Annotated in this window: 107 protein-coding genes, 1 tRNA gene and 1 other RNA gene (1 of these 109 cut by a window edge); 64 read left to right on the top strand and 45 right to left on the bottom strand. The window is 71.7% G+C overall.

What is annotated here, in order from left to right:
• A protein-coding gene (locus EDF31_RS11380) for a DUF3145 domain-containing protein (protein ID WP_235035923.1) crosses the window boundary here: on the top strand, positions 1-442 show its 3' portion. The gene continues 59 nt to the left of window position 1, outside the view; 442 of the gene's 501 nt are visible here — the last part of the coding sequence; its start codon lies off the left edge, out of view; the stop codon is at positions 440-442.
• Positions 443-644: 202 nt separating this feature from the next.
• Here EDF31_RS11380 and EDF31_RS11375 read toward each other — a convergent pair whose 3' ends face one another.
• From EDF31_RS11375 to aceE, 6 genes are all read right to left on the bottom strand, one after another.
• Positions 645-1,889 carry a beta-ketoacyl-[acyl-carrier-protein] synthase family protein gene (locus tag EDF31_RS11375; protein ID WP_123292578.1) on the bottom strand — a complete coding sequence of 415 codons (1,245 nt, stop codon included), beginning with the start codon at positions 1,887-1,889 and terminating at the stop codon, positions 645-647.
• An 83-nt stretch (positions 1,890-1,972) separates the two neighbouring features.
• The gene (locus EDF31_RS11370; protein WP_017886710.1) at positions 1,973-2,221 is read right to left on the bottom strand and encodes an acyl carrier protein; all 249 of its coding nucleotides are present in this window, start codon (positions 2,219-2,221) and stop codon (positions 1,973-1,975) included.
• A 119-nt stretch (positions 2,222-2,340) separates the two neighbouring features.
• On the bottom strand, positions 2,341-3,345 hold the full coding sequence (locus tag EDF31_RS11365) for a beta-ketoacyl-ACP synthase III (RefSeq protein WP_131846206.1): 1,005 nt from the start codon (positions 3,343-3,345) through the stop codon (positions 2,341-2,343).
• The gene (locus EDF31_RS11360; RefSeq protein WP_131846205.1) at positions 3,342-4,283 is read right to left on the bottom strand and encodes an ACP S-malonyltransferase; all 942 of its coding nucleotides are present in this window, start codon (positions 4,281-4,283) and stop codon (positions 3,342-3,344) included. The genes EDF31_RS11365 and EDF31_RS11360 overlap by 4 nt, the downstream gene beginning before the upstream one ends.
• Before the next feature lie 78 nt (positions 4,284-4,361).
• Positions 4,362-5,576: a helix-turn-helix domain-containing protein gene (locus EDF31_RS11355; protein ID WP_111085717.1), complete on the bottom strand. Its 1,215-nt coding sequence runs from the start codon at positions 5,574-5,576 to the stop codon at positions 4,362-4,364.
• Between the two features lie 37 nt (positions 5,577-5,613).
• The gene (aceE, locus tag EDF31_RS11350) at positions 5,614-8,358 is read right to left on the bottom strand and encodes a pyruvate dehydrogenase (acetyl-transferring), homodimeric type (RefSeq protein ID WP_123292581.1); all 2,745 of its coding nucleotides are present in this window, start codon (positions 8,356-8,358) and stop codon (positions 5,614-5,616) included.
• Positions 8,359-8,598: 240 nt separating this feature from the next.
• On the opposite strand from aceE, the gene EDF31_RS11345 reads away from it, so the two are divergent.
• Both EDF31_RS11345 and EDF31_RS11340 read left to right on the top strand, forming a co-directional pair.
• On the top strand, positions 8,599-9,087 hold the full coding sequence (locus EDF31_RS11345) for a peroxiredoxin (protein ID WP_111085695.1): 489 nt from the start codon (positions 8,599-8,601) through the stop codon (positions 9,085-9,087).
• Between the two features lie 53 nt (positions 9,088-9,140).
• Entirely contained in the window at positions 9,141-10,067 is a 927-nt protein-coding gene (locus EDF31_RS11340; RefSeq protein ID WP_165901399.1) for an alpha/beta hydrolase, read from the top strand.
• A gap of 172 nt (positions 10,068-10,239) precedes the next feature.
• Here EDF31_RS11340 and EDF31_RS11335 read toward each other — a convergent pair whose 3' ends face one another.
• From EDF31_RS11335 to EDF31_RS11315, 5 genes are all read right to left on the bottom strand, one after another.
• On the bottom strand, positions 10,240-11,826 hold the full coding sequence (locus EDF31_RS11335) for an alpha/beta fold hydrolase (RefSeq protein WP_131846203.1): 1,587 nt from the start codon (positions 11,824-11,826) through the stop codon (positions 10,240-10,242).
• Positions 11,823-12,791 (bottom strand): amino acid--[acyl-carrier-protein] ligase, encoded by a 969-nt coding sequence (locus tag EDF31_RS11330; RefSeq protein WP_131846202.1) that lies wholly within the window; start codon positions 12,789-12,791, stop codon positions 11,823-11,825. The genes EDF31_RS11335 and EDF31_RS11330 overlap by 4 nt, the downstream gene beginning before the upstream one ends.
• Complete coding sequence (locus EDF31_RS11325; protein WP_207896194.1) at positions 12,788-13,963, bottom strand: acyl-CoA dehydrogenase family protein; 1,176 nt, start codon at positions 13,961-13,963, stop codon at positions 12,788-12,790. Before EDF31_RS11325 ends, EDF31_RS11330 begins: the two co-directional genes overlap by 4 nt.
• The gene (locus EDF31_RS11320; RefSeq protein WP_131846201.1) at positions 13,960-14,274 is read right to left on the bottom strand and encodes an acyl carrier protein; all 315 of its coding nucleotides are present in this window, start codon (positions 14,272-14,274) and stop codon (positions 13,960-13,962) included. Before EDF31_RS11320 ends, EDF31_RS11325 begins: the two co-directional genes overlap by 4 nt.
• 123 nt (positions 14,275-14,397) lie before the next feature.
• The gene (locus tag EDF31_RS11315; protein WP_131846200.1) at positions 14,398-14,775 is read right to left on the bottom strand and encodes a holo-ACP synthase; all 378 of its coding nucleotides are present in this window, start codon (positions 14,773-14,775) and stop codon (positions 14,398-14,400) included.
• Positions 14,776-14,878: 103 nt separating this feature from the next.
• On the opposite strand from EDF31_RS11315, the gene EDF31_RS11310 reads away from it, so the two are divergent.
• Both EDF31_RS11310 and EDF31_RS11305 read left to right on the top strand, forming a co-directional pair.
• Positions 14,879-15,916, top strand: coding sequence for a hypothetical protein (locus tag EDF31_RS11310; protein ID WP_131846199.1), 1,038 nt, complete (start codon positions 14,879-14,881; stop codon positions 15,914-15,916).
• Positions 15,913-17,496, top strand: coding sequence for a CoF synthetase (locus EDF31_RS11305; protein ID WP_243649987.1), 1,584 nt, complete (start codon positions 15,913-15,915; stop codon positions 17,494-17,496). Before EDF31_RS11310 ends, EDF31_RS11305 begins: the two co-directional genes overlap by 4 nt.
• An 86-nt stretch (positions 17,497-17,582) precedes the next feature.
• Here the strand turns inward: EDF31_RS11305 and EDF31_RS11300 are convergent, their stop codons facing one another.
• The 3 genes from EDF31_RS11300 to EDF31_RS11290 are packed head-to-tail and all read right to left on the bottom strand — an operon-like array spanning position 17,583 to position 19,699.
• Positions 17,583-18,134: a hypothetical protein gene (locus EDF31_RS11300; protein WP_123292588.1), complete on the bottom strand. Its 552-nt coding sequence runs from the start codon at positions 18,132-18,134 to the stop codon at positions 17,583-17,585.
• A complete protein-coding gene (locus EDF31_RS11295; protein WP_131846198.1) occupies positions 18,131-19,111 on the bottom strand; it encodes an aldo/keto reductase in 981 nt (326 codons plus the stop codon). The genes EDF31_RS11300 and EDF31_RS11295 overlap by 4 nt, the downstream gene beginning before the upstream one ends.
• A 60-nt stretch (positions 19,112-19,171) precedes the next feature.
• Complete coding sequence (locus EDF31_RS11290; protein ID WP_131846197.1) at positions 19,172-19,699, bottom strand: hypothetical protein; 528 nt, start codon at positions 19,697-19,699, stop codon at positions 19,172-19,174.
• Between the two features lie 339 nt (positions 19,700-20,038).
• Between EDF31_RS11290 and EDF31_RS11285 the strand changes: the two genes are divergently transcribed.
• Positions 20,039-20,620, top strand: coding sequence for a hypothetical protein (locus tag EDF31_RS11285; RefSeq protein ID WP_131846196.1), 582 nt, complete (start codon positions 20,039-20,041; stop codon positions 20,618-20,620).
• Here EDF31_RS11285 and EDF31_RS11280 read toward each other — a convergent pair.
• Both EDF31_RS11280 and EDF31_RS11275 read right to left on the bottom strand, forming a co-directional pair.
• A complete protein-coding gene (locus EDF31_RS11280) occupies positions 20,527-21,384 on the bottom strand; it encodes a hypothetical protein (RefSeq protein ID WP_131846195.1) in 858 nt (285 codons plus the stop codon). The two genes, EDF31_RS11285 and EDF31_RS11280, sit on opposite strands and share 94 nt — an antisense overlap.
• Positions 21,384-22,028 carry a SatD family protein gene (locus EDF31_RS11275; protein WP_123292593.1) on the bottom strand — a complete coding sequence of 215 codons (645 nt, stop codon included), beginning with the start codon at positions 22,026-22,028 and terminating at the stop codon, positions 21,384-21,386. The genes EDF31_RS11280 and EDF31_RS11275 overlap by 1 nt, the downstream gene beginning before the upstream one ends.
• A gap of 111 nt (positions 22,029-22,139) precedes the next feature.
• Here EDF31_RS11275 and EDF31_RS11270 point away from each other — a divergent pair.
• Positions 22,140-22,212, top strand: a tRNA-Val gene (locus EDF31_RS11270).
• Positions 22,213-22,237: 25 nt separating this feature from the next.
• Positions 22,238-22,435, top strand: coding sequence for a hypothetical protein (locus EDF31_RS11265; protein ID WP_123938243.1), 198 nt, complete (start codon positions 22,238-22,240; stop codon positions 22,433-22,435).
• A gap of 149 nt (positions 22,436-22,584) precedes the next feature.
• Here the strand turns inward: EDF31_RS11265 and EDF31_RS11260 are convergent, their stop codons facing one another.
• A complete protein-coding gene (locus tag EDF31_RS11260) occupies positions 22,585-23,466 on the bottom strand; it encodes an NAD-dependent epimerase/dehydratase family protein (protein ID WP_131846194.1) in 882 nt (293 codons plus the stop codon).
• A gap of 81 nt (positions 23,467-23,547) precedes the next feature.
• Here EDF31_RS11260 and EDF31_RS11255 point away from each other — a divergent pair, with 81 nt between their 5' ends.
• The gene (locus EDF31_RS11255; RefSeq protein WP_123292596.1) at positions 23,548-24,126 is read left to right on the top strand and encodes a TetR/AcrR family transcriptional regulator; all 579 of its coding nucleotides are present in this window, start codon (positions 23,548-23,550) and stop codon (positions 24,124-24,126) included.
• Positions 24,127-24,214: 88 nt separating this feature from the next.
• On the opposite strand, the gene EDF31_RS11250 is transcribed toward EDF31_RS11255, so the two are convergent.
• Together EDF31_RS11250 and EDF31_RS11245 are read right to left on the bottom strand one after the other, a co-directional pair.
• On the bottom strand, positions 24,215-25,381 hold the full coding sequence (locus EDF31_RS11250) for a N(5)-(carboxyethyl)ornithine synthase (protein WP_131846193.1): 1,167 nt from the start codon (positions 25,379-25,381) through the stop codon (positions 24,215-24,217).
• Positions 25,382-25,485: 104 nt separating this feature from the next.
• Positions 25,486-26,172, bottom strand: coding sequence for an HAD family hydrolase (locus EDF31_RS11245; RefSeq protein ID WP_131846192.1), 687 nt, complete (start codon positions 26,170-26,172; stop codon positions 25,486-25,488).
• 130 nt (positions 26,173-26,302) lie between these two features.
• On the opposite strand from EDF31_RS11245, the gene EDF31_RS20355 reads away from it, so the two are divergent.
• Positions 26,303-27,292, top strand: a complete 990-nt coding sequence (locus tag EDF31_RS20355; protein WP_243649985.1) for a hypothetical protein — start codon at positions 26,303-26,305, stop codon at positions 27,290-27,292.
• Between the two features lie 3 nt (positions 27,293-27,295).
• Complete coding sequence (locus tag EDF31_RS11240) at positions 27,296-27,628, top strand: ASCH domain-containing protein (protein ID WP_243649984.1); 333 nt, start codon at positions 27,296-27,298, stop codon at positions 27,626-27,628.
• A 119-nt stretch (positions 27,629-27,747) separates the two neighbouring features.
• Here EDF31_RS11240 and EDF31_RS11235 read toward each other — a convergent pair whose 3' ends face one another.
• Positions 27,748-28,755 (bottom strand): helix-turn-helix transcriptional regulator, encoded by a 1,008-nt coding sequence (locus EDF31_RS11235; RefSeq protein WP_131846191.1) that lies wholly within the window; start codon positions 28,753-28,755, stop codon positions 27,748-27,750.
• 282 nt (positions 28,756-29,037) lie between these two features.
• On the opposite strand from EDF31_RS11235, the gene EDF31_RS11230 reads away from it, so the two are divergent.
• Positions 29,038-29,352: a hypothetical protein gene (locus EDF31_RS11230; protein WP_123672695.1), complete on the top strand. Its 315-nt coding sequence runs from the start codon at positions 29,038-29,040 to the stop codon at positions 29,350-29,352.
• A 59-nt stretch (positions 29,353-29,411) separates the two neighbouring features.
• Here EDF31_RS11230 and EDF31_RS11225 read toward each other — a convergent pair whose 3' ends face one another.
• A complete protein-coding gene (locus EDF31_RS11225) occupies positions 29,412-29,744 on the bottom strand; it encodes a hypothetical protein (RefSeq protein WP_123938229.1) in 333 nt (110 codons plus the stop codon).
• Positions 29,745-29,848: 104 nt separating this feature from the next.
• On the opposite strand from EDF31_RS11225, the gene EDF31_RS11220 reads away from it, so the two are divergent.
• From EDF31_RS11220 to EDF31_RS11210, 3 genes are all read left to right on the top strand, one after another.
• Positions 29,849-30,784, top strand: coding sequence for an AraC family transcriptional regulator (locus EDF31_RS11220; protein ID WP_243650021.1), 936 nt, complete (start codon positions 29,849-29,851; stop codon positions 30,782-30,784).
• Positions 30,785-30,908: 124 nt separating this feature from the next.
• On the top strand, positions 30,909-31,502 hold the full coding sequence (locus EDF31_RS11215) for a DapH/DapD/GlmU-related protein (protein ID WP_131846190.1): 594 nt from the start codon (positions 30,909-30,911) through the stop codon (positions 31,500-31,502).
• Between the two features lie 149 nt (positions 31,503-31,651).
• Positions 31,652-32,068 carry a VOC family protein gene (locus EDF31_RS11210; RefSeq protein ID WP_131846189.1) on the top strand — a complete coding sequence of 139 codons (417 nt, stop codon included), beginning with the start codon at positions 31,652-31,654 and terminating at the stop codon, positions 32,066-32,068.
• Here the strand turns inward: EDF31_RS11210 and EDF31_RS11205 are convergent.
• Together EDF31_RS11205 and EDF31_RS11200 are read right to left on the bottom strand one after the other, a co-directional pair.
• A complete protein-coding gene (locus tag EDF31_RS11205) occupies positions 32,049-33,014 on the bottom strand; it encodes an isoprenylcysteine carboxylmethyltransferase family protein (RefSeq protein ID WP_131846188.1) in 966 nt (321 codons plus the stop codon). The two genes, EDF31_RS11210 and EDF31_RS11205, sit on opposite strands and share 20 nt — an antisense overlap.
• A gap of 155 nt (positions 33,015-33,169) precedes the next feature.
• The gene (locus EDF31_RS11200) at positions 33,170-34,069 is read right to left on the bottom strand and encodes an SDR family oxidoreductase (RefSeq protein ID WP_123938225.1); all 900 of its coding nucleotides are present in this window, start codon (positions 34,067-34,069) and stop codon (positions 33,170-33,172) included.
• Positions 34,070-34,177: 108 nt separating this feature from the next.
• Here EDF31_RS11200 and EDF31_RS11195 point away from each other — a divergent pair, with 108 nt between their 5' ends.
• Positions 34,178-34,519 carry a DUF3140 domain-containing protein gene (locus EDF31_RS11195; RefSeq protein ID WP_131846187.1) on the top strand — a complete coding sequence of 114 codons (342 nt, stop codon included), beginning with the start codon at positions 34,178-34,180 and terminating at the stop codon, positions 34,517-34,519.
• Positions 34,520-34,571: 52 nt separating this feature from the next.
• Positions 34,572-34,826, top strand: a complete 255-nt coding sequence (locus EDF31_RS11190; protein ID WP_131846186.1) for a Rho termination factor N-terminal domain-containing protein — start codon at positions 34,572-34,574, stop codon at positions 34,824-34,826.
• Here the strand turns inward: EDF31_RS11190 and EDF31_RS11185 are convergent.
• Positions 34,820-35,824, bottom strand: coding sequence for an alpha/beta hydrolase (locus EDF31_RS11185; RefSeq protein ID WP_131846185.1), 1,005 nt, complete (start codon positions 35,822-35,824; stop codon positions 34,820-34,822). The two genes, EDF31_RS11190 and EDF31_RS11185, sit on opposite strands and share 7 nt — an antisense overlap.
• Positions 35,825-35,968: 144 nt before the next feature.
• On the opposite strand from EDF31_RS11185, the gene EDF31_RS11180 reads away from it, so the two are divergent.
• Positions 35,969-36,172 (top strand): hypothetical protein, encoded by a 204-nt coding sequence (locus EDF31_RS11180; RefSeq protein WP_111085656.1) that lies wholly within the window; start codon positions 35,969-35,971, stop codon positions 36,170-36,172.
• Between the two features lie 40 nt (positions 36,173-36,212).
• Here the strand turns inward: EDF31_RS11180 and EDF31_RS11175 are convergent, their stop codons facing one another.
• Complete coding sequence (locus tag EDF31_RS11175) at positions 36,213-36,476, bottom strand: hypothetical protein (protein WP_123672725.1); 264 nt, start codon at positions 36,474-36,476, stop codon at positions 36,213-36,215.
• A gap of 76 nt (positions 36,477-36,552) precedes the next feature.
• Between EDF31_RS11175 and EDF31_RS11170 the strand changes: the two genes are divergently transcribed.
• A complete protein-coding gene (locus EDF31_RS11170) occupies positions 36,553-37,515 on the top strand; it encodes an SDR family NAD(P)-dependent oxidoreductase (protein ID WP_165901398.1) in 963 nt (320 codons plus the stop codon).
• 121 nt (positions 37,516-37,636) lie between these two features.
• Here EDF31_RS11170 and EDF31_RS11165 read toward each other — a convergent pair whose 3' ends face one another.
• The gene (locus EDF31_RS11165; RefSeq protein ID WP_131846182.1) at positions 37,637-38,863 is read right to left on the bottom strand and encodes a cobalamin-independent methionine synthase II family protein; all 1,227 of its coding nucleotides are present in this window, start codon (positions 38,861-38,863) and stop codon (positions 37,637-37,639) included.
• Positions 38,864-38,942: 79 nt separating this feature from the next.
• On the opposite strand from EDF31_RS11165, the gene EDF31_RS11160 reads away from it, so the two are divergent.
• Complete coding sequence (locus EDF31_RS11160; protein WP_131846181.1) at positions 38,943-39,950, top strand: transporter; 1,008 nt, start codon at positions 38,943-38,945, stop codon at positions 39,948-39,950.
• A 114-nt stretch (positions 39,951-40,064) separates the two neighbouring features.
• Here EDF31_RS11160 and EDF31_RS11155 read toward each other — a convergent pair whose 3' ends face one another.
• Genes EDF31_RS11155 through EDF31_RS11135 form a run of 5 tightly spaced genes read right to left on the bottom strand, consistent with a single transcriptional unit; the run spans position 40,065 to position 45,515 of the window.
• Entirely contained in the window at positions 40,065-41,087 is a 1,023-nt protein-coding gene (locus EDF31_RS11155; RefSeq protein WP_131846180.1) for a Gfo/Idh/MocA family oxidoreductase, read from the bottom strand.
• A gap of 44 nt (positions 41,088-41,131) precedes the next feature.
• Positions 41,132-42,136, bottom strand: coding sequence for a Gfo/Idh/MocA family oxidoreductase (locus EDF31_RS11150; RefSeq protein WP_131846179.1), 1,005 nt, complete (start codon positions 42,134-42,136; stop codon positions 41,132-41,134).
• Positions 42,137-42,180: 44 nt separating this feature from the next.
• Positions 42,181-43,572, bottom strand: a complete 1,392-nt coding sequence (locus tag EDF31_RS11145; RefSeq protein ID WP_165901397.1) for an ABC transporter substrate-binding protein — start codon at positions 43,570-43,572, stop codon at positions 42,181-42,183.
• Positions 43,569-44,513 (bottom strand): carbohydrate ABC transporter permease, encoded by a 945-nt coding sequence (locus EDF31_RS11140; RefSeq protein WP_131846177.1) that lies wholly within the window; start codon positions 44,511-44,513, stop codon positions 43,569-43,571. The genes EDF31_RS11145 and EDF31_RS11140 overlap by 4 nt, the downstream gene beginning before the upstream one ends.
• A 3-nt stretch (positions 44,514-44,516) precedes the next feature.
• Positions 44,517-45,515, bottom strand: a complete 999-nt coding sequence (locus tag EDF31_RS11135) for a sugar ABC transporter permease (protein WP_111085648.1) — start codon at positions 45,513-45,515, stop codon at positions 44,517-44,519.
• 134 nt (positions 45,516-45,649) lie between these two features.
• On the opposite strand from EDF31_RS11135, the gene EDF31_RS11130 reads away from it, so the two are divergent.
• On the top strand, positions 45,650-46,915 hold the full coding sequence (locus EDF31_RS11130) for an ROK family transcriptional regulator (protein WP_165901396.1): 1,266 nt from the start codon (positions 45,650-45,652) through the stop codon (positions 46,913-46,915).
• 93 nt (positions 46,916-47,008) lie between these two features.
• Positions 47,009-47,818 carry a DUF1684 domain-containing protein gene (locus EDF31_RS11125; RefSeq protein ID WP_131846175.1) on the top strand — a complete coding sequence of 270 codons (810 nt, stop codon included), beginning with the start codon at positions 47,009-47,011 and terminating at the stop codon, positions 47,816-47,818.
• 180 nt (positions 47,819-47,998) lie between these two features.
• On the opposite strand, the gene EDF31_RS11120 is transcribed toward EDF31_RS11125, so the two are convergent.
• Positions 47,999-48,559, bottom strand: a complete 561-nt coding sequence (locus EDF31_RS11120; RefSeq protein ID WP_131846174.1) for a histidine phosphatase family protein — start codon at positions 48,557-48,559, stop codon at positions 47,999-48,001.
• Between the two features lie 62 nt (positions 48,560-48,621).
• Here EDF31_RS11120 and EDF31_RS11115 point away from each other — a divergent pair, with 62 nt between their 5' ends.
• The 13 genes from EDF31_RS11115 (at position 48,622) to EDF31_RS11055 (ending at position 64,469) form a co-directional block, all read left to right on the top strand.
• Complete coding sequence (locus EDF31_RS11115) at positions 48,622-50,106, top strand: reverse transcriptase family protein (protein ID WP_131846173.1); 1,485 nt, start codon at positions 48,622-48,624, stop codon at positions 50,104-50,106.
• Positions 50,107-50,201: 95 nt separating this feature from the next.
• A complete protein-coding gene (locus EDF31_RS11110) occupies positions 50,202-51,422 on the top strand; it encodes an acyl-CoA dehydrogenase family protein (protein ID WP_131846172.1) in 1,221 nt (406 codons plus the stop codon).
• A 171-nt stretch (positions 51,423-51,593) separates the two neighbouring features.
• Positions 51,594-52,406 carry an LLM class flavin-dependent oxidoreductase gene (locus EDF31_RS11105; protein WP_165901395.1) on the top strand — a complete coding sequence of 271 codons (813 nt, stop codon included), beginning with the start codon at positions 51,594-51,596 and terminating at the stop codon, positions 52,404-52,406.
• Positions 52,403-53,680, top strand: coding sequence for an NtaA/DmoA family FMN-dependent monooxygenase (locus EDF31_RS11100; protein ID WP_207896197.1), 1,278 nt, complete (start codon positions 52,403-52,405; stop codon positions 53,678-53,680). The genes EDF31_RS11105 and EDF31_RS11100 overlap by 4 nt, the downstream gene beginning before the upstream one ends.
• Before the next feature lie 280 nt (positions 53,681-53,960).
• On the top strand, positions 53,961-54,401 hold the full coding sequence (locus EDF31_RS11095; protein ID WP_131846170.1) for a carboxymuconolactone decarboxylase family protein: 441 nt from the start codon (positions 53,961-53,963) through the stop codon (positions 54,399-54,401).
• A gap of 10 nt (positions 54,402-54,411) precedes the next feature.
• Positions 54,412-55,623: an LLM class flavin-dependent oxidoreductase gene (locus EDF31_RS11090; RefSeq protein ID WP_131846169.1), complete on the top strand. Its 1,212-nt coding sequence runs from the start codon at positions 54,412-54,414 to the stop codon at positions 55,621-55,623.
• Positions 55,620-57,056: an NtaA/DmoA family FMN-dependent monooxygenase gene (locus EDF31_RS11085; protein ID WP_131846168.1), complete on the top strand. Its 1,437-nt coding sequence runs from the start codon at positions 55,620-55,622 to the stop codon at positions 57,054-57,056. The genes EDF31_RS11090 and EDF31_RS11085 overlap by 4 nt, the downstream gene beginning before the upstream one ends.
• Positions 57,053-58,075 (top strand): LLM class flavin-dependent oxidoreductase, encoded by a 1,023-nt coding sequence (locus EDF31_RS11080; RefSeq protein ID WP_131846167.1) that lies wholly within the window; start codon positions 57,053-57,055, stop codon positions 58,073-58,075. The genes EDF31_RS11085 and EDF31_RS11080 overlap by 4 nt, the downstream gene beginning before the upstream one ends.
• A complete protein-coding gene (locus EDF31_RS11075; RefSeq protein WP_131846166.1) occupies positions 58,072-59,142 on the top strand; it encodes an ABC transporter permease in 1,071 nt (356 codons plus the stop codon). Before EDF31_RS11080 ends, EDF31_RS11075 begins: the two co-directional genes overlap by 4 nt.
• Entirely contained in the window at positions 59,139-60,032 is an 894-nt protein-coding gene (locus tag EDF31_RS11070) for an ABC transporter permease (RefSeq protein ID WP_131846165.1), read from the top strand. Before EDF31_RS11075 ends, EDF31_RS11070 begins: the two co-directional genes overlap by 4 nt.
• Positions 60,029-61,663 (top strand): ABC transporter ATP-binding protein, encoded by a 1,635-nt coding sequence (locus EDF31_RS11065; protein ID WP_131846164.1) that lies wholly within the window; start codon positions 60,029-60,031, stop codon positions 61,661-61,663. Before EDF31_RS11070 ends, EDF31_RS11065 begins: the two co-directional genes overlap by 4 nt.
• The gene (locus EDF31_RS11060) at positions 61,660-63,288 is read left to right on the top strand and encodes an ABC transporter substrate-binding protein (protein WP_131846163.1); all 1,629 of its coding nucleotides are present in this window, start codon (positions 61,660-61,662) and stop codon (positions 63,286-63,288) included. Before EDF31_RS11065 ends, EDF31_RS11060 begins: the two co-directional genes overlap by 4 nt.
• Positions 63,285-64,469: an LLM class flavin-dependent oxidoreductase gene (locus tag EDF31_RS11055; protein ID WP_131846162.1), complete on the top strand. Its 1,185-nt coding sequence runs from the start codon at positions 63,285-63,287 to the stop codon at positions 64,467-64,469. Before EDF31_RS11060 ends, EDF31_RS11055 begins: the two co-directional genes overlap by 4 nt.
• A gap of 444 nt (positions 64,470-64,913) precedes the next feature.
• On the opposite strand, the gene EDF31_RS11050 is transcribed toward EDF31_RS11055, so the two are convergent.
• The 3 genes from EDF31_RS11050 to EDF31_RS11040 are packed head-to-tail and all read right to left on the bottom strand — an operon-like array spanning position 64,914 to position 67,958.
• Positions 64,914-65,939, bottom strand: coding sequence for a transporter substrate-binding domain-containing protein (locus EDF31_RS11050; protein ID WP_131846161.1), 1,026 nt, complete (start codon positions 65,937-65,939; stop codon positions 64,914-64,916).
• Positions 65,940-65,991: 52 nt separating this feature from the next.
• On the bottom strand, positions 65,992-66,765 hold the full coding sequence (locus tag EDF31_RS11045) for an amino acid ABC transporter ATP-binding protein (RefSeq protein WP_131846160.1): 774 nt from the start codon (positions 66,763-66,765) through the stop codon (positions 65,992-65,994).
• On the bottom strand, positions 66,765-67,958 hold the full coding sequence (locus tag EDF31_RS11040; RefSeq protein WP_243649983.1) for an amino acid ABC transporter permease: 1,194 nt from the start codon (positions 67,956-67,958) through the stop codon (positions 66,765-66,767). The genes EDF31_RS11045 and EDF31_RS11040 overlap by 1 nt, the downstream gene beginning before the upstream one ends.
• 131 nt (positions 67,959-68,089) lie before the next feature.
• On the opposite strand from EDF31_RS11040, the gene EDF31_RS11035 reads away from it, so the two are divergent.
• From EDF31_RS11035 to EDF31_RS11020, 4 genes are all read left to right on the top strand, one after another.
• Positions 68,090-68,341, top strand: a complete 252-nt coding sequence (locus EDF31_RS11035; RefSeq protein ID WP_123938199.1) for a DUF4287 domain-containing protein — start codon at positions 68,090-68,092, stop codon at positions 68,339-68,341.
• Between the two features lie 49 nt (positions 68,342-68,390).
• Positions 68,391-69,365, top strand: coding sequence for a hypothetical protein (locus tag EDF31_RS11030; protein ID WP_131846159.1), 975 nt, complete (start codon positions 68,391-68,393; stop codon positions 69,363-69,365).
• A gap of 76 nt (positions 69,366-69,441) precedes the next feature.
• Complete coding sequence (locus EDF31_RS11025; RefSeq protein ID WP_131846158.1) at positions 69,442-70,896, top strand: alpha/beta hydrolase; 1,455 nt, start codon at positions 69,442-69,444, stop codon at positions 70,894-70,896.
• Positions 70,893-72,443: a GMC family oxidoreductase gene (locus EDF31_RS11020; RefSeq protein WP_131846157.1), complete on the top strand. Its 1,551-nt coding sequence runs from the start codon at positions 70,893-70,895 to the stop codon at positions 72,441-72,443. The genes EDF31_RS11025 and EDF31_RS11020 overlap by 4 nt, the downstream gene beginning before the upstream one ends.
• Before the next feature lie 81 nt (positions 72,444-72,524).
• Here the strand turns inward: EDF31_RS11020 and EDF31_RS11015 are convergent, their stop codons facing one another.
• Both EDF31_RS11015 and EDF31_RS11010 read right to left on the bottom strand, forming a co-directional pair.
• A complete protein-coding gene (locus EDF31_RS11015; protein ID WP_131846156.1) occupies positions 72,525-73,091 on the bottom strand; it encodes a GIY-YIG nuclease family protein in 567 nt (188 codons plus the stop codon).
• Between the two features lie 495 nt (positions 73,092-73,586).
• Positions 73,587-74,432, bottom strand: a complete 846-nt coding sequence (locus EDF31_RS11010; protein WP_131846155.1) for a siderophore-interacting protein — start codon at positions 74,430-74,432, stop codon at positions 73,587-73,589.
• Between the two features lie 58 nt (positions 74,433-74,490).
• Between EDF31_RS11010 and EDF31_RS11005 the strand changes: the two genes are divergently transcribed.
• The 11 genes from EDF31_RS11005 (at position 74,491) to EDF31_RS10955 (ending at position 85,308) form a co-directional block, all read left to right on the top strand.
• Complete coding sequence (locus EDF31_RS11005) at positions 74,491-75,174, top strand: biliverdin-producing heme oxygenase (protein ID WP_131846154.1); 684 nt, start codon at positions 74,491-74,493, stop codon at positions 75,172-75,174.
• Positions 75,171-75,464 carry a DUF2470 domain-containing protein gene (locus tag EDF31_RS11000; RefSeq protein WP_200849248.1) on the top strand — a complete coding sequence of 98 codons (294 nt, stop codon included), beginning with the start codon at positions 75,171-75,173 and terminating at the stop codon, positions 75,462-75,464. The genes EDF31_RS11005 and EDF31_RS11000 overlap by 4 nt, the downstream gene beginning before the upstream one ends.
• Before the next feature lie 292 nt (positions 75,465-75,756).
• Entirely contained in the window at positions 75,757-78,414 is a 2,658-nt protein-coding gene (locus tag EDF31_RS10995; protein WP_123340498.1) for a phosphoenolpyruvate carboxylase, read from the top strand.
• A gap of 304 nt (positions 78,415-78,718) precedes the next feature.
• On the top strand, positions 78,719-79,927 hold the full coding sequence (locus tag EDF31_RS10990) for a multidrug effflux MFS transporter (RefSeq protein WP_243649982.1): 1,209 nt from the start codon (positions 78,719-78,721) through the stop codon (positions 79,925-79,927).
• A gap of 60 nt (positions 79,928-79,987) precedes the next feature.
• Entirely contained in the window at positions 79,988-80,323 is a 336-nt protein-coding gene (locus tag EDF31_RS10985) for an STAS domain-containing protein (protein ID WP_131846152.1), read from the top strand.
• A complete protein-coding gene (locus tag EDF31_RS10980) occupies positions 80,323-80,736 on the top strand; it encodes an ATP-binding protein (RefSeq protein ID WP_131846151.1) in 414 nt (137 codons plus the stop codon). The genes EDF31_RS10985 and EDF31_RS10980 overlap by 1 nt, the downstream gene beginning before the upstream one ends.
• A 113-nt stretch (positions 80,737-80,849) precedes the next feature.
• The gene (locus EDF31_RS10975) at positions 80,850-81,809 is read left to right on the top strand and encodes an AraC family transcriptional regulator (RefSeq protein WP_131846150.1); all 960 of its coding nucleotides are present in this window, start codon (positions 80,850-80,852) and stop codon (positions 81,807-81,809) included.
• A gap of 29 nt (positions 81,810-81,838) precedes the next feature.
• Positions 81,839-82,441, top strand: a complete 603-nt coding sequence (locus EDF31_RS10970; RefSeq protein ID WP_131846149.1) for an alpha/beta hydrolase — start codon at positions 81,839-81,841, stop codon at positions 82,439-82,441.
• 118 nt (positions 82,442-82,559) lie between these two features.
• On the top strand, positions 82,560-83,654 hold the full coding sequence (locus EDF31_RS10965) for a hypothetical protein (protein WP_131846148.1): 1,095 nt from the start codon (positions 82,560-82,562) through the stop codon (positions 83,652-83,654).
• 71 nt (positions 83,655-83,725) lie between these two features.
• Positions 83,726-84,571: a Nif3-like dinuclear metal center hexameric protein gene (locus EDF31_RS10960; RefSeq protein WP_131846147.1), complete on the top strand. Its 846-nt coding sequence runs from the start codon at positions 83,726-83,728 to the stop codon at positions 84,569-84,571.
• Positions 84,572-84,573: 2 nt separating this feature from the next.
• Positions 84,574-85,308, top strand: a complete 735-nt coding sequence (locus EDF31_RS10955; protein ID WP_131846146.1) for a hypothetical protein — start codon at positions 84,574-84,576, stop codon at positions 85,306-85,308.
• A 258-nt stretch (positions 85,309-85,566) separates the two neighbouring features.
• Here EDF31_RS10955 and rnpB read toward each other — a convergent pair.
• The 3 genes from rnpB to map all read right to left on the bottom strand — a co-directional run bounded on the left by rnpB (position 85,567) and on the right by map (position 87,878).
• An RNA gene (gene rnpB, locus EDF31_RS10950) (RNase P RNA component class A) lies at positions 85,567-85,927 on the bottom strand.
• Between the two features lie 262 nt (positions 85,928-86,189).
• On the bottom strand, positions 86,190-86,939 hold the full coding sequence (gene ppgK / locus EDF31_RS10945; RefSeq protein WP_111087008.1) for a polyphosphate--glucose phosphotransferase: 750 nt from the start codon (positions 86,937-86,939) through the stop codon (positions 86,190-86,192).
• A 75-nt stretch (positions 86,940-87,014) separates the two neighbouring features.
• Positions 87,015-87,878: a type I methionyl aminopeptidase gene (gene map / locus EDF31_RS10940; RefSeq protein WP_123292854.1), complete on the bottom strand. Its 864-nt coding sequence runs from the start codon at positions 87,876-87,878 to the stop codon at positions 87,015-87,017.
• Positions 87,879-88,062: 184 nt separating this feature from the next.
• On the opposite strand from map, the gene EDF31_RS10935 reads away from it, so the two are divergent.
• From EDF31_RS10935 to EDF31_RS10910, 6 genes are all read left to right on the top strand, one after another.
• A complete protein-coding gene (locus EDF31_RS10935; protein WP_111087009.1) occupies positions 88,063-88,242 on the top strand; it encodes an SPOR domain-containing protein in 180 nt (59 codons plus the stop codon).
• 120 nt (positions 88,243-88,362) lie between these two features.
• The gene (glnA, locus tag EDF31_RS10930; RefSeq protein WP_111087010.1) at positions 88,363-89,700 is read left to right on the top strand and encodes a type I glutamate--ammonia ligase; all 1,338 of its coding nucleotides are present in this window, start codon (positions 88,363-88,365) and stop codon (positions 89,698-89,700) included.
• A gap of 13 nt (positions 89,701-89,713) precedes the next feature.
• A complete protein-coding gene (locus EDF31_RS10925) occupies positions 89,714-92,665 on the top strand; it encodes a bifunctional [glutamine synthetase] adenylyltransferase/[glutamine synthetase]-adenylyl-L-tyrosine phosphorylase (protein WP_131846145.1) in 2,952 nt (983 codons plus the stop codon).
• Between the two features lie 503 nt (positions 92,666-93,168).
• The gene (locus EDF31_RS10920) at positions 93,169-94,770 is read left to right on the top strand and encodes a glycosyltransferase family 2 protein (RefSeq protein WP_131846144.1); all 1,602 of its coding nucleotides are present in this window, start codon (positions 93,169-93,171) and stop codon (positions 94,768-94,770) included.
• On the top strand, positions 94,763-96,373 hold the full coding sequence (locus EDF31_RS10915) for a glycosyl hydrolase (protein ID WP_131846143.1): 1,611 nt from the start codon (positions 94,763-94,765) through the stop codon (positions 96,371-96,373). Before EDF31_RS10920 ends, EDF31_RS10915 begins: the two co-directional genes overlap by 8 nt.
• The gene (locus EDF31_RS10910; protein WP_131846142.1) at positions 96,370-97,797 is read left to right on the top strand and encodes a UDP-glucose/GDP-mannose dehydrogenase family protein; all 1,428 of its coding nucleotides are present in this window, start codon (positions 96,370-96,372) and stop codon (positions 97,795-97,797) included. Before EDF31_RS10915 ends, EDF31_RS10910 begins: the two co-directional genes overlap by 4 nt.
• Positions 97,798-98,155: 358 nt before the next feature.
• On the opposite strand, the gene glnA (EDF31_RS10905) is transcribed toward EDF31_RS10910, so the two are convergent.
• Entirely contained in the window at positions 98,156-99,580 is a 1,425-nt protein-coding gene (gene glnA / locus EDF31_RS10905) for a type I glutamate--ammonia ligase (protein WP_111087015.1), read from the bottom strand.
• Between the two features lie 142 nt (positions 99,581-99,722).
• Here glnA (EDF31_RS10905) and EDF31_RS10900 point away from each other — a divergent pair, with 142 nt between their 5' ends.
• The gene (locus tag EDF31_RS10900; protein ID WP_123292673.1) at positions 99,723-100,178 is read left to right on the top strand and encodes an RDD family protein; all 456 of its coding nucleotides are present in this window, start codon (positions 99,723-99,725) and stop codon (positions 100,176-100,178) included.
• 300 nt (positions 100,179-100,478) lie between these two features.
• On the opposite strand, the gene EDF31_RS10895 is transcribed toward EDF31_RS10900, so the two are convergent.
• Positions 100,479-101,192, bottom strand: a complete 714-nt coding sequence (locus EDF31_RS10895; RefSeq protein ID WP_111087017.1) for a DUF4191 domain-containing protein — start codon at positions 101,190-101,192, stop codon at positions 100,479-100,481.
• A gap of 128 nt (positions 101,193-101,320) precedes the next feature.
• Between EDF31_RS10895 and EDF31_RS10885 the strand changes: the two genes are divergently transcribed.
• Positions 101,321-102,151 (top strand): hypothetical protein, encoded by an 831-nt coding sequence (locus tag EDF31_RS10885; RefSeq protein WP_165901394.1) that lies wholly within the window; start codon positions 101,321-101,323, stop codon positions 102,149-102,151.
• A 145-nt stretch (positions 102,152-102,296) separates the two neighbouring features.
• Here the strand turns inward: EDF31_RS10885 and sucB are convergent, their stop codons facing one another.
• From sucB to EDF31_RS10870, 3 genes are all read right to left on the bottom strand, one after another.
• Positions 102,297-103,796 carry a 2-oxoglutarate dehydrogenase, E2 component, dihydrolipoamide succinyltransferase gene (gene sucB / locus EDF31_RS10880; RefSeq protein WP_131846139.1) on the bottom strand — a complete coding sequence of 500 codons (1,500 nt, stop codon included), beginning with the start codon at positions 103,794-103,796 and terminating at the stop codon, positions 102,297-102,299.
• A 73-nt stretch (positions 103,797-103,869) separates the two neighbouring features.
• A complete protein-coding gene (gene lpdA, locus EDF31_RS10875; RefSeq protein WP_123292677.1) occupies positions 103,870-105,243 on the bottom strand; it encodes a dihydrolipoyl dehydrogenase in 1,374 nt (457 codons plus the stop codon).
• Between the two features lie 154 nt (positions 105,244-105,397).
• Positions 105,398-106,876, bottom strand: coding sequence for a leucyl aminopeptidase (locus EDF31_RS10870; RefSeq protein ID WP_131846138.1), 1,479 nt, complete (start codon positions 106,874-106,876; stop codon positions 105,398-105,400).
• A 75-nt stretch (positions 106,877-106,951) separates the two neighbouring features.
• Here EDF31_RS10870 and EDF31_RS10865 point away from each other — a divergent pair, with 75 nt between their 5' ends.
• The 6 genes from EDF31_RS10865 (at position 106,952) to EDF31_RS10840 (ending at position 113,420) form a co-directional block, all read left to right on the top strand.
• Positions 106,952-107,881, top strand: a complete 930-nt coding sequence (locus EDF31_RS10865; protein WP_131846137.1) for a PAC2 family protein — start codon at positions 106,952-106,954, stop codon at positions 107,879-107,881.
• A 156-nt stretch (positions 107,882-108,037) separates the two neighbouring features.
• The gene (locus tag EDF31_RS10860; protein ID WP_123938178.1) at positions 108,038-109,357 is read left to right on the top strand and encodes an MFS transporter; all 1,320 of its coding nucleotides are present in this window, start codon (positions 108,038-108,040) and stop codon (positions 109,355-109,357) included.
• Between the two features lie 193 nt (positions 109,358-109,550).
• Positions 109,551-110,801 (top strand): RNA polymerase sigma factor, encoded by a 1,251-nt coding sequence (locus EDF31_RS10855; RefSeq protein WP_131846136.1) that lies wholly within the window; start codon positions 109,551-109,553, stop codon positions 110,799-110,801.
• A gap of 4 nt (positions 110,802-110,805) precedes the next feature.
• A complete protein-coding gene (locus tag EDF31_RS10850; RefSeq protein ID WP_131846135.1) occupies positions 110,806-112,065 on the top strand; it encodes a MurT ligase domain-containing protein in 1,260 nt (419 codons plus the stop codon).
• Entirely contained in the window at positions 112,062-112,835 is a 774-nt protein-coding gene (locus EDF31_RS10845) for a hypothetical protein (protein WP_131846134.1), read from the top strand. Before EDF31_RS10850 ends, EDF31_RS10845 begins: the two co-directional genes overlap by 4 nt.
• Before the next feature lie 126 nt (positions 112,836-112,961).
• On the top strand, positions 112,962-113,420 hold the full coding sequence (locus EDF31_RS10840; RefSeq protein ID WP_131846133.1) for a hypothetical protein: 459 nt from the start codon (positions 112,962-112,964) through the stop codon (positions 113,418-113,420).
• Positions 113,421-113,530 lie beyond the last annotated feature (110 nt).

Genomic DNA, 113,530 nt, shown 5'->3' with positions numbered 1-113,530 from the left:
GCACGTCGAATGGGCAGCAGGTCGCGCGATGAACCGTGCCGTGAACTTCTCGTGGCTCGACCAGCCGGCACAGGACGGTGCCCGGCGGACCGAGTTCACCTGGACCGGCGCGGTCGGCGCCGGTGCCGCGATCGCCTCCGCGCTGCGCGGCTGGGAGCACCTGCGCTACGAGGTGACCGAGGAACCGACGACCGAGTCCGACGGCGGTCGCTGGATGCACACGCCAGACCTCGGGGTCTTCTACGCGCAGACCGACGTCACCGGGAACATGGTCATCCCCGAGGACCGCGTCCGCTACGCGATGGAGGTCGCGGGCAGCAACGCGCTCGAACTCCACCGTGAGCTCCGGCTCGCGCTCGGACAGGCCTGGGACGACGAGCTCGAGCCCTTCCGGCACGCGGCCGAGGGCAACCCCGTCGTCTGGCTGCACCGCGTCGGCTGAGACTCGGGCCGCGCTGGCGTCTCCGCCGTTTCGCGAAAGCGACACTGTACCGCCAACATTCGGCCGCAGACTGTCGCTTTGGCGGCGCGGTCGTGAACGTGTGGCCGCGATCTGTCGCCTTCGCGGCACTGAAGCCGGCAACACACACGACGGAAGCCCGCCCCGACGACGCGGGACGGGCCTCCTGGCAGGGTGTGACGGATCAGACGCTGCGGAACGCGACCACGGCGTTGTGGCCGCCGAAGCCGAACGAGTTGCTCACCGCGAGGAGGTCGCCGTCGGGCAACGCACGCGGCTCGCGCGCGACGTCCATGACGATCTCCGGGTCCTGGTCGTTGAGGTTGATCGTCGGCGGTGCGACGCGGTTGTGCAGCGCGAGGACCGTGAACGCGGCCTCGATCGCGCCGGCACCACCGAGCAGGTGCCCCGTCGACGCCTTGGTCGCCGACACGACGATGTCGTCGAGGTGGTCGCCGAAGACGCGACGCATGGCGTGGTACTCAGCGACGTCGCCCACCGGGGTCGAGGTGGCGTGCGCGTTGACGTGCACGACGTCCTCGCGGCTGGCACCGGCGTGGTCGAGGGCCTGCAGGACCGCGCGGGCCGCCGCGCTGCCCTCGGGGTCCGGTGCCGTGATGTGGAACGCGTCCGAGGTGATGCCGGCGCCGGCGACCTCGGCGTAGATGGTCGCACCGCGGGCCTCTGCGTGCTCCTTCGACTCGAGGATGAGCGCCGCGGCGCCGTCACCGAGGACGAAACCGTCACGGGTGACGTCGTACGGACGCGACGCGGTCTCGGGGGAGTCGTTGCGGCGCGACAGGGCCTGCATCGCCGCGAACGCCGCCAGGGGCAGCGGGTGCAGTGCGGCCTCGGCGCCACCGGTGATGACGATGTCGGCGTCTCCGTCGGCGACGTGGCGGTACGCCTCGGCCAGGGACTCGGTCGACGAGGCACAGGCCGACAGGTAGGTGCGGGCGCCGCCACGGGCGCCGAACTCCATCTCGATGGCAGCGGCCGGACCGTTCGCCATGAGCATCGGGACCGTCATCGGCAGGACCCGACGCGGGCCCTTCTCGCGCAGGGTGTCCCAGGCGTCGAGCAGGGTGTTCACGCCACCGATGCCGGTCGCCCAGTCGACGATGAGGCGCTCGGGGACGACGGACTCGGCGTCGATGCCGGCGTCGGCCCACGCCTCACGCGCCGCGACGAGCGACAGCTGCGACGAGGGGTCCAGGCGCTTCGACTCGGGGCGGGTGAGCTGGTCGGTGAGGAACCGACGTGCCTGGCCGGCGAACTCCACGGGGAGTTCGAGCTCGGCGTAGCGCGGGTCCTCGATGCGGGTGATGCCGGACTTGCCGGCGAGCAGCGCGTCCCACGTTTCCGGGGCAGTCGCGGCGAGGGGTGAGATCGCACCGATCCCGGTGACGACGACGGTCTTCTTGGTCATGGAACGACGGTTCTTTCGTTGGGGAACAAGATGAGCGCCGCGGCCGACGGTGACCGCTGGCCGCGGCGCTCAGGAAGCTCGTGTCAGGCCTGGGCCTTGACGATGTAGTCGACCGCGTTGCCCACGGTCTTGAGGTTCTTGACCTCTTCGTCCGGGATCTTCACGTCGAACTTCTCCTCGGCGTTGACCACGATGGTCATCATCGAGATGGAGTCGATGTCGAGGTCGTCCGTGAAGGACTTGTCGGCGGCGACGGTGTCGGTGGCGATACCGGTCTCGTCGTTGATCAGCTCGGCCAGGCCGGCGAGGACTTCTTCGTTGGACAGGGCCATGAGTTTCTCCTTGAGGGGGTGTCGTTTGACCGTGGACCAGCCTAGGGCACGCAGCGTGCTCGCGCCCGGAGACTCGTCGGGGTGGTCGCTGGTCGCGCGGGATGCGCGGCCGGGTGGGATCAGGGCAGGACGACGACCTGGGCGCCGAACACGAGCCCGGCACCGAAGCCGATCTGCAGGGCGAGCCCGCCGGACAGCTCGGGGTGTTCCGCGAGCAGGCGGTGGGTGGCGAGCGGGATGCTCGCGGCGGAGGTGTTGCCGGTGGTGGTGATGTCACGGGCGATCGTGACCGACTCGGGCAGGCCGAGCTGCTTCGCGAACTCGTCGATGATGCGGATGTTCGCCTGGTGCGGCACGAACGCCGCGAGGTCCTCCGGTCGGACACCGGCGGTCTCGAGCGCTTCGCGGGCGACCTTCACCATCTCCCACACGGCCCAGCGGAAGACCGTCTGGCCCGCCTGGCGCATGGTCGGGCGGGGCGCGCCGGCTTCCCACTCGTTGTAGGTCGCCGTCATGCCGATGGCGTCCCACTTCGAGCCGTCCGAGCCCCAGATGGTCGGGGCGATGCCGGGGAAGTCGCTCGGACCGACGACGGCTGCGCCGGCACCGTCACCGAGCAGGAACGAGATCGAGCGGTCGGTCGGGTCGACGACGTCGCTGAGCTTCTCGGCACCGACGACCAGGACGTGGTCGGCGAGGCCGGACTTGATGAACGAGTCGGCCTGGGCGATGCCGTAGGCGTACCCGGCGCACGCGGCGCTGATGTCGTACGCGGCGGCGGGCGTCGCGCCGATCCGCTCGGCGAGCAGCGACGCCATCGACGGGGTCGCGACGGTGTGCGTCACGGTGCTGACCAGCACGACACCGATCTGGTCGGGGGACAGGCCGGCCTTCTCGATCGCCTCGCGCGCGGCGGTCTCGGCGAGGTCGACGGCCTCGACGTCCTTGCCGGCACGCTTGCGCGTGATGATCCCGGTGCGCTGGCGGATCCACTCGTCGGACGAGTCGATCGGGCCGACCAGGTTGTCGTTCGGCACGATGTTCTCGCCGCGGGCGGCGCCGAAGGCCAGGATGCGGGTGAACTCGTGGCCGCGGCGCTGGGAGAGTGCGGGACGTTCGGTCATGCGGTGGCGTCTGCTTCCTGGTCCGCGCGCTGCAGCAGGTCGATCGCTGCGGGCAGGTCCTCGGGGGTCTTGATGGCGACGGACGGCGTGCCGCGCAGGCCGCGCTTGGCGAGCCCGACCAGGGCGCCGGCCGGCGCGAGCTCGATGATGCCGGTGACACCGGCGGCCGCGAACGACTCCATCACGGCGTCCCAGTGCACGGGGCTCGCGATCTGCTGGACCATCAGGTCGACGAACCGGCGACCGTCGTCGACCCGTGAACCGTCGGCGTTGGTCCAGATCGGCAGGGTCGGGTCGTGCACCGTGGCGGCCGCGGCGACCGGGGCCACGCGCTCGACCGCTGGGGCCATGAAGTGGGTGTGGAACGCACCGGCGACAGCGAGCGGGATCACGCGGGCCTTGGCGGGCGGGTCCGCGACGAGCGCGGCGATGCCGGCGGCCGTGCCGGCGACGACGGTCTGGCCGCCGCCGTTGTGGTTCGCGGGGACGAGCCCGTGGGACTGCAGTGCTGCGGCGACCGCGTCGGCGTCGCCACCGAGCACGGCGGCCATCGAGGTCGCTTCGAGGGCAGCGGCGTCCGCCATGGCCCGGCCGCGCTCGGCGACGAGCGACACGGCGTCGGTCGGGTCGAGGACCCCGGCGACCGCGGCGGCGGTGAACTCGCCGACCGAGTGCCCGGCGACCCCGCCGACGAGCGCGCGGCGGCCGTCGGCCAGCAGCGCGTCGGCGGTCACGAGACCGGCGGCGACGATGAGGGGCTGCGCGAGTGCGGTGTCCTTGATGGTGTCGGCGTCCGACGTGGTGCCGTGTGCGGCGAGGTCCACCCCGATCGACTCGGACCACTGCCCGACACGTTCACGAACGGCGGCGTCCTCGAGCCAGGGGGCGAGGAAGCCGGGGGTCTGGGAGCCCTGTCCGGGCGCGACGACGACGATCACCGGACAATCCTGTCGCTCATGCACCGCGGGGCCCGTGTGGGCTTCCCACACGAAACCCCGCGTGACATTGTCGGTTCCCTACCGGCGAGGGGTGATGCGGCGACGACCCGTGGCCGATTCGGACATCGCGCCGAGGATCAGGGCCGACTGCACGATCAGGGCGTCCCGAGCGTGCGTGGCGTCCCACCCGATGATGTCCGCGACGCGGCGCAGGCGGTAGCGGACGGTGTTCGGGTGCACGAAGAGCTCGCGCGCCGTCGCCTCGAGCGACCGACCGGTGTCCAGGTAGCACCACAGGGTCTGCAGGAGCTCGGTGGACTGGTCCTTGAGCGGCACGTAGATGCGCTGCACCAGGGCGGACCGGGCGAGCGGGTCGCCGGCCAGGGCGCGTTCGGGCAGCAGGTCGTCGGCCAGCGCCGGACGGGGGACCCCGCGCCATGCCCGCGCGACGGCGAACCCGGCGAGGGCTGCCTTCGCGCTGGTCGAGGCGTCGACGACCCCGGGGACCTCGTTGCCGAGCACCAGGTGGCCCTCGCCGAACAGCGGTTCGAGGGCCTGCGCGATGGCGGTGAACGAGACCGGGTCCTCGCCCTCGGGCACGTCGTCCCGTGGGGTGGAGCGGCCGATCACCACGACGAGCCGCGACCCCTGGACCCCGACGAGCACGTCGGCGTCCATGTGGCGGGCGGTGCGGCGGACCTGGTCGACCTCGAGCTGCTTCGGTGCCGTGCCGACGAGCACCGCTACTTCGCCGTGCCCGTGCCACCCGAGGGCCGCGATGCGGGACGGCAGCTCGTCGTCGTACTCGCCCGACAGGATCGAGTCGACCACGAGCGCTTCGAGTCGGGCGTCCCACAGCCCGCGGGCCTCGGCCGCCCGGGCGTAGACGTCCGCGGCGGCGAAGGCGATGTCGCGGGAGTACTTCAGGATGGCTTCCTGCAGCATCTCGTCGTCGGCGGCGCGTTCCTCGACCACGGTCACGACCACGCGGATGAGCTGCAGGGTCTGCTGCAGGCTCACCGAGCGCAGCAGCTCACGCGGGGCTGAACCGAAGACGTCGGCCGCGGCGATCCACGGCGTCGACGCGGTGCCCTCGAGCCAGCTGATGAACGAGGTGATGCCCGCCTGGGCGACGAGGCCCACGGCGGAGCGGCGCCCCGGCGGCATCTCGCTGTACCAGGGGAGGGTGTCCTCGAGCCGCTTGATCGTGGCGGTGGAGAGTTCTCCGGACACCTGACGGAGCCAGGAGAGCGCCCGCTCGCGCGCGCTCTCCTGGCTCTGGGCCTTCGACAGGCCCTCGGTGTCCGGCTGGACGGGCGTCACCTGCTGATCAGCTCTCGCCGCCCGCGCTGCCCGTGGTGCCGGCGGTCACGTCGTGCAAGCGGTACTTGTCGATCGCCTGCTGGACGAGTGCGCCGTCGACCTTGCCCTGGCGGGCGAGCTGCTGCAGCGTCCGCACGACGACCGAGGGGCCGTCGATGTGGAAGAAGCGACGAGCGGCCGGACGGGTGTCCGAGAAGCCGAAGCCGTCGGCGCCGAGCGTGGCGTAGTCGGTCGGCACGAACGGGCGGATCTGCTCCTGCACCTGGTGCATGAAGTCGCTGACGGCGACGACCGGCCCCTCGGTGGCGAGCAGGCGCTCGGTGACGTACGGCGTGCGCGGCGACTCGTTCGGGTTGAGGAACGCGTGCTGCTCCGCGTCGAGACCGTCGCGGTACAGCTCACCCCAGCTCGTGACGCTCCAGACGTCGGCGGAGACGCCCCAGTCCTCGGCGAGGAGCTGCTGCGCCTCGAGGATCCACGGCACGGCCACACCGGAAGCGAGCAGCTGGGCCTTCGGGCCGTCGTGCTCGCTCGGCTTGAGCAGGTACATGCCCTTGACGATGCCGTCGACGTCGATGCCCTCGGGCTCGGCCGGCTGGACGATCGGCTCGTTGTAGACCGTCAGGTAGTACATGACGTTCGGGTCGCTGTGCTTCGGCGAGCCGTCCTCGTTGGTGCCGTACATCCGGTCGAGGCCGGCCTGCACGATGTGCCCGATCTCGTACCCGTACGCGGGGTCGTAGGACACCACGGCCGGGTTCGTCGTCGCGAGGAGCAGCGAGTGGCCGTCGGCGTGCTGCAGTCCCTCGCCCGTCAGCGTCGTGCGACCGGCGGTGGCGCCGATCATGAAGCCACGGGTCATCTGGTCGCCGGCGGCCCAGATGGCGTCACCCGTGCGCTGGAACCCGAACATCGAGTAGAAGACGTAGACCGGGATGAGCGGCTCGCCCTGCGTCGAGTACGAGGTGCCCACCGCGGTGAACGCCGCCATGGCCCCGGCCTCGTTGATGCCGACGTGGATGATCTGGCCCTGCGGGCTCTCCTTGTACGCCAGGAGCAGCTCGCGGTCGACCGAGGTGTAGTGCTGGCCGTTCGGGTTGTAGATCTTCGCCGTCGGGAAGTACGCGTCCATGCCGAACGTGCGCGCCTCGTCCGGGATGATCGGCACCACGCGGTTGCCGAAGTCGGGGGAGCGGAGCAGGTCCTTCAGCAGTCGGGCGAACGCCATGGTGGTGGCGATCTCCTGCTTGCCGGAGCCCTTCTTGACGACCTGGTACTTCGCGTCCTCGGGCAGGGTGATCGAGGTGTACTTGGTCCGACGCTCCGGCACGTAGCCGCCGAGCGCCTGACGACGCTCGTGCATGTACTGGATCGCTTCGTCGTCGTTGCCCGGGTGGTAGTACGGCGGCGTGTAGGGGTTCTCCTCCAGCTGCGCGTCGGAGATCGGGATGCGCATCTCGTCGCGGAACTGCTTGAGGTTGTCGAGCGTGAGCTTCTTCATCTGGTGGGTCGCGTTGCGGCCCTCGAAGCTCGGGCCGAGGCCGTAGCCCTTGACCGTCTTCGCCAGGATGACCGTCGGCTGGCCCTTGTGCTCGGTCGCGGCCTTGAACGCGGCGTAGACCTTGCGGTAGTCGTGGCCACCGCGCTTGAGGTTCCAGACCTGGTCGTCGCTGTAGCCCTCGATGAGCTCGAGCGCCTTCGGGTCGCGCCCGAAGAAGTTCTCGCGGACGTACGCGCCGTTCTCGGCCTTGTACGTCTGGTAGTCGCCGTCCGGCGTCTGGTTCATCAGGTTGAGCAGCGCGCCCTCGGTGTCGCGGGCGAGCAGGTCGTCCCACTCACGCCCCCAGACGACCTTGATGACGTTCCAGCCCGCACCGCGGAAGAACGCCTCGAGCTCCTGGATGATCTTGCCGTTGCCGCGCACCGGACCGTCGAGTCGCTGCAGGTTGCAGTTGATCACGAAGTTCAGGTTGTCGAGGCCGTCGTTCGCGGCGACCTGGAGCTGTCCGCGCGACTCGACCTCGTCCATCTCGCCGTCGCCGAGGAACGCCCAGACCTGCTGGTCGGAGGCGTCCTTGATGCCGCGGTTCGTGAGGTACTTGGCCTGCTGCGCCTGGTAGATCGCGTTGATCGGGCCGATGCCCATCGACACGGTCGGGAACTGCCAGAAGTGCGGCATGAGCCGGGGGTGCGGGTACGACGACAGCCCGCCACCGGCGTGGGACTTCTCCTGCCGGAACCCGTCGAGCTGGTCCTCGCCGAGACGTCCTTCCATGTAGGCGCGGGCGTACATGCCGGGAGAGGCGTGGCCCTGGAAGAACACCTGGTCGCCGCCGGACGCGTGGTCCTGCGCGCGGAAGAAGTGGTTGTAGCCGACCTCGTACAGCGCGGCGCTCGACGCGTACGTCGAGATGTGGCCGCCGACGCTGATGCCCGGACGCTGCGCGCGGTGCACCGTGATGGCCGCGTTCCAGCGGATCCACCGGCGGTACCGGCGCTCCAGTTCCTCGTCGCCGGGGAACTCGGGTTCGTTCTCCGGCGCGATGGTGTTCACGTAGTCCGTCGTCGGGACCATCGGCACACCGAGGTGCAGTTCCTTGGACCGCTTGAGCAGGCTCAGCATGATCTCGCGACCGCGCTGGTGTCCGTGGGTCTGGACCAATCCGTCGAGGGACTCACGCCATTCGGCGGTCTCCTGCGGGTCCTGGTCGTTCGCCCCGGTGCTGTACGGGTCCTGGTCGTTCACCGTCACCCTTGACCTCGTTCGTTCTCGTGGTGGTGGACATGGTGGCTCCGGTGGTCGGGTCACGACCGGATGGGGCCCCGTCCACTCTAGGCCCCAGCACCGACGGTGATGCTGATGGTGCGGTGCACGTGGCGGGTGCTTGCATTCGGGTGCGGTCGGCGTAGCATGGCCGATCGTGCACACGCGACCCGCGTGCGCACGGACCCGACGGGTACACCCCAACCCGAGGAAGAAGCACACGTCCCGATGGCTCTCGAGATCGGCTCTCTCGCGCCGGACTTCGAGCTCCCGAACCAGTTCGGTGAGCACGTCCGACTCAGCGACTTCCGCGGCAACCGCCCGGTCGCACTCGTCTTCTTCCCGCTCGCGTTCTCGTCGAACTGCACGAACGAGCTCTGCGCCCTGCAGGACAACGTCGCGATGTTCCAGGACCAGCGCGTCGAGCTGATCGGCATCTCGGTCGACTCCAAGGCGACGCTCCGCTCCTTCGCCGAGCTCAACGGCTACGACTTCGAGCTCCTCGCCGACTTCTGGCCGCACGGCGCGGTCTCGAAGGAGTACGGCGTCTTCCTCGAGCACAAGGGCTTCGCCACCCGCGCGACCTTCGTCATCGACGTGCAGGGCCGCATCAAGGCCTCGATCATCACCGAGCCCGGCCTGCAGCGCGACGTCGCCGAGTACAAGGCCGCGCTCGACCGCCTGGCCGCCTGCACCGCACCCGTCCCGGTCGGCTAGCGTTCCGAATCACTACTGCGACGCATCCGCGTCGACAGCGGACAGGAGGCCCGGTGCACGCCATCGACACGGACGCACGTGACCGTGTGGTCACCACCGAGGCCTACGCCCCCTATCCGGTGTCGCCCACGCCCGCCACGTGGCACCTCCGGCGCGCTGAGGTCCTGACGCCCGCCGGACCCGTCGTGGTGCACCACCGCCCGGGTCCCGATCCGCTCCTGCTGCTGCACGGCGTCGCGGGCTCCTGGTCGACCTGGACCCCGCTGCTGGCCGCGGCGCACGGCGTCGGTGACCGTGGCCTCGTGCTCGTCGACCTGCCGGGATGGGGATCGTCGCCGGCGCCGAGCAGTGCGTTCGACCTCGACGACGTGACCGTGTCGCTGGTCGCGGTGCTGGATGCACTCGGGATCACGACGGTGGACGTCGTCGGGCACTCGATGGGGGCCTTCGTCGGGATGCACCTGGCGGTCGTCGCACCCCGGCGCGTGCGCTCTGTCGCCCTGGTGTCCGGCACGACCGTCGCGACCGCGGACGCCGCACGGCACCCGCTCCGAGGGCTCCGGACGCAGCCGTCGTTCACCCTGCTGCGTGCTGGCCTGTCGATCACCGGCGAGGCCGCGCGGCCGATGCTCCGGGCGCTGTCCCGCGTCGGGCTGCTGCCCCTGCTCGCCGCACCCGTTTTCACGCACGTGCGACGCCTCGACCGCAGCGTGCTCGACGCCTTCGTCCGGGAACTCCGGCCGACCCGGTTCACCGACGCGGCGCGGACCGCTGCGGGCTACGACCTCGGCCGCTGGCGGGGGATCACCTGCCCGGTCACCGCGATCGCCGGGCGCGACGACGTGTTCGCGCGCGTCTCGGACCTCGAGGCCCTGCGGGAGCTCGTGCCGCAGGTCCGCACGGTGCTGCTCGACGACTGCGGGCACTTCGCGCACGTCGAGCACCCGGACGCCGTGGCGCGGGAGCTCGGTCTCGCCTGACCGCGTCCGGCGCCGATGCGCTCGATCCGGGCGTGCCCCGCGCGACAGAGCGGTTGTCGTACGACGTCGACCATGTCGTCCCCGCGTGGCCGCAACAATTGCGGTCGCGCGGCTACGACACCCTCGCTGTCGTACGACGTCGAGGGTGTCGTTCGGAGTCGGGACGCGAGGGTCAGGCGGGGACGGGGAACGTCGCCGCGACGCGCGCACGCACCTCGGCGCGCACGGTGCGACGCATCACGGGCGAGAACAGCGAGTGGTCGCCGTCCTCGACCCGCACGAGCGACACGGAACCGCGCCGACCGACACCGCCGTAGCGGCGCAGGGCCTTCTGTCCGCCGAGCCGGTCGAACAGCGCGGCGTCGTCCGGGGCGGCGATCACGACGACGTCGGTGCCGTGCTCCACGAGCGGTCGGACGTGCTCGACGACGCCGCCGACGCGGTCCCGCCGGGCGATCCACTCGCGCAGGGCCTTCGGCACGACGGCGTTGTACCGCTGGCGGACCCACAGACGACCGGCCGAGGGGGCGTCGATCGCCCGCACGGCGTCCTCGTAGCTGCCGGGGGCCGCAGGCTGCCGGCGGTAGTCGTTCGGGCTGATCTCGACGACCAGGCGCGGGGCCTCGTCGGCCGACCGACCGGCGAGCCACGCGCCGGCGCACATGCCGACGAGCACCAGGCGGTCCGAAGGGGTGCCGAGGTCGGCGACGACGGCGGACTGGTCCTCCACCCACTCCTGGGCGAAGAGGAAGCTGCGTTCGTCCTCGCGCACGCTGCTGCTCTCGCCGGTGGCACGACGGTCGACCCGGACGACGCGGGCGCCGTCACGGGCGAGCGCACGGGCGAGGTCGACCTGGTAGTCGGTGGCGCCGACCCGGTGTTCGGCGGCGCCGTTGTGCAGGACGACGAGCGGGGCGTCGTGGTGCTGGGCGGACGACACGGTCTCGACGGCGAACAACGCGTCGGGGCCGAGGTGGACGATGCGCTCCGACACGCGGCCGTCGACGTCCAGGACCTCGTCGAGCACGGGCGGCACCACCGGCGCCGCAGCGGTCGGCGCCCAGGCGTCGAGCCAGGCGACGGCTCGGTCGACCGCGGCTCCGGGGATCCGGGCGTGGATGCTGGTGCCGTCGAGCAACTCGGCGCTGCCCGGCACCTCGACGGTCTCGACGGGTCCGAGGGCCTTCGGCGCGCGGGTCTCGGGCCGCACCAGCGCCACGGTCGGACCGGTGCGCGGCGCGAAGGCGAGGGCGGAGAGCGCCGTCGCCTCGTCGGGTTCGACCTCGATGCCGATCAGGCTCTCGACGCCGTCCACGATCCGCTCGCTGCCGATCGTGATCGTCGCGAGGGCACGTTGCCGACGGAGCCAGCCCCGACCGGACGCCGGGGCGTCCCAGACGAGCAGGGCGTCGGTGTCCTCCGCGGCGGCCGCGGCGACGAGGGCTGCGGAGGCGAGCCCGACGAACGCCACGTGCTGCACTCCCGACGTGCGGAGCACGGCGGCCGCGTGGCGTGCGGACCGGACCTGCGCGTCGGGGTCGGTGTCGGGTGCGCCGTCACCACGTCCGGACGGGTCGTAGCGCACCGAGGCGATGCCACGGGCCTCCAGGCGGTCTGCGAGCAGGCGGAGCGTGCGGTACGCGATCACGCCTTCCTGTCCCAGTGGCGGGCAGATGACGACGCCGGCCCGCGCCGCGGGCGGCAGCTGCACGGCGGCGCGGACGGCCGGTGAACCGGACCATCCGTGCAGCGTCGTCACAGCTCGAGTGCCGCGCGGACCGACGCCGGCCAGGCGTCGACGTCCGTGCCGTGTGCGGCGAACAGGGCGATGGTGATGCGCTCCAGGCCGAAGGCGATGCAGGCGCTGTGGGCGACCTCGCCGTCGGCGGTGCGGAGGCCGAACGAGGTGCCGAAGTGGTCCTCGTGCAGGTTCGCCGAGCTGATCGCCGTGGTCGGGTGGTCGTCACCGTAGACCGGCGTGACGAACTCGAACTTGAGCGCCTGCTCGACCTGGTTGCGGGCGAGCATCTGCCCGACGCGGCCGAAGAACGGGTCGTTGGCGGGGACGACGTCGATCTCGAGCCCGAACGACTCGAGCAGCTCGCGCATCACCGGGATCCGGCCGTCGCGGTGCTGCTGGGCCGACGCCGGCGTGCCGATGTGCACGAACTCGTGCATGTGGAAGGCCTGCAGGCGCATCGGGTCGAGCGACGGCTCGCGGCGGAACGAGTCGCCGACGATGTCGAAGAAGCGGCCCTCCTGCGGGATCGTGTCGCCGACCAGGCCGTACACCGGGTGGCAGACCGCGGGGGTGAGCATGAGGTCGGCGGGCTCGAGGAAGCCCTCCCAGCGCTCACCGCGCTCGCGGGCGGCGAGCAGTGCCCGGTGCGTGCGGTCGTCGCCGGTGAAGCCGGAGATCGACGCGGCGAGGTCCGGGAACGACGCGATGTAGTCGGTGCGCTCGAACGCGGCGAGCGGCTCGACCGGCGGGAACCGCAGCACCTCGGCGTCGAGGTCCTGCTGGCTGCGCACGGCTGCGGCGTCGACGGCCGTGTACACGCGCTCGAACACGCCGGTGCGGCCGTACAGCCCGGGGGAGCCGAGGTCGATGAGCACGCGGTCGGCGAGCAGGCGGGCACGGAGTGCGGCGCGGGCAGCGTCGAGGTCCGGAGCGGTGGGGCTGGTCGTGCTGGTCGTGCTGGTGGTGGGGTCCGTGAGGGTCACAGGATCACTCCCGTCATGAGGGCCAGGTCGGCGTCGTTCTTGAGGAGACGGTCGTTGCTCACCATGACGGCGGCGCCGTGGGCGTCTCGGAGGTGTCGGGCGATGCTCATCGGGCCGGAGGCCGCGTAGCCCGCGATCCCGACGATCCGCATCGCCTTCGTGACGATGTCGGTGACGCGCTCGGACGCCCCGATCTTCAGGGCGTTCGCGGCGAGGGCGTAGGCGCTCGAGGCGAGCACCTCGGGGTCGTCGGCCGCGGCGTCGAACCGCTCGGCGGCGTGCCGGACGGAGTCGGCAAGGGCCTGCAGATCGACCAGGAGTTCGGCGAGCCGGAGTGCTCCGGGCGGGGTCGTCCCGATCGCGGCGCGGGCCTGCTTGCGGACGGCGGTCCGGGCGCGCTCGCTCGCCGAGGCGGCGATGCCGAGCCACACCGAGGCCCAGAGCACGTGCGAGACCGGCAGGACCGTCTGCGCCGAGATCGCGGCGTAGTCGTCGCGGAACACCCGGTCGACGGTGGTCTCGGTGTCGAGGATCCAGCCGTTGCTGCAGGTCCCGCGCAGCCCCATGGTGTCCCAGGTGGACGTCTGCGACAGCACCATCGAGTCGGTCCGGCAGATGAGCAGCCGCTGGTCGGAGGCCGGGGCGTCCGGGTCGCGGCGGGCGGTGACGAACACCGCGTCGGCCTCGGTGGCGTACGAGATCACCGGCGCGTCCTTGCGCAGGCGGATCCGGCCGTCGTCGGTGGCCTCGATCGAGCACGTGGAACGGCGGGCGTCGCCACCGACCCCGCGCTCCGTCGTGGCCGAGGCGACGAGTGCGCCGTCGCGGACCGCTGCGATGGTCTCGAGCACGCCGGCACCGTCGCCGCCGTGCCGCCAGAGCGCCATCACCTGGCCCTGGTGCATCGCGAAGACCATCCCGGTGGCGGCACAGGCACGCCCGAGCTCGGTGGCGATCGCGGAGAGCTCGGACACCGAGGCGCCCTGGCCCCCGTGCTCGGCGGGGACGGCAGCGGCGAGCAGACCGTACTCGCGCATCGCAGCGATGGCCTCGCGCGGCGGACGGGCGTCGCGGTCGACCTCGTCCGCGAACTGCGCGGCGACCGCGGCGACGTCGGCGGCACGCTCGGCGAACCGGTCGACGACCGCGGTCGCCGCCATGGTCAGGGTCACGAGGCGAGCTCCGCGGCGGCCACGATCGACTCGACGGTGGCGAAGGTGGACCGGTTCAGGACCGAGTCGGGGAACTCGACGTCGAGCTCGGACTCGACGGCGAGCATGACGTTCACCGTGGCGTGCGACGACAGCCCGAGCGCGTACAGGTCGGCGATCGAGGCGACGTCCTGTGCGTCCACGGTCAGGCGCCCGTGGTCGGCGAGGGCACGGCGGACGGCCTGCTCGATCGCCGGGTCGGCGAGCGTCGCGGTCGCGGTCGCGGTCGCCGTCGGTGCGGTCGTGCTGGAGTGCTGTGGTTCCTGGTCCATGACGGCAACGATAAGGAAGACCGGGCCTCGGGAAACCGCCGTGCGGGTGCGCGAAACCGCACGGCCTCCGACGCCCCTGTGCGGTGGTACAGGGTGGCGCGGGTGGCGGTGCCGGTGCGCCCGTCAGCGTTCGGACAGCGCGACCGCCGTCGCCACGGCCAGCCCCCGCTCGTGCGCGAGCGACACCGCGATCGGGCCGCACCCGACCGACTCGGCCAGCGCGGCGGCGGCCCCGGTCAGCTCGACCGTCGGCGCCCCGCGGTCGTCGAGGACGATCGCCACGTCGCGCAGCGGGATCGCCTGGTCCGGCGCGGGGCGGAGGAGCTTCACCACCGCTTCCTTGCCCGCGAACCGTGCCGCCAGACGCTCCGGGTCGTCGCCCGCGTCGGTGCGCTCCCGCACGGTGAAGAGCCGGTCCAGGTACCGCTCACCGTGGGCGGAGATGCCCGCGACGACGTCCTCGACCGCGGCGAGGTCGGTGCCGGTCCGGATCGTGCCCATGGCAGCAGGCTACGCAGGTCGCGGTGGCCCCGCATGCCCGCAGCGGCATGGGCGTCGGAGGGGGTTCGTATGATCGGTGCCAGAGACCACCGAGGGGGAACCGATGGCATCACCGTGGACCGGCATCATCGAGGACGCGCGACACTACCCGTCGCCGCACAACTCGCAACCGATCGTCGTGCGCGTCGAGGACGACCGCACCGCGACCGTGTTCTACGACCTGCGACGGGGGCTGCCGGCAGAGTCGTTCGGCATCCCGTTCGGGCACGTCTGCGCGGGGGTGTTCCTGGCCGGGCTCGAGGTCGTCGCCCGGGCGCACGGCTTCACCGTGCAGGAGCGGCTCGACCACGCCGAGATGGACTTCGGCCGGCTGGACGGCGCGGCCGATGACCGTCTGCACCGCTTGGGCAGCGTGACCTTGCGTCCGCGGGCGGTCACGGCGGACGACCGGGAGGCCCTGGCCCGCTTCCTCGCGCGGCGCACCTCACGCAGGCCCTACGACGCCACCCTGGTGGACGACTCAGCGATCGAGGCCGCGTCCGCCATCGCGTCGGCAGCCGGGCAGCGCTTCCGCACCACGTCTGACCGGCCGACCGTCGACGAGATCGTGCGCGTCAACCAGGAGACGCTGTTCGACGACCTGCAGCACCACGCCGTGCACGACGAGATCCTGCACTGGCTGCGGTTCTCCAAGCGGCAGGCGGCGACGACCGGTGACGGCTTGTCGGCAGAGACGATGCTCATGCCCGGCCCGGTGCTCCGGTTCGCGATGGAGCACCGCGGGATGTGGGAAGCCCCCGGCGTCGGCGGGGTCTTCAAGCGCGTGTACCTGTCGACGATGCGCGGGGTCCGGCAGCTCGGCTGGCTCGAAGGGCCGTTCCGGACGCCGGCCGAGTACGTCGAGGCCGGCCGCGTGTTCATGCGGATCTGGCTCGAGTTCACCGCGCGGGGGATCGCCCTGCACCCGTTCGGCACCGTGATCACGAACCCGCGCTCGCACGCCGCCTTCGTCGAACAGGCCGGCGTCGACGAGTCCGACGGCCGGATGGCGTGGATGCTGTTCCGCTTCGGGCACAGCGCGCCACCACCCCTGGCACACCGCAGACCGGCGGCCGCCATGACGCTCGGGGGTGCACGGTGAAGCGCGCCGCGGTCTTCACGGTCGTCTGGGTCGTCGAGACCTTCGTGGCGCTGTTCATGCCTCGCGTCGGCACCCACAAGCTCCTGCTCACGCCGGGCATCGAGCCGCTCCGCTGGACCCTCGGACGCTGGCGTGCCTGGCGGACCGTGGAGCGGGCTGCGAAGCGGGTGCCTGCGTACGGGACCTTCCTGGCGGAGGCGGGGCGGGCCTCCCGTCCGTTCCGTCTCGACACGCGTGGCGGGATCGCCGCAGCGATCTCGGGGCTGCCCGAGATGGACAAGGAGTCCTACGTCAAGCGGTGGAGCATCCCCGAGCGCTGCGTCGACGGACGGCTGCCACGGCGCGGGGTCGTCGTCGACGAGTCGAGCGGGTCGAGCGGCACGCCGACCAGCTGGGTGCGCGGTCCCGACGAACGCCAGGCCACACGGCAACTGCTGCAGCTCGGGTTCTCGCGCACCGCGAAGGACCTGCCGAAGCAGCCGTTCGTGCTCAACGCGTTCTCGCTCGGGGCGTGGGCCACCGGCATGAACGTGACGGCGTCCCTCACCGAGTCGTCGATGATCAAGTCGATCGGGCCCGACCGCGACAAGATCGTCCAGACGATGCGCGAGTTCGGCACCGACTTCACGTACATCATCTGCAGCTACCCGCCGTTCCTGAAGGCGCTGTTCGAGGACGACCGGCTCGACTGGAGCGAGTACACGATCGTCGCGGCGTTCGGTGGCGAGGGCATCAGCGAGAACATGCGCGCCCACATCGAGCAGTACGCGCAGGCCGTCCTCGGCTCGTACGGGGCGAGCGACCTCGAGATCAACCTCGGCATCGAGACGCCGTTCAGCGTGCAGCTGCGTCGGGCGATCGCGGCGTCGCCCGAGCTGTCCGCCGCGCTGACGAAGCAGGCCGAGTACGGCGTGCTGCCGATGGTGTTCCAGTTCAACCCGTTCGGGTACCTGATCGAGACGAACGAACTCGGCGAACTCGTCGTCACGATCACCCGGTCCGAGAACATCAGCCCGCGGATCCGGTACAACATCCACGACCGCGGGCACGTCGTGCGGATGCGTCCACTGCGGCAGACGCTCCGCGCGCACGGCTTCGACGAACTCGCCGACGCCGCCGAGCTCGACCTGCCGCTGCTGTTCCACTACGGCCGGTCCGACCTGTCCGTCGACTACAACGGGGCGGTCGTCGCACCCGACGTCGTGCGTGACGTGGTCTACGGCGACCCGGAGCTGCTCGAGGCCGTCGAGAACCACCGGCTCATCAGCTACGAGGACGACCGGGGTGACCGCCAGCTGCACATCGCGTTCCAGCTCGCTGCGGGCGCCGGGTCCTTCGACTCGGACGCGGCGCGCCCCGCGGTCATCGCCGAACTGCGGCGGTTGAACAAGGACTTCTCGAACGCGATCCGGACGGCGCCGCCCGGCACGCTGCCGACGGTGGCGTTCTACCCGTACCGGACGGGGCCGTTCCGCGAAGACGGCAAGAAGCTCAAGAACGAGTACGTGTGGCAGTTGCCTGCCGGCTCCGTGGAGCAGTGGGAGCTCGACCTGACGTGGGTCGCGCCGAAGGAGGCGTGAGCGGGCGGTGCGGTTCCATGCGAGGTTCCGTCTTCGGTGCGAGTCCCGGCGGGGCGCACCGGGTACGGAACCTCGCACCGTTCGAGCTAGCCGTACTGCGGCGGCCAGTCGAACGGGGCTGGCAGGCGCGGGACCTCGCCGATCGTCGTGACGATCAGGACGACCTCGCGCCGGTTCGTCAGCTCGATCGAGCGTGGGTTGCCGATCGTCCGGCGCCCGTCCACCCACACCGTGAGCTCGCCGCGCAGGCCGCCGACGTGTTCCGGACCGAGCGAGACGCCCCACTCGTCGAAGAACTGGCCGAGCGTGAACGTCTGCTCGGTGGGGGACTCGACGTGCACGATGCCCGAGGTGTCGTGCGTGTGGATCTCGGCGGCGAACTTCCCCCGGTCCGAGTGCCCGATGTTCGCCGGGACCGTCACCGGGGTGTCGCCGTCGAGGATCGTCAGGTGGGTGTGGACGTGCTCGGCGAGCCGCTCGCCCCACACGTTCCGGAGGCCCGCAGCGTCGGCGCGGGCGGACAGGTCGGTCGGCCGCGGCCAGGGCGGAGCGTCGCGCGACGCCCCCGCCCCCGGCGCTGCGCAGCCCGACAGCAGCAGGAGTGCGGCCACCGCGACCGCGACGACGCGGGTCCTCACCAGCGGTCGTGGACCGTGGCGCGGAACCACGTGTCGTAGAGGTCGCGCACCGTGGCGTCCAGGCCGTCGATCTCCGGCAGGTCGCCGGCCGCCGCGTTCGACCGGGCCTGCTCCGGGTTGCGGGCTCCGGGGATCGCCGCGGTCACGCCGTCCTGCGCGATGACCCAGGCGAGCGCCGCCTGGGGCACCGAGACGGCGTCCGGCAGCGACGCTGCGAAGGTCTGTGCCGCGCGCACGCCGTCGTCGTAGTCCACACCGCTGAACGTCTCGCCCTGGTCGAAGGCCTCGCCGTGGCGGTTGTAGTTGCGGTGGTCGCCCTCGGCGAACGACGTCTCCGTCGTGTACTTGCCGGACAGCAACCCCGAGGCCAACGGGACGCGCGCGAGGATGCCGACCCCTGCCTCCAGGGCTGCCGGCAGCACGCGGTCGAGCGGCTTGAGCCGGAACGCGTTGAGGATGATCTGGACGCTCGCGACGCCGGGCCGGGCGATCGCGGCGAGTGCCTGGTCGGCCGTCTCGACGCTGACGCCGTAGGCGGCGACCGAGCCGTCGGCGACCAGCGCGTCGAGGGCGTCGTACACCGCGTCGTCGCCGATGACCTCGGACGGCGGGCAGTGCAGCTGCACCAGGTCGAGCGTGTCCTGCCGCAGGTTCGTCCGGGAGCGGTCGACCCACTCGCGGAAGTTCGCCGCGACGTAGTTCGCCGGGACCTGCTCGGCACGGCGACCCATCTTCGTCGTGACCGTCAGCGGCACGCCGGGGTTCGATGCGCGCCACGAACCGATGAGCTGCTCGCTGCGACCGTCGCCGTACACGTCGGCGGTGTCGAAGAGCGTGACACCGGACTCGACCGAGGCGTCCATCACGGCGTTCGCGTCCGCTTCGCTCACCGGACCCCAGTCACCGCCGAACTGCCACGTACCGAGACCGATGGGGGAGACTTCGCGGCCGGTGCGACCGAGGGTGCGACTCTGCATGCCGCCGAGCGTAGTCAGCGGGCTCCGGCGGTCGCTCAGCCGATGGTCCCGCGCGGTCGCTCAGCCGATCGTGGAGACGCCGCGGCGGAGCAGCGCACGGGCCGCTCGAGCACGGGGGATGACCCACACCGCCGCCCACAGGATCATGCCGGCCCAGAGCAGGATCAACATCGTCGTGATGAGGGCGTCGTGCTGGTCACGCATCGACCACGTCATCGCGATCCACAGCGTGCCGAGGACGACCTTGCCCCAGCCGGCTCCCTCGCGGTCGGCCTGCGCCTGGACGAGCGGGATCCACAGCTCGGCGGGTACTCCGACCGGGATCTGGCCCTCGGCGACCCAGTCGCGGACCAGGACTGAGTTCTCGTACCCGCCCTCGGCGCGCCAGGACCGGAGCTGCAGGTACACGGCGATCGCGGCACCTGCCGCCGCGGACGGGATGCCGACGGAGACCAGGACGGTGGTGGTCGCCTCCGTCCACGACGACAACACGAGCATGACGAGGACGACCGCGAACGCGGCACCCGTCACCCCGGAGCCGAGGAGCCGCAGCCGCCCGGATTCGTCGAGGACACCGGCACCGTTCACGAGGGAGAGGGTACCCGCCACCCCCGGGGTTCTCGGGTGCGGGTGCGCCCGAGGTTCCGCGGTGTGCCGCCGAGGTTCCGAAATCTCGGCATCTCGGGCCGCTGTTCGCCCGGGATCGGCACCTCGGTGATCATCGCGCGGCATGTCGTGGAACCTCACCGCGTCCTCCGGGTTCGGACTGGAGGCCCGTCCCACGTCGTTCTCCACAGATGCGTCCGACCGCGGTCGGGCCCGGCGCCTCGTGCGCGATGCTCTCGTCATGGGGAGCCGAGCACGACACGACCACTCGCCGAGGCCGTTCCTGGTGCGGCAGGCCATCGCGGCCGGAGCGAGCCCTGCGTGGATGACCCGCCGCGACCTCAGGGCTCCGGTCCACGCGTCGAGGGCTTCCGACCGGATCTCGTCCGTGGCATCCCGGTCAGCCCTCCTGCACGCGCATGGTTCGAGTCGGCGTCGCTGCTCACCCCGATCGAGCTCGTCGTCCGCGGCGACCACCTCGTCGGCCCGAGCGGACTCGCCACCATCGACGGACTGGCGGCCGCGGTCGTCGCGGGCAGTCGCCCGGCACGACGCCGCCGCATTTTCCAGCACGATCAGCGCCTGTCGAACGGGTTCGCGGTGAACGGCTGGATCGTCATCCACGCGACAGCTGCCGACACCGGGCGTCCGGCCGTGCTGTTCGAGCGACTCCGACAGGCGTTCGTCCAACGTCAGGTCGAGGTCGGGCCCGCCGCGCAGCCTGACGAGGCTCCGACAGCGCCCGATGCCGGGCGGACTCGCTGGGCCGCGGTTCCACGACTCGGCGGGAGCGACTGGCTCCGCGCGGATCAGCTGTGCGCCAGGAGCCAGCACATGCCGGCGGCGGCGAAGGCCATCGCCCAGCTCACCAGGCTGCCGATCAGGAAGTACTCCGCCTGGTAGCCGGTCGTCTCGCGCCGGATCTCGGGGAACCGGACGATGCCCTTGGCCGCGATCAGTGCGGCGACCACCGGGAAGGCCCCCGCCACCGCGAACCCGGCCAGGAGCAGCCGTTCGATCGGGCCGATCAGGCGTCCGCCCTTGAGGCTCACCGTGCTGTCCCCGGACTGTTCGGCGTCGGCGTCGGAGCGTCGGCGTCGCCCGAACCGGCGGCGGAGGTCATCGGCCTCGGCGCCCGTGGTGGCTCCGCGCTGCAGTCCCGGCGGGAGTGCCTGGGCGACGACCACGTTCGCGGAGTCGACGAGGAACAGCGCAGAGCCGACACCGCCCACGACGGCGGCGAGCGGAACGGCGTCGACGAACGCCAGGCCCGAGCCGTCGTGCCAGTCGACCACGAAGCCCGTGCCGTCGGGCAGTGGCCCCCAGAGCAGCAGCACGGCGACGGCGAGGGCGAGCAGGACCGCTGGCCAGGACCCGGACCGCCGCAGCAGCCCCCGGGTCGTCGGCGCGTCATGGTCGTCGTCGGCGGTCCCGGTACCGGCTCGGACCGGCGCGGTCGTGGCGATCCACGCCGCCGCGAGCACCACCGTGACGAGGACACCCCACACGGGGACACCGAGACCGAGCCACGCCACGGCGGACACCCCGGCCCACAGCACGACGACCGCGATGGTGGTCAGCGTGCGCTGCCGGTGTGCATCGGCACCGGTGCGGGCCCGGACGACGTCGCCCAGACCGATGAGTGCGAGGAGGATCCCGGCGAGCATCAGCGTTCCTGTCCCACGAGGACCCGGAGGCCCTCGACGATCGCGGCCACACCCGACTTCTGCACCGACTGGGACACCGCTGACGGGGTGATCCCCTCGGTCGCGGCGATCTGCGCCTGGGTCCGGCCCTGGACGAGGCCGAGCGCGATGCGTCTTGCCCGGGGCGTCAGGCGGGCCATGACGTGGTCGCGGCTGAGGAAGTAGGCGTTCACGAGTCGCTCCTCGGTGCCGTGGCGATCGTCGGACGCGTGGAACCACGACCGGAGGAAGGACGTCCTGCCGTCTTCACGGCGGTGCGTCTCGTTGATGGCGTCGCGGGCGGACCACCACGCCGGGCCGTCCTGGAGCGGACCGCTCGTACCGGACCCCACCGTCCGCACCGTCCCGCGACCCATCCCGAGCCGGACCTGCACCGTCGGTGGCAGGGCGAGCATGGCGGCGGTGCTGGCGACGAGCGCGTCGGTGAGCGTGGCGTAGATCACCTGGAATTCGTCGCCGACGGTCGCGTGCACCGGGTCCACCGGGGTGACGTCGGTCGTCTCGCGGAACGCCTGCTCGACCTCGCGCTGTGCGGCGGGGCGGTCGTCGAGCGTTCGTGAGTCGACGAGGTCGAGGATCACGGCGTAGACGGGGTCGTCGGACATGGGTTAAGTGTACGGCTTACTATCGGCGAGATGAAGCCGAGCGCTGAACTGGCCAACGGACGGGATGTCCAGCGCAACGATACGGGGAATCGACCTCTAGGATCGTGTCGCGGGCTCTTAGCTCAGTTGGTAGAGCACTTCGTTTACACCGAAGTGGTCGGCGGTTCGAGCCCGCCAGAGCCCACCGCAGACGCGATCACGGGGGTCCGATGAACAGCCGACGACACGAGCCGGTCCGACAGCACTCCGTCGACTTCTTGCCGGGAACGAGTGGGAACCCGGTCGCCCCGTTCCAGCGCGACCACCAGCCCGGACAGGGTCCGATCCGTCACGACTGGGTGTACCTCGTCCCGATCGGCGCGGTCTTGGTCGGCGGGGTCATCGCGTTCTTCGTGTGGGGGAACTGACCGCACCGCCTGACGACCGCACCGGTCCGCGCGACCGACGCGGGGCAGGTCACGCGCGCCGACGGCGGACGGGAGGCACGGTGCGGGCGTGCACCGCGCCTCCCGTCCGTCCCTCGGTCGTGCCCAGGGCGCGACGTCAGCGCTCGACGTCAGCGCTCGACGTGTTCCAGGTCTGCCAGCAGTGATTCGTGGACCGGCTCCCAACCGAGCGTGCGACGCGTGTGCTCACTCGACGCCGGCTGGTCCATCACGAAGATCGGGGCGAACGCCCCGAACGTCTCATCCGCGACGCGCTCGACCGGCAGTCCGAGCCGTCGGCCGATCACCTCGGCGAGGTCGCGCACCCGGTCGCCCTCGTCGGCCACGGCGTGCCAGACCGTGCCGGCCGGTGCGACCTCCAGCGCCAGTCGGAAGAGCACGGCAGCGTCCCGAGCGTGCACGGCGGGCCAGCGCTGTTCGCCGTCTCCGGGGTACCCGGCCACACCGCTGCCTCGGGCCGTCTCGGTGAGGATGCCCGCGAAGCCGCCCGTGCCGTCGGCGTGCACGGTCCGCGGCAGGCGGATCGCCGACACCCGGACGCCGCGCTCCGCGAGCTCGAGCGCGGCGAGCGTCGACCGAGCGCGGCCGGCGACCGGTCCCTCGAGGGGCAGAGGGTCGGCCTCGGTCGACGCCCTGCCCGGGACCCACGGGGTGCCGGACACGACGACGAACGGGCGGTCGGAGCCGACGAGTTCCTCGCCGAGTGCGGCCATCGCGTCCGCCTCCTCGGCGATGCCCCGGGTCAGGGCGTCCGGCGAGCTGAAGTCGCTCGAGAACGCGAGGCTGACGACGCCGTCGGCGGCGCGCGCACCGGCACGGAGGACGTCGAGGTCGCCGAGACCGCCCCGGATCGGTTCTGCGCCCGCCGCGGTGAGGGCTGCGGCCGAGCGTTCCGAGCGGGCGAGCGCAGTGACGCTGTGGCCTGCGGCGATGAGTTCGGCGACGACGGCCGTTCCGATGGTGCCGGTGCCGCCGGTGATGAAGACGCGCATGAGATCCTCCAGTGATGGGACAAGTGTCTCGTCACCGTACACCTGTGATGAGACAATTGTCCCGTCCCGTAGGATGCTTCCATGGCGCGATGGGAACCGGGAGCTCGGGAACGGCTGGTCCTGGCCGCCGTCGACCTGTTCTCCGAGCAGGGGTACGACGAGACGACCGTGACGCAGATCGCCGAGCGAGCGGGGGTCACGAAGAGCACCTTCTTCCGACACTTCCCGGACAAGCGCGAACTGCTCGTCGCCGGGCAGGAGACGCTGAGCCGCTTGTTGTCCGAGGGGATCACCGACGCAGCGCCCGAACGTTCACCGCTCGACGCCGTCGCCGCTGGGCTCGAACGTGCATCGGGCGAGATGGGTCCGATGAACCGCGAGCTGGGACCGCGACTCAAGGCCGCGGTCGCCGCGAGCGCCGAACTGCAGGAGCGCGACGCCCTGAAGAGCGTCGGGATGGCCGCCGCGATGACCGATGCGCTCATCGAGCGCGGGGTCGCGGAACCGACGGCCCGGCTCGCGAGCGAGATGGGCGTGCTCGCCTTCAAGCAGGGGTTCGACCGGTGGGCCGGTGCGGCACGCGCTGATGACGACGGACTCGCGGGTCATGCGCTCGCAGCGTTCGCCGAGCTGCGGGAGGCTGCTGCGGCGCTCCGGTGAGCACCGCCGACGCGGTACGACGAGGCCGTTGTCGCACGACGTCGACCTCGTCGTTCCGCATCGGGTCAGCGCCCGACCAGCGCCCGGGTCAGCCGGCCACCGCGTGCGGGTACTCGTCCGAGCGGCCCTGGAACGCGAGGATCGCCGGGTTGCGCACGTGGCCGTCCTCGATCTCGACGGCGCGTCGGATCGTCTCCGAGTCGGCCCACGCAGCGGTGCCCGCCATCACCGGCCGGAGGAACGGCATCAACGCGTCGCTGATCTCCCACGTCGTCGAGTTCCAGAGCAGCGACGGGCTGTGGTCGACGGCGTAGTAGTTCGTGCTCTCGCCGACGGTGATCATCGGTTCCGCGAAGGTCGTCGCCTGCGCCCACTCGAACCCCATTCCCACGTCGATCGAGACGTCGACGATGAGGCTGCCCGGACGGAACACGCCCAGGTCCTCGGTGCGCAGGTACGTGAGCGGAGCGTTCGGGTCCTGGAGCGTGCAGTTGACGACGATGTCGTTCTCGGCCAGGTACGGCGCCAGCGGCACCGGACCGTCCTCGGTCTTCACCGTGTTGCCGCTGGGGTCGTGGTCGTCCTGGCTGATCTGCAGCATGTCGACGGAGGGGATCGGCGACCCCACGGCCGCGATGTCGCGGTTGGTCAGGACGCGGACGTCGTGGATCCCGTGGGCGTTCAGCGCGGTGACGGCACCGCGGGCGGTGGCCCCGAAACCGATCACGACCGCGGTGAGGCGGCGGCCGTAGTCCCCGGTGGAGCCGCAGAGCTGCAGGGCGTGGATGACGGAGCAGTAGCCCGCGAGTTCGTTGTTCTTGTGGAACACGTGCAGGCTGAACCCGCCGTCCGACCGCCAGTGGTTCATCGACTCCCACGCGATGAGGGTCAGGCGCTTGTCGATCGCGACCTGGGTGAGGGCGGGGTCCTGCACGCAGTGCGGCCAGCCCCAGAGGACCTGTCCGTCCCGCAGGTCGTCGAGGTCGGACACCTGGGGTTTGGGCAGCAGCACGACGTCCGACGCGGCGATGACTTCGTCTCGGTCCGCCATGGCGCCGACGAGGGGTTCGAGTTGGTCGTCCGTGACGCCGAAGCGGCGACCGTACCCGCGTTCCAGGATGATGTTCGCGCGCAGGTCGGGGTCGATGCGCTCGAAGTGGGCGGGATGGATCGGGAGGCGGCGTTCGTCGGGTTTCCGCGACTCGGCGAGCACCCCGAGGTGCAGCAGCGGCGATGCTGCCGGTGTTTGGGTCATGGTGCACTCTACGGCCGCTTGCCGCGGCCGAGCGGCCGAGCGGCCGAGCGGCCGAGCCGCCGAGCCGCCGAGCCGCCGAGCCGCCGAGCGGCCGAGCGGCCACGTCACCCGCGGCGGTCGGCGAGCGCTGTGAGCACCAGGGCCTCCATGTCGGGGCCGTCCTGGGCCCCGTGGTCGATCAACAGTCCGTGCATCCCGGCGGCCCGGGCCGCCTCCACGTCGTGCGCGACGCTGTCCCCGACGAACAAGCAGCCGCTCGACTCGACGCCGAGTTCGGCGGACAGGGTCTCGAACGCGCGACGGTCCGGCTTCTGCACCCCGATCCGCTCCGAGGTGCACACGACGTCGACCGCATCGAGCAAGCCGGTGCGGCGCAGCTTGTCGACCTGCTGCGTCTCGGTGCCGTTCGTCAGCACGCCGATGCGGTACCCCTGCACACGGAGCGTCCGCAGCAGCGGCAAGCTCCCCGGGTACGCGCGCCAGGATGCCTCGTAGTGGTGCCGGTACGCGTCGAAGAGCTCGTCGAGCCTCCGGTCGTCGGCGGGGATCAGCACGCCGAGCGCGGGCAGGACGGCCCGCAGCCGTTCGCGCCGCTGCTCCTCGAAGCTGATCTGCCCGGTTCGCCACCGCTCGAACTGCTCGGTCTCGGCGGCGAACCAGCGGGCGATGGTGAACGCCGAGGCGGGCACGCCGAGTGACTCGAGGAACCGGGCGGCACCGGCGGTCGCTGCGCCACGGTGGTCGAACAGCGTCCCGTCGAGGTCGAACCCGACCGCTCGCAGATGCGCCATGTCCTCAGCGTAGGGACGGCGACCTCGCCGACCCGACGTGATGCGGTTCTCCGCACGAAGTGGGCCGGCCCGTCGGAGCTCGGCCAGGATGCACTGGGAGGCGTCGTCCTGCCGGAAGAGGAGTCACCCCATGCGGGTCCTGAGCTACGTCCTGCTCATCGTGCTGATCACGGCGCTCACCCTCGGGGGCACCCTGCTGGCAGTGTTCGAACTCAGCGACGTTTCGGACGTCCTGATCATCGCGGTGAGCGTCAGCATCCCGATGTTCGTCGTCGGACCTGCGGTGGTCGGGTCGTTGGCAGGCTACTGGGACCACCGGTCGTCCACGGACAGCTCCCGGTACCTGCGGTGGTGGCTGCTGGGCGTGGTCGCCGTGGACGTGGCGGGTGCGGTGGTCATCGTGCTCGCGTCGGTCTCGGCCGGTGCGCCGGTCTGGGTACCGGTCGTGCTGATCGGGGGAGCGGCGGTGCTGCTGGTGATCGCGCGACCACTCGGTGCGCTGTTCCGGCGCACGGAGCCCTCGCCGTCGGCGTACCCGGTCGGCTACCGGTTCGGACCGGCCGAACTCCGCCACACGATCGTGGTGATCGCGGTGACCTTCGGCGTGTCCATCGTCGTCGTGACGATCGGCGTGGTGGTCCTGGCCGCCCTCACCGGGGACGACCCCGCTGGACTCACCCAGGCGGCCTTCCTCGCCGGCCAGCTGGTCTTCACTGCGACCGCGTTCGCGGCCCTGCTCCAGTCGCTGCCGTTGAACGGGCTCTTGCGGGCGTCCGCCGGCCACGACCTCGGTCGACTCCGTCGCTTCGCGAAGATCGTGGCCCGCGGCGCGGACCTGCCGCTCGACCCGGCTGAGCAGGTCGGCGCCGTCCGGTACGCCACGGTGGTCCCACTCGCGCTGCGGTTCCAGCTCGCGTACATCGGGCTGCTCTACACAGCGCTCGCGTTCCAGATGGTCTCGACGTGGATCCGCGGCGACCTCGGGATCCTGCCGCCGGTGTTCCTCGTGCTCATGGTGGCGGTGCTCGTCTGGATCGTCCCGCTGACGCTCCGCCGGATCCGCCGTGCGACGGCCTACGCCGCGCGGCACTCGGACCTGGTCGACATCCACCAGACTTGATCCGTGTCCCAGACGATCCACTTCCACCAGAAGCACCACGACGCCGTCCAGCGCGGCGAGAAGGTCACGACGGTGCGCTGGCACGAGGACGTCCGCACCGGCCCCGCGGTGTTCGTCTTCGACGAGCACCCCTCGGCGACGCCGTTGGCCGGCCAGGTCACCGAGGTGACCGACCACCGCCTGGCGGAGCTCACCCCTCGGGCGGCGCACCAGCCGGCCGACACGGACATGGCCGACTTCGCCCGGCAGCTGCGCGCCAACTACTACCCGGACATGCCGGACGACGCGGTGGTCCAGGTCGCGGTCATCGCGCTCGACGCGACGCCGTCTGCGTGACGTCCGTCAGGGCGGTGGACGGGACGACCTGACGGACGGGAGGCGCGGTCCGGGCCCGCCCCGCGCCTCCCGTCCGCCCGTCGGCCCTGCCCAGGGCACGGGGTCCGGCAGCGCACCGGTCACCGGTGCAACGTTGCCTTCGGGTACTCGCCGTAGCGGCTCGTGTACTCCGCCGAGAACCTGCCGAGGTGGGCGAACCCCCAGCGACGTGCGACCTCGCTCACCGAGGTGGTCGAGGTGTCGAGTCGCAGCAGGTCGCCCCGGACGCGCTGGAGCCGGACGGACCGGACGTAGGCCGACGGCGGCATCCCGAACAGCCGCTGGAACGACTCCTGCACGGCACGGACGCTCAAGCCGGACACCGCGGCGAGGTCCGACACGGCGATGGGTTCCGCCGCGTGCTCGTGCACGTGGTCGACCGCTCGCCGGATCCGGGCGTTCCGCGGTGCCCACAGGGCGCTCGACGGTTCGGCGGCCTTCGGTGGGTACAGGGCGAGGAAGGCGACGGCGACGGCCCGGGTGGCGTCCGACCAGGCGGTGGAGGCCACACCCTGCGCCGCGAGGACCCGACGAGCGGACTCGAGGACCTGCCGCCAGCGCACGACGGCGTCCGCTGCGGGGACGGCACGCTCGTCGAGGTGCAGGCCGCCGGAGGGCAGTCCGTGGCGCTCCTCGGCGACGGACCGCACGAACGCGCGGGTGAGGTGCACCATGACGGCGTCGTGGTTGCTGGCCTCGACGACGGCGCGTCGTTCGGTGGGCATCAGCGCCGGCACGCCGTTGTCGACCGGCCCGCCGCCGCGCAGGAGGTCGAGCGTGACGACGCCGCCGAGCACCAGGACGACGATGTACGCGTCGTCGGGGGCCACGGTGCCGCAGACGTAGCCGCGCATCTGCGACCGGCGGAGCGTCACGTTGCCGTCACCGACGGCCAGGTACCGGAACGAGTACGCCCCGGTGGTCGGACGGGTCTGCCAGGAGGTGCCCGTGACGAGGCCCGGCAACTGCTCGAGGGCCTGTTCGGGCGAGGACGCCGAGGCCTCCAGGCGGACCGGCGCGACGGCGGTCACGGTGGTGCGCTCGGGGGTGTTCGCGGATGACGTCTCGTCGACGGATTGCTGCGGCACGGTGACATTCCCTGATCGTCTCGAGGAACACAGGAGTTCCGGCGACCGGGGTCCGGGGCAGCTGCCGCAAAGCTACGTCGGTCCTGCTCCGGGCACAAGGGTTCCCCGCCGGAGCAAGGCCCGGTACCTGCGCACGTGGCGGACCACGCGGTTCCACTCCTCCGGGTGACTGACGGTGCGGCCGGAGCCGCTGTGTGACGCGCGCGGCGACCACGGCCTACTGTCCAGCAGGAGCAGGGAACCGTCACCGCGGCGGATGCCCCTCGTCACGAGGGAGCACCGATGAAGTACGTCAACTACGCGGGGACCGTCCGGGTCCTGACCGGCGACACGGTCGCCGACGCGGTGATCCGGTACGCGGCCGCCCTGCACCAGAGCCGGTTGAGCGACGTCGTGTCGGTCCCGACGACCGACGACTTCGGCGCGGCCAGCACGGTGGAGCTGCTCCTCGCACCAGCGGTGGCGGTCGCCCTGGAGCCGGCGCCGGACGACGACCTGGAACCCGAGAGTGGGGCGTTCCTGGCCGAGCTGAGCCGACGGACCGAGGCGGTCCTGGCGGTCGACGCCAGCAGGTTCCCGACCGACCTCGGGCGGTGAGCGCGGTGCGCGCGGTGGGCGCTGTGCGCGCGGTGCGTGTCGCTCCGACCGCGCTGCGGTCAGGCGACCGGTCCGTCGCCCGTCAGGTCCGAGCGGGTGTCGGCGTGGATCGTCTCAGGGTGGTCGAACGTCTGCGCTGCAGCACGCAGGCGTTCCACGAACTCACCGTTCTCGACCTCGAGCTCGTCCTCGTCCGCGTCGGCGACGACGATCTCGCTCGACGGGCCGATGAGGATCTTCGTGGTCGTCATCGTGCCGTCCTCCGCCACCGTCGGGACCGCGATCGCGTCGGCGCGACTGCCGCCGGCGAGCGCCGCGGCGTACTCGATCACGGCGTCGGCGACGTCGTCGCTCGTCAGGAACGTGGAGCGGTCGTACTGGATGTACTTCATGTCGCATCAGTCAAACGCGCGGATGCTGGTCGTCGTCCAGGAAACCCGGCGCGTCGTGCGTTGCGCGGATGCCGACATGTCGCGAGGATCATCACGTGCCCGAGATGATGCACCGCACGCAGCGGGAGATCAGGACAGACGAGCCGTCGGTCGCGGCCGAGGCACTGTCGGTGACCCACGTGACCCACGGACTCACCGTCGAGGCGACCGGAGAGGGCTTCGTCTTCGAGGAGCGCGTGCGAGGCACCGCCCTGCTCTCCCTCGAGTCGACGCGGTGCACGGGTGCCCTGAGCGGCGCGGTCGAGCCCGGGCGGGCGATGATGATCGTCTGGGTGAAGGCCGGTTCGGCGCAGGTCGACGACAACCCGGTGCAGATCGGCCGCCCCGTGCTCTACCGACAGGACCCGCAGCGGTTCCGGTGGGTGGACTTCCAGCACGACGTGCTGCGCATCGACCGGTCGATCGTCGAGCAGGTCGCCGCCGAGCGCGGTGACTGGGCGCCGGGTCCGCTGGAGTTCCGTCCCCGACACGTGCCAGAGGGGGCGCCGCTCGCCGCCTGGTGGCTCATGGTCCGGTCGGTCGCGCAGGAGGTCCTGCAGGGTCCGACGGACGTGCCGCTCGAGCGGGAGCGGGAGCTCGCCCGGTTCGCGGCCGGCGGCTTGCTGACCGCGATCCCGCACTGGCCGGTGGGGCAGCACGAGCCGGTGATGGCGTCGACTGCGCGCTTCGCCCGTGCCGAGACGTTCCTGCTCGACCACGCGACCGAGCAGATCACCGTCAACGACGTCGCCGAGGCCGCGGGTCTGAGCGTCCGCGGCGTGCAGGCGGCGTTCCAGCGGCACCACGGCATCACGCCGACGATGTACCTGCGTCGGATCCGGCTCCTGCTCGCCCGGGAGCAGCTCGAGGCCGGCGACGACCGCAGCGTCGCCGAGATCGCCCGGGCGACGGGGTTCGCGCACCTGGGCCGGTTCGCGGGGAGCTACCGGCAGGAGTTCGGGGAGCTGCCGCGGCAGACGGCGCTGGCGGCGCGGGAGTAGCGGTCCGGGGCGTTACCGCAAGGATCACGCAACGGCCCGGGAGTCCGTTGTCGGTCTCCTGGGGAGCGCTTACGTTTCCGGTGTGTGGTGTCGCCGCACGACTCCCTCGAGCCCAGGAGGCCGCATGGCCACGCCAGCCGTCCCCGTCCCCGTCCCCGTCCCCTCGACGTTCGCCCGACGCCTCCGCGAGGACGTCGCGCACGCCCGGGAGCACGTCCTGCTCACGGCCCTGCTCGGCTCGCCGTTCCTGCCGCGGGTCGTGCGACGGCTCCTGCTGAACGCCGCGGGAGCGCACGCCGAGTCGGCCCCCGGCGTCGGCTTCTCGCTCACGGGCGACCCGCGCAACCTGTCGGTCGCGCGGGGCGTCTACTTCAACCGCGCGACGACCATCGAGGCCATCGCCCCCGTCAGCATCGGTGCGAACGCCGCGATCGGCATGCAGGTCCTCATCATGACGAGCCACCACCCGATCGACGCCGACGGCCGGTGGAGCGAGACGCCGACCGGCCGTCCGGTGGTCATCGAGGACCGCGTGTGGATCGGCGGCCGGGCGACGATCCTGCCCGGCGCGCACATCGAGCACGACGTGGTCGTCGCGGCCGGCGCGGTCGTCACCGGGCGCCTGCTGGCGCACGGCGTCTACGCCGGCGTGCCGGCGAAGCGCATCCGTGACCTGGCCGGGGCAGACCCGGCCACGGACCGCAGAGCGACCGCCTGACGGCCTGGAGGCGCGGGGCGGCGCCGCCACGTGCCTCCAGGCCGCTTCGCACGCCCGTCCAAGGCGCCGTGCCCTTCCGCGGGCACGTCGCGTCTGCGACGATGGGCGCGCAGCGGGCGACGACGCCCGCCCGTCGTGAGGAGTCCACCATGTCCGTGCGTCTCAACCCGTACCTCGGCTTCCGCTCGGGGGCCCGCGAAGCCCTCGACTTCTACCACTCGGTGTTCCACGGCGAGCTCACGATCGGCACCTTCGGCGAAGCCGGCATGAGCCAGGACCCCGCCGATGCCGACAAGGTCATGCACGGGCAGCTGGAGGGCGAGAACGGCCTGCTGCTGATGGCCTCGGACGCGCCGACGGGCATGGAGACGCCGTCGGAGAGCACGATCTCGTTGTCGCTCAGCGGCGACGACCACGAGGCCCTGACCCGCTACTGGAACGGGCTCGCCGAGGGCGCGTCGATCATCGAACCGCTCACGACGGCCCCGTGGGGCGACATGTTCGGGATGCTCACCGACCGGTTCCGGGTCACGTGGCTCGTGAACATCACCGGCGCGGCGAGCTGAGGGGGACCGGGACCCCGCCGACGCTCGCCGCGATCGGCCACCGCGGCACCCAGCACCGGACACGGGCGGCGTAGCGGCGGAAGTCGTCGCCGAAGCGGGCCTCGAGGTCGGCTTCCTCGAGCGGCCGGACGACGCAGTTCCACACGATCGACCCGGCGAGTGCGTAGACGACGACCAACCACGAGCCGAGCAGCAGCCCGACGGCGACGCCCTGCGTGATGCCGGCGAGCGCCATCGGGTTGCGCACCGAGCGGTACGGTCCGGCGACGACCAACCGGTTCGCACTGGCGGACGGCAGCGGGGTGCCAGCGCCCTTGGTCGACATCGCCGCGGCCGACGCGATGCCGAGCGCGCTGGCGAGCGCGAGGACGACGAGCCCGACCACCAGCAGCGCGGCCACGACCGGTCCGGGCAGTGCGGGGTGCAGCCGCCAGCGGTGCTCGGCGACGGCGATGGCCACGGGGAACACCCCGAGGAACAGCCCCCAGAAGACGACGATCTGCACGGTCGTCGCGACCACGTGCCGTGACGTCGTGGCACCCGGGTCGGCCGTGCGGAACCGCAGTGGACCGGACGTCAACCACTCGGTCGGTACCCGGCCGAGCAGGACGAGGGCGAGGGCCAGCACGGAGCCGACGGCCGCCGCGGTCATGACGACGACGCCCCAGCCGGCCTCGCCGGTGCCGGTCGCCCAGACGGCGAGCCCGGCGAGGACGAGTGCGGTCCACACGGTGGCGACGGTCGCCGCGATCCGTCCGACCGCGCCTGCGGAGACCGCCGCGAGCGCCGAGGCCACGACGAAGAGCGGGACGTCGAGGGCCGCGACGACCACCGGGTCCAGCGAGCCGAGCGTGAGCGTCCGGACGGCGGGGACGGTCGCGACGGTGATCCACCACACCGCGCCGCCGAGGGCCTGCAGTTCGAAGTACCGTCGGCCCCAGGACACGTCTGCACGCTAGCAGTGCGCGTCGATCGCGGCGGCGGGCCCGGGGGCGCTTCGTGAGCAGAAATGGTCGGGTGCTGCAAGCGAACCCGACCATTCCTGCTCACGATGTACCGCGGATCAGTCGTCGCGGTTGATCTGCCGGCGCGCGGTGCAGGTCAGGGCGTGACCATGCCGCCGTTCACGTTGAGCGTCTCGCCGACGACGTAGCTCGACTCGTCCGACGCCAGGAAGACGTAGGCCGGTGCGAGTTCGGCTGGCTGTCCGGCGCGGCCCATCGGCGACTCGCTGCTGCCGAACTCGGGCAGCGTCGACGGGTCGACGCCGCCGCTCGGCTGCAGGACCGTCCACGTCGGCCCGGGAGCGACGACGTTGACGCGGATGCCGCGCTCGACGAGCAGCTGCGACAGGCCCTTCGACAGGTTGTTGATCGCGCCCTTCGACGCCGCGTAGTCGAGGCGGTCGGGTGCCGGCTTGTACGCCTCCATCGACGCCGTCGTGGTGATCGTCGCACCGGGTTCCAGGTGCGGCAGCGCCGCCTTGACGAGGCGGAACAGCCCGAAGACGTTCACGTCGAAGGTCGCCTCGAACTGGTCGTCGGTGATGTCGAGCACGTCCGGCTGCCAGCGCTGCTTGCCGGCGACGCTCACCAGGGCGTCGAGACCGCCGAGTCCGGCGACGGCCTGGTCGACGAGCTCCTGCGCGTACGCCTTGTCACGCAGGTCGCCGGGGATCGCCACGGCGGTGCGTCCGGCGGCACGGATCTGCTCGAGGACGTGGTCGGCGTCGGACTGCTCCTCCGGCAGGTAGGCGATCGCGACGTCGGCGCCCTCGCGGGCGAACGCGATCGCGACGGCGCCGCCGATGCCGGAGTCGCCGCCGGTGATCAGGGCCTTGCGGCCGGCGAGCCGGCCGGTGCCCCGGTAGCTCGTCTCGCCCAGGTCGGGGACCGGGTCCATGGCGGACTGGAGGCCCGGCTCGTCCTGCGTCTGCGGCTCCGGCTTGACGTCGGGGTAGCGGGTGCGCGGGTCGCCGTGTTCGTACTGGTCGGTGGGCATGCGAGTTCCTTCCTGCTCGTGCCTCCACGGAACCCGTCCCGGCTGGACGGCTGCGGAGCGCCATCCGCCCTGCGCACCCGTCCAGAACCGCGGGGTTGCCTCGGGACCATGAGTGACGACGACGACGACCAGCAGACCGAGCGCGACTTCGCCGACGCGGTGAACATGACCCCGTCGGAGCTCCGCGATTGGCTCGACACCGACGAGTCGAAGCACGTCGGGCAGAAGCCCCCGGGCGGCGGTGAGTCGACCGGGCACGAGAGCGGGCGGCACGTCATCCGGATCCTCGAGAAGCACAAGGCGGACCGGACCGACGACGACCACGCCCACATGCGGAAGGTGGTCGGCTACGTCGCCCGGCACTCGGAGCAGCGGCCGGACGGCGACGTGCACGACACCCCGTGGCGGTGGTCCTTGATGAACTGGGGCCACGACCCCGAGAAGCGCTGAGTCGCCGGCGGCGCGGAACGACGCCGGGCCGCCGCGCGTACCGTGACGCACCATGCCGAACCAACTCAAGAAGCCGGACATGTACGAGGAGCTCCGCAAGGAGGGCAACTCGAAGGAGAAGGCCGCGCGGATCAGCAACGCCGCAGCGGCCCGCGGCGAAGAGGCCGTCGGGAGGAAGGGCGGAGAGTCCGGCTCCTACGACGACTGGACCGTCGTGGACCTCCGGAAGCGGGCGAAGGAGCTCGGCCTGACCGGGTACTCGTCGAAGCGCAAGGCCGAGCTCGTCGAGGCGCTGCGGGATCACTGACCGAGGTCGGCGACCGCGTCGATGCCCTCGGCGATCTCCGCCGCGCGCGTGTGGTGCAGGTAGTGCCCGCCGTCGAGCAGGACGACCTGGCCGTCGGTGACCGACGCCGCCTGCTCACGGTGCAGGCGCTCCCACCCCGGCACCTCCGGGTCGTCGCCCACGACGAACAGGCGGACCGGTAGATCGGCGGGGAACGCGAGGCTGCGGGCGTGCCGGAAGTTCGCGCCGAGGTGCTCGTACTCGTCCAGGTACGTCGCGCGCATGCTGGTGCGGTGTGACAGCAGGGTCATCTGCTCCTTCTGCGCATCGGTGTAGGGCAACCCGGCGTACGCGTCGCCGGACACGGCAGTGAGCACACGGGCGAGCCCGGTGGCCTTCACGAAGCGGAACAGGCCGGACCCGACGGCTTCGTCGATGCCGGGCTGTGTCGGCACACTGCTGTCGATGCCGACGAACGCCTGCACCTCGTCCGGGTACGCGTTCGTGTACTCGAGCGCGTAGATCCCGGCGACCGAGTGCCCCGCGAGCACGTAGCGGTCGATGCCGAGGGTCGACAGTGCCTGGTGCACCTCGTCGACGATGTTCGCGCTGGTCCGGGGCCGGTCGGTGCCGTCGCTCAGGCCGTACCCGAGCGGCTCGACGACCACCACCCGGTGCGTGTCCTGCAGCCGGTCGACGAGCGGGGCGAAGTCGATCACGGGGGATGCCGTGCCGAAGCCTGGCAGCAGCACGACGGTCGACGCCCCGGACCCGGACCCGGTGACGGCGACGTTGACCCGGCCGCCGGTGACGGGGACGAGTTCGCCGTACGGGCGGATGTCGTCCCGTTCCGCCGCCGTCGCGATCGCGTCGTAGGTGGCCGTGCCGCCGAGCGTGAGGGCGCCGAGGCCGACGAGCCCGACGAGCGAGAAGCCGATGATCCGGAGCGGGCGACGGAGTCGGCGTGCAGGGCGGGCCGGAGTGCTGGTGGGGGTGGCCGTGGGGTGGTGCGTGTCCATGCCTGCACGCTAGGTCCGGCCTGCGGGGCAGCACATCGGAGCACGGTACCGACGTGCCTCGCCCGCGTCGTACCGCGGGCTGACGTCGGGCGACCGCACGGCGGGCGCGGCATGGGGGAGAATGGCCGGGTGAACGAGACGGGCATGCCGCGCTTCCGACGGATCTGGTCGACCGTGCAGGTCGGCGTGCTGGCGATCGCCGTGGCGTTCTGCATCGTGATGCTCGTCATCGGGCAGGGGAAGCTCGACCGCGTCTACGCCGTCGCCGCGATCTTCTTCGGCCTGGCGCTCGTCGGGCACAGCACGTACCTCTGGCTCCTCGCCCGGAACGCCCGCACCGGCCGCTGAACCGAGGGGGCCGACGCTTCGTCTCCGGTCTCGGCTCCGGCTACACGCCGAAGCGCAGCGCCAGCGGCACGAGCAGTCCGGCCACCCAGACGAGCACCATCACGAGCGCACCGATCGCGATGAACCGACGGCGACGACGCAGCTTCGGACTCCGTTCCTCGCCCCACATCTGTGCGCGGACGAGCACCCGGTTCGCCTGCTCGACGACCTTGCGGACCTCGGGGTCGTCCAGCTCGAGGGCACCGGACCGGGCGTGTTCGGCGATGACCGTGGCTTCGTCGACGGTCAGGTCGTCCTTGCGCATGCTCCATCCTCGCACCGGGGCGAGGGGTACGGCCCGTCTGTGCGGGAACGGACCAGCAGGCGCGTACCAAGGACGCATGGGACATCGGTACCGCGGGAAGATCGTCGTCGTCACCGGAGCATCGAGCGGCATCGGGAGGGCCGCGGCGCACGAGTTCGCCCGACAGGGTGCCACGCTCGTGCTCGCCGCACGCGGCCACGACTCCCTGGAGGCCGCTGCCGCCGAGTGCCGTGCACTCGGGGCCGACGCGGTCGCGATCCCGACGGACGTCGCCGACGAGCACCAGGTCAAGGACCTCATCGGCACGGTGACGAGTCGGCACGGGCGGATCGACGTCTTCGTCGGCAACGCGGCCCTGTTCGTCTACGGCCTGTTCGAGCAGACCCCCACCGAGGCGTTCAAGCGGGTCGTCGACACGAACCTCTACGGCCACCTCAACGCGATCACGCACCTGCTCCCGCACTGGAAGCAGCGCGGCACGGGCACGTACGTGCTCGTCGGCTCGATCCAGTCACTGCTGTCGGCGCCCTACCAGTCGGCGTACGTCACGAGCAAGCACGCGGCGCTCGGCCTGGTCGACGTCCTCGGTGACGAGTTCGCGCACACCGGCATCCGCTTCACCACGCTGCTGCCGTCGACGATCGACACGCCGATCTACCAGAACGGCGCCAACTACACCGGCAAGAACTCGCACCCGCTGCCGCCGACGGTCTCGGTCGAGCGCGCGGGTCGTGCCGTCGTGACCGCCGCCACACACCCGAAGCGGTACCGCTACGTCGGACGCATCCAGGCGTCGCTCGTCCCGCTGCAGTACGTGTTCCCGGGGCTGTTCCACAAGATCACGAAGCCGATGGTCGAGACCTTCGCGCTGCGCGGGAAGGGCGACCCGACCGACGGCAACCTCTACGCCCCGGCGGACGCCGGCAACGCCACGAACGGCGGCTGGGTCGCGAAGCGACGGCGTGTCACGCGTCCGCTCGTGTGGCTCGGGGGCGCTGCCGCGGTCGGCGCGATCGTCCTCGGCCGCGCACGGCGGTAGCCCCTGAGGCCTGCCGAAACCGGGCGTACCGCTACGAAACGGGCGTACCTGCCGTGATCTTCGTGGCAGGTACGCCCGTTCTTGCTTGCTACCGCAGCCGTTCTGGGAAGGAACGTGCGGCTCAGAAGAGCTTCGCGCTCGCGCGCCGTGCACCCTCGCCGAGCGACTCGAGCTTCGCCGCGGCGATCTGCGGGTGGATGCGGCCGCCCAGGCCGCAGTCGGTGCCGGCGATGACGCGCTCGCGCCCGACGACCGAGGCGAACCGCTCGATGCGCTGCGCGACCAGGTCGGGGTGCTCGACGACGTTCGTGGCGTGGCTGACGACGCCGGGGACGATCACCTTCCCGTCGGGCAGCGTGACGTCCTGCCACACGGTCCACTCGTGTTCGTGGCGGGCGTTCGCGGCCTCGAACGAGTACGCGCCGGCGTCGATGTCGAGCATGAGGTCGACGATGTGACGGAGCTCGATGTCGGTGGTGTGCGGGCCGTGCCACGAGCCCCAGCACAGGTGGAAGCGGACGCGGCTGGTGTCGAGCCCCTCGAGCGCGTGGTTGAGCGCCTCGACGCGGATGCGGGTGAAGGCGCGGTAGTCCTCGAGGCTCGGTTCCGGGTTGATCTGGTCCCAGTTCTCGGCGATCGAGGGGTCGTCGATCTGCAGCACGAGGCCCGCGTCGAGGATGATCCGGTACTCCTCGCGCAGGGCGTCGGCCCAGGCCCAGATGTGCTCTTCGTCTGTGGCGTAGTACTCGTTCGCGACCCGGGCCGCGGAGCCGGGGGAGAGCGCGGTGATGAAGCCGTTCTCGGCACCGGCCGCTTCGACGGCGTGCCCGAGGTTGGCGGCGTCGGTGCGTGCGGCCTCGTGCCCGGTGTAGGCGATCGGGCCGGTCGTGGTGGGGAAGGCGGTGGCGTTCTTGCCGGTGCCGATGCCCGACGCCGGGTCGGTGTAGGCCTCGCGGAAGATCGTCCAGTCGCGACGGTCCGGGAAGCTGGTCAGCTGCACGTTGCCCGGGCTCGAGTGGACCGGCTCCTGCGTGAAGATGTCGGCGTCCGTGAGCGAGAGTCCGCTGACGCGCTGGAACGAGTAGCCCCACCACGCGCCGTAGTCGACGCTGTTCGACATCGCCTTGCCGAACTCGCCGTCACCCGGCTGCGTGATGCCGAGGGCGGTCTGGCGGGCGACGACGTCGTCGACGGCCGCGCTCGTCATCGCGCGGACCTCGTCGGTGGTCTCGAGCGTGAAGCCGTCGGCGCCCACGGGGCGGGCGGCGTTCGCGGCGATGAGCTCCGGCGTGCGCGGGAGCGACCCGGCGGTGGTGGCCTGGACGTGGTCGCTGTTCTCGAAGGGCATCGGCCCAATCTGCCACTGTGGCGGCACGGTGGCCGGGGCGTTACGCGGCGCGACGCGAGCCGGGGAGAATGGAACCCCTATGCCCAGCGCACGCCCGACCTCCCGCATCCCGCTCAACACCCTCGCCGCACCGTTCGGCCTGGCCGGCTTCGCGGAGACCTGGTCGTACACGGCGCCCGTCCTCGGCGTGCCGGCCGTCGTCCCGCAGGTGTTCTGGGTGGTCGCGGCGGTGGCGTGGTCGTGGCTGCTCGGCGCGCACGTCCTGCGGGGCGTCCGGGTCGACGAACGCCTGGTCGACCAGCTCCGTCACCCCGCGCAGGGCCCGATCGCCGCCCTGGTCCCCGCGACGGCGATGCTCCTCGGCGTCGACCTCGCGCGGTTCTGGGAGATCGGGGGGCAGGTCCTCGTGGTGCTCGCGGTGGCGGTCGCTGCCGGGTTCGCGGCGTGGTTGCTGAGCACGTGGTTCGAGGGGCGCCTGACCCTGGAGGCCGTGCACGGCGGCTACCTGCTGCCGACGGTCGCCGCGGCCCTCGTCGCCGCCGTCGCCACGCACGAGGTCGGTGTGGGCTGGCTGTCCTGGGCGTGCTTCGGCGTCGGCGTGTTCTTCTGGGGCGTGATGACCGGGCTGCTCCTCATCCGGCTGTCGTTCCGCCCTGCACTGCCCGACCCGCTCGTCCCCACGATGGCGATCCTCGTGGCTCCGCCCGCGGTGGCGACGGTGTCCCTGTTCGCGCTCACGGACGACGCCCGGACCCTGCCCGTGCAGGCCATCGCGGGCCTCGGAGTCCTCATGCTCCTCGTGCAGCTCGCCCTGCTGCCCCGGTACGTCCGGCTCGGGTTCTCGCTCGGGTTCTGGTCGTTCGTGTTCCCGGCTGCGGCGGTCGCGACGGCGGCGATCGAGTGGTTCCGGGTGCTCGACCTTCCGGTGGCGTGGGTGCCCACGACCGTGCTGCTCGTGCTGCTCACCCTGCTCGTCGTCGTGGTCGGGGTGCGGTCGCTGAGCCTGGCCGCGCGGCACCTGCTCGGGCAGGCCGAGTCGGTCCTGCACGCCGCCGACGACGAGGACGCGGCACCCGCGACGCACTGACGTGGTGCCGACGGTGGCGCGGTGCGTCAGCACCCGTTCTGCGACGAACCACGCGTCGAACGACTCGTGGTTCGTCGCAGAACGGGTGTGCAGTGCGACGCGACCGCGCGCGGGTCAGGCGCTGACGGTCTCGTCCGCCGTCAGCACCGGGGCGATCGTCCCCGTCCGGGCACCCTCGTACGCCGCCAGGATCATGCCGAGGACCGCGATGCCCTCGCGCTCGGTGTGGATCGGCCGCGTGCCGTCGCGCAGGCACGCCCCGAACGCGCCGATCTCGGCTGCGAAGGTGTCGACCTCGTCGAAGGTGACCGACTCGCTCGTGCCGTCCCGCAGGTCCCACCGCAGCGTGGTGCCGTCGCTCGTCAGGGCGCCGTGCTCGCCGACGACGCTGAACCGCTCGGTGCCGGCGGCCGGGTCGTACGCCCAGCTCGTCACGAGCTGGCCCACGGCGCCGTTGTCGAAGCGGAACAGGGCCTGCGCCGAGTCCTCGCCCTCCATGAACGCCAGCCGGTGCGTGGACAGCATCGCGGTGGCCTGCACCGGGACGCCCCCGGCCAGGTGCATGAGCAGGTAGCTCGGGTGGTAGCCGGTGTCGATGAGCTCACCGCCGCCGCTCGTCGACGCGTGGGCACGCCACCCCATGTTCGACGGGTCGAACTCGTTGCGGAACGAGTCGGTGGTGCGGACCTCGTAGACGGTGCCGAGCGCCCCGCCGTCGATGAGTTCCTTGGCCCTGGCGACCGCGGGCATGAACAGCTGGTTGTGCGCGCACATCAGGGTGATGCCGGACTCGGACACCGCGCGCTGCACGTCGGCGGCCTCGTCGGGGCTCAGGCACAGCGGCTTCTCGCACAGCACGTGCTTGCCCGCCTTCGCCGCGGCGACGATCGCGTCGCGGTGCAGGTGGTGCGGCAGGCAGATGTCGACGGCGTCGATGTCCGCCTGCTCGAGCATGGCGAGGTAGTCGGTGAAGAACGGGACGCCGAGCTCCGCCCCGCGCTCCTCGGCCGTGGCCGCGAACGCGTCGGCGACCGCGGCGATGCGGATCGTGTCGGGGTGCTCGGCGTAGCCGGCGATGTGCGCGGACGCGATGCCGCCCCCGCCGATGAGGCCGACGCGGATGATGTCGCTGGACATGGTGACTCCTGTGGTTGGTTCGAGGTGCTGGACTGCTGGGACGGTCAGGCGGGTGCGCCGACGAGGGCGTCGCTGGTCGCGGGCTGACCCGCGGCGTCGTTCGCGGCGACCACCAGGCGGGTGAGCTCGACGGCGCGGGCGAGGTTGTCGTCGGCACGCGTGTCGGCGGCGATGTGGTCCACCCACTGACCGAACGCGTCCTGGGTGTCGGCGGGGACGTCGAGGGTGACCGGCTCGTCGCCGTAGGCCGGTCCGCCGGCGGTGAGCCGGGCCTCCTGGTCGGAGTACGCGAGCCAGCCCCGGGTGCCGGCCACGTCGATCGTGAACGGTGTGCCCGCGACGAAGCCGGCCTCGATGACGCCGATCGCCTGCGAGGCGTAGCCGACGGTGACCACGGCGTGGTCCTCGACCGCGCGGCCGGTGTAGGAGCGGTAGACGGCCTCGACGGTGTCGGGGCGGGCGCCGAGGAACAGCTGCGTCAGGTAGACGGGGTGGCAGCCGAGGTCGGTGAGGGCGCCGCCGATCGCCGTCGCCGGGTCGAAGAAGCGCTCCGGCAGCCACGGTGCGACGGCACCGTCGTGCGAGAGCCGGACGCGGGAGTACGTGACGTCGCCGAGGCGGCCCGCGTCGAGCTCGCGCCGGATCGCGGCCGTGTAGCCGTGGTAGAGCCGCGGGAGCGAGACCACGAGCGTGACCCCGGCGGCATCGCAGGCGGCGATGACCGCGTCGCACTCCTCGACGGTGGGGGCGAGGAGCTTCTCGGTGAAGACGTGCTTGCCGGCCGCTGCCGCGCGCTCGATCACGTCGCGGTGGACGTCGGTCGAGGTCGTGATCGTGACGGCGTCGACGTCGGCGCGGGCGAGCAGCGCATCGAGGTCGTCGGTGTACTCGACGCCGAACCGTTCGGCGCCGGCTCGGCCGCGCTCGGTGTCGTCGTCCCAGACGGCCACGAGCTCGGTGCCGGGGTGGTCGACGGTCTGCTGTGCGTAGTCGCCGGCGTGGACGTGCCAGAAGCCGAGGACGGCGACGCGCAAGGGGGTGGAGGGCATGTGTCGGTGGTTCCTTTCGTGGGGGACGATCAGAGCGTTCCCGCTCAGATCCGGACCTTGTCGTAGTCCTTCGGCAGCCTGAACGGCGAGTAGGTCTGCATCATCGGGTCGACGCGGTTCTGCGCCCGCTCGACGGCTTCCTGCGGACTCGCGGTGCCGAGGAGGACGCTCGACCGCGCGTCGGCGAGGGAGTCCCACCACGCGCCGCCGACGGGCAGCGGCGGGCGGCAGGTGGACGCGCCGATCGACTCGGTGAAGAAGCGGATCGACTTCGCGGAGCCCTTCGGGTCCTTCAGCGCCCCGATGTTCGACGGCACGCTCGTGGCCGGCACCATGTAGGTCTCCTGGCCCTGCTTGCTCGTGAAGTACTTCATGAGCTCCCACACGGCCTTGTTCTTCTTCGAGCCCTTCGGCACGCACAGCGCGAAGCCACCGGACCACGTGTACTTGTCGCCGCCGTCCTGCTGGGTCGGCAGGTACGCGGTGCCCCAGTCGAGGTCCTTCGGGCCGTAGTTGTCGAAGGTCTGGATGGTGGAGGGGACGCTGACCATGAACGCCATCCGGTCCGCCATGAACGCGGTCTGTCCCGGCGGGTGCCCGGTCGGCTCGTAGGTCGCGATGAAGGTGTCGGCGTCCTTGTAGCCGTACCGCTTCGCCCAGTCCTCGTAGAACTCGAAGATGCTGCGGACGCTCTTCGAGTCCATCGTCATCTTCGAGTCCTGCTGGTCGAAGTACGACGCCCCCAGGCCGAGCCCCCACGTGAACGGCCAGCCTTCGCCGTACCAGGGGAGCAGTCCCACGTGGGTGTAGTTGCCACCGGACTTCTTCGTGATGCGTTCGCTGACGTCCCACATCCGGTCCATGCTCACCGGGCCGTTGTGCTCCCAGTCGAACTCGTCCGGGTCGATCCCGGCACCGGTGAGCATCTTCCGGTTCACGAACATGCCGCGGGCGTCGGTGTCGTGGGGGAGGCCGTAGGTCTTGCCCTGGTAGCTGACCTCGCCGATCGTGAACCCGAGCCACTGCGCCAGGAACTCGTCCTTCGGCTGGTCCTCGAACTCCTCGATCATGTCGTCGATCGGTTCGATGAGCCCGATCGCCGCGTACTGCGCCGCACTGAACCGGTCGAGGAGCCACAGGTCGGGGGCGGTGCCGCCGCGCACGGCCGTGATGATGCTCGTGGCGTCGCCGGTGCCCTGCGACGGGACGACGTTCACCTTGACGTCGACCTCGGGGTGGATCTCGTTGAAGTCCTTGATCACCTTCGTCTGGAACGGCACGAACGTGCCGGTGACACCCCAGATCGTGACCTGGTTCGGGTTGCTCCGGCCGCTCGAGCCGGAGGCGCACGATGCGGCGAGGAGCGCGAGCGCCCCCGCACCGCCGGTCGCGGCCGCACCGCGCAGGAACGTTCGTCGGTCGAATGCGCTGCTCACTTGAAGCTCCCGATCTGGACGCCCTTGATGAACGTCCGCTGGAACACGAAGAACAGGACCACGAGCGGCAGGATGATGAGCACCGATGCCGCCATCAGCTGGTTGAACTGGAAGTCCTGCGAGTTGTTGAGGCGGAAGATCTGCAGGCCGATGGACAGCGTCTGCACGTTCTCGTCCTGCAGGTAGATGAGCGGCCCGAGGAAGTCGTTCCAGGCACCCACCGCCGCGAAGATCCCGACCGTGACGAGCGCCGCCTTGGCCTGCGGGAAGACGATCCGCCAGAGGATGCCCCACTCGGAAGCGCCGTCCATCCGCGCCGCATTGAGCAGGTCCTTCGGGATCTGCAGCAGGAACTGCCGCAGCAGGAAGACGTAGAACGCGGACCCGAACAGACTCGGCACGATGAGGGGCAGGAAGGTGTTGATCCAGCCGAGTCGGGCGTACAGGTCGAACATCGGGATGAGCGTGACGGGGAACGGGATGAACAGCGTGGCGAGCACGACGTAGAACACCTTGTCGCGGCCGCGCCACTCGAGGCACGAGAACCCGTACGCGATCACGAGGTTCGACACCATCGAGAAGAGCGTCACGCAGACCGTGATGATGAGCGTGTTCCGGAAGAACGTGAAGAACGGCATCGCGTCGATCGCCTTGCCGAAGTTCGACCAGTCGAGCCACTGCGGGAACCAGGTGGGCGGGAAGGCACCGAGTTCGGAGTTGCCCTTCAGCGCCGAGATGACCATCCAGTAGATGGGGATGAGGAACAGCAGGCTCATCGCGATGAGGAGCACGCGGGCGAGGACGGACGACCACGGTGAGCGGATCGAGCCGTCGGCGTTCCGGGAGCGGTCGTCGGCACCCTTGCGACCGCGGGGTCGGACGGACTCGAGCGACGAGGTGACGGTGTCGCGGTCCGGGTGTCGTTCAGTGCGCAGTGTCATCGGTCACTCCCCGGTCACGTCGTAGTTGACGAAGCGCTTGGACAGCCAGTACACGAGCCCGGACAGGATCATCCCGGCCAGGAACAGCAGCACGGCCATGGCGCTGGCGAACCCGAGCTGCGCGTAGCTGAACGCGTTCTTGTAGAGGTAGAGCATGTAGAACAACGTCCCGTTGTCCGGGCTGCCGAGTCCTCCGGTGCCGGACGAGATCACGTACGCCTCGGTGAAGACCTGCAGGCCGTTGCTGATGCCGGTGATCAGGTTGAACAGGATCACGGGGGAGAGCAGCGGCAGCGTCAGCGCGAAGAACTGCCGGAGCGGTCCGGCCCCGTCCACGCGAGCGGCTTCGTACAGGGTCTTCGGGATCCCGCGCAGCCCGGCGAGGAAGATCAGTGCCGCGTTGCCGGCCCCCATCTGCGCGAGTGCGACGATGACGAGCTTCGCCGTGGTCGGGTCGCCGAGCAGGTTCGTCGCCGGGATCCCGACGAGCTTCATGACCTGGTTGACGAGGCCGGTCTGCGGGTTGACGAGCACCACGAAGATGAACGCCAGCGCGAAGGTCGGGATGAGCGACGGGATGTAGAGGGCCGTCCGGTACCAGCCGATCTCGCGGACGTCCTGGTTCATCGCGATGGCGATCACGATGGCGATGACGATCCCGACGGGCACCGCGATGACGGCGTAGAACAGGGTGTTGCCGACCGCGGTGTGCACGAGCGGGTCGATGAACGCGGCGACGTAGTTGGCGAACCCGACCCAGGTGATGTCGGCCATGCCCGAGTACCGGGTCAGGCTGATCGCGAACGAGTAGATCAGGGGGTAGGCGATGAACACCAGCACGCCGAGGATCCACGGCGAGATGAACGCGATGCCGACGCGCAGCCGACGCTTCTCGGCCGGGGTCCACGGATGCTTCTCGCGTGGTCGCCGACGGACCGCGACGTCACCGCCCGTGCGCGTCCGTGGTGGTGCAGTGGTTCCGGATCGTGCGGTCGTCGTCACGAGCGTCCCTTCCGACCCCGTGCCACGCCGGTGTGGCACGGGCGAATCCGTCGTCGGACGGGCGAACCGATCGCACCGTCGCGGTTTCAATCCAATTGATTGACAAATTCGTATGACCAGAGATGCTAGGGACCATGTCCGAGCCGCGTCAACCCCTTCCTGACACCGTGGTGCAGGGCAGAACGGGCGGCACGAACCTCGTGCGCGTCGGGGTCCAGAACCGTGCGCTGGTGCTCGATCTCGTCCGTCGCCGGGGACCGTTCGCCCGCGCCGAGCTGATGCGTGCGACCGGGCTCAGCGCGCAGACGGTGTCGAACATCGCAGCCGGACTCGTGGCAGCGGGACTCGTGCGCGAAGCACCGGGCGGCGGGCGACGACTCGAGGTCGTCGCGGGGTCGCGGTCGGCGATCGGGGTCCACCTCGATCCGGCGCACCTCGTCGTCGTGCGCACCGACCTGACCGGAGCCGTGCTGGCCGTCGAGCACGTCGACCTGGACGCGACGGACGACCCGGCGCGGACGCTCGACACGATGGCGGCGGCGGTGCACCGGGTCCGTGGCGGTGCCCGTCCGCGCGTTCCCCTTCCTGCCGGCATCGGCCTCGCCGTCCCCGGCTCGATCGACCCCGACGGCGTCCGGATGGGCACCCCCGCGCAGTTGCCCGCCTGGTGGTCGTTGCCGGTCACCGACGAGCTCGCCGCCCGGACGGGGCTGCCCGTGCGGCTCGAGAAGGACGGCGTCGCGAGCGCCCTCGGCGAGGTCTGGTCCGCTGCCGGTGCCGACGACCTGGTCTCCGTGTTCCTCGGCCACGGCATCAGCGCCGCGACGGTCGCCGCGGGCGAGGTGGTCCGCGGCGCGACCGGCAACGCCGGCGAGTTCGGTGGCATGCCCGTCGAGGCGCACGGGCGCTGGACCGAGGTCTGGGAAGCCTGCCAGCCCCTGCAGCAAGTCCGGCGCGGGATCGACGCCGGGCTGCTCCCCAGGGGTATCCCGCTCGACCGCGCCAGCGACGTCCGGCACGCGTTCGAGCGGCTCTGCGCGACGCCGTCCGCAGCGCCGCTGGTCGCCGAGGCCGGCGCCGCCCTCGGATCCGCGCTCGCCCACGTCGTCGAGTTGCTCGACGTGCCACGCGTCGTGATCGGTGGCAGCGCGGCCCTCGCCGGCGGCGACGTCTTCATCGCGGCCGTCCGCGAGCGGCTCGCGGTCCGCCTGCCGAACGGGCCGTTCCCGACGGTCGCGGCGACCGCCTTCGGCGAGGCCTCGGTGGCCCGTGGCGCCGCCTGCGCGGTGCTGCAGGCCGACCTCGCCGTGCCTGCCCCCGTCGGCCGCGGCGCCGGCGTCGCTACGGGGCGTCGACCGGGAGGCCCGGTGCACGTCCGCAGCATCGCCCACCCCTGGTGAGCGGGAGGGTCCAGGGCGTCGGGTCGGCCGTGCGCGTGACGTCGCGCGACGGGGACCTCGCGTTCGCGGCCCGGGCGTCGTAGCGTCGGGGGCATGAGCACGACGACGCCGACCGCACCCGAATCCGCCACCGAGTGGGCGGCCTGGCACGACGCCCACGAACGAGCCCGGGCGAGCGAGCACGGCTTCCTCGCCATCACGAGCATCCGGTGGCTGACGAGCACGCCCGAGCGGTTCGACGACGCCCCGGGCACGTGGTCGACGGGCGAGGACGGCCCCGTCGTCGAGCTCGCGGACGGCGAGACGATCACGGTCGACGGGCAGCCGGTCACCGGGACGCACCGCTTCGGACCACTGCCCGAGCGCTCGAGCACGAACGTCGTGTGGCAGGACGGCGACGAGACCGTCGTGATCGAGGTCGCCCGTCGTGGCGGCAGTGACGTCATCCGGCCCCGGCACCCGGGTAACCCGACCCGGACCGAGTACCCCGGCACCCCGACGTACGAGCCGTCGGACCGGTTCGTCGTCGACGCGCACTTCGAACCGTTCGACGAACCGCGCGAGGTCACCGTCGGCTCGGTCGTCGACGGGCTGCAGCACGTGTACGCAGCGCCGGGCGTCCTCACCTTCGACCTCGACGGGCCGCGGTCGCTCCTCGCGTTCAATGGGCACGGCGACGGTCTGCACGTCCTGTTCACCGACCGCACGAGTGGCGTCACGACCTACGCGGCGAACCGGAGCCTGGACATCGCCGCCCCGGATGCCGCCGGCGCGACCCGGATCGACTTCAACCGCGCCACGAACCTGCCGTGCGCGTACACCGCGCACGCCACGTGCCCGCTGCCGCCGGCCGAGAACCGGCTCGACGTCGCGGTCGAGGCGGGGGAGCGGCTGCCCGCCTGACCGGTGTCGCTGGGGCCGCGCACTCCCGCCCCGGTCGACGCCGAACGACGAGGTCGATGTCGTACGACGTCGAGGACGTCGTTCGTTGCGCGCGCGGGTCGTTGCAGCCGCGCGGGAGCGACAGGGCCGATGTCGTGCGACGTCCACGGTGTCGTTCGGCGTCGGCGGTCGGCGTGCGCGTCAGCCGGAGGGCACGCGCTGCCAGGTGCTCGTCGCCCGCCACGCCCGCGCATCGAACGCGAACACGCTGCCCATGCCGGGTTGGTCGAGCGCGCGTGACACCGGCGCTCCCGTCAGGTCGGCGAGGAGCAGCGCCCCGACCGCACCGTGGGACACGATGGTCGCGTCGCCCGCCGCAGTGAGCCGCCGGACCGCTCCGACGATGCGGGCCTGGGCGTCGACGGCCCGCTCCCATCCGCGGACCGATCGGGTCGGCTCCGCGAAGAACCGGTCGACGACACCCTCGAACTCGGCCGGCGGCAGGTAGCCCGTCGCGCTGCGGTCGATCTCGCCGAGCAGGGGATCCTGCGCGGGCACGAGCCCGACCGCGGCCCCGAGCAGCTCGGCGGTCTCGACGGCCTTGCGCTCCGTGCTCGACACGAGTGTCCGGACGCCCGGATCCCAGGCCAGCGGACCCGACCGCGCTGCGCGTGCGCGTCCCGCGGCGGAGAGCCCCCACGACTCGATCGGCTCGGCGGGTTCCACGACGACCTCGGCGTGGCTCAGGAAGTACGAGACCATCCGGCGATCCTGGCACGGACCGGGGTGGTGCGCGCGTCGGAGGCCCGCCGTAGGGTGAGCGCGTGGAGTTCCCGGGGGAGGCGGCCGGCGCGCGTGACGCGTCGACCTCTCCGGGGTCACCCCGGGGCACGCAAGACCAGCAGGACGACACGCCCCGAGCAGGCGAGCGCGCTCCGCGCGCGACGCTGCACGGAGGCACCGACAGGTCCTCCGGGAACCCCACGCCCCGCTCCGTCGTCACCGCGGCGCTGGCCGACGCGTTCCTCACCGCCGAGCGGTGGGAGGCGGACGAGCTGACGGCCGTCGGGTACGTGGTCGTCGGCGTCGAGCGCGCGTACGTCGGGCTCGCGGTCGCCGCCGCGCTCGAGGCGTACCCCCGGCCACCGGTGGACGCTCCGCGCCAGCTCGCCGCCGTGCTGGCCGTCGCGCCCCGGCTCGTGGCGCTGCACCGGTCGCGCGAGGACCGCCGGCCGGTCCGCGTGCTCGTGCGCCGGGCCACCGCGGTGCGTGCCCGTCCGGAGACCGCGAGCCCGTTGCTCGTCGACACCCTGCCCGAGCTCGCCCGGGCACTCGACCTCACCGTCGGCCGGTTGCTCTGGCTCGCCGACACCCGCGCGTGGAACCGTCGCTCCGGGCCCTCGAGCCCGCTCCACCACTACCGACACGAGTGGATCACCCGACCCGGTCGAGCACCGCGCCTGCTCGAGAAGCCGATGGACATGCTCCGCCGCACGCAACGGACGATCCTCGACGAACTCCTGACGATGCTGCCCGTGCACGACGCCGCGCACGGGTTCGTGGCCGGCCGGAGCGTCGTCACGGGAGCGGCCGTGCACACCGGCCAGCAGGTCGTGGTCACCGCCGACCTCACGACGTTCTTCGCGAGCGTCAGCGCCCCGACGGTCTACGGCGTCTTCCGGGCCGCCGGGTTCGCCGAACCGCTCGCGCACGTGCTGACCGGCCTCTGCACCCACCGGGTGCCGGTGCACGTGCTCAGCGCGATGCCCGTCGGCGGCTCGCCGGAGGAACGCCACGCGCTCCGCCAGGCGCTGGCGACGGCGCACCTGCCCCAGGGCGCACCGACGTCGCCGGCGATGGCGAACACCTCGCTCCGGCACCTCGACGCCCGGCTGGCCGGGTGGGCCGGCGCCGTCGACGCGGTGTACACCCGCTACGCCGACGACCTGACGTTCAGCGGGGGCGACCAGCTCGCCGCGCGACCGGACGCGTTCCTGCGGGGCGTCGACCGGATCGTGACCGACCAGGGACACCGCCTCAACCCGTCGAAGACCCGGGTGCGGCGCCGCGGGGTCCGGCAGTCGGTCACGGGCGTCGTCGTCAACGAGCGGACCTCGCCCGGGCGGCGCGAGGTCGACCGGCTGCACGCCGTCCTGCACAACGCCGCGGTGCACGGGCCGGCTTCGCAGAACCGTGCGGGACACCCCGAGTTCCGGGCGCACCTGCTCGGGCGCATCGGGTGGGTCGAGCAGGTCAACCCGGGCCGGGCCCGACGGCTCCGCGAGGAGTTCGCGCGCATCGTGTGGTGAAGCCGTCCGCGCACCGTGTGACGTCCGGTTGCGCTCGGTTGCCCCGCGTTGCGGCGCCCTGCCGCTCGCCGCGCGCACCTGGGTAGCGTGCCGCCATGTGTCCGAGTGAGCTCCCGGCCGACGACCACTACGACGCGCTGATCGCGCCGCTCCGGCCCGTCATCGAGCGGATCGGTCTCGACGCCCGCCAACGGGAACGTGAGGAGCGTCTCGCCACGGACCAGCTCGGCTGGCTCGTCGACGCCGGCTTCGCACGGTGGCGGACGCCGGTCGCGTGGGGAGGGGTCGGTGCCCGTCTGTCCGACGTGTTCCGGGCGATCGCCGAGATCGCCGAGGTCGACCCGAACCTGGCGCACGTGTGGCGGAACCACTTCTCGTTCGTCGAGGACCGCGTGCACGCCGAGGGCACCGCGTTCGACCGTGCGATCGTCACGCGCCTCGGCGACGGCGAGTTCGTCGGCGGCGGGTGGAGCGAGTCGCCGAACACGACCGGGGTCGACCTCACCACGCGGATCGTCCGCGACCCGGACGGGTCCTGGCGGTTGACCGGTCGGAAGTTCTACTCGACGGGCAGCGTGTACGCCCGGTGGATCACGGTGCTGGCGGTCGACGACACCGGCGCGAAGTCCGTCGCACTCGTCGACGCTTCCGACCCCGGTGTGCTGATCGGCGACGACTGGGACGGCTTCGGCCAGCGGATCACCGGCAGCGGGAGCGTGACCTACACCGACGTGCCGGTGCCCGACGAGCGGGTGCTGCCGTACGCGACCCGGTACCCGTACCAGGAGCAGTACTACCAGACCGTGATGCACGCGATCCTGGTCGGCATCGGCCGCGCTGCCCTGCGCGAGGGCGTCGAGGCGCTGCGGTCCCGGGCGCGCGGACACCACAACGGCACCGCGGCGGATCCGACCCACGATCCGGAGCTGCTGAGCGTGATCGGCACCGTCGACGCCCGGGTGCACGCCGCCGACGCCGCGTTCGCCGCGAGCCTCGGCCCGGTGGACGCGGCTGTCGACCGGCACACCGCCCTGCGTGCGGCCGGTGCGGACCCGTCGACGGACCCGGCGCTGCGTGCGGCGCTCGAGCGCAGCTGGGTCGCGGTGGCGCGCGCCCAGACCATCGTCACGGACGCCGTGCTCGACGCGACGACGCTGGTGTTCGACGCGCTCGGGTCCTCGGGGACGTTCCGCTCGCTCGGCCTCGACCGGCACTGGCGGAACGCCCGCACCCTGGCGTCGCACAACCCGCGCGTGCACAAGCGCCGCATCGTCGCCGACCTGCTCGTCAACGGTGCGAGTCCGCTGGACCGCTGACGGCAGACCGCTGAGCACTCCGCCGTAACGGACCGTCACGGGGCGCAACCCGCCGACACCTGCGTGCAGCGTGCTGAGGTGAGCACCTACGGTCGGTGCACCGGCTCGCCACGGATGCTGGGGAGGTGACCGTGGCGGGCCGTTCTGCGCACCTCGAACGGGAGGACCACCGTGACCACCGCGCCCAGCGCCCCCGCACCACTCGTCGTCGCCGTCCCGGACGCGGACCTCGCCGCGGCGGCCGCCACACCCGGCGGCATCGCCCGACTCGCGGTCCGCATCGTCGGTTCCGGAGCCGCCGTCGTGGCGATCGGCACCGATCGCCTCGACGCGGCGACGAGCACCGGCCACCGACTCGACCCGACGACCGCGGCGCTCACCCTCGGCCGTGCCCTGCCGGAGCACGGGTTCCTCGTCGCCGTGGCACCGACCCGCGAGCACCCGTACAACGTCGCCCGTCGGGTGCTCTCGCTCGACCACGTCCTGGACGGCCGGGTGGGCATCGTCGTCGGCGCCCGGGACCACGGCGCACCGAGCACCGGAGCCCCGAGCACCGGCGCACCGCACGACCCTGCCGAGTTCGCCCGGGTGCTCCGCGGGCTGTGGCGCACCTGGCCGCTCGACAGCATCGTCGGTGACCGCACGTCGGGTGTCTTCGCGCACACCGACCGGATCCGACCGCTCGACCACGACGGCGGGCCGGACGGCTACCGCGTCCGGGGACCGCTCACGACTCCGTCGAGCCGGCAGGGCGAGCCCGTCCTCGCGGTCTGGCACGACGTCGACGTGCCCGGAGCGGACCTCGTGCTCGGGGGCGCGGCGCACCCGCTCGCACCGCTGCCGGGAGCGACGGACGGGGCGGAGCCGCACCGGGCCTCCCGGTCGACCGTGACGCAACCTCCACGACCGACGCGACCGACGCGACCGACGCTCCGCGCCCTGCTCGGGCTGGCCGTGCCGGACGCCGCGGCGGTGACCGCGTGACGGGCGCTGGCGGCGACGCCGGCTTGATCCTCGGCGTGAACCTGCAGGGGTTCGGGCAGCGTCCGGCGGCCTGGCGCACCCAGGACGTCGACCCGACCGACCTGCTCACGGCGGCGTTCTGGGGCGACCTCGGGCGCACCGCCGAACGCGGCCTGCTCGACATGGTCTTCCTCGCCGACCACCCGGCGTTCGGCGACCCGAACGTCCGCGCCTACGGACTGCTCGAGCCGTTCGTGGCGCTCGGGGCGATCGCCGACGCGACGAGCCACCTCGGATTGGTCGGCACCGCATCGACGACGTACAACGACCCGTTCGACGTCGCCGAGCGGCTGCTGTCGCTGGACACGGTGTCCGGCGGGCGCGTCGCCTGGAACGCCGTCACCACCTACGACCGCTCGGTCTCCGCCAACTTCGGTGTCGCGACGAACCCCGACCGGCCCGAGCGGTACGCCCGCGCGGGCGAGTTCGTGGACCTCGTGACGGCGCTCTGGCGGTCCGCCGCGACGGGGGAGCCGGTCGTCCACCACGGCGAGTTCCTCGACCTCGAGGGCGTGCTCCGGGTCCCACCGTCGGCGCAGGGGCACCCGGTCGTGTTCCAGGCCGGGGGATCGCCGCACGGTCGTGACCTGGCGGCGCGGGTCGCCGAGGGCGTCTTCGCCGTCGAGCTGACGCCGGAACCCGCCCGCGAGCACCTGCGTGCGGTCAAGGTCGCCGCCGGGACGTACGGCCGGAGCTCGGCCGACGTCGCCGTCGTGCCCGGACTGTCGCTCGTGCTCGGCAGCACCGAGGCCGAGGCGCAGCGCCGGTTCGACGAGCTCGAGGCCCTCGCGCCGGACGGTTACTCGCTCCGGGCGCTCGGGACGCACCTCGACGCCGACGTGTCGGGGCTCGACCCGGACGCGCCGATCCCGTCGGCGATCCTCGACCGCGAGGTCGACCCGGTCACCTACGGGCCCTCGCTCGGGTACCACGAGACGGTCGTGCGGTGGGTGCGCGCCAACAACACCTCGTTGCGGGACGTGCTCCGGGGCTTCGGCGGGTACGGCGCCCGCATCGTGGTCGGCACGCCCGAACAGGCCGCCGACACCATCGAGGACTGGTACCGCACCGGTGCCGCCGACGGCTTCAACCTGATGATCGACGAGTTCCCGCGGGGCCTCGAGACCGTCGTGGACGAGCTCGTGCCGATCCTGCAGCGCCGCGGGGTGTTCCACCGGTCCTACGAGGACGTGACGTTGCGCGGGCGGTTCGCGGCGCGCGCCCGGGGGCTCTGACCTCGCACCGTGCGAGGTCCGCGGAGCGGCCGGGCTGCAGCACGGTGCGAGTGCGCCCAGCTGGTGCGAGGTTGGTCGCACCGTGCGGGCTTGCAGCCGCTCACGGAGCGAGCAACCTCGCACCGACCGACGGAGGCCGCACCGTGCGGACCGCGCGTCCCGCGCCGCGCGTGACGCCGTGTGACGGCCAGCCGGCGGCACCGTGTCACACGGCGACACCGCCGGTCACGGTCCGCAACACCCGTCGCCTCGGGGCCCCGACCGCCCTAGCGTCGCCGACATGACCGACTACCTCGACCGCGAACAGGACAAGACCTTCACGAAGGTCTACAAGCAGCAGACCCCGGACATCCTCAAGGCCTTCGTCCAGTTCGACGAGTCGGTGTTCCAGGCCGAGGGCCGCGCGATCCCGCTCAAGTACCGGGAGCTCATCGCCCTCGCCGTCGGCATCACCACGCAGTGCGTCTACTGCATCGACGGCCACAGCCAGCGCGCGGTGACGGCCGGTGCGACCGAGGCCGAACTCGCCGAGGCCGCCTGGGTCGCCACCGCGATCCGCGCCGGCGGCGGGTTCGCGCACGGCCGACTCGGCTTCAAGTTCGGCGTCGACGCGGCCTCCGCCCACGCGAACCCGGCCGACGAGGCCCCCGCCCACGCGAACCCGGCCGACGCGGCCCCCGCCGACGCGACCCCCGCGCCGGCCGCCGCCCACACCCACTAGGAGGACTGCCATGCCCGACCGCATCACCCTCGTCACCGCACTGCAGGGCGCCGGCTGGCACCCCGCCGCCTGGCGCGTCGCCGGCCCGGCCGCGCAGCGCCTGTCGAGCCTCCGGCACTGGCGCGACGTCGTCGTCGAGCAGGACCGGCTCGGCATCGACGCCGTCACCATCGAGGACTCGTTCACCGCGGGCCCGACGGCTGCCGACCACGACCTCGACCTCGACACCACGACCGTCGTCGGACGACTCGACGCCCTCCTCGTCGCGAACGCGGTCGCCCCCGCGACCCGCGCCGTCGGTCTGGTGCCGACCGTCTCGGTGACGCACACCGAGCCGTTCCACGTCGCCACGGGCCTCCAGACCCTCGACCACGTCTCGCTCGGGCGAGCCGGGTGGCGGATCCAGGTGAGTCCGACGACCCGCGAGGCGGCCCTGTTCGGCCGCCGCCCGGGCGGCGACGACGCGGCCACGCTGTTCGACGAGGCCCGCGAGGCGGCGGAGGTCGTCTCCCGCCTCTGGGACAGCTGGGACGACGACGCGATCATCCGCGACGTCACGACCGGCCGGTTCATCGACCGCGACCGGATCCACAACGCCGAGTACGCGGGCCGCCACCTGTCCGTGCACGGCGCGTCGATCGTGCCGCGGTCGCCGCAGGGCCGGCCGCCTGTCTTCGCCCTGGCCCACCGCGCCGACGCTGCGGCGTTCGCCGTGGACGCTGCGGACGTCGTGCTGGTCACGCCCGGGTACCAGGGCCGGGAGGCGCGGGACCTGTTGGACGAGGTCCGTCACCTCGAGCAGGTGGCCGGGTCGGACGTCCGTCGTCCGGTCCTCGCCGACCTCGCGGTGCTGATCGGGTCCTCGACCGCTGCCGCGGCCGACGAGCTCGCCGCGCTCGACGCCGCTGCCGGTGCCCCGTACGCCGTCGGCTCCGGGTCGGACACGTCCGTGCTCGCGACGACGGTGCCCGAACTCGTGTCGCTGATCGGGGACCTTCGGGGCATCGGCTTCGCCGGCGTCCGGCTCCGCCCCCTGCGCATCCCGATCGACAGCACCGCCATCGCCAGGCAGCTCGTCCCCGCCCTCGTCACCGCCGGGCTCCGCGCCGACGTGGCGTCCCGTCCCACCGCCGACCTGCGCACGCGGCTCGGCATCGCCCCGGCCGTCAGCCGGTACGCGTCCGCACCCGCCGGTTCCGTCTCCGTGGAGGTCTCAGCATGAGCACCAAGCGTCAGGTCCACCTCGCCGCACACTTCCCCGGCGTGAACAACACCACGATCTGGAGCGACGACCGCGCCGAGAGCCAGATCGCGTTCTCGTCGTTCGAACACTTCGCCCGGAACGCCGAGCGCGGGTTCTTCGACTTCCTGTTCCTCGCCGAGGGCCTGCGGCTCCGCGAGCAGAAGGGCCGCGTCCACGACCTCGACGTCGTCGGACGCCCGAACACCCTCGCGGTCCTGGCCGCCCTGGCCGGGGTCACCGACCACATCGGTCTGGTCGGCACCCTGCAGACGACCTTCAACGAGCCCGTGGAACTCGCGAAGCAGCTCGCCACGCTCGACCACCTGACCGACGGCCGTGCCGGGTGGAACGTCGTGACGAGCTCGGACGCGTTCCACGGCGCGAACTTCCGCCGCGGCGGGTTCCTCGACCACGCCGACCGGTACACGCGGGCCGCCGAGTTCATCGCGCTGTCCCGCGAACTCTGGGACTCGTGGCAGGCCGACGCCGTCGTCGCCGGCACCGCCGCGGGCGGCGCGCTGGCGGACGGCGTGTTCGCCGACCGGTCGCGCATCCGCGACGTCGACCACCACGGCGCGCAGTTCGACGTCACCGGCACGTTCCCGGTGCCCCGCAGTCCGCAGCGGCACCCGGTGATCGTGCAGGCCGGTGACTCCGACGAAGGGCGCGACCTCGCCGCCACGAACGCCGAGGTGATCTTCTCGCTGCACACCGAGTTCGACGACGCGCAGGCGTTCTACCGCGACGTGACCGAGCGGCTCGAACGGGTCGGACGATCGAAGGACGAGCTGCAGATCCTGCCCGGCGCGACGTTCGTGATCGGGTCGTCGGCGGAGGACGCCGAAGAACGGTCGAACGCCATCCGTCGGGCCCAGGTCAGCCCGGCCACGGCGATCGCGTTCCTCGAGCAGGTCTGGAACCGCGACCTGTCGTCGTACGACGTCGACGGTCCGCTGCCGACGATCGAGCCCGACTACGAGGGCACCGCGATCACCCGCGGGCGCGCACGGCACACCCGCGACGTCCCCGCCCTGGTGCAGTCCTGGCGGGACCTGGCCGAGGCCGAGCACCTGTCCATCCGCGACCTCGTCATCCGCGCCTCGACCCGCGGCGGGTTCGTCGGGACGGCGTCGCACATCGCCGCCGAGATCGACCGGTACGTGCAGGAGCGCGCCACCGACGGGTTCGTCGTCGTGCCGCACACCAACCCGTACGGCCTCGACGAGTTCGTCGACACGGTCGTCCCGCTGCTGCAGGAGCGCGGTGTCTACCGGCAGTCCTACGACGAGGGTGCGACCCTCCGGCAGACGCTCGACCTGCCCGGCACGATCCGCGACCGTTCGGCCGCCGCACGCACGGCCGCTGCGGCGGGTCCGGTGCGTGCGGCAGCGTCCGCCGGGGTGCTCGCGTGACGGTCTCGAGCCTGGCGATCCTCGTCCCCGGCAACTTCGAGGACGACGCCCCCGTCGACGGTCTCGAGGCCACCCTCGACCTCTTCGCCACGGCGGAGCGGCTCGGCGTCGACGGTGCCTGGGTCCGGCACCGGCACCTCGAGCACGGCATCGGCTCGGCCGCGGTCTTCCTGGCGGCGGCGTCGCAGCGCACCACGTCCATCGAGCTCGGCGTCGCCGTCGTGCCGATCGGGTGGGAGAGTCCCTTCCGCCTGGCCGAGGACTTCTCGCTCGCCGACGTCCTGGCGCACGGTCGGCTGCAGGTCGGGCTGTCCACCGGGTCGCCGCACGCCGAGATCCTCGGCGACCTGGTGTTCGACGGCGGCTGGCGCGCGTTCGACCGTGGGTACGGGCGGGTCTCCCGGTTCGTGGAGAACCTGCGCGGCGCGTTCCTCGGCGCGGATGACACCGTCATCCAGAGCCCCGGGAACGTCCAGCGCCCCCGGTTGCAGCCCTACGCCCCGGGTCTCGTCGACCGGGTCTGGTACGGCGGCGGGTCGCTCCGGTCGGCCGCGTTCGCCGGCAGCTCCGGGCTCAACCTGCTGCTCGGCAACCTCACCTCGGGCGAGGACACCGACGACTACGGCACCGCTCAGCGGAACCAGCTCGCGGCGTACCGCGCCGCGCTGCCGACCGGCCGCACGCCCCGCGTGGCCTGGGGCCGGTGCGTCGTGCCGACCGACTCGGCCGACCGGGTCTCGCGCGAGCGGTACCGCACCTGGTACGAATCCCGTCTCGCACGGCAGACCGCGCCCCAGGGACCGCGGCGGACCCTGTTCTCCGCCGACCTGGTGGGGCCCGCCGAGCAGATCGTCGAGCAGCTCGTGCACGACGCCACGCTCGCCGAGGTCGACGAGTTCCGGATCGAGCTGCCCTACGAGTTCGCCGGTGACGAGTACGAGCAGATCGTCTCGGACGTCGTGGCGAAGGTCGCACCGGCGCTCGGGTGGACGCCCGCCCGGACGGCGGTGGCGGCGTGACCCGCTATGTACTCTCCCGCATCGGTCAGGCCGTGCTCGTGCTCTGGGCGGCGTGGACGATCTCGTTCTTCGTGCTCTACGTGCTGCCGAGCGACCCGGCCCGCATCATGGTCGGCCCGGACGCCACCGACGTCACGGCGGCGCAGCTCGACGCGCTCCGGCGCCAGTACGGCCTCGACCAGCCGGTGCTCGTGCAGTACGTCCAGCACCTCGGCGCCCTGCTCACCGGCGACCTCGGCCGCTCGATCGGCGTCGGCCGACCGGTCGCCGACGTCATCGGCGAAGCGATCGCGCCGACCGCCCAGATCGCGGTCGCCGGCCTCGTGCTCGCGATCGTGTTCGGCGGCGGGATCGCGGTCCTGGCGACGTGGACCCGGAACCGGGCCCTCGGTCAGTTCCTGCTCCAGCTGCCCCCGATCGGCGTCGCCGTCCCCGGGTTCTGGTTCGCGCTGCTGCTGGTGCAGTGGTTCTCGTTCGGACTGCACGTGTTCCCGGCGTTCGGTGGCGAGGGCCCAGCGTCGGTCGTCCTGCCGGCGATCACCCTGGCGCTGCCGACCGGTGCCACGATCGCCCAGCTGCTGTCGAAGTCCCTCGTCCAGACGCTCCGTGAGCCGTACGTGGACACGGCGTACGCCAAGGGTGCCGGGCGCTGGCGGGTACAGCTCCGGCACGCGCTCAAGAACGCTGCGCTGCCCGCACTCACCGTGACGGGACTCATCGTCGGGCAGCTGTTCTCCGGCACCGTCGTCACCGAGACGGTGTTCTCCCGCCCGGGCCTCGGCCGGGTCACCGCCACCGCCGTGCAGCAGCAGGACATCCCCGTCGTGCAGGGCATCGTGCTGCTCGCCGCCGCGGTCTTCGTCGTCGTGAACCTGGTCGTCGACCTCGTGTACCCGCTGCTCGACCCACGCGTCGTCGTCGCCGGCAGCCGTCGGAAGCTCCGCGACCACGACGGAGCGACACCGGGAGCGACGCCCGGCGCCACCCCGTCCGGCACCATCCCGTCCGGCGGGACGCCCGGCACCAGCCCGTCCAGCGCCACCGAACCGAAGGCGGTCCCCGCATGACCGAGACCACGCAGCTCGCGATCGGCCGTCCCGCGTCGCTCGTCAGCGACCGCGTCCCCGGCGGCACGACGACAGCGCTCCGCGCGCTCGTCGCCCGTCCGACGCTCACCATCGCCATCGTCTGGCTCGCCCTCGTCGTCCTCGCCGCGCTCCTGCCCGGAGCGCTCACCCACCACGACCCGCTCGCCGCCGACCCGGCCGCCAAGCTCACCGCTCCCGACGTCGCGCACTGGTTCGGCACCGACCAGCTCGGCCGCGACCTGTACGCCCGCGTCGTGCACGGCACCGCGCTCACGCTGCAGGCCGCGGTCCTCGCGATCGTCATCGGCCTGGTCGGCGGCTCGCTCGTCGGGCTCGTCGCCGGTTTCGTCGGCGGGGTCGTCGACGCCGTCCTCATGCGCGTCGCGGACGTCCTGCTCGCGATCCCGAGCCTGCTGCTCTCGCTGACGATCGTCACCGTGCTCGGCTTCGGCACCGTGAACGTCGCGGTGGCGGTCGGCGTCGCGAGCATCGCCACGATCGCCCGCATCATGCGTTCCGAGGTCGTCCGGGTCCGCACTGCGCCGTACGTCGAGGCGGCGAGCGCGAACGGCAACCGCTGGTGGCGCGTGCTGCTCGTGCACGTGCTGCCGAACGCGGCCGGTCCCGTCCTGGTGCTCGCCGCCCTCGAGTTCGGCAGCGCGATCCTCGCCGTCTCCAGCCTGAGCTTCCTCGGCTACGGCGCGCAGCCACCGCAGCCCGAGTGGGGTTCCCTCGTCGCCACCGGGCGCGACTACATCGCGTCCTCGTGGTGGCTCACGACCATCCCCGGCCTGGTGATCGCCGTCACGGTGCTCGCCGGCAACCGCGTCGCCCGTGCGCTCGACACCGAACGGAGGGCCGTCCGATGAGCCTGCTCAGCATCCAGGACCTGACCGTCACCTACGGCCGCGGGAGCAGTGCGCGCACCGCGCTCCACGGCGTCTCACTCGAGGTCGGCCGCGGCGAGCGCGTCGCCATCGTCGGCGAGTCCGGTTCGGGCAAGTCGACGACGGCGCACGCGGTCCTCCGGCTCCTGCCCGCAGCGGCGGACCTGACGGGAGGCACTGTGCGGCTCTCCGGGGCGGCCGACGGATCCGGGGACCTCGACCTGGTCACCGCGACCGACCGCCAGGTGCGGTCCGTGCGCGGCGTCCGGATCGGCTTCGTGCCGCAGGACCCGACGGTGTCGCTCAACCCCGTGACGCGGATCGGTACCCAGGTCGCCGAGGTGCTCCGGATCCACGGACTCGCCACCGGTGCCGAGGCCCGGGAACGCGCCGTCGAGGAGCTCCGCCGGGCCGGCATCGACCGTCCTGAGCTCCGCGCGCGGCAGTACCCGCACGAGCTGTCCGGCGGGATGCGGCAGCGGGTGCTCATCGCGATCGCCCTGATCGGCGACCCCGAGCTGCTCGTCGCGGACGAACCGACGAGCGCGCTCGACGTCACGGTCCAGCGCACGATCCTCGACCACCTGGACCGGCTCGTCGCCGAACGGGGCACGAGCGTGCTGTTCATCACGCACGACCTCGGGGTCGCCGCCGACCGGGCCGACCGCATCGTCGTGATGTCCGAGGGACGGATCGTCGAGCAGGGCACCCCGGCCGAGGTGCTCGGCGCACCCCGTGAGCCGTACACGCGCGCACTGATCGCAGCGGCGCCCAGTCTCGACGACGTGACCGTGTCCGTGGGACGTGCCACGGGCCTCCCGGCAGACGGCGACCCACTCGTCGTCGCGACCGGACTGCGGAAGTCCTTCGACCGCGTGACCGCCGTCGACGGGGTGGACGTGACCGTCCCGCGGGGCCGCACCCTGGCGCTGGTGGGGGAGTCCGGGTCGGGCAAGTCGACCACCGCGCGCCTCGTGCTCGGACTCGAACGCCCGGACGCCGGCAGCGTGCGGTTCGACGGCGCCGACGTGGGCGGAGCCCGCGGTGCCGCGCTGCGGGCGTACCGGCGGCAGGCGCAGATCGTGCAGCAGAACCCGTACGCGGCGCTGCACCCGCGGTTGTCGGTGGGGGCGGTGATCGCGGACCCGCTCGCGGCCTTCGGCATCGGCACCCGGCGGTCCCGTACGGCTCGGGCGGCGGAGTTGCTCGACCTCGTCGCGCTGCCGTCGTCCGTGCTCGGTCGTCGACCGGCGGAGCTCTCCGGCGGACAGCGGCAGCGTGTGGCGATCGCCCGCGCGCTCGCACTCGACCCGTCGTTCATCGTCCTCGACGAACCCGTCTCCGCACTCGACGTGTCCGTCCAGGCGCAGATCCTCGACCTGCTCGCGGAGCTGCAGTCGACGCTCGGCGTCTCCTACCTGTTCATCTCGCACGACCTCGCCGTCGTCCGTCGCATCGCGCACGAGGTGTCCGTCCTGCGGGGCGGCCGCGTCGTGGAGCACGGCGACGTGGCGCAGGTGCTGCACGACCCGCAGCACGAGTACACGCGCGCACTGCTCGACGCGATCCCGGGACGATCCCGGCGTGTCCCCACCACCGAAGGAGTCTCATGACCACCCACCGCACCCCGTTCCGTCTGGTGGCCGCGATCGCGGCCGGCACCGCGGCGGCCCTGGTCATGGCGGGCTGCTCGTCGGGCGGTACCGCGTCGACGTCCTCGTCGTCGAAGCCCGTCGACGGCGGCTCGCTCACCTACGCCATCGCGAACGACCCGATCACGCTCAACCCGACGGGTACCGGCGCGGGCAACGACACGCTCGCGATCACGCGGCAGCTCGTCGACTCGCTGCTCTGGCAGGACCCGTCCGACGGCTCGCTCAAGCCGTGGCTCGCGACGAAGTACTCGGCGAACGCCGACGCCACCGCGTTCACGTTCGACCTGCGCTCCGGTGTCACGTTCTCGGACGGCACCGCGTTCGACGCGACGGCCGTCAAGGACACCTTCGACGACATCGCCTCGGCCGGCGCATCGAGCACGGCCGCCGCGTACTTCTCCGGCTACGAGGGGACGAAGGTCGTCGACGACGACACGGTCGAGGTCGACTTTTCGACGCCGAACGCCGCGTTCCCGAACGCCACGTCGTCGGTCGCCCTCGGCATCGTCGCCCCGAAGACCACCGAGACCCCGTTCGAGGACCGCGCCGACGGGAAGGCCGTGATCGGGACCGGACCGTTCACGCTGCAGTCGTACACGAAGAACACGTCCACGATCCTGACGAAGCGAAAGGACTACGACTGGGGTCCCGCAGCCCGCGGCGGCTCCGGGGCAGCGCACCTGTCGAAGGTCACGTTCCAGGTCGTGCCCGAGGCGAGCGTCCGCACCGGCAGCCTGCAGTCCGGGCAGCTCGACGCGATCAGCAGCGTGCAGCCGAGCGACGTCGACACCCTGCAGGCGCAGTACGACCTCGTCACCCGCGCCAACCCCGGCCAGGTGTTCGGTCTGACGTTCAACCAGAAGCGGCCGATCGTGTCGGACCTCGCAGTCCGGAAGGCGATCGCACAGGCCGTCGACCCGAAGGCGGTCCGGGACACCTCGCTGAACGACTTGTTCAAGGTCGCGAACTCGGTCCTCGGGTCGACGACGCCCGGGTACGCGGACACGTCGTCGGGTTCGGCCGCGTACGACCCCGCCGCAGCGAAGAAGGCGCTCGACGCCGCTGGCTGGGAGAAGGGCTCCGACGGCATCCGCTCGAAGGACGGTACGAAGCTGCAGCTCAAGCTCGTCTGGATCACGAACTTCGGACCGAACCAGACGTCCCTCGAGCTGATCCAGCAGGAGCTGAAGAAGGTCGGCGTCGGCGTCACGCTCGAGAGCGGGACCGTGCCGCAGTACCTCGCCAACCTGACGAGCGGCGACTGGGACCTGTCGTGGGACAACAGCTCGCGCGCAGACGGCGACGTCCTGCGGTCGAAGTTCTCCAGCTCGGGTGCCCAGTCGATCGGTGCATCGGACAAGACGCTCGACGCGCTCTTCACGAAGGAGCTGTCGCAGTCGTCGGCGTCCGACCGGTCGGCCACCTTCGGGGAGATCCAGCAGCGCATCGCGTCCCAGGTCGACTTCGTCCCGGTGCACGAACTCACCAGCATCATCGCGCCGGCGACGGACGTGCACGGCATCGTCTTCGGGGCCGACACCCGGCTCGACCAGCTGACCGGCGCGTGGAAGGACGCCTCGTGAGCGCCGCTCGCTCCGTCCCGCTCTCGGTGCTCGACCTGGTGCCGGTCACCGCCGGGTCGTCCGCAACCACGGCGCTGCACCGCACCGTCGACCTGGCCGTCGCCGCGGAACGTGCCGGGTACGCCCGGTACTGGCTCGCGGAGCACCACCTCAACCCCGGTGTCGCGGGCAGCGCGCCGACCATCGTGATCGGGGCGGTCGCCGCGGCCACGTCGACGATCCGGGTCGGCAGTGCGGCGACGCTCGTCGGCAACGTCCGCGGGCTGCAGATCGCCGAGACCTTCGGCACGCTCGCGGCGCTGTACGGGCCGCGGATCGACCTCGGGCTCGGCCGCTCCGGGGCGCCGGCACCCGGCACCCCCAAGCCGCCGTCGCTCGCGCCCCGTTCGGACGAGGTCGTCGACGGACTGCTCGTGCCCGCACCGTTCGACTTCCACATTGCACCGGGCAGCCGGTTCGCCCTGCAAGGGGAGCTGCTCGGACGCGTCCCCGGTGACGTCGACCGGTTCGAGGGCGAACTGTCGCTCATCCGGGGGCTGTTCGCCGGCACCTGGTCGCGGGACGGCACCGTGGTCGAGGCGCCGCCGGCAGCAGGAGCGTCCGTCGAACTGTGGATCCACGGGTCGACCGGCGGTGAGAGCGCCCGGGTCGCCGGAGCACTCGGACTGCCGTACGGCGCGAACTACCACACGTCGCCCGGCACGGTCCTGGCGTCGGTGCAGGCCTACCGCGACGCGTTCCGCCCAAGGGCGCTCGAGGCACCGCACGTCATCGTGTCGGCGGACGTCGTCGTCGGGCGCACGGAGGCCGAGGCCGCGGAGCTGTCGCTCGGGTACGCGGAGTGGGTGCACTCGATCCGTTCCGGCGTCGGGGCGATCGAGTACCCGACGCCGTCCGCCGCAGGTGCTGCGCCGCTCGCTGCGGTGGAGGCGGCGTCGGTCGCCGATCGGCTCGCCACCCGGTTCGTCGGCGACGCTGCGGCCGTCGCGGACCGCCTCGAGGTCCTGCAGCGGGCGACCGGCGCGGACGAGCTCCTGGTGACGACGATCACGCACGACCACGACGCCCGGGTGCGTTCGTACGAGCTGCTCGCGGCGGAGTGGGCGGCGCGGGGTGCGGGTGCTGGTGCTGCGCGTGCGCGTGCTGGCGTGGGTGCCGCGGTGGGTGCCGGGGTGCGCTGACCGTACTGGTCCGTGCCGACCCGGAACGACGAGCTCGATGTCGCACGACATCGGGCTCGTCGTTCGTGCGCGCGTGCAACCGGTGGCGCGTGCAACGAGCGACACCGTGGTCGTCGTGCGACGTCGACGATGTCGTTCGGGGTCGGTGCGCGTGCGGCCGGTGCGTGTGCATGTTCCGACGATCCACCCGTTGATCGCCAGGTGGATCGTCGTCCTATGCACAAGCATCGAGTGCGTGTGCATGTTCCGACGATGCACGCGTCGATCACCTCGTGGAATGTCGGACGATGCGCGCGCAACGAGCGACATCGTGGTCGTCGTGCGACGTCGACGATGTCGTTCCGCATCGGCGCCGACCACCCGCGCGCGCACAGAACGACTCCCTCGACGTCGTGCGACATCGAGGGAGTCGTTCCGAGTCGTTCGGACCCGCCCGAACCCGGCTCAGCTCGCGTCGAGCGGCAGCCCCTCGGGGTTGACCTCGGAGTGCTCCACGGCCTCGTTCGACAGGTTGTACGACTTGAGCCACTTCGCGTACGTGCCGTCGTCGATCAGCTCGTCGATGGCGTCCGCGATGGGCTCGGCGAGCCCGCTGTCCTTCTTCGTCGTCGCCGCGATGAGCCCCTGCAGGTCCCCGCCCGCGCCGGAGAACGTGCCCGCGGTCTTCGTGGGGTTCGCGCCGTCCGCGCTCAACGTGTTCTGGTAGGCGACCGTCGGGTTCGGCCCGAAGTAGGCGTCGATCTTGCCGGAGTCGAGCGCCAGCTTCACGGCGTTCCCGTCCGGGTAGTACTTGATCGTGATCGTCTTGCCCTGCTTCGCGAGGTCGGCCTTCCAGCCGAGCAGGATGAGCTCCTGGTTGGTGCCGGAACTGACGGCGACGGTCTTGCCGGCGAGCACGGACGGGTCGCCGTCGAACGTCAACGAGGAGTCCTCCGGCACCTGCAGCGCGAGGTTGTCCTGGCGGTACGAGGCGAAGTCGTACTTCTCCTTGCGCTGCTCGGTCACCGTGATGTTCGAGAACCCGGCGTCGTACTTGCCGCCGTCGATCCCGACGAACAGGTTGTCCCACGTGGCGTTCTGCACCTGGGCCTCGAGGCCGAGCTTCGCGGCGACGAGACGACCGAGGTCCGGCTCGGAGCCGGTCCGCGTCTTCTGGTCGTCGCCGGTGAACGCGAGCGGCGGGAACCCGGCCGGCAGCGCACCGATGCCGACGACGAGCTTGCCGGACTTCTTGATCGACGCGGGGAGTTCGTCGTGCAGCTTCTCGTCCGCGTCGACGGTGACCTTCGTCTCGGTGGCGGCACCGTTCGACGCGGCGCCGATCGTGACCGTGCCGTCCGACGCGCCGGAGCCCGAGCCGGAGCCGGCCGTCGCCGACGTGGCGCACCCGGCGAGGGCGACGACGACTCCGGTGGCGAGGACGAGGGCGCCGGCGCGGTTCCGCCAGCGTGCGGGGGTGGTGGGGGACATGGTTCTCCTGGGATCGGGTGGAAGGGGAAGAAGGAACGTCGAGGGGACGGCGTCAGCGGACGCGGGACAGGAAGTCCCGCGTGCGAGCGTGCTGCGGATCGTCGAGCACCTGGGCGGGGGAGCCCTGCTCGACGACGCGGCCGTGGTCGAGGAACACGACGTGGTCGGCGACCTCGCGGGCGAAGGCGATCTCGTGCGTGACGATGACGAGCGTGGTGCCCGTGTCCGCCAACCCCCGGATGACCCCGAGCACCTCGCCGACGAGCTCCGGGTCGAGTGCCGAGGTCGGCTCGTCGAGCAGCACGACCGACGGTTCGAGTGCCAGTGCCCGCGCGATGGCCACGCGCTGCTGCTGCCCGCCGGAGAGTTGCCGCGGCCGGGTGTCGCCACGGTCACCGAGTCCGACGCGCTCGAGCAGGGCCGCCGCACGGTCGCGCGCCACGGCACGGGGGACCCCGGCGGCGATGGGCCCCTCGGCCACGTTCTCGAGCGCGGTCAGGTGCGGGAACAGGTTGAAGTGCTGGAACACGAACCCGATCCGCGACCGCTGCCGCAGGATCAGGCGCTCGGGCAGCTCCTTGTAGCGGGGGACCCCGTCGCGCCCGGTCCGGAGCCGGACGCCGATCGTCTCGCCGCCGACCGTGACGACGCCGCGGTCGAGCGGTTCGAGGTGGTTGATCGCGCGCAGCAGCGTGGACTTGCCGGACCCGGACGGGCCGAGCACCACGGTGACGCTCCCGGACGGCAACGACAGGTCGACGCCGTCGACGACGACCGTGTCGCCGAACGCCTTGACGGCTCCGTGGATGCTGATCGCTGCGCTCATCAGATGGTCCTGTCGTCGATGGTGGAAGTGGGGCCGGACGCGACCACGCGCGCGGCGGAGGTGGCCTGCCGGGGGCGATCCGGGCCTCCAGGCCGTCCCGACCCACGTCCGGAACCGCGACGCACGGCGGCCCGCACCCGCCGGAACGGCGTGGGCGGCAACGCCCGCACCGAGCCGCGGGCGGTCCACCGCTCGACGTAGTACTGCACGACCGACACCGCGCTGGTGAGCGCGAGGTACCAGAGCGTCGCGACCACGAGCAGCGGGATGATGTCGGTCGGGTAGGTGCTCGACAGGTTCTGCACCACCCCGAACAGGTCGAGCAGCGACACGTAGAACAGCAGCGACGACGCCTTGAGCAGCCCGACGACCTGGTTCACGAACGCCGGCACGATCGACCGCAGTGCCTGCGGCAGGATCACCCGCACGAACTGGCGACGCCGGGGGAGTCCGAGGGCCTGCGCGGCCTCGTGCTGGCCGTGGTCGACGGCGAGCACGCCGGCGCGGACGATCTCGGAGGCGTAGGCGATCTCACTCAGGCTCAGGCCGATCACGCCGATGGCCAGGTCGCCGAGGACGTTGGCCGTGGTGACCTCGACCTGCGGCCCGAACGGGATCCCGATGCCGATCGTCGGGTACAGCGACCCGAGGTTGTACAGGAAGACGAGCACGAGGATGAGCGGCACGGAGCGGAACAGCCAGACGTAGCCCCACGCCAGCCCGGACAGCACCGGGTTGCGCGAGAGCCGGGCGATCGCGACGACGATGCCGCCGGTGAAGCTGATGACCGCACTGAGCGCCGTCGCGAGGAGCGTGAGCTGCAGGCCGGTCAGGATCGCCGGGCTGAACAGCCACTTCCCGACGGCCGGCCAGCCCCACGACTCGTTCGTGAACAGTGTCTCGACGAAGTTCAGGAGCACCACGAGCACGACGGCCGCGGCGATCCAGCGCAGCGGGTGCCGCAGCGGGAGGACGGGTCGGTCGAGCGCGGCGCGTCCGGCGGCGTCGACGGACGTGTCGGTCGCGTCGGCCGGGTCGGTCGCGTCGCTCGCGTCGGTCGCGACGGTCGGCCGGGAGGCCCGTGGTGCGCCCGGCGTCCCGGCCGCGTGGTCGACGCCGGTCGCGTCGACCCCGTCGGTGCCGGCGACGGCGCTGGTCGCGTCGCGGGGCAGTCCCGTTCTGGTGTCGGTCATGTCGCGACCGTAGAAGGGTCGCGGTGCCTGGACAACGCACCGTGAAACACACCGCTACGGGGCGGAACGCTGCGTCACAGTCGCCGCGCGCGTGACGTTCCGTGACGCCGGGTGCGCAGTACTGTTCTGCCATGACAGCGCACCGCGTGACCGCTCCAGCGCCCCCGGCGGACGGCAGCACGGCGAAGGGGCCGGCGTCGTACTTCCCGAGCATCGAGAAGACGTACGGCCGCCCGGTCCAGGAGTGGCTCGACCTGGTCGCCGAGCAGCTCGACGACCACCCGCACATGCAGGTCGTCGCCTGGCTGAAGACCGAGCACGGGCTCGGCCACGGCCACGCGAACGCGCTCGTCGCGTACGCGAAGCAGGCCCTCGCGGGCTGAGTGCACCCCGGTTTCCCGCAGTGTCGGTGGCGGTGCCTAGCGTGTGGACGTGGCCGAACCCGTCGACGCGTGGTGGCGCCGCCGACAGTGGTCGCGCGGCGAGGCGGTGCCGTACGCCGTCGGACAGTTCCGCGCCGACTGGGCGCCGTACCCGGTGCTCATCCGGCAGTACCACCCGGACTGGAACCACGGCGTCGTCCTGACCCAGGTCCCGCCGGCGGCCGAGGTCCTGCTGACGTGGGAGTGCGACGTCGGCCACGTCTTCGTCGCCACGCCGTCCGAACAGCGGTCCCGACCGGGTCGTGAACGCCGACGCTCGGTGTGGTGCCCGGAGTGCGCGGTGCAGGCGCAGCCCCAGCGCTGGCCGGTCCTGCCGTCCGACTGGCCGTCGCAGGTACCGGTCCCGCAGCGTGTCGTCCGGGCCACCGGTCGCCAGACCCTGCCGGCCGCGCCCTCCCGCGGCACCCCGGCGGGTGCCGTCGCCTCGAGCCGCACCCGCACCCGCGCACGTCGACCGGCACCGGGCACGCCGCGACGTCCGAGTCGGCCGGTGCCCCGCACGATCTGCCCGAAGACCCCGCGGCTGCCCTCGGGCGAGTCCTTCACGAGCGTCTGCGCCCCGGCGACGGCCTCCGCGGTCGAGGCCGAGCTGCGCGCGGCGCTGTCCGACCGGTTCGCGTTCACCTACGACCACTCCGCGATCCGCCTCGACCGGCCGTTCTTCGACCACGTCGAGGTCTGGCCGGACATCATCCTGCCCGAGCTGCGCGTCGCGATCGAGTACGACTCGACCGGTCGCCACGGCCTCGAGCACGTCGGCCCGCGGCAGGACACCGACCGCAGGAAGGACCGCGCCGTCCGCGCCGTCGGCTGGGAGGTCGTTCGCATCCGCACCGGACGCCTGCCGGCGCTCGGGCCGTACGACCTGCAGGTGTCCGGCATCTCCGGCCGGACCGTCGACCGGCTCGCCGACACCCTGCGGGAGATCCGCGGCGACCTCTTCGTGGACGCGTACGCACGGTGAGCGATCGGGGGACAAGACCGGCCGACGGGGTACACCCCGCCTGGGTCCTCCGCGGAGCGACCGGTAGGCAAGAGGAGTGACCCCTGCGTTCTGCCTCCACGCGTTGGGGGCGAGCTCCGAGGAGTTCGCCCTGCTCCGCCGCGCCCTGATCCGCGACGACCTCGAACTCATCGGGATCGACCTGCCCGGCTTCGGCCGCAGCCCGGCGTCGTCCGGCACGACCGTCGAGGAGATGGCCGTGCTCGTCGAGCGCGCGATCGGTGCCAGTGGCGCGAGCGAGTGGGTACTGGTCGGTCACTCCATGGGGGGCAAGGTCGCCACAGTCGTCGCGGACCGGACGATGTCCGGCGCGAACGGCCTGTTCGGGTTGCGCGCCGTGGTGCTGCTCGCGGCCTCGCCGCTGGCGCCCGAACCGATGGACGACGACCGCCGCGCCGCGATGCTGTCCTGGGCGGCGGACGGCCCGATCAGCGCGGCGCACGCCGCCGAGTTCGTCGACGCGAACACCGCGTCCACCCTGGCGCCCGAGCGACACACGACGGCCGTGCAGGACGTCGAGCGCGCCGATCCCGGTGCGTGGACGGCGTGGCTCACGCGCGGCAGCCGCGAGGACTGGTCCGACGCGGCCACGAACCCCGTGCCGGCACTCGTGCTCGCCGGTGCCGAGGACGGCGATCTGGACGCCGAGGCACAGCGGCGCCTGACGCTGCCGCACTGGCCCGACTCGGAGCTCCACGTCGTCGAGGGTGCCGCACACCTGCTGCCGTGGGAGCAGCCCGAGGCGGTGGCGGACCGCATCCGCGACTTCTGGGCCCGTCGGTTCACCGGGGCTCCCGTCGTGCCCGTCGAGCAGGCACGGGTGATCGCCTCGCCGCGGGTCAGCGCCCGGATGCGCTCCCTGTTGGCGGCCCGCGCGCTGCCCGACGACCCGACCGCCGAACCGCGAGCGCTCACTGCTCGGCAACTCGACACCCTCCGTGCGATCGCGCGCATCGTCGTGCCGCAGCCCGGCGACGGTCAGGTGGACCTCGCCCTGCGCGTCGACGACCAGCTCGCCGCGGGGCTCGGTGACGGATGGCGCGTCGACGGCATGCCCACTGACCTCGAGGCGTACCGGGCAGCGCTCGACGTGCTCGCCGGGCCGGCGGCGGACGGCGCGCTGGACAGAGCCCTGCAGGACGTGGCCGCCGGTCGGTACGGCGCCGACGGTGTGCTCGACGCCGTGATGGATGCAGCACAGCTGCGCGCTTGGTACGAGGACGCCAGCGTCGACCTCGTGAAGCACTGGCTCGCGCACCCCGCGACGATGGCGGCCATCGACTTCGACGGCTTCGCGAACGGGGGCGACGGCGTCCGCAAGCAGGGCTTCCAGTTGCTCGCCGCCGACCAGCGCGAGGCCTGGGAGCCAGCGGCACCCGACCGCCGCGAGCGCACCCGCGACGACACGCACGACGGCATCCACGACGACACGCACGACGGCACCCACGACGACACGCACGACGGCACCACGACGACGGAAGCAGCACGATGAGACTCGACGGACAGCGCACCTACGGCACGGACGACGTCGTCGACGTGGTGGTCGTCGGCACCGGAGCCGGCGGAGCGCCCCTGCTGGCCTCCCTGGCCCGACGTGGCCTGCGGGTCGTCGCCCTCGAGGCCGGTCGCAACACCGAGCCGGGAGACCACGTGCCCGACGAGGTCGCCGCGCCCGGTGACATCAACTGGATGGACGAGCGGCTGAGCGGCGGCGGCGCACCGACGGCGTTCGGTCCGAACAACAGCGGCACCGGGGTCGGTGGTTCGACGCTGCACTGGGGCGCGTTCACCCCGCGTCCGAGCACGCACGACCTGTCGCTGCGCTCCGCGTCCGGTGTCGGCGAGGACTGGCCGATCAGCCACGCCGAGCTCACCGGGTGGATCGAGCAGGTCGAACACGACGTCGGGGTCGCCGGACCCGAGCACTACCCGTGGGACCCGTCGCGCCGCTACCGGATGCGTCCGCCGGCGCGCAACGCCTCGTCGGACATGATGATGCGCGGGGCGGCGGCCGCCGGCATCACCGCGACCGATGCCCCCGTCGGGCTGACCACCGAGGACCGCCACCAGGAGCACCACGGCCTGCGGCACGCCTGCGTCTCCTGCGGCTCGTGCCACCAGGGCTGCCGCAACGGCGCGAAGGTCTCGATGGACACCACCTACCTGCCCGCCGCGGTGGCGTTCGGCGCCGAGATCCGGCCGGACTCGTTCGTGCACGGCATCGAGCTCGATGCTTCCGGCGAGGTCAGCGCCGTGTTGTACACCCACGACGGCCGCGAACACCGGCAGCGCTGCCGGGCCCTCGTGCTCGCCGCCGGCGGCATCGAGACCCCGCGCCTGCTGCTGCACACCGGGCTCGCGAACAGCAACGGCCAGGTCGGCCGGAACTTCACCGCGCACGGCGCCACCCAGGTCTGGGCACGGTTCGACGAGTCGATGCGCTCCTACCGCGGCTACCCGTCGTCGATCATCACCGAGGACTTCGTCCGCCCCGCCGACGCGGACTTCGCCGGCGGGTACCTGATCCAGAGCCTCGGCGTGCAGCCGCAGACCTTCGCCAACACGCTCATCCGGGGCGGCGGCCTGCGCGGCGCGGAGCTCGTGCGGGCGCTGCAGGACTACCCGCACTCCGCGGGCGTCGGCATCAACGCCGAGTGCCTGCCCTACGACGACAACCGGCTGGTCCTCGCGGACGAGGTCGACGAGCACGGCGTGCCACGCGCCCGGGTCTCGTTCACCCCGGGCGCGAACGAGGACGCGATCCGCCGCCACGCGGTCCGCACCATGACGACCATCGTCGAGGCCGCCGGCGGCAAGGACGTCCGGGTCCTCGAGCGCACCGCACACACCATCGGCACGGCCCGCATGGGCGCGGACCGCGAGACCTCGGTCGTCGACCCGGACGGCCGCTCGTGGGACGTCCCGAATCTGTGGATCGCCGACAACTCGGTGTTCCCGAGCGCCGTCATCGCGAACCCGGCGCTGACGATCATGGCGCTGTCCCTGCGCACCGCCGACCGGATGCTCCGCGCGGCCTGACCGGCCTGGGCGGGCCGCCGACGTGCGCGGCCTGACCGGCCTGGGCGGGCCGCCAGCGCGGACACGCTCCGGCCCGCTCGGTCAGCCGCGCAGGGCGAGTGCCGCGCTCGTCCACCGGGCGTGCAGGTCCCACGGGTCGTCCGCCCCGGCGGCGACGGCGTCGACGTGCGCGAGCAGCTCCGGTGTCGCCCGGAACCACTCGGTGCCGGGATACCGGGTGGCCGCGAACTGCGCGTGCCGCCGACGTTCGAGTGACCGGTCGCCCTGCTCGAACGCCAGGAGGTCCTGGTGCGGGATCGCGGCCAGCCGCTGCCTCGGGTTCATCGTCGTGCCGATCTTCACCCGGTCGCCGAAGTCGTCGCGCATCCGCAGGTAGTACACGACGTCGACCCGCGGGGGAGCGAGGTCGCCGTCGGGCACGACGCCCCACCGCCACTCGCACCGTGCGCAGACGAAGCCCGTCGGGAACCGCACCCCGACACGGGATCCGCACACCGGGCACGGGCCCGGCAGGGCGTCCTCGACGCCGACGTGCTCGGCCGCGAACTCGGTCACCAGCGTGACGTGCGTCGCGCACAGGGGCACGCCCGCGAGCGCGTCCGCAGCGGGGCCCGCGCAACCCGGCACGCAGCACGACGAGGTGACCATGCCCGGAACGCTAGCCGGACCCACCGACGTGCCCCGGGCCTCCCGGCAGCCCTGCGCACCCGCGCACCCGTGCCGGACCGGCGCGTACCTGCCGGGAACGGGCGTACCTGGTCGGTTGGGACGACCAGGTACGCCCGTTCCCGCTTCCCACCGCACCCGCTCTGGGAAGAACCGGGCGTACCTGCCGAAACCGGGCGTACCTACCGAAACCGGGCACACCCGTGCCGGACCGGTGCGCACCTGCCGGGAACGGGCGTACCTGGTCGGTTGGAACGACCAGGTACGCCCGTTTCCGCTTCCCACCGCAGCCGCTCTGGGAAGGACCGGGCGTACCTGCCGGAACCGGGCGTACCTGCCGGGACCGGGGCGCGCCCGAGCCGGACCGGTGCATACCTGCCGAAACCGGGCGTACCTGGTCGGTTGGAACGACCAGGTACGCCCGTTCCCGCTTCCCATCGCAACCGCTCTGGGAAGAACCGGGCAGGCCGAGACCCGTCAGTCGGTGAAGATCACGCCGACCGGCTCGCGCTTCTCCTCTTGGAACTGGTCCTCACCGCGGCCGAGCGCCCAGTAGGCCGACAGCGACATCTCGCGCTTCTCCAGCCCCCAGTCGTCCTGCAGCAGCCGACGGATCGCCTTCATCGCGGTCCGCTCGCCGTGTGCGAACACCTGGACCGGCCGGGAGGCACGGGGCAGCGCCCGGGCCGCGTCCAGCAGGAGCGTGCCCGGCTGGGCGCCGGTGGCGTCGCGGTGCAGCCACCGCAGGTCGACCCCGGCCGGGTGCGCGATCTCCTGCTCGTCGGCAGGGCCGGCGACCTCGACCAGGGCGACGCCCGTGGCCGTGTCGGACATCGACTCCAGCGCGGCGCCGATGGCCGGCAGGGCACTGTCGTCGCCGAGCAGGACGTGGGTGACGTCCGGGTCGTCGGCGGGCGCGTAGCCACCGCCGGGACCGGACAGCGCGAGCTTGTCGCCGGGATGCGCCGCTGCGGCCCAGGGCCCGGCGAGCCCGTCGTCGCCGTGCACGACGAAGTCGACGGCGATCGTCTTCGCGGTGTGGTCGACGGCCCGCACCGTGTACGTCCGGCGGGCCGGTCGGTCCTGCTTCGGCAGCGTCTCGCGCAGTTCCTCGAGGTCGTACGGGGGCTCGAGGCCGAGCGACGGCTTGGCGAGCAGGAGCTTGACGTACTTGTCGGTGGCGGCCAGCTTGTCCGGGTCGGCTGTGCCCACGAAGTCGTCGAAGGCCGGGCCACCGAGGTGGACGCGCACCATGTGGGGCGACAGTCGCTCGGTGCGGTCGACGACGAAGACGTGCTGGGGGCGTTTGGGCTTGGAGCTCATCGGTACGAGCGTCCTCTCTCCTGCTTGACGTTTGTCGAACTAAGGTTAGCCTTACCTCATGGACACGACCGTCATCCCGTTCTCCGAGCTGCTGCGCAAGCGCACGCGTCGCTCGCACGGTTCCTCGGCCGGGAACGGCTTCATGCACGACCTGCTCGGCGGGAAGTGCGACGTCGCCGACTACGCGGCGTTGCTCGGACAGTACTCGTTCGTGTACGACGCCCTCGAACGTGCGGCCGAACGGATGGCGGACCACCCGGTGGCGGCGCCGTTCGTCACCTCGCAGCTGACCCGGATGCCGGCGATCCGCGCCGACCTCGAGTACCTGATCGGCCCGGACTGGTCCGAGCTGGTCTGCCCGCTCCCCGCCACGACGGCGTACGTGCGGCGGCTCAACGAGGTCGCGGCCGAGTGGCCGGGCGGCTTCGTCGCGCACCACTACACGCGGTACCTCGGCGACCTGTCCGGCGGGCAGATGATCGGTCGGATGCTCTCCGACCAGTTCGGCTTCGACACGAACGGCGTCCTGTTCTACATCTTCGACCAGGTCGCGGACCCGAGTGCCTTCAAGGACACCTACCGTGCGCAGCTCGACGCGGCACCGTGGACGGCCGAGGAGCAGGAGCGGGTCATCGCCGAGGTCGAACTGGCGTACTCGCTCAACAACGGCCTGCTCGAGGGGCTCGACGCCCAGCGTCGCCCGGTGACCGACGGCGCCGGCGACGTGGCGGTGACCGCGTGACCGAGCCCTTCGACGACGAGGCGCGCCGAGCGATCCTCCGGCACATGAACGCCGACCACGCAGTCGACAACCTGGCGATCGTCCGCGCGAACGGGGCCGCGACCGCGGTGGCCGCGACGATGACCGAGATCGACGCGATCGCCGGTGTCTGGCTCGCCCGGCTCGACGACGGCGACGAGGAACAGGTCATCGTGCCCTGGACGTCGCCGCTGACCGACCGCCGCTCGGCGCGGGTGCAGATCGTCGAGGTCCACTCCGCCGCGCAGGCCCAGCTCGCCGAACCGAGCTGAACCGAGCCGAACCGAGCTGAACCGAGCCGATCCGCGCTGATCCGAGCTGAACCGAGCCGATCCGCGCCGACCACAGACCCGCCGGGATCGCGGACCGCGTCGCAACTGCAGGGGTGCTCCCGCCACGCGTCGCGATCCCGGCGTCCCTCCTGCAGGCCCGCGCTGCGCGCGCGTGCGCGTTCCGGGTGCCCTGCCCGCTGGTCCGTCCGGACGGTCGACGTCACGGGTGGCCGCGGGCCGATACGCTGCTCGGAGCCGGGACGGTGTTCCCGGACGACCCCGAAAGGACCCCATGACGGCGATCGACGGATCGGCGCGCCATGAGCGCGCTCGGGACGACGTCAGCGGCGCGGTCGACAGTGACCTGCGCGCCGACGTGCGCTACCTCGGCAACCTGCTCGGCCGGGTGCTGCGCGAGAACGGTGGCGACGAGCTGCTGCGTGACGTGGAGTCGCTGCGTGCGGCCGTGATCGACGCCTACGAGGGCGACCACGCGGAGGGTGCTGCCCGCGCGCAGACCCTCGTGTCCGCGATGTCGGCCGAGCGTGCCGAAGCGGTGGCGCAGGCCTTCACGACGTACTTCCACCTCACGAACCTGGCCGAGGAGCACCACCGCGTGCGGGTGCTCCGGCAGCGCGGCGACGACGGCGGCCTGGCCGGTGACTCGTTCCCCGCGACCTACGCGGAACTCGTGGCCGAGGTCGGCGAGGCCGAGGCGGCCGAGCGACTCCGGACGCTGCGGTTCCACCCGGTGCTGACCGCACACCCGACCGAGGCCCGCCGTCGTGCGGTCACCACGGGCGTGCGTCGCATCACGGACCTCATCGACGAGCGCGACCGCTCGAAGAACGCCACGGCACGTGCCGAGAACGAGCGACGGCTGCTCGAGGAGATCACGACGCTCCTGCGCACCTCGCCGCTCCGCACGACCCGCCCGACCCCGCTCGACGAGGTCCGCACCGCCATGAGCGTCTTCGACCAGACGCTGTTCGAGATCGTCCCGCAGGTGTACCGCCTGCTCGACGACCGGCTGCAGGGCGACGACGCCGGGCGCGCACCGGTGACGGCGCCCGCGTTCGTGCGGTTCGGCACCTGGATCGGTGGCGACCGCGACGGCAACCCGCACGTGACCGCCGACATCACGCGCCAGGCTGCGGAGATCGCGGCCGAGCACATCCTGATCGGGCTCACCCGTGCCACCACCCGCATCGGCAGCGCCCTGACCCTCGACGCGAGCGACACCCCGGCCGACGCCGGGCTCACCGCGCTCGTGGCGGCGCAGGAGTCGCTCGACCCGGGCATCGCCGAGCGCATCGGCGTCCGCGCCCCGAACGAGACGCACCGCCGCGCGCTCCTGTTCACGGCCGCGCGCATCGACGCCACCCGTCAGGGCACGACGCCGCTCGCCTACGACGGCCCGGACGCCCTGCTCGCCGACCTCCGGACGATCCAGGCGTCGCTCGTCGCCGCCGGCGCGATCCGGCCGGCGAACGGTGAGCTGCAGAACCTCATCTGGCAGGTCGAGACCTTCGGGTTCCACCTGGCCGAGCTCGAGGTCCGGCAGCACTCGCAGGTGCACCGCACGGCCCTGGCGGAGATCCGGGCCGGCGGCGCGCTGAGCGAGACCACCGAAGAGGTCCTCGCGGTCTTCCGGACCATCGCCGACCTGCAGGACCGCTACGGGGTCCGTGCCGCCAGCCGGTACATCGTGTCCTTCACGCAGTCGGCGGCGGACCTGGCGAACGTGCACGAGCTCGCCGTCGCCGCACTCGGCTCGCCCGAGGCCGCGCCGGTGCTCGACGTCATCCCGCTCTTCGAGACCTTCGCCGACCTGCACGCCAGCGTCGACATCCTCGACGAGGCCGTCCGCACCGAGACGTTCCAGCGTCGTCTGGCCGCGACCGGCCGTCGGCTCGAGGTCATGCTCGGCTACTCGGACTCGTCGAAGGACGTCGGTCCGGTCTCCGCGAACCTGGCGCTCTACGACGCCCAGGCCCGCATCGCCGACTGGGCGCGGGACAACGAGGTCGAGCTCACCCTGTTCCACGGCCGAGGCGGTTCGCTCGGCCGCGGCGGCGGGCCGGCCAACGAGGCCGTCCTCGCGCAGCCGCCGGGATCGATCGACGGTCGCCTGAAGCTCACCGAACAGGGCGAGGTCATCTTCGCGCAGTACGGCGACCAGGACATCGCGGCCCGCCACCTCGAGCAGATGGCCTCGGCCACCCTGTTCGCGTCGTCGCCGTCCAACGAGGCGCGCACGGCCGCTGCGGCCACCCGGTTCGCCGACCTCGCGCAGCAGCTGGACGACGTCTCGCGTGTCGCGTTCTACGAGCTGGTCAAGGCGGACGGGTTCGCTCCGTGGTTCGCACGGGTCACCCCGATGGAGGAGATCGGGCTGCTCCCGCTCGGCTCCCGCCCGGCCCGCCGCGGCCTGTCGGTCGAGTCGCTCGAGGACCTCCGGGCGATCCCGTGGGTGTTCTCGTGGACCCAGGCGCGGATCAACCTGGCCGGTTGGTACGGGCTCGGCTCCGCGCTCGAGGCGGTCGGCGACGTCGACGTCCTGCGGGCCGCGTACGCCGAGTGGCCGCTGTTCGGCGCGATGATCAAGAACGTCGAGATGTCGCTCGCGAAGACCGACGAGCACATCGCCCGCCGGTACCTCGAGCTCGCCGACCGCGACGACCTCGCCGCCAAGGTGCTCGACGAGATGACGCGGACCCGTGACTGGGTGCTCCGGATCTCGGGTGGCAGCGACGTGCTCGAGGACCGTCCGGTCCTGGCCCGGGCCGTGCGCCTGCGCAGCCCCTACGTCGACGCCCTGTCGCACCTGCAGCTCCGCGCGCTCCGGTCGATCCGGACGACGGGCAGCACCGACCCGACGGACGCCGACCACCGTCTGCTCCTGCTCACCGTGAACGGGATCGCCGCCGGCCTGCAGAACACCGGCTGACGCCGGCAGCCCCGCACCGCCGAGTGGTCACCAACCGTCGGCTCCGTCGTCGCCGCGCGACGGTTCGCGACCACTCGGCGGACGTGAGCGGCGCGCCGTGACCGCTCGCGGTGGCGGACGGGAGGCCCGTGGCGGCGCTGTCCCGGGCCTCCCGTCCGCCACCGCGCACGTCCAGGGCTGCACCGTCGAGCGGTCACGCGACGTCGGCTGCCCGGTCGCCGCGCGACGGTTCGCGACCAGTCGGCGGACGTGAGCGGCGCGCAGGGCCCGTCGAATCGATTCGGGTGCGCGTAGCGTGTCGGTCGTGACGACGGAGCGCACCCGGGAACCGACCACGACCACCCTGCCGCCGATCGTGCCGCTGGCCCTGATCGTCGGGGTGTCGCCGTTCGCCACCGACATGTACATCCCGGCGCTGCCGCAGATCGCCCACGACCTCGGCACGACCCCCGGTGCCGTGCAGCTGTCGCTCACGGCGTTCCTCGTCGCCTTCGCGGTCGGGCAGTTGCTCGTCGGACCCGTCAGCGACGGGGTCGGTCGGCGGCCGATGCTCGTCGTCGGCACCGCGGTGTTCGCGCTCGCCTCGGTCGGGTGCGCGCTCGCGCCGGACGTCGTCACGCTCGTCCTCGCCCGCATCGCCCAGGGGCTCGGCGGAGCGGCCGGAGCGGTCGCCGGTCGGGCGATGGTGTCGGACGTGGCGAGCGGGACGCGGATGGCGAAGGTCTTCGGCACGCTCGCCGCGATCAACGCCATCGGCCCCGTCGTGGCACCGCTGGCCGGAGGCGCCGTGCTGACGTTCGGCACGTGGCGGATCATGTTCGTCGTGCTCGCGGTGCTCGGCGCGCTGTTCTTCGCGATGGTGGTGCTGCGGTTCCGCGAGACCCTGCCGCCGGAGCGACGCGGGGGCGTGGGCTTCGCCGCGAACGGTCGACGCATCCGCGAACTGCTGGCGATCCCGCGGTTCCGTGCCTACGTGCTGAGCGGGGTGCTCTCCACCGTGGGGTTCTTCGCGTACATCGCGACCAGCTCGTTCGTGTTCCAGACCCAGTTCGGCTTCTCCGAGGGCATGTACACGCTGGTCTTCGCCACGAACGCCTCGATGATGATCGTCACCACGTTGGTGTTCGGCCGGGTCGTCGGACGGTTCTCCGAGGACTCCCTGCTCACCGTCGGACTGCTCGTCGGCACCGCGGGCGCGGCGGCGGTCCTCGTCTCGGCGCTGCTCGACCTCGGTCCGGTGCCGGTCTGGTGCGCCCTCGCGGTCGTCACGGGTGCGTGGGGCTTCGTGCTGCCCGCGGCGATGACCCGGACGCAGCACGTCGGGGCGGCGCACCCGGGGACGGCCGCGGCCCTGCAGGGCGGCCTGACGTTCGGGATCGGCGGCCTCGGGACACCGCTCGCCGGCGCGCTCGGCGGGACCGCGCTGGCGATGGGCGGGGTCATGGCGGCACTCATGGCCGCAGCCGTCGTGGTGCAGGTCACCGCGACGCGTCGGGACCGCAGCGGGACCTGACGCGGCGGAGCCGGTAGGTTGCTGGTTGCAAGGCGCACCGATCAGAGGAGACCACCCGGCATGGACATCGTCGTACACGAAGCGCAGCCCGACACCGCGGTACTCGAGTGCAGCGGGCGCCTCAACATGGTGTCCGCCCCCGAGTTCCGCGAGGCGGTCGCGAAGGTCGTCGACGACGGACGTGCCCGCGTCGTGGTCGAGCTCTCCGGTGTCGAGTTCATGGACTCGTCCGGGCTCGGCGCGCTGGTCGGCAGCCTGAAGACCGCGCGGCAGGCGGGCGGCGACCTCCGCATCGCAGCGCCGTCCGAGCAGGTGCAGATGGTCCTGCAGCTCTCCAACATCGACAAGATCCTCCGCACGTACCCCGACGGGGACGCTGCGGTCACCGACTGGTGATGACCGCCTCGGCCGCCGAGCACACGCTCGCGTTGTCGTGCCCGCCGGACGACGTGTCCGCCGTGCACGAGTTCCTGGCGGGCGTGTGGCAGCACGAACCCTCGGTCTCCGTCGAGGACCGGATGGCCCTCGAGCTCGCGATCGTCGAACTCACCTCGAACGTGATCGAGCACGGGACACGCCCGGAGGGCGTCTCCTGCCGTCTGCGCCTCGAGATCGGAGCGGACCGGTTCGCCGCACTGCTCTCCGATGACGGCGTTGCCGCCACCGTGGACACCGAGTCGGCCGAGTTGCCCGACGGACTCGCCGAGAGCGGTCGCGGACTCGCCCTGGTCCGGATGGTCGTGGACGACCTGCGGTACGAGCGGGTCGCCGACGAGAACCGGTGGACGGTCCTGCGCGCCCGTCACTGACCGCCACCACGCGACCCGTCGCTTCGTCCGTCTCGCGCACTCCGTGGGCCACAATCCGCAAGGTGCCGCGGGGGATTCCCGGGGTTCCTGGCCGCCGTGTCACGATTCGCGCGATGACAGCCGAACCGGATCCCAGGATCAGCTTCGAGACGTCGGGGGCCGATCTCGACGCTGCCGTGCACATGTACGAGGACGCCTACGCCAGTGTGGGCTTCACCGCGACCCGCACGGAGCGTCCGTTCGCGTACCGTTTCCGCGTCGTCGGCGACGACGTGATGTCGTTCCGGTCGACCCGGTTCGACGCGCGGATGCAGGGTGAGCTGGACGTCCGCGACGAGTACGTCGTCATGTGGATCACGGACGGCGGCGGGCGCGTCGACATCGGCCGGCAAGAGGTCGCGTTCACGCCCGCCACCCCGATGATGTTCCCGACCGGCCGTCCCTTCGCCTTCGACCTGCAGGACGTCCGGCAGAGCCTGGTGCAGTTCGACCGCACCGCCCTGGAGCGCGTCGCGGCCGAGGTCCACGGTGCGCAGCCGGGCCCACTCGTCTTCGACCACACGGCGACGCCGCGCACGGCCGACCTGCGGGGCTGGAACGTGCAGGTCCAGCGTGCCGCGGCGGTCGTGCTCGGTCGGGCGTCGGTCAGTTCGCTCGCCCTGGCCGAGGTCGCACGGGACACCGCCCGGTCCCTGCTCCGGACCTTCCCGCACAAGCTGCTGGCCCCGGACGTCCCCCTGCCGCAGGGCGCCACGGGCCGTGTCCGCGAGGCCGTCGAGTACATGCACGCCTTCGCGCACACGCCGATCTCGACCACCGACGTCGCCGAGCACGTCGGGCTGAGCGTCCGCGGCCTGCAGCAGGCGTTCCAGCGGCAGGTCGGCACGGCCCCGAACGCGATGCTCCGCGGGATCCGTCTCGACCGGGTGCGCGAGGAGCTCCGCCGTGCGTCGACGGGCGACCTGACCGTGGCGAGCGTGGCGATGCGGTGGGGCTTCGCGCACCTCGGTCGGTTCTCGGCGGCGTACGCAGCGCGCTTCTCCGAGTACCCGCGCGACACACTGCAGCGCTAGGTCCGTCCGGGGTTCGCTACGCTGCCCGGGTGAGCAGACCTCGACCGTGGGTGATCGTGCCCGGGATCTGGAACTCCGACGCGGAGCACTGGCAGTCCGTCTGGCAGCGGGAGCGTGGCGACGACGCCGTCCGCATCGCACCGGCGTCCTGGGGTGAGCCGGACCCGGGGGACTGGCGAGACGCCATCTCCCGCGCGGTCGCGTCGTGCGCCGAACCGCCGGTGCTCGTCGCGCACAGCCTGGGCGTGCTCGCCGTCGCCGACTGGCTCGTCGCCGCCGCCGCAGGCACCGCAGACGCCGCAGCCGTCGCGGGCGCCGCCGGTCCCACCGTCGCCGGCGCCTTCCTCGTCGCGCCGCCGGACCCCGCGGCACCGGGCTTCCCCGCGGCCGCCTCCGGGTTCGCCGCGCCCCGCCCGATCCCGGCCGGCACCGCAGCGGCCCGCGTTCCGACCCGCCTGGTGGTGAGCGACGACGACCCGTACTGCACCGCCGACCGTGCTCTGGCGTTCGCGGAGACGATGGGGGCCGCGGTACTCCGGGTCGGCCCGCTCGGCCACGTCAACGTCGCCAGCGGTGTCGGCGCCTGGCCCGCCGGTCGGGAGCTCCTCGGCGCGTTCGAGCGGACGCTCTGACCCGACCCCCGGGGCGACGGGCGACACGCCGTTCACGTTCGGGGCGATATGGCAGGGATTGCTGCGACACACCGCGGATGTCCCGAGTTTCGGCGCGCGCGATATTTATCCTTCGGACATGGAGACCCAGTCCGGTGCACGCACCCCCCTCGTCGACCCGTTCGGTCGCGAGGTCGAGGAGTGGCTCCGCGACGCCCCGGCGACGCGCACGCCGTACGTGGCGGACCTCGTGGTCCCGCCCGTCACCGGCCCGGTGCAGCGCCCCGGCGCCGTGGCCGACGCCACCGCTGTCCAGACGCCGGACGCCACCGCTGTCCAGACGCCGGACGCCAGCACCGCGGCTGCAGCAGTCGCCGCGCCCGAAGCCAGCACCGCGCCTGAAGCCAGCACCGCGCCCGCAGCTCCCGCGTTCCGCCGCGACCGCGCCCGGCACGCCGCCGTCTGCGCACCGTCGTTCCCCGAACCGCCGGAGCGCCTCGCCCTGCGCATCGAGGACCTCGCGATCCAGGTCTCGTCGTCCACCGGTCGCAGCACCATCGAGCGGATCGTCCTGCTCGAGGACGAGGTCCGTCGCCGCGACGAGGACCTCGCCCGCCTCGCCGCCTGGGAGGCCACCGTCGACGGCGCGGACGACCCGGAGGTCACCGCAGCCCGCGCCTTCGCCCAGACCGTCTTCGCGGACCTGCTCGAGGACGCCGCCGCCGAGTCGGACCGTCGCGACCGTGCAGCCGCCCGCCGTGCCGCGACCGCTCCGGTCGCCGTCGTGACCGGCGTTGCCCCCGCTCCCGCGGTGGCCGTGGTCCGCCCCGCACCGGCGGCAGCAGCCGCACCGGCAGCCGACGTCGTCACGGCGACCCCGGCCGTGGCGCTGGTCGCCCCGGAACGCGACGAGCCCGTGCGACCGGTGCTGGGCCTCCCGGCCGTGTCGCCGGTGTCCGCGAACACGCGACCCACGCCGCTCGTCCAGCCCGCCACCGGGCCGACGGTCATCGACCGTGCCGCGTTCGCGGCCGCCCTCACCGCCCACCAGGGCACGACCGCGAGCACGCCCGTCGTGCTGCCGGACGTGATCGCCGTACCCGTCGTCGCGACGGCCGCCCCGGCGAGCGTCGACACCGAAACCGGCACCGAAACCGGCACCGACGAGCCGGCCCGGCCCGGCTGGTGGTCGCGACTCGTCGCCGGCCTCCTCCGTGCGCTCGGTCGCCGCTGACCGGGAGGCCCGGATCACCCCGCGCGGACCGGCTGCCGGTGCCGACGCGGTCGGCTCGGTAGACTGACCGGATGCCGACGCTCCGCGAACTCCAGGCCGTGATCGAAGACCTGTGGCCCGCCGCAGGAGCTGAGTCGTGGGACGCCGTAGGACTGGTCGCCGGGGACCCGGACGCCACCGTCGAGCACGTCCACCTGGCCGTCGACGCCGTCCCCGCGACCGCACGTGAAGCGGTCGAGCTCGGTGCCGGGCTCCTGCTCACGCACCACCCGCTGCTCCTGCGCGGCGTGACGACGATCGCCGAGTCGACGTACAAGGGCAGCGTCCTCGCGACCCTCGTGCGCGGTGGCAGCGCCCTGATCGCGGCCCACACCAACGCCGACGTCGTCACCACGGGGACCTCGGCCGTGCTCGCCGACCGGATCGGCCTGACCGACCAGCGACCGCTCGACGCCGGCACCGACCCCGCGACGGGCATCGGCCGCGTCGGGGTCCTCGCCGAGGGCACGACCCTCGGCGCCCTGGCACGGAAGCTCGTCGACCTGCTGCCGCCCACCGCGACCGGTGTCCGGGTGTCCGGCGACTTCGACCAGCCCGTCCGCACCGTGGCGCTGTGCGCCGGAGCGGGGGACTCGTTGCTCGGCCACCCCGCCGTCCTCGATGCCGACGTGTACATCACGAGCGACCTCCGCCACCACCCGGCGTCCGAGTTCCGCGAGCAGGCACTGCTCGGCGGCGGTCCCGCCCTCATCGACACCTCGCACTGGGCCACCGAGTGGCTCTGGCTCGACGTCGCGGCCGCGCAACTGCGCCAGGCTGCCGGCGTCCGGGTCACCGTGAGCGACCTCCGCACCGACCCGTGGGACTTCGCGGTCCTGCCGGCGGCCGAACCCACCACCCCCACTGAAGGAGTCTGACCATGAAGGCAGCACCCGAGGACCAGGTCATCCTCCTCGACGTCCAACGACTCGACAACGACGTCACCCGCATCGCGCACCGCATCACGTCGCTGCAGAAGGGCGACCAGCTCACCGAACTCGGCACCAAGGCGGCCGGGCTGCGCAGCGAACTCGTCGCCGCGACCGGCCTCGTCGAGGACGCCGAACGCGAACTCGCCCGTCTCGAGTCCGACACCGCAACTGCGCAGGCCCGCGTCGAACGCGACACCACGATGCTGCAGAACGTGTCGAACTCGAAGGACGCGGCCGGGCTGCAGAACGAGCTCGAGTCGCTGCAGCGCCGCATCGGCGGCCTCGAGACCGCCGAACTCGAGGTCATGGAGAACCTCGACGGCCTCCGCGCCCGGGTCGGCGACATCGAGGCGCAGCTCGCCGACGTCGAAGCCGCCCGCTCCGGCCTGGTCGCCGAGCGTGACGCCGAGATCGCGCGGTTGTCGTCCGACCGCGCCTCTGCCGAGCAGGCCCGGGCCGACGTCGCCGCGAAGGTGCCGGCCGAGCTGCTCGCGCTCTACGACCGGCAGCGTGCCCGCTACGGCTTCGGTGCGTCGCTGCTGCAGGGTGGAGTGTCGACGGCGTCGGGCGTGGCGCTGAACAACTCGGACCTGCAGGACATCCGCCGGGCCGCCCCGGACGACGTGGTGCTGTGCCCGGACAGCGACGCGATCCTGGTGCGGACGGCCGAGTCCGGGCTGTAGGCGCTCGCACGCTGTCGACGGCAGGCGCGGTGCCAGCTGGCACCGCGCCTCCCGTCTGCGGTGCACGGTGCGGGGTGTGGCGGCGCGGGGGCGCACGGTGCGGGGTGTGGCGGCGCGGGGGCGCACGGTGCGGGGTCCGTCACCTGGTGCGAGGTTGCACGCTCGGTGCGGCCTTGTGGCGCTGCACCGAGCGTGCAACCTCGCACGGGATCGCGAGCGCCGCACCGTGCGTCGAGCACGGGTCTCGTGGAAGTCGGGCGAATGGGCCGGCCGTACGCCGGGTTCTGTCCCGCCGCTTGCACGGCGGTGACGGCCATCTCTCTCGGACCGACGTTGCCGTCGGCCTCCAGCGGTCTACCCGAGGACTCGGCGAGCAGCCTCAGCGTCCTCTGTCTGACCTTGCTCCGGGCGAGGTTTACCGAGCGGATCCGGTCACCCGGACCCCTGGTGGTCTCTTACACCACCGTTTCACCCTTACCGACGTTGCCGCCGGCGGTCTGCTTTCTGTGGCACTGTCTCGCGGATTGCTCCGGGTGGGTGTTACCCACCGCCCTGCTCTGTGGAGCCCGGACGTTCCTCGGCACTCCCGGGGGAGTGACGCGACCGTCTCACCGACCCATTCGCAGGTCCGAGTGTACCGGCCCCGTGCCCGTGCCCGTGCCCGTGCCGGCCCGCGCCCCCGCCCGTGCCCCGAGGTTCCGAGATCTCGGCATGTCGGCGCGCACGAGGGGGCTCCGTGGAACCTCGGCGCACCGCAGGCGGGGAGTCGTGGAACCTCGGCGCCAGCGGCCGGGCGCGTCGAACCGCACCGAACGCCTCCCACGCCGCACGGTGCAGGCCAGTGCAGGCTCGACCGTCCGACGGTCCGACCGACCGCCGGGTCAGGCGCTCCGGGCAGCCAGGGTCGCGGCGCCGATGATGCCGGCGTTGTTGCGCAGCGTCGCGGGGATGATCTCCGCCTGCAGGTCGAGCAGCGGCAGGAACTCCTCGTACTGCTTCGACACACCGCCGCCGACGACGAAGAGCTCGGGGGAGAGCAGGGCCTCGAGCGTCGAGTAGTAGGTCTGCAGGCGCTTCGCCCAGTGCTTCCACGACAGGTCGTCGCGCTCCTTGGCAGCGAAGGACGCGCGCGACTCGGCGTCGTGCCCGTCGATCTCCAGGTGTCCGAGCTCCGAGTTCACGATGAGCACACCGTCGTTGATGAGTGCGCTGCCGATCCCGGTGCCGAGCGTCGTGACGATCACCAGGCCGTCCTTGCCCTTCGCCGCGCCGAACTGCTGCTCGGCGAACCCGGCGGCGTCGGCGTCGTTGACGAAGTGGATCGCGCGGCCGAGCTCCTTCTCGAACAGCGCTTCGGCCTCGAAGCCGATCCACTTCTTCGAGACGTTCGCAGCAGACATGGTCTTGCCGTCCCGCACGATCGCGGGGAAGCACACGCCGACGGGGACGTCGGCCGCGGGGGCGAGCTCGTCGAGGATCGAGGCGACGACGGCGGTGATGTCGTGGGGCTTCCCGCCCTCCGGGGTGGCCTTCTTGATGCGGTCCGTGGTCAGTTCACCGGACGCGACGTCGACGATCGCGCCCTTGATGCCCGTACCACCGATGTCGACGCCGACTGCGAGGGAGGTCATGAGGTTGTCGTGCCTTTCGGTTGCCTGCCGGAGTGCCCGGTCAGGAAGAGGGTCCCGTCAGGGAGACGGATCCGGTCAGGAGACGGTGAGGAGCTCCGCGCCGCGTTCGGTGACGACGAGGGTGTGCTCGAACTGCGCGGTCCACGACTTGTCGCGCGTCGAGACCGTCCAGTCGTCGGACCAGATGTCGGCCTCGATCCCGCCGAGGGTCAACATGGGCTCGATGGTGAACACCATGCCCTGCTCGATGACGTCGTCGTACTGCGGCGCGTCGTAGTGCGGGATGATCAGGCCGGAGTGGAAGGCACGACCGACACCGTGGCCGGTGTAGTCGCGGACGACGCCGTAGCCGAACCGCTTCGCGTACGCCTCGATGGCGCGGCCGATGACGTTCACCTGCCGGCCGGGGGCGACGGCCTTGATGCCGCGTCGGAGCGCTTCTTCGGTCCGCGTCACCAGGTCCGACACCTCCTGCGACGCCTGCCCGACGATGAACGTGCGGTTCGTGTCGCCGTGCATCCCGTCCTTGTAGGCGGTGATGTCGATGTTGACGAGGTCGCCCTCCTGCAGGACGGTGTCGTCGGGGATGCCGTGGCAGATGACCTCGTTGAGGCTCGAGCACAGTGACTTCGGGTAGCCGCGGTACCCGAGCGTCGACGGGTAGGCGCCGTGTGCGACGACGAAGTCGTGGCCGATGCGGTCGAGTTCGTCGGTGGTCACGCCCGGACGGATCGCCGCGCCGACGGCGTCGATGGCCTGGGACGCGATGCGGCCGGCGGTGCGGATGCGCTCGACCTCGTCGGGGGAGTACGTGTCACCGAGGCCGTGCTCGTGCGGTTCGACCTTGCCGACGTACTCCGGGCGTTCGATGTCCTTCGGGACGGTCCGGAGCGGGGAGACGCGGCCGGCGGTCAGGTGTCCGTGTTCGTCCCGGGGCATGCCGACCACTCTAGCCGCGGCGCGACGCGCCGAGCGCAACCGCCCTACGGTGCGGCCCGACGGGGTGGGCGTGCCCGCCCTCCGGTGCGGCCCGACGGGGTGAGCGCGACTGCCTGGAGGCCCGCTGCCGGTCCGCCGGGCCGGCACCGGGCCTCCAGGTCGTCACCTGGGTACGGTGGGCGACATGAGCGACGAACGCATCGAGTCCCAGTGGTGGTTCAACGACAAGACCGGTCAGGTCGAGCAGGGTCCGCAGTCCCCGCAGCGTGACCGCATCGGCCCGTTCGACACGCGCGAGGAAGCGCAGCACGCGCTCGACCGGATCGCGGCGAACAACGAGAAGTGGGACGCCGACGACCAGTGACGCACCGGCGACGGCACGGTGACGGACCACTGACGCGTCGCACGGCCCCGCGCACGCCGCGGGACCACTAGCCTGGGACGAGGCCCGCCCGCGGCCACCCGATACACGGAAAGGTCGTGCATGGACAAGCAGACGGACTTCGTGCTCCGCACCATCGAGGAGCGCGGCATCAAGTTCATCCGACTCTGGTTCACGGACGTCATCGGGACGCTGAAGTCGGTGGCGATCGCCCCGGCCGAGGTCGAGGGCGCCTTCGCCGAGGGCATCGGGTTCGACGGCTCCGCGATCGAGGGGCTGTCGCGGTCCTACGAGGCCGACGTGCTCGCGCACCCGGACCCCTCGACGTTCCAGATCCTGCCGTGGCGCGGCGAGGTCGACCCGACCGCGCGGATGTTCTGCGACATCACGACGCCGGACGGCCAGCCCGCCGTCGCCGACCCGCGCAACGTGCTGAAGCGCACGTTGGCCCGGGCGAGCGAGCGTGGCTTCACGTTCTACACGCACCCCGAGATCGAGTTCTACCTGCTCAAGAGCCGCGAGTGGAAGGACGGCGGGCCGCAGCCCGTCGACCAGGCCGGCTACTTCGACAACGTCCCCGGCGGCAGCGCGCACGACTTCCGTCGCCGTTCCGTCCGGATGCTCGAGGACCTCGGCATCTCGGTGGAGTTCAGCCACCACGAGGCCGGCCCGGGCCAGAACGAGATCGACCTCCGCTACGCCGACGCACTGACGATGGCGGACAACATCATGACCTTCCGCACGGTCGTGAAAGAGGTCGCGATCGAGCAGGGCGTCTACGCGACGTTCATGCCGAAGCCGATCTCCGGCCAGCCGGGTTCGGGCATGCACACGCACGTCTCGCTCTTCGAGGGCGACCAGAACGCGTTCTACGAGGCCGGCGGCGAGTACCAGCTGTCCCGCACCGCCAAGCACTTCATCGCCGGTGTGCTCAAGCACGCACCGGAGATCACCGCGGTGACGAACCAGTTCGTGAACTCGTACAAGCGCCTCTGGGGTGGCGACGAGGCCCCGTCCTTCGTGACGTGGGGCCACAACAACCGTTCGGCGCTCGTGCGCGTGCCGCTGTACAAGCCCAACAAGGGGCAGTCCTCGCGCATCGAGTACCGCGGCATCGACTCGGCGGCGAACCCGTACCTGGCGTACTCGCTGCTGCTCGCTGCGGGGCTCAAGGGCATCGAGGAAGAGTACGAGCTGCCCGCCGAGGCCGAGCACGACGTCTGGAGCCTGACCGACGCCGAGCGTCGTGCCCTCGGGTACAGCCAGCTGCCGTCGAGCCTCGACCACGCCCTCAGCCTGATGGAGGACTCCGAGCTCGTCGCCGAGACCCTCGGCGAGCACGTGTTCAACTTCGTGCTCCTCAACAAGCGCCAGGAGTGGAAGCGCTACCGCGACCAGGTCACGCCGTTCGAGCTCGACACCAACCTCGGCGCCCTCTGAGCGAGCGCACCACATGACCGGTCGGACGACGTCGTCGCGTTCCGAGTTGGCCCGCCTGGGCTTCGCTGAGCTGTCGGAGAGCCTTGAGCGGATCGCCGACCTGGAGGCGCGGTTCGGCTCCGTCGTGCCGCTGCCGGTCAGCGGCACCCCGGCGCTCTGGGGCATCACCGCGGATCCCGACGGCGCGCTGCGGCTGCTGGAACGGCTGCTGGAGCGTGCTCCGGACGAGCTCCGCCCCGTCCTGACGGACGAGGCCGCGACGGAGCGGCTGATCCGCCTGCTCGGCGCCTCGGTCGGTCTCGGCGAGTTCCTGCACCGTCGTCCTGCCGAACTCGCACTGCTGCTCGAGCCCGTCGTCGCACCCTGGTCGCAGGAGCGGTACACGGCGTCCCTGCTCGAGGCGATCGACGGCGCCACCGGCGAGGACGCACGGATGTGCCTGCGGGTGCGGTACCGCCGGCACCTCGCGCAGATCGCCCTGTACGACGTGCTGCACTCGTCGCCGACCGAGGCGTTCCCGGCCGTCGCTGCCGGACTGGCCGACCTGGCCGGCGCAGCGCTCGACGCCGCGGTCGACGTCGCCCGGCGCGAGGTGCCGTTCCCGGCCGCCGACGTCGCTGCGACCCCGCTCGCGGTGATCGCGATGGGCAAGGCCGGCGCTCGCGAGCTCAACTACGTCAGCGACGTCGACGTCATCTTCGTCACCGAGGCCACCGACGACATCGGCACCGACCGTGCCGTCCGCATCTCGACGCGGATCGCGATCGCCGCGACCCACACGATCACCGACCTGGCCGCCGAACCCGGTCTGTGGGAGGTCGACGCGAACCTGCGACCGGAGGGCAAGGACGGCGCCCTCGTCCGCACGCTCGACTCGCACGTCGCGTACTACGAGCGCTGGGCGAAGTCGTGGGAGTTCCAGGCGCTCCTCAAGGCCCGGCCGATCGCCGGCTCGGCCGACCTCGGCGCGCGCTACGCCGAGGCCGTCGCACCGTTCGTCTGGAGCTCGTCGGCGCGCCCCGGGTTCGTCGAGTCGGTGCAGCGGATGCGCGAGCGCGTCACCGACCACATCCCCGACGGCGAGGTCGACCGGCAGCTCAAGCTCGGTCCGGGCGGCCTGCGCGACGTCGAGTTCACCGTGCAGCTCCTGCAGCTCGTGCACGGTCGTGACGACGAGTCCGTTCGGGTCCGTTCCACCCTCGAGGCGATGGACGCCCTGACCGCGGCCGGGTACGTCGGACGCGCCGAGGCCGCCCACTTCGGTCCGGACTACGCGCTGCTCCGGGTCCTCGAGCACCGTATCCAGCTCCGCCGACTGCAGCGGACGCACCTGATGCCGACCGACGAGGAGGAACTCCGCGTCCTCGCCCGGTCGAGCGGTCTGGCCACCTCGGCCGCAGCCCTCGAGACCCGGTGGCGGGCGGTCAAGCTCGAGGTCCGCGGCCTGCACGAGCGGCTGTTCTACCGTCCGCTGCTGTCCGCCGTCGCCACGACCGAGGGCGAGATCGTGCTGACCGACGACCAGGTCGTCGACCGGCTCGCAGGCGTCGGGTTCGTCGACCCGCCCGGTGCGCTGCGGCACATCCGGGCGCTCACACAGGGCACGAGCCGACGTGCGGCGATCCAGCGGAACCTGCTGCCGGTGCTCCTGCGGTGGATGGCCGAGGGGCCGGCGCCGGACCGGGCCCTGCTGGCGTTCCGACGGCTCAGCGACACCCTGGGGGAGTCCAGCTGGTTCCTCCGGATGCTCCGCGACTCCTCCGGGGCTGCGCACTCGCTGACCACCGTGCTGTCGGAGTCGGCGTTCCTGTCCGGTCTGCTCGAGCGGTTCCCGGAGGCCGTCGCCTGGCTCGACGAGCCCGAGTCGCTCCTGCGTGCCCGCCCGATGGACTCGTTGCTCGCCGAGATGACCGCGACGACGGCGCGGCACGGCAACGACGTCGACGGTGCGGCCAGCCTGCTGCGCTCGGCGCGCCGCCGCGAGACCCTCCGCCTCGGCATGGCTGCGGTGCTCGGCCACCTCGACGTGGACGCCCTGGGTGCTGCACTCAGCGACGTGACCGAGGCGACGCTCGCCGGGGCCCTCGCGCTCGCCCGACGGGACACCCCCGCGGACTTCGAGTTCGGGATCATCGCGATGGGCCGCTACGGCGGGCGTGAGCTCGGCTTCGGCTCCGACGCCGACGTCCTCTACGTGTACCGCGCGCCGGACTTGGCGACCGAGGTGGCCTCCCGGACGGCACAGACCATCGTGCGCGAGCTGAACCGGCTCACCGAGGACACCGTCCACCCGCTCGACCTCGACATCGACCTGCGCCCCGAGGGGAAGAACGGCCCGGTGGCGCGCACGCTCGAGTCCTACGGCGCCTACTACGCCCGGTGGTCGCTGACGTGGGAGGCGCAGGCGCTGCTCCGTGCCCGCGGGGCAGTCGGCGACGCCCAGCTGCTCCGGGACTTCGAGCACCTGGCCGACCGGACGCGCTACCCGGAGCGGATCGACGAGAACGAGGTGCGCGAGGTCCGACGCATCAAGGCCCGTGTCGAGTCCGAGCGACTGCCACGCGGGGCCGATCCGGCTCGCCACCTGAAGCTCGGGCGCGGATCGCTCAGCGACGTCGAGTGGTTCGTCCAGCTCCTGCAGCTGCAGCACGCCCTCGAGTTCCCCGCGCTCCGCACGACCTCGACGCTCGAGGCACTCGACGGTGCCGTAGCTGCCGGGTTCGTCAGTGCCGACGACGGCGAGCGGCTCGGTGCGGCCTGGCGTTTCGCCTCGCGGACGCGCAGTGCGCTGGTGCTCTGGTCGGGGAAGACCACCGACGTCCTGCCCGTCGACCGAGTCCAGCTCGAGGGCGTCGCGCGGCTGATGGAGTACCCGCCCGGCTCGGCGAGCGAGCTCGAAGAGGACTACCTCGGCGTCACCCGACGTGCACGGCAGGTCTTCGAGCGCGAGTTCTACGGCGCCTGACGCCGTACCGACACGCCCGGGCGTGCTCCCCGGACGCGAAGGTGACGAGTCGTCGCAGGTTAATTCCCCGTGTCGCGCACCGTCCCCCGTTCGTTTCGGACTGTACCCCGATTCGGACAGACGGGCCCGTCGTTACCGCGCCGTGACCACCACGCGCCGGGCCGCCGGCAGACGTGCCAGAGGTCCGCGCCGACTCGCCCGGTGACCCAGTCGTGAACAGGGGTTTCCCGGTGCGGTGATCCGCGCCTCCTGGCAGCAATCGCCGCCCTCCAGGGTGAGAGGCAGGGTGAACGCGGTCCGCAGGAGTGCTGTCAGCACGAGGGGGGACCACCGGTCCCGGTGGAGATGGGGACAAGTGTGTACCCCGTAACGCGTTGGAAACGCCCCCGGACGGGGGTCGCGTTGCGCTGGGGTTCAGCTTTCTGCGTCAATGGGGTCACCCGAACCGACCCTGATTCCCCAACGTCGCGGAATCTCCACCTCGAACGTTGAAGCAGGGATCAGTGTTCACCTTCATTCTGCAGATCAGGCAGATGGTCGAAGGCCACCCCGAGTTCTACCTGTTCGCCGTGTACTCCGCGGTGATCTGGTTGCTCTGGTTGGTCAAGGTCGTCATCTCCGCCCGCTACCGCCCGTTCACCGGCACCTTCGTCGGTACCACCAGCGTCGTCGTCCCCGTCGTGGACGAACCGCTCGACCTGTTCCGCGACGTCATCGGTCGCATGGTCGAGCAGCGACCCGGCGAGATCATCGTCGTCATCAACGGCGCCCGCAACGAGGCGCTCGAAGCCGTCTGCGACGAGTTCGCCCCGCTCGTCCGCTGGACCCACACGCCCATCCCGGGCAAGCGCAACGCCGTCAAGGTCGGTACCGAGATGTCCAACGGCGACATCACGGTGCTCGTCGACTCGGACACCGTCTGGACCCCCGGCGCGCTCGAGGAACTCCTCAAGCCGTTCGCCGACGAGTCCGTCGGCGGTGTCACGACCCGGCAGCGCATCCTCGAACCCGAGCGCAGCTGGATCACCCGCTGGGCCGACTGGCTCGAGAACTCGCGAGCGCTCTACTCGATGCCCGCCCAGAGCGTCCTCGGGCAGATCGGCTGCCTGCCCGGGCGCACGATCGCGTTCCGGCGGAGCATCCTGATGCGCGTCATGGACAAGTTCATGCACGAGAAGTTCATGGGTGTGTTCCTCGAGGTCTCCGACGACCGCACGCTCACGAACCTCACGCTCAAGGAGGGGTACCGGACCGTCTACCAGTACACCTCGCTGGTCTACACGGACGCTCCGCTGCAGGTGAAGAAGCTGTTCAAGCAGCAGCTCCGCTGGGCCCGTGGCTCGCAGTACAACACGTTGCGCATGCTGCCGTGGATGCTCGGTCACGCCCCGGTGCTCGCGGCGTTCTTCATCACCGACATCCTCCTGCCGTTCATGCTCTTCGGTGTGATCGCCGGTTGGATCTACCGGGCCTTCACCGGGCAGGGCGAGAACCTGTACCAGGGCATCCTGTCGCAGTACGGCTTCTCGACGGGCTTCGTCTACGTCGCCGCCCTGATGGTCGTCTCGTCGGTGCTCAGCATGGCCATCCGGCAGATGCGCCACCTGGCCGAGAAGCCGAGTGACTTCTTCCGCCTGCCGATGTTCATCATCGTGTCGACGTTCTTCCTCATGCCGATCCGGCTCATCGGCTTCTTCCGCCTGGCGCACGCGTCCGGCTGGGGGACCCGCGCCGGTGCCTACGCCGGCGGTCCGATGCAGGAGGACCCGTCCGACGCCGCGCAGCCGTCGTCCTTCGGCACCGAGACCCCGGTGAGCCCGATCGACGCCGCGGACCGTGCCCGGGCCGTCGACGGACGCGTGCCGCTCGGGAGCGACCAGGTGGCCGTGGACCGCGCGTTCGACGAGCTCTTCGGGGCCGACGCCACCACCAACTCCACCACGACCGTGCTCGCGACCCGGCGCGAGGCCGCTGCCGCAGCAGCAGTGCAGCCCGCAGCCCCACGGACCGCCCCCGTGAAGGCCCGCCGGTACAACCCGTACGCCGCGATCCCGTACTGCATCGGCATCGCGATCTTCGTCCTGGAGGCCTTCCTCATTGTCTGACATCATCCGCTCCTCCAGTACCTGGTGGGCGCAGTCGAGCAAGCACGCCCGCTGGACGGCCGTCGGCACGACCGCCATCGTCCTCGCCCTCGCCCTCATCACCTGGTCGGTCTGGGTCTCCCCGGCCGGCCCCGTCTCCACCGCCGTGCACCAGGCCCTCGGGGTCACCGCCCCCAAGGCCAAGAAGGTGTCCGCCGCCGAACTGCAGACGCAGCTCGACGCTGCCCAGGACCGCATCTGGGCGCTCGAGGGCAAGCTCGACTCCCGCACCGCCCAGGCCGGGTCGCGTGGCGACCAGATCACGGAGCTCAAGGCGCAGATCGCGTCGCTCCAGTCCCAGCTCGGTTCCGCGAAGGGCTCGGGAGGCTCGTCCTCCGTCACCGCGTCGGGTTCCGGTGCGAACGGGGCCGGCACCTCGGGCTCCGGCTCGGGTTCCGGGTCCGGCGGGTCCGCCGTCTCCGACAACGGGTCCGGGTCGGGTTCCGGCTCCGGTTCCGGCGGTAGCTCGGCCGGTGGGTCGGGTCCGGGTGGAGGCTCCGACGGCGCGGGTGGTGGCTCCGGTGGGGTCACCAACCCGAACCCCGGCCCGTCGACCGACCCGGGCACCACGCCCGTGGCGGTCCCGACCAAGGCAGACATCCTCGGGCAGCAGTCCCGCTGGTACGGCCTGTACACGGCGCAGTCCCCGTTCAACTGGTCCGAGTACGACCAGGTCTCGCAAGAGGTGGGGAAGGCGACGAACATGGTCGGCTTCTTCCAGGGCTTCGACCAGGACTTCAACCAGAACGCGGTCCAGCGCTCGTGGGCGAACGGTCGTCTGCCGATGATGACGTGGGAGTCGGTGCCCGCCAAGACGGGCAACGACGAGCCGTACGTCGAGGGCTACACCAACGAGGACGTCATCTCCGGCAAGTTCGACGCCTACCTGACGCAGTACGCCAAGTCCCTGGCGGCGAACGGCCAGCCGCTCGTCATCCGGTTCGACCACGAGATGAACGGCCAGTGGTACAACTGGTCCGAATCCGCGAAGCAGCAGAACGCCGCCGGTTCGTACACCGCGATGTGGCAGCACGTCTGGAACGTCTTCCAGGCCAACGGCGCGAACCAGTACGCCATCTGGGACTGGTCGCCGTCGCGCATCGACAAGCTCGGCAACGCGAAGTACCAGACGCTCGAGTACATGCAGAACTACTACCCGGGCGCCGAGTACGTCGACTGGGTCGGCATGAGCGGCTACTACCGTGACGCCACCGAGCAGCCGACCTTCGAGAACACCTTCGGTGCGACGCTCGCCCAGATCCGGCAGGTCGCGCCGGGCAAGGGCATCGTGCTCAACGAGATCGGGGCCACCGAGACCGGGGGCAGCGTCTCGAACCCCCAGAAGACCCAGTGGATCAACTCGCTCTTCGACGCCCTGGCCGACCCCGCCAACTCGGACATCATCGGCTTCGCGTACTTCAGCGAGACCGCGACCACGATCGTCGACGGCACACGCACCACGAACGACTGGCGACTCAACTCGCGAGCCGACTCCCTGGCGGCCTTCGCCGAGGGCATCAAGCGCAACGACATCGACTACGACCTGCAGGAGGTCACGCCATGACCGCGTCCAAGAAGTCGCCCGACCAGGCCGACACCCGTCCCGCACCCGTCATCAGCGTCATCGGCACCGGCTACCTCGGTGCCACCCACGCGGCCGCCATGGCCGAGATGGGCTTCGAGACCATCGGCGTGGACGTCGACCCGGCGAAGCTCGCCGCGTTGTCCGCCGGCGAGGTCCCGTTCTTCGAACCCGGCCTGCCCGAGCTCATCACGAAGCACGTCGCGAGCGGCAAGCTCCGGTTCACCGCCGACATCGCCTCGGCCGTCGCCGCCGCGGACGTCCACTTCGTCTGCGTCGGCACCCCGCAGAAGGCGGGCTCGCACGCCGCCAACCTGGCGTACGTCGAGAGCGCCACCCGCGGCGTCGCCGAGAACCTCACCCACCCGGGACTCATCGTCGGCAAGTCGACGGTCCCGGTCGGCACCGCGGCGCGACTGCGCGGCATCGTCCGCGAGTTCACGCCCTCGGGGATCGACGCCGAGCTCATCTGGAACCCGGAGTTCCTCCGCGAGGGCAAGGCCGTCGAGGACACCCTGCACCCGGACCGCCTGGTCTGGGGCGGCGCGTCCGAGGCTGCCGACGCCGTCATCCGCGAGGTCTACGCCGCGCCGATCAGCGAGGGCACCCCGGTCATCACCACCGACCTCGCCACCGCGGAGCTCGTCAAGGTGAGCGCCAACGCGTTCCTCGCCACGAAGATCTCGTTCATCAACGCGATCTCCGAGATGTGCGCGATCACCGGCGCCGACGTGTCGACGCTCGCCGATGCCCTCGGGCACGACGCTCGCATCGGCCGGAAGTTCCTGAACGCCGGCCTCGGGTTCGGCGGCGGGTGCCTGCCGAAGGACATCCGAGCGCTCATGTACCGCGCGAACGAGATCGGCGCGGGCCAGGTCGTCGGCCTCATGCAGCAGGTCGACGAGATCAACATGGGCCAGCGTCAGCGGGTCATCGACATGGCGATCGACTCGGCCGGGGGATCGGTGCTGAACCGTCGCGTGGCCGTGATCGGCGCTGCGTTCAAGCCCCTGACCGACGACGTGCGGGACTCCCCGGCGCTCAACGTGGCCGCTGCGCTCCACCTGCGCGGCGCCCAGGCCACCCTCTGGGACCCCGAGGCGATGGAGCCGGCGAAGCGCTCGTTCCCGACGCTGAGCTACGCCGCGTCGATGGCGGACGCGATCGAGGGCGCCGACGTCGTCCTGGTGCTCACCGAGTGGGACGAGATCATCACCGCCGACCCGGTCGCCCTCGGTGACCTCGTCGGTCGCCGCGTCGTGATCGACGCGCGCAACTGCCTCCCGGTCCACGACTGGGTCAAAGCGGGGTGGACCGTCCGTTCCCTGGGGCGGCCCACGCCGGTCACGGGTGCACCCGTGAGCGTCGCAGCGGGGACGAACGACTCGTTGGCCACGGCTCGCTAGTCACCGTTCGCGAAGCGGGGTCCGTGCCGGGCGGCACGGACCCCGTTCCCGTGTGTGCGGTGCCGGGTCGGATCGAGCACAGGTGGTCGAAACGGGCGTACCTGGTCGGAACTTTCGACCAGGTACGCCCGATTCGGCTTCCCAGTCCGGGTGCGATGGGAAGGAACGTGCGTCGCGACCAGCCGGGAGGCCCGGTGCCGGCCCGCCGGACCGGCACCGGGCCTCCAGGCGGTCGCGTCCGTACCCCCCCCGCCGAAGCGACACATTCCTGCGGATGGTTCGCGGCACACTGTCGCTGTCGCGACACACACGAAGGCCCCGCACCTGACGGTGCGGGGCCTTCGTGTGTCAGCGAGGATCAGACGCCGAAGTACAGCTCGTACTCGAACGGGTGCGGGCGCTGCGCCAGCGGGAGGATCTCGTTCTCACGCTTGTAGTCGATCCAGGTCTGGATGAGGTCCTCGGTGAAGACGTTGCCCTTCGTGAGGAACTCGTGGTCCGCCTCGAGGAAGTCGAGCGCCTCGTCGAGGGAGCCGGGGACCTGCGGGATGCCCTTTGCTTCCTCGGGCGGGAGCTCGTAGAGGTCCTTGTCGACGGGCTCGTGCGGCTCGATGCGGTTCTGGATGCCGTCGAGGCCCGCCATCAGCTGCGCGGCGAAGGCGAGGTACGGGTTGCCCGAGGCGTCCGGCGCGCGGAACTCGATGCGCTTGGCCTTCGGGTTGGTGCCCGTGATCGGGATGCGGATCGCAGCCGAACGGTTACCGGCCGAGTAGACCAGGTTGACCGGAGCCTCGAAGCCCTTGACCAGGCGGTGGTACGAGTTGATCGACGGGTTGGTGAAGGCGAGCAGCGCCGGAGCGTGCTTCAGCAGACCGCCGATGTACCAACGTGCCAGGTCGGACAGGCCGCCGTAGCCGTTCTCGTCGTAGAAGAGCGGCTTGCCGTCCGACCAGAGCGACTGGTGGGTGTGCATGCCCGAGCCGTTGTCGCCGAAGAGCGGCTTCGGCATGAACGTGGCGACCTTGCCCCACTGGTCCGCCGTGTTCTTGACGATGTACTTGAACTTCAGGATGTCGTCCGCGGCGTGGACCATCGTGTCGAACTTGTAGTTGATCTCCTGCTGGCCGCCGGTACCCACCTCGTGGTGCGAGCGCTCGAGCTCGAAGCCCGCGTCGATCAGCTTGAGGGTGATGTCGTCGCGCAGGTCGGCGGTCTTGTCGACCGGCGACACGGGGAAGTAGCCGCCCTTGTACGGGGTCTTGTTGGCGAGGTTGCCGCCCTCTTCGTCACGACCGGTGTTCCAGGCGCCCTCTTCGGAGTCGACCGCGTAGAACGACTCGTTCTGGGTGACGGAGTAGCGGACGTCGTCGAAGATGTAGAACTCGGCCTCGGGGGCGAAGAACGCGGTGTCCGCGATGCCCGTCGACGCGAGGTACTTCTCGGCCTTCTTCGCCACCTGGCGCGGGTCGCGGCCGTAGATCTCGCCGTTCCGCGGGTTGTAGATGTCGAAGATCATGATGAGCGTGCGCTCGGCGCGGAACTGGTCCACGTAGGCGGTGGTCACATCGGGGATCAGCTGCATGTCGGACTCGTGGATCGACGCGAACCCGCGGATCGAGGAGCCGTCGAAGAGCTGGCCGACCGAGAAGAAGTCCTCGTCGACGGTCGAGGCGGGGATGTTGAAGTGCTGCTGCACACCCGGCAGGTCCGTGAATCGGATGTCGAGGAACTTGACGTCGGTGTCCTTGATGAAGGCCAGGACCTCGGAGGAATCGCTGAACATGGGGGCCGATCTCCAATGGGTTGGGTGATGTCGGAGGTACCGATCAAGGCACCTCCGACGAGGCTATTGACACGGGGTTTCCCGGACGTGACTGAATTGTTTCGGGCGTGTTACGGGCGGCAGGTCGCCTACGCTTGGGGGCATGGCCCGCAGCTCCTCCAGTCCGTCCGCGCCCTCCGAGCACCCCGACGGCTGGCCGGGCAAGGACCTCGGTCTGCCGGAGGAAGGACCCCGCAGCGTCGGGCGGATCGGACGGCGGATCGTCGCCCTGCTCATCGACGGTGCCCTCGCCGACCTCATCGCCTACGTGACCGGGGTCTGGTCGCCGGTGAACGGTTCCGGGGACATCGCGCACTCGTGGGTGCAGTTGGCGATCTTCGCCGCGCTCCAGGTGCTCTTCATCTGCCTGTTGTCCGGCTCGTTCGGGCACATCTGCGTCGGGCTGCGCGTCGTGCCGATGCGCGGGGGCTACGTGGGGGTGTGGCGTCCGGTCGTCCGGACCGTCCTGCTCTGCCTGGTGGTGCCGGCGCTCATCATCGACCGGGACAGCCGCGGTGCCCACGACCGCATCGCCGGCACAGTGCTCGTCCGCCGCTGACCCGGGGCCGCGCCACCGGCCGCACCGCACGGTGCGAGGTTCGTCGGCGCGCGCGCCGGGATGCGCGCCGCGGTGCTGCTGCGCACCGTGCGAGGTTCGTCGGCACGTGCGAGGTTGCCCGCTCGGTGCAGCGCGACAGGCTCGCACCGAGCGGGCAACCTCGCACCAAGTGGCCGAAGGCGCACGGTGCGCCCGGCTTGCGCCACCGACCGCACCGACCGCACCGCACCGCACGCAGACTGCAGAACGCCCCCGACCTGGCACGGTCGGGGGCGTTCTGCGTGGTGGTTCGGGGTCAGGTCAGCGCGGACGTCCGGCACGGGCACGCATCGGGTCCATGCCCTTCGGGATCGCCGCGGCGGGGCTCTGCGTCAGCGAGTCGAGGCGGTTCGCGACGGCCAGGACCTCGTTGCGGTTGAGCGACTTCTTGAACTTGTTCATGGCACGGGGGAGCTTGTGCAGCGTGAGGGTGTCGTCGCCGTCACCGACGCTGACCACGTGGACCGCGACGTTCGGGACGATGCGCTGCACCTTGCGACGCTCTTCGTCGACCTGACGCTTCAGGTTGCCGCGCTGGCCCTCGGTGATGAGGACGACGCCGGGACGCCCCACCGCGCGGTAGACCGCGGACTGCGAGCGACCGTGCACGGCGACGGGCATCTCGCTGGAGCGCCACTGCCGACGCAGCGAGTTGGAGAGCACCGCACCGACGGCGCCGGGCTGGCCCTCGATCTGCGAGTACGCCGCCCGCTCGGCCAGCCGGCCGAGGACGATGAGGAAGAGCAGCACGCCCATCAGGACACCGGCGACGATCCACAGGATCATCGCGAGCCAGTTCTGGCCCGGGAGCACCAGCGCCAGCACGATGCCGAGGACGACGGGGCCGACGAATGCGAGGGCGAACCACCAGACGGACGACGGGTCGGCCCGTCGGGTCATCTGGAAGACCTGGAACATCTGCTTGAGACGCCCCGGCTCCTTCGCCTTCGTGTCTGTGGAAGTGCTGCGTGCCATGCTGACAGGATACGGCCTCCGCGGTCCGGGGGAGACCGCAGTCGGTCCGGCTGTGCGCGAACACGCGTTGTCCACAGACCGGGCAGGACGGACAGGAGGCCCGACTCGCCTCCGCCACGCTCGTCACCATGGACACGAGCACCGACCAGAGCATCGAGGACGCCCGCAGCGAGGGCTGGGTCGCGCCGGCCGGCGACGCTGCCGTGGCGGCCTGGATCGCGGACCGGTGCGCCACCGGACACCGGCACCTGGTGCCCGTCGAGGCAGTGGGCCGGACCGGGGCCGGCGGGCTCGTGACCCTGCTCGACCGCCCACACGGGACGCCGCTCCCGGTGGCGCTGGACCGTCTCGGCACCCCGACGACCGGGGTCGCGGTCACCCTCTGCGTCCCGCTGCTCGAGCTCCTCGTCGCGGCCGTGGACGGCGCGGTGCGGCTCGGCGTCGCCGGGATCGACGACGTCCTGGTGGACGACGCGGGCGCCGTGGTGCTGTGCGATCGCCCGGCTGGAGCCGTCCGCGACGGCACGGAGCTGCCCGGTGACGATGCTGCACGGGTCCTCGTACTCGCTGCCCGGGTCGTCTGGGACCGTGTCGACCCGCGCGATCCGAGTCGCGACGAGGTGGACGCTGCGCTCCTCGCGGCGCTCGACGGCGACCGCAGCACCGTGTGCGCGGCGCTCGACGCGGTCCGGGGTGCGGCGCCGCCGCGGCCGTTCCGATGGGCCCCACCGCCAGCCGACCTGGTGTTCGTCGAGGCGGACCCGCCGCTCGACACGACGGGCCCGGCAGCTCGACTGCGCGAGGTCGTCGAGCGCGGCATCCCGCTCGGTGCTGGTCGGCGGTTGCCGCTCCGCCGCGCCGTGGTCGGTGTCGTCGTCGCGATCGGTACGGTCGTCGCCGCGGTGTCCGTGCTCGGTGCCGGGACGGACGCCGGGACCGGTGCGGGTGGTGGTGGCTGACGCGCCCGGACACACCCGGCCGCCCCCGGCCGCCCCCGGACGCCCCCGGACGCCGACGAACCGGAGCGGGAACGGAAACGGGAACGGCCCCGGCTCCCCACGAGGGGGAACCGGGGCCGTCGGCCGTGGTGCTGGGGTGCTGGGGTCAGTACCCGAGGTTGGGGGCGAAGTTGCCTTCTTCCAGGCGGTTCTTGACCGCGACCAGGTAGCGCGAGGCGTCCGCACCGTCGATGATCCGGTGGTCGTACGACAGCGCGAGGTAGACGAACGAACGGATCGCGATCGCTTCCTGGCCGTCGACCTTCACGACTGCGGGACGCTTCGTGACGATGCCGGTCCCGAGGATCGCCGACTGCGGCAGGAACACCACGGGGGTGTCGAACAGCGCGCCACGCGAACCGGTGTTCGTCAGCGTGAACGTACCGCCGGCGAGCTCGTCGGGCTTGAGCTGGTTGTTCCGGGTGCGCTCCGCCAGGTCCGCGATGGACTTCGAGAACTGCGCCAGGTCGAGCGAGGCTGCGTCCTTGATGACCGGGGTCAGCAGGCCGCGCTCGGTGTCCACCGCGATGGAGACGTTCTCGGACTCCGGGTAGACGATCTCGTCGCCCTCCACGGTCGAGTTGATCTTCGGGTGGGCCTTGAGCGCCTCGGACGCCGCCAGGGCGAAGAACGGCATGAAGGAGAGCTTCGAACCGGTCTTCTCGAGGAACTCTGCCTTGTGGGCGTCGCGGAACTGCGCCACCTTCGTGACGTCCACCTCGACGACGCTCGTGAGCTGTGCGGTCGAGGTCATCGACTGCACGGCGCGCTCGGCCACGACCTTGCGCAGGCGGGTCATCTTCTCGCGGGTGCCGCGCAGCGGCGAGACCTCGGCGACGAACGGACCGGACGCGGCGGCGGGTGCAGCTGCACCACCGGCGGCCGGGGCCTTCGCGACGGCCGCGAGCACGTCCTCCTTGCGGATGCGCCCGCCGACACCGGAACCGGTGACGGTGGACAGGTCGACGCCCTGCTCGTTCGCGAGCTTGCGGACGAGCGGCGTGACGTAGCCGGAGGCTGCGCCGTCCTGCGTCGGGTTCGGCACCGCGGCGGCAGTGGTCGCGCTCGGCGCGGCCGGTGCGGGTGCGGCAGCGGCCGGCGCCGGGACGGCGGCCGGGGGTGCGGCGGCGGGCGGCGGGACCGGAGCGGCCTGCGGGACCGGAGCGGCTGCGGGCGGTGCCGACGGGGCTTGCGGGGCCGCGGGCTGCGTCTGTCCGGCGGGGGCCGGCTCGGGCTCGGTGGGCTCCGGGGCAGGGGTCTCGGACTCCTGCTCGGTGCTCGGCTCGGCCTCGGGGGCCTCTGCCTCGGCAGCGGCTTCGTTCGAGGACTCGTCGGACGAACCGGAGTCGGAGGAACCGGAGTCGGACGAGCCGTCGCCGATCTTCACCAGCGCGGTGCCGACCTCGACGGTCTCGTCCTCCTGCACGAGGATCTCCTCGATGACGCCGGCGACGGGCGACGGGATCTCGGTGTCGACCTTGTCGGTCGAGACCTCGAGCAGCGGCTCGTCGACCTCGACCCGGTCACCGACGTTCTTCAGCCATCGGGTCACCGTGCCCTCGGTGACGCTCTCGCCGAGCGCCGGGAGGCTGACGGATTCGCTCATCGGGTGGACTCCTCTTCGCGGGGGGTTGCAGTTGTTGTGGATGTCATTGTCACAGGGCGCGGACTCGTGCGGGTCACAGCGCGTGCAGCGGCTTGCCCGCGAGGTGCATGAACGCCTCGCCCAGGGCCTCGTTCTGCGTCGGGTGCGCGTGCACGAGCGGAGCGATGTCCTCCGGGTACGCCTCCCAGTTCACGGCGAGCTGGGCTTCACCGATGAGCTCGCCGACGCGGGCGCCGATCATGCTCACGCCGACGACGGGGCCGTCGACGACGCGGACGACCTTGACCGAACCGGACGTGCCGATGATGTGGCTCTTGCCGTTGCCGGCCAGGTTGTACTCGTACGAGTCCACCTTGTCGGCGCCGTACTCGGCCTCGGCCTTGGCCTGCGACAGGCCGACGGAGGCGACCTCGGGGTCGGAGTACGTGATCTTCGGGATGTTCTTGTCCTCGATGATCACCGGGTTCAGGCCGGCGATCTCCTCGGCGACGAAGATGCCCTGCTGGAAGCCGCGGTGCGCGAGCTGCAGGCCGGGGACGATGTCGCCGACCGCGTAGACGTTCGGCAGGTTGGTGGCGAGGCGCTCGTTCGTGGTGACGAAGCCGCGGTCCATGGCGACGCCGACCTCGTCGAAGCCGACGTTCTGCGTGACCGGGCCACGTCCGACGGCGACCAGCAGGACGTCGCCGTCGAAGGTCTTGCCGTCCTCGAGCGTCACGACGACGCCGTTCTCGTGCTGCTCGACGCCCTGGAACCGGACACCGAGCGAGAACTCGATGCCGCGCTTGCGGAAGGCGCGCTCGAGCTGCTTCGACATCGACTCGTCTTCAGCGGGGACGAGGTGGGGGAGCGCCTCGACGATCGTGACCTCGGCGCCGAAGGACTTCCAGACGCTGGCGAACTCGACGCCGATGACGCCGCCGCCCAGGATGACGACCTTGTTCGGCACGTAGTCCATGCGCAGTGCGGTCTCGGAGGTGATGACGCGGCCGCCGATCTCGAGCCCGGGCAGGGACTTCGAGTAGGAGCCGGTCGCGAGCACGACGTTCTTGCCGACGATGTTCTGGTCGCCGACCTGCACGGTGTTCTGCGAGGTCAGTCGACCCCAGCCCTCGACGACGGTGATGCCGCGGGCCTTGATGAGGCCCTGCAGGCCCTTGTACTTCGAGGTGATGACGCCCTGCTGGTACTCGATGACCTTCGGGACCTCGACACCGGCGAACTCCGCGATCACGCCGTACTTCTCGGCGTCACGCGTCGCGTCGGCGACCTCGGCCGCGTGCAGCAGCGCCTTGGTGGGGATGCAGCCACGGTGCAGGCACGTCCCTCCGAGCTTGTCGCCCTCGATGAGCGCGACGCTCATGCCGAGTTCGGCGGCCCGGAGCGCAGCGGCGTAGCCACCGCTCCCGCCACCGAGGACCACGACGTCGTAAGTCTGTTCCGTCACCTGGTGCAACTCCCTCGTGCGTGTCGGGCCGATCGGGCCCTACGTGGACACCGCGGGGGCGGCGTCCGACGGTCGGACCGCGTGGTTCCGGTCCCGTCCCGTGCAGTACCAGTGGGAGGCGCGTCGATGCCCCGTCCCACCGGTACCAAACCTACTACTCGGACTGGAGGTCTTCTGCGAGCGCGATGAGCGTCCGGACCATCACACCCGTCGCGCCCTTGCCGAGCCACCCGTAGCCGCCGCCCTTGTGCTCGGACGGGCCGGCGATGTCGAGGTGCGCCCACGGGATGTCCTCGCCGACGAAGCGCTCCAGGAACTTGCCAGCGAGCAGCATGCCGCCGGCCGGGTTGCCGACCGTGGCGTTGACCATGTCGGCGACGTCGCTGGCGAGCCGGGCGTCGAGTTCCTCGGGCAGGGGCATCGGCCAGATCGGCTCCGACACACCCTCGGCCACGGCACGGAGCTTCGCGACGAGGTCGTCGCTGCCCATCAGGCCGGTGGTGCGGTCGCCGAGCGCGACGACCTGCGCGCCGGTCAGGGTGGCGACGTCGACGATCGCGTCGGGCGTCTCGAGCGAGGCGGCGGCCATGCCGTCGCCGAGCACCAGGCGGCCCTCGGCGTCGGTGTTCGTGACCTCGACGGTCTTGCCGTTCTTGAGGGTGAGGACGTCACCCGGGCGGGTCGCCGTGCCCGACGGCATGTTCTCGGCGAGTGCGAGCCAGGCGGTGACGCGCACGTCGAGGCCCAGGCGTGCGGCGGCGACGGTCGCGGCGAGCACCGTGGCGGCGCCGGTCATGTCGGTCTTCATGCCGAGCATCGACGCCGCCGGCTTGAGCGAGAGCCCGCCCGAGTCGAACGTGATGCCCTTGCCGACGAGGGCGAGGTGCTTCGTGGCGGACTCCGGTGCGTAGCGGACGACGACCAGGCGCGGGGGACGCGCCGAACCACGGCCGACGCCGAGGATGCCGCCGAAGCCCTGCTCCTCGAGTGCCTGCTCGTCGAGGACCTCGACGGTGAGCGGGAGGTCCGAGGCGAGCCCGGTCGCCACGTCGGCGACGTCCTGTGGTCCCAGGTCGCCGGCGGCGGTGTTCACGAGGTCGCGGACCAGCGACGCGGCGTCGGCCACGATCGCCGGACGGACCGCGGCGTCCGTCGCGGCGGACGGCGCGAGGACCGTCACGCGCTGGTCGCCACGCGTCGGCCCGGTCGTGCCGGCGCCCTTGTGCCGCGTGAAGGCGTAGGCGCCGAGCGCGGCGCCCTCGAGCGCGGCCTCGACGAGTGCGTCGGTGTCGGTCGGCAGCGCAAGGGCGATCGACGCGGCGTGCGGCAGCTGGCGGACGGCGCTGCCGGCGGCCGAGCGGTAGGCGGCGGCGTCGGTCCCGGTGCCGAGCCCGATGAGCGCGATGCTCGCGGCGTCGACGCCGACGGCCGGGATGCGCACGAGCTGGTCCTTGGCGCCGGTCGCGCCGATCGCCGCGAGGTCGAGGTCGTCGAGCGCGGAGAACGGTGTCGTGGCCGGCTGGGCGATCGTCGCGGGGGCACCGTCGGCACCGGGTCGGACGCCGACCACGAGGACGTCGGCGGAGATCGAGGAGGGGGCGGAGGAGTCGGTGGAGAGCGTCGGTCGGACCATGCTCCAACCCTATCCACGCACTGTTCGCTGTCGGCGTGGCCGTCCCGCGCGGGGGCGTCGGTGGCCCCGCCTAGCATGGGGACGGTGAACCACCCCGAGGAGCTCTACACGTTCGACGAGGCCGCCCCGACCGTGCCGGCCGGGCTGCACCTGGTCGCCGGGCTCACCGGGTTCGCGGACGCCGGTTCGGCCGTTGCCCAGGTGACGACGTCGGTGCTCGAGGACCTCGACACGCAGCTCGTCGCCGAGTTCGACCCCGACGTGCTGCTCGACTGGCGTGCTCGCCGGCCCGTCATCACCTTCGAGCACGACCACATCGCCGCCGTCGAGCCGCCCCGGCTGGCGCTGCACCTCGTGCGCGACGAGATCGGCCAGCCGTTCCTGTTCCTGTCCGGGTACGAGCCGGACTTCCAGTGGAACCGGTTCGTGGACGCCGTCACCGGCCTCGCCGCCCAGCTCCAGGTCGCGGACACCACCTGGGTGCAGTCGATCCCGATGCCGGTCCCGCACACCCGCCCGATCAGCCTGACCGTCTCCGGCACCCGCGCCGACCTCGTCGAGCAGATGAGCGTCTGGAAGCCCGAGACCCAGGCGCCGGCGAACGTCCTGCACCTCGTCGAGCACCGGCTCGCATCCACCGGTGCGCAGGTCACCGGGCTCGTCCTGCTCGTCCCGCACTACCTGTCGGACACCGAGTTCCCGGACGCGGCCGTCGCGGCCCTGTCCGGCGTCGCCGCGGCCACCGGCCTCATCTTCCCGACGGACGCCCTGCGCGAGGCGGGTCGCGAGTTCCTCACCCGGGTCGAGGAGCAGGTAGCCGGCAACGCCGAGCTGCAGCGACTCGTCGGTGTGCTCGAGGAGCGGCACGACACGTACATGGAGGGCAACCCGGTCGCGTCGCCGCTCACGGACGTCGACGGCGAGGTGCCGACCGCGGATGCGATCGCGGCCGAGCTCGAGCGCTTCCTGGCGGATCGTCGCACCCAGGGTGACGGCGGCGAGTAGCCGGGTCGGGCCCTGAACGGTCCGGAACAGCGGCCTGGAGGCCCGGGGCGGGCCCGCACCGTCCCTCCCGTCGGTCGTCCGGTCGCGACCAGGCCGTCACCTGCGTCGGCGACACACGTCGCGTATCCGGCTCCGCCGGATCGGTAGCCTGTCGGGGTGAACTCCCGTCGCGCCTACCTGATCTGGGGCATCGCGGTGCTCGCCTACGTCCTGGCGGTCGTGCAGCGGTCCTCGCTCGGGGTCTCCGGGGTGGACGCGCAGGACCGGTTCGCCGTCTCGGCGGCGGTGTTGTCCACGCTCGCGGTCGTGCAGATCGCCGTGTACGCCGGACTCCAGATCCCGGTGGGCGTCGCGCTCGACCGGGTGGGGCCGCGCAAGCTCGTCCTGCTCGGCGCCGCACTCCTCGTGGTCGGCCAGGCTGTCGTGGCCTTCTCGCCGACGATCGGCCCGGCGATCGCGGGCCGGGTGCTCGTGGGTGCCGGCGACGCGATGACGTTCATCTCGGTGATCCGCCTGGTGCCGATGTGGTTCAGCGGCCGGATCCTGCCGCAGATCTCGCAGTGGACGGGCAACCTCGGGCAGATCGGCCAGATCCTGTCGGCGTTCCCGTTCGCGGTGCTCCTGCACGCCGCGGGGTGGACGCCCGCGTTCGGGGTCGCCGCCGCCGCGAGTGCCGTCGGGCTCGTCCTGGCGTTCGTCTTCGTCCGCAACGGCCCCGTGGTCGTGCGGACCGGAACGATCCCGCTGCCGCACTCGTGGGGCGCCGCGTTCCGGACGTTCGGGCACGCGTTGCGTCGACCGGGCACGCAGCTCGGGTTCTGGTCCCACTACGTGACGCAGTCGTCCGGCACGGTGTTCTCGCTGCTGTGGGGCGTCCCCATGCTCCGCGGGCTCGGGTACAGCCCCGCCGAGGCCGCCGGCTTCCTGACGATCATCGTCGCCGTGGGCTTCGTCGCCGGGCCGGTGCTCGGGCTGTTGTGCGCGCGGTTCCCGATGCGCCGATCGAACCTCGTGCTCGGCGTGGTCGTGCTGCTCGCCGTCGTGTGGACCGCGATCCTGCTCTGGCCCGGCCACCCGCCGACCTGGCTGCTCGTGCTGCTCGTCGTGGCGATGGGCATCGGCGGCCCCGGTTCGCTGATCGGGTTCGACTTCGCCCGGACGTTCAACCCGGTCGGTTCCCTCGGGTCCGCGAACGGCGTCGTCAACGTCGGGGGCTTCCTGGCTGCCTTCGTGATGATGTACCTGATCGGGCTGCTGCTCGACGTGATGTCCCGCGTCACCGGTGAGACCGTGTTCGCCTGGGACAACTTCCGCGTGGCCCTCACGGTGCAGTACCTGGTGGTCGGGTTCGGTGTCGCGATGCTCCTGCACGCCCGGCACCGCACGCGCCGGGTGCTCCACGCGGAGGAGGGAATACGCGTCGGACCGCTCTGGGTTGCACTCGTTGCGCGCCTGCGGAAGCGGCACGTGCAATAATGATCACGGACCCACTCAGGACCCCCATCCTGTCGGAGCACTTCGGAGCGCCGATCAACCCGGGGGACTTGACATGGGTCTTAGTGCTGCCCGGAACGGTAGGACTCGACGACGCGGGGGACTGCGGCTCGGGCCCTGGGCGGCGAGGGAGGCCACGACCCCACGAACGTGGCACGACGAGAGAGGTGATCGCATGGCTGCCCGGAGCACGACGATCGATCCCACGAAGGACACTCAGCCCGAAGGTGATGTGGCAGAGGACGCCACGGACGCCGAGGGAACCGCCGCGCCGAAGAAGCGCGCCACCAAGGCCCCCGCCAAGAAGGCCCCGGCCAAGAAGGCCGCCCCGAAGGCGAAGAAGGTCGACCCCGTCGACGAGGCGAACGAAGCCACCGACGAGCCGACCGAGGACGTCGAGGACACTGACGACAAGGCGATCAAGCCCGACGCCGCCGCTGCGGTCGCCGCCGGCGCGCTCGTCATCTCGCAGACCGACGACGACGAAGCCCCGGTCTACTCCACGACCATCACGGGTGCGACCGCCGACCCGGTGAAGGACTACCTCAAGCAGATCGGCAAGGTCGCCCTGCTCAACGCCGAGCAGGAGGTCGAGCTCGCGATGCGCATCGAGGCCGGCCTGTTCGCCGAGGACAAGCTGCAGCACTCGACCGGGCTGACCAAGCCGGCCGAGCGTGAGCTGCGCTGGGTCGCCCGCGACGGACAGCGCGCCAAGTCGCACCTGCTCGGCGCGAACCTCCGCCTCGTGGTGTCGCTCGCCAAGCGCTACACCGGCCGTGGCATGCAGTTCCTGGACCTCATCCAGGAGGGCAACCTGGGCCTGATCCGTGCGGTCGAGAAGTTCGACTACACGAAGGGCTTCAAGTTCTCGACCTACGCGACGTGGTGGATCCGCCAGGCGATCACCCGCGCCATGGCCGACCAGGCCCGCACCATCCGCATCCCGGTGCACATGGTCGAGGTCATCAACAAGCTCGCTCGTGTCCAGCGCCAGATGCTGCAGGACCTCGGTCGCGAACCCACTCCGGAAGAGCTCGCCCGCGAGCTCGACATGACCCCGGAGAAGGTCGTCGAGGTGCAGAAGTACGGTCGCGAGCCGATCTCCCTGCACACGCCCCTGGGCGAGGACGGCGACTCCGAGTTCGGTGACCTCATCGAGGACACCGAGGCGGTCGTGCCGGCTGACGCAGTGGGCTTCACCATGCTGCAGAAGCAGCTCGAGAGCCTGCTCGACTCCCTGTCCGAGCGCGAAGCGGGCGTCATCCGCATGCGCTTCGGCCTCGGTGACGGCCAGCCGAAGACCCTCGACCAGATCGGTGACACGTTCGGCGTGACGCGTGAGCGCATCCGTCAGATCGAGTCCAAGACGATGGCGAAGCTCCGCCACCCGTCGCGGTCGCAGTCGCTGCGCGACTACCTCGAGTAGGCCGATGCGGTTCTTCATCCCGATCCTGATCGGGCGGATCCTCCGTGCCCTCGCCAGAGCGCGGGGCGGGGGATCCGCGTACCCCGGCTTCATCGTGCTCAAGCTCGTGCCGGACTTCCTGCAGCACGTGACGAAGCAGTTCCCGAACGGCGTCGTCTTCGTGCTCGGCTCGAACGGCAAGTCGACGACCACGCACATGATCTCGGACATCGTCCGGGCGCACGGGCTCCGCGTCTTCACGAACCCGTCCGGGGCGAACCTGCCGCAGGGCATCGCGTCGGCGTTGCTGTCCGAGGTGTCGCTGACCGGTCGCCTGAAGGCGGACATCGGCATCCTCGAGGTCGACGAGGCCTTCGCGGTCGAGCTCGCCGGCATCCTGTCGCCGTCCACGGTGACGATGCTCAACGTGCAGGTCGACCAGCTGTACCGGTTCTTCGAGACCGAGCGCGTCGCCGACATGATGCTCGACACCGCGGCACTGTCCACGGCGAACGTGATCACGAACCGCGACGACCAGTTCCTCGACGCCTACGTGGCGCGCACCGGCCAGCGGGTGCTGCGCTTCGGTGCGAGTGCCGAGGTCGTCGCCGCCGCACCGAACGGCCTGCAGAACGCCGACGACTTCGACCGGCAGGACGCCCAGCCGAACGTCGCAGAGTCAGAGGTCGTCGTGAACACCGGTGACGGCGCGACGATCCGTTTCGACGGTGCCGACATCGCGGTTCGCCTGCCCGCACGCGGCCTGCATTACGCGGTCGACGCTGCTGCTGCCGCCGCCACGGCCAGCGCGGCACTCGGCACGCAGTTCCGCGCCGACGCCGTCACGAAGGCCTTCGGCACGATGAAGCCGGCGTACGGCCGCGGGGAACGACTCCCCATCGCCGGCGAGTCCGCAGAGTTCACGATGTTCAAGAACGCCGCGAGCCTCCAGCTCAACCTCGACGCGCTGCCGGACCGCCCCGAGCAGGTCCTCATGGCGATCGACGAGGGCACGCCGGACATCTCGTGGATCTACGACATCGACTTCTCGAAGCTCGACCACGTCGACGTCGTCTCCGGTGACAAGGCCTGGCAGATCGCGATCGCCCTCGAGCACGCCGGTGTCCGCATCGGCCGGGTCGACCCCGACGTCGAGGCCGCGATCAAGCACATGGAGCAGCTCGGGTCGACGACCAGCGGGACGAAGAACTTCATCGTCAACTACGAGATCATGATGATCGCCCGCAAGGCCCTCGGCCACCCGGACATGGAGAAGACCGCATGACGGCCGACCGGCTGACCATCCTGCACGTCTACCCCCGGCAGATGGGCGTCTCGGGGGACCGCGGCAACGTCGCGGCCCTCGTCCGCCGTGCCGCCGCAGCCGGCCTCGACACCGAGGTGCTCGAGTACGCGCCCGGCGACGACCTGCCCGCCGCGGCCGACGTCGTGGTCATCGGCAACGGACCGCTCAGCGCGATGCGTTCGCTCGGTGCCGACGTCGCCCGCATCGGTGCTCCGCTCCGTTCGTTCGCGAGCGACGGTGTGCCGGTCATCGCCGTCGGCGGCGGGTTCGACCTGGCGACGAACGAGGTCGTCCCCACCGAGGGTGCTCCGCTCGCCGGGTTCGGCGTGTTCGACGCCCGCGCCGTCCGCGGTGCCGAACGTCGGGTCAACTACTTCGTCCTCGAGACCCGGTACCCGCTGCTCCCCGGTGCGCCGAAGCGTCTCGCCGGCTTCGAGGACCACGCCACCACGATCGAGCTCGCGGCCGGGGTCACCCCCTTCGCCGACGTCGTGTCCGGCGGGGGCAACCAGGCGGGAGCCCCGGTCGAGGGCGCGATCGTCGGCACGTCGTTCGGTACGCACACGCAGGGGCCGATCCTGCCGCTCAACCCGCAGCTGACCGACGGTGTCCTCGCCGCAGCCGCCGCACGCCTGGGCCGCGAGTACTCGCCGGACCCGGAGCAGACGGCGACCATCGACCGCTACGCACGCGAAGCGCGCGCTACCGTCGACCGCTACGTCGACAAGGCGTTCAAGCGCATCGCGTGACGCTCACGAAGGCCGGGTCCCGACGGGACCCGGCCTTCTTCGTGTGCACCGCCGTGGCAACAATTGCCAGCTGTGACACGTCGCGTTCCGGATGTGACATGTTGGAAGCCGAACAAGGAGGTTTTCATGCACCACAGCAAGCACGCCCTCGTCCTCGTCGGCGCACTCGTCATGACCCTGACCACCGCGGGGGAGGTCATCCAGCCAGCACCCGCCGAAGCCGCGACGACGCGGATCGCCGACCCGTGCGGATCGGTCCCGACGACCACGACCGAGTTCGACGGCGTCCCGGGGACGATCTTCTACAAGCGGCTCCAGTGCCTCGGCAGCATGGCGGGGTACTACGGCTACAAGGGGCCGATCGACGGGATCATGGGTCCGAACTCCTGGACGGGTGTCTCCGAGCAGCTCGCGAAGGGCGGGTACTTCCGTGCCGGCGACCTCCACAACTGGCAGAGCCCCGAGATCATCCGGGCACTGCAGCGATGGGCGGCCGCACACGGCCGCTACAGCGGCCCCATCGACGGTGTCTGGGGGCCGAACAGCTACCGCGGCGCCGCCTGGGCGCTGAACCGCGCGTTCTGAGACGGGCAACAGACAGACGGGAGGCCCGGTGCCAGTGGACTGGTCCCCGGTTCTTGGACTGATTAGTCGGTTCGAGATCCGGGGATGGTTCGTGTGGGTGGTACCGCGTC

This window comes from Curtobacterium sp. PhB142 (assembly GCF_004341255.1).
Taxonomy (GTDB): Bacteria; Actinomycetota; Actinomycetes; order Actinomycetales; family Microbacteriaceae; genus Curtobacterium.
Note: the sequence above shows the minus strand (reverse complement) of the source record. Positions and strands in the feature narration are given on the sequence as shown.

Bases quoted from the DNA above. Each gene is read 5' to 3' on its own strand.
- EDF31_RS10885 (WP_165901394.1), top strand. From the start codon at position 101,321: ATGGACACGAGCACCGACCAGAGCATCGAGGACGCCCGCAGCGAGGGC.
- EDF31_RS11155 (WP_131846180.1), bottom strand. From the start codon at position 41,087: ATGTCCAGCGACATCATCCGCGTCGGCCTCATCGGCGGGGGCGGCATC.
- EDF31_RS11070 (WP_131846165.1), top strand. From the start codon at position 59,139: ATGACCGAGACCACGCAGCTCGCGATCGGCCGTCCCGCGTCGCTCGTC.
- EDF31_RS11250 (WP_131846193.1), bottom strand. From the start codon at position 25,381: ATGACCCAAACACCGGCAGCATCGCCGCTGCTGCACCTCGGGGTGCTC.
- EDF31_RS11015 (WP_131846156.1), bottom strand. From the start codon at position 73,091: ATGGTCACCTCGTCGTGCTGCGTGCCGGGTTGCGCGGGCCCCGCTGCG.
- EDF31_RS11315 (WP_131846200.1), bottom strand. From the start codon at position 14,775: ATGGGCACGATCCGGACCGGCACCGACCTCGCCGCGGTCGAGGACGTC.
- EDF31_RS10910 (WP_131846142.1), top strand. From the start codon at position 96,370: ATGACCGCGTCCAAGAAGTCGCCCGACCAGGCCGACACCCGTCCCGCA.
- EDF31_RS11195 (WP_131846187.1), top strand. From the start codon at position 34,178: ATGAGTGACGACGACGACGACCAGCAGACCGAGCGCGACTTCGCCGAC.
- EDF31_RS11170 (WP_165901398.1), top strand. From the start codon at position 36,553: ATGGGACATCGGTACCGCGGGAAGATCGTCGTCGTCACCGGAGCATCG.
- EDF31_RS11035 (WP_123938199.1), top strand. From the start codon at position 68,090: ATGACAGCGCACCGCGTGACCGCTCCAGCGCCCCCGGCGGACGGCAGC.
- EDF31_RS11310 (WP_131846199.1), top strand. From the start codon at position 14,879: ATGGCATCACCGTGGACCGGCATCATCGAGGACGCGCGACACTACCCG.
- EDF31_RS11065 (WP_131846164.1), top strand. From the start codon at position 60,029: ATGAGCCTGCTCAGCATCCAGGACCTGACCGTCACCTACGGCCGCGGG.
- EDF31_RS11370 (WP_017886710.1), bottom strand. From the start codon at position 2,221: ATGGCCCTGTCCAACGAAGAAGTCCTCGCCGGCCTGGCCGAGCTGATC.
- glnA (WP_111087015.1), bottom strand. From the start codon at position 99,580: ATGTTCAGCGATTCCTCCGAGGTCCTGGCCTTCATCAAGGACACCGAC.
- EDF31_RS11220 (WP_243650021.1), top strand. From the start codon at position 29,849: ATGATGCACCGCACGCAGCGGGAGATCAGGACAGACGAGCCGTCGGTC.
- EDF31_RS11110 (WP_131846172.1), top strand. From the start codon at position 50,202: ATGTGTCCGAGTGAGCTCCCGGCCGACGACCACTACGACGCGCTGATC.
- EDF31_RS10985 (WP_131846152.1), top strand. From the start codon at position 79,988: ATGGACATCGTCGTACACGAAGCGCAGCCCGACACCGCGGTACTCGAG.
- EDF31_RS10855 (WP_131846136.1), top strand. From the start codon at position 109,551: ATGGCTGCCCGGAGCACGACGATCGATCCCACGAAGGACACTCAGCCC.
- EDF31_RS10850 (WP_131846135.1), top strand. From the start codon at position 110,806: ATGCGGTTCTTCATCCCGATCCTGATCGGGCGGATCCTCCGTGCCCTC.
- EDF31_RS11200 (WP_123938225.1), bottom strand. From the start codon at position 34,069: ATGCCCACCGACCAGTACGAACACGGCGACCCGCGCACCCGCTACCCC.
- sucB (WP_131846139.1), bottom strand. From the start codon at position 103,796: ATGAGCGAATCCGTCAGCCTCCCGGCGCTCGGCGAGAGCGTCACCGAG.
- EDF31_RS20355 (WP_243649985.1), top strand. From the start codon at position 26,303: ATGCGGGTCCTGAGCTACGTCCTGCTCATCGTGCTGATCACGGCGCTC.
- EDF31_RS11210 (WP_131846189.1), top strand. From the start codon at position 31,652: ATGTCCGTGCGTCTCAACCCGTACCTCGGCTTCCGCTCGGGGGCCCGC.
- EDF31_RS10845 (WP_131846134.1), top strand. From the start codon at position 112,062: ATGACGGCCGACCGGCTGACCATCCTGCACGTCTACCCCCGGCAGATG.
- EDF31_RS11085 (WP_131846168.1), top strand. From the start codon at position 55,620: ATGAGCACCAAGCGTCAGGTCCACCTCGCCGCACACTTCCCCGGCGTG.
- EDF31_RS11265 (WP_123938243.1), top strand. From the start codon at position 22,238: ATGAACAGCCGACGACACGAGCCGGTCCGACAGCACTCCGTCGACTTC.
- EDF31_RS11175 (WP_123672725.1), bottom strand. From the start codon at position 36,476: ATGCGCAAGGACGACCTGACCGTCGACGAAGCCACGGTCATCGCCGAA.
- EDF31_RS11275 (WP_123292593.1), bottom strand. From the start codon at position 22,028: ATGTCCGACGACCCCGTCTACGCCGTGATCCTCGACCTCGTCGACTCA.
- EDF31_RS11280 (WP_131846195.1), bottom strand. From the start codon at position 21,384: ATGCTCGCCGGGATCCTCCTCGCACTCATCGGTCTGGGCGACGTCGTC.
- EDF31_RS10925 (WP_131846145.1), top strand. From the start codon at position 89,714: ATGACCGGTCGGACGACGTCGTCGCGTTCCGAGTTGGCCCGCCTGGGC.
- EDF31_RS11230 (WP_123672695.1), top strand. From the start codon at position 29,038: ATGAAGTACGTCAACTACGCGGGGACCGTCCGGGTCCTGACCGGCGAC.
- EDF31_RS10865 (WP_131846137.1), top strand. From the start codon at position 106,952: ATGGGGACGGTGAACCACCCCGAGGAGCTCTACACGTTCGACGAGGCC.
- EDF31_RS10995 (WP_123340498.1), top strand. From the start codon at position 75,757: ATGACGGCGATCGACGGATCGGCGCGCCATGAGCGCGCTCGGGACGAC.
- EDF31_RS11295 (WP_131846198.1), bottom strand. From the start codon at position 19,111: ATGCAGAGTCGCACCCTCGGTCGCACCGGCCGCGAAGTCTCCCCCATC.
- EDF31_RS11130 (WP_165901396.1), top strand. From the start codon at position 45,650: ATGTCCGAGCCGCGTCAACCCCTTCCTGACACCGTGGTGCAGGGCAGA.
- EDF31_RS10955 (WP_131846146.1), top strand. From the start codon at position 84,574: ATGAAGGCAGCACCCGAGGACCAGGTCATCCTCCTCGACGTCCAACGA.
- EDF31_RS11010 (WP_131846155.1), bottom strand. From the start codon at position 74,432: ATGAGCTCCAAGCCCAAACGCCCCCAGCACGTCTTCGTCGTCGACCGC.
- EDF31_RS11190 (WP_131846186.1), top strand. From the start codon at position 34,572: ATGCCGAACCAACTCAAGAAGCCGGACATGTACGAGGAGCTCCGCAAG.
- EDF31_RS11345 (WP_111085695.1), top strand. From the start codon at position 8,599: ATGGCTCTCGAGATCGGCTCTCTCGCGCCGGACTTCGAGCTCCCGAAC.
- EDF31_RS11185 (WP_131846185.1), bottom strand. From the start codon at position 35,824: ATGGACACGCACCACCCCACGGCCACCCCCACCAGCACTCCGGCCCGC.
- EDF31_RS11060 (WP_131846163.1), top strand. From the start codon at position 61,660: ATGACCACCCACCGCACCCCGTTCCGTCTGGTGGCCGCGATCGCGGCC.
- EDF31_RS11090 (WP_131846169.1), top strand. From the start codon at position 54,412: ATGCCCGACCGCATCACCCTCGTCACCGCACTGCAGGGCGCCGGCTGG.
- EDF31_RS10840 (WP_131846133.1), top strand. From the start codon at position 112,962: ATGCACCACAGCAAGCACGCCCTCGTCCTCGTCGGCGCACTCGTCATG.
- EDF31_RS10980 (WP_131846151.1), top strand. From the start codon at position 80,323: ATGACCGCCTCGGCCGCCGAGCACACGCTCGCGTTGTCGTGCCCGCCG.
- EDF31_RS11375 (WP_123292578.1), bottom strand. From the start codon at position 1,889: ATGACCAAGAAGACCGTCGTCGTCACCGGGATCGGTGCGATCTCACCC.
- EDF31_RS10900 (WP_123292673.1), top strand. From the start codon at position 99,723: ATGGCCCGCAGCTCCTCCAGTCCGTCCGCGCCCTCCGAGCACCCCGAC.
- EDF31_RS11150 (WP_131846179.1), bottom strand. From the start codon at position 42,136: ATGCCCTCCACCCCCTTGCGCGTCGCCGTCCTCGGCTTCTGGCACGTC.
- EDF31_RS10870 (WP_131846138.1), bottom strand. From the start codon at position 106,876: ATGGTCCGACCGACGCTCTCCACCGACTCCTCCGCCCCCTCCTCGATC.
- EDF31_RS11040 (WP_243649983.1), bottom strand. From the start codon at position 67,958: ATGACCGACACCAGAACGGGACTGCCCCGCGACGCGACCAGCGCCGTC.
- EDF31_RS11165 (WP_131846182.1), bottom strand. From the start codon at position 38,863: ATGCCCTTCGAGAACAGCGACCACGTCCAGGCCACCACCGCCGGGTCG.
- EDF31_RS10975 (WP_131846150.1), top strand. From the start codon at position 80,850: ATGACAGCCGAACCGGATCCCAGGATCAGCTTCGAGACGTCGGGGGCC.
- EDF31_RS11020 (WP_131846157.1), top strand. From the start codon at position 70,893: ATGAGACTCGACGGACAGCGCACCTACGGCACGGACGACGTCGTCGAC.
- EDF31_RS11125 (WP_131846175.1), top strand. From the start codon at position 47,009: ATGAGCACGACGACGCCGACCGCACCCGAATCCGCCACCGAGTGGGCG.
- glnA (WP_111087010.1), top strand. From the start codon at position 88,363: ATGGACAAGCAGACGGACTTCGTGCTCCGCACCATCGAGGAGCGCGGC.
- EDF31_RS11045 (WP_131846160.1), bottom strand. From the start codon at position 66,765: ATGAGCGCAGCGATCAGCATCCACGGAGCCGTCAAGGCGTTCGGCGAC.
- EDF31_RS11160 (WP_131846181.1), top strand. From the start codon at position 38,943: ATGCCCAGCGCACGCCCGACCTCCCGCATCCCGCTCAACACCCTCGCC.
- EDF31_RS11180 (WP_111085656.1), top strand. From the start codon at position 35,969: ATGCCGCGCTTCCGACGGATCTGGTCGACCGTGCAGGTCGGCGTGCTG.
- EDF31_RS11365 (WP_131846206.1), bottom strand. From the start codon at position 3,345: ATGACCGAACGTCCCGCACTCTCCCAGCGCCGCGGCCACGAGTTCACC.
- EDF31_RS11005 (WP_131846154.1), top strand. From the start codon at position 74,491: ATGGACACGACCGTCATCCCGTTCTCCGAGCTGCTGCGCAAGCGCACG.
- EDF31_RS11215 (WP_131846190.1), top strand. From the start codon at position 30,909: ATGGCCACGCCAGCCGTCCCCGTCCCCGTCCCCGTCCCCTCGACGTTC.
- EDF31_RS11260 (WP_131846194.1), bottom strand. From the start codon at position 23,466: ATGCGCGTCTTCATCACCGGCGGCACCGGCACCATCGGAACGGCCGTC.
- EDF31_RS10895 (WP_111087017.1), bottom strand. From the start codon at position 101,192: ATGGCACGCAGCACTTCCACAGACACGAAGGCGAAGGAGCCGGGGCGT.
- map (WP_123292854.1), bottom strand. From the start codon at position 87,878: ATGCCCCGGGACGAACACGGACACCTGACCGCCGGCCGCGTCTCCCCG.
- EDF31_RS11255 (WP_123292596.1), top strand. From the start codon at position 23,548: ATGGCGCGATGGGAACCGGGAGCTCGGGAACGGCTGGTCCTGGCCGCC.
- EDF31_RS11120 (WP_131846174.1), bottom strand. From the start codon at position 48,559: ATGGTCTCGTACTTCCTGAGCCACGCCGAGGTCGTCGTGGAACCCGCC.
- EDF31_RS11320 (WP_131846201.1), bottom strand. From the start codon at position 14,274: ATGGACCAGGAACCACAGCACTCCAGCACGACCGCACCGACGGCGACC.
- EDF31_RS11245 (WP_131846192.1), bottom strand. From the start codon at position 26,172: ATGGCGCATCTGCGAGCGGTCGGGTTCGACCTCGACGGGACGCTGTTC.
- ppgK (WP_111087008.1), bottom strand. From the start codon at position 86,939: ATGACCTCCCTCGCAGTCGGCGTCGACATCGGTGGTACGGGCATCAAG.
- EDF31_RS10960 (WP_131846147.1), top strand. From the start codon at position 83,726: ATGCCGACGCTCCGCGAACTCCAGGCCGTGATCGAAGACCTGTGGCCC.
- EDF31_RS11095 (WP_131846170.1), top strand. From the start codon at position 53,961: ATGACCGACTACCTCGACCGCGAACAGGACAAGACCTTCACGAAGGTC.
- EDF31_RS11050 (WP_131846161.1), bottom strand. From the start codon at position 65,939: ATGTCCCCCACCACCCCCGCACGCTGGCGGAACCGCGCCGGCGCCCTC.
- EDF31_RS10965 (WP_131846148.1), top strand. From the start codon at position 82,560: ATGGAGACCCAGTCCGGTGCACGCACCCCCCTCGTCGACCCGTTCGGT.
- EDF31_RS10935 (WP_111087009.1), top strand. From the start codon at position 88,063: ATGAGCGACGAACGCATCGAGTCCCAGTGGTGGTTCAACGACAAGACC.
- EDF31_RS11140 (WP_131846177.1), bottom strand. From the start codon at position 44,513: ATGACACTGCGCACTGAACGACACCCGGACCGCGACACCGTCACCTCG.
- EDF31_RS11225 (WP_123938229.1), bottom strand. From the start codon at position 29,744: ATGAAGTACATCCAGTACGACCGCTCCACGTTCCTGACGAGCGACGAC.